We start from the raw sequence: 111,448 nt of genomic DNA on the forward strand, positions 1-111,448 counted from the left end.
CTAATTATTATTCTTTTACAGGTGGAATCTACCCGAATACTAGGGCATAGCGGGCAGGAAAAGCAAGCACATTTCATCAAGGCAAGAACATAATGGGGGCCGGCGAGCAGGCGGCACACGGCCGTTGCTCCCGCCCTCATACTTGTTCGTTACCGAGCCGCGCCATGTCCGATTCTACCTTCCTGATGTACTTGCTGGCACTGGCTGGCGCCTTTTTATTGCCGGGCCCCGACATGGCGCTGGTGCTGGCCACGGGCGCGGCGCGCGGCGTGGCCACGGCGCTGGTGACGGCGCTGGGCATCGCCGGCGCGCGCGCCGTGCATGTGGCGCTGTCGGGCGCGGGCCTGGCGGCGCTGATGGTGACGCATCCGCAAGCCTTGCAGTGGGTCAAATGGGCGGGCGCCGCCTACCTGCTGTACCTGGCGGCGCGCCTGCTGCAGTCGGCCCTGTCGACCGGCACCACGCCCGATGCCGAGGCGCCGGCCACGGCGCACAGCGCCGGCGCCAGCCTCGTGCGCGGCTTCCTGACGAATCTGCTCAATCCGAAGGCACTGCTGTTTTGCAGCATGTTCCTGCCGCAATTCGTCACCGGCGCGGCAAGCGTCGGCATGCAATACCTGCGCCTGGGCGCCGTCCTGGTGCTCGTCGGCCTGCTGTTCGACGCCCTGTATGCCGTGCTGGCCGCGCGCCTGGCGCGCCGCCTGCGCGGCAAGCCTTCGCCTTACGGCAAGTTCGTGCTGCCCACCGTCTTCGTCCTGCTGGCGGGACGGCTCGTGCTGGGCTGATCTTTCAGCGGGGCCGGCGCGCCGTCCGTAAAGAAGGCGGGGTAAGCCTCGAGCAAGCTGCGCTCGAGGCCATTGACCTTGTGAAATTGCCGCAAGCCCGGCGCCAGCGCCCGGCCCGCATCCCAGCTGCGCCACGCATTCGGCGCGTCGAACTGCGCCAGCAAGGCGTCGCCCAGGTCCTGGTACACGGCCGCCATCCGCGGCTTCGCCTGCAGCACCTGCAGATACAGCGCCGTCGCCTCGGGCCACTGCCCCAGCTTGGCACGCAGATTTCCCTCGAACAAGGCCAATACCGGCTGTTCCATCCCCGTTTGCGCGCGCAAGTCCTGCACGGTGGCCAGCGCGGCCGCGATGCCCTCCTTGTCCTTGGCCAGCAGCGCGCGCGTCAGGACGTGGATGGGCTCGCACGCCTGCATCGCCTGCTGCTGTTCGCGCGACAGCTTTTCGACCAGCGCACCCGTGGAAAAATGGTCGTCCAGCATGGTCAGAAAAGCCTCGAACGGTTTGTCCGCCGCAAACAGCCGCTCGGCCTCGGCCCGCAGCGCGGGATGCGCCTGGGCATCGAGCGGCGGCAGCCGCGCCGCCTGGTCCAGCAGGCGCTCGAGCGGCGGCGCGCCGGCGGCAGCCTGGCGCGGCCGGTACGCGGCCAGCGCGTAATTGGCAGGCGCGTCCGCGCTGACCCGGCTGATGCGGAAACGCCGCGTGACGCTGCCGCCCACTTCCTGGTAATGCAAGGTGAAGTCGGCGGGAATGCGCTTGCCGCCGGCCAGCATGTCCAGCACCAGCGGATGGCCGCCCCACGTGTAGCGCAGGAACTGGGCGAACGCGCGCGCGTCGTCATCGCCGACGGGACTGCCGCCGATGGCGAGGTTCAGCAGCGGCTGCTGGTCCAGCGACCACAGCACGGCGCCATCGAGCACATGCGGCAGCAGCGGGCCGCGCCGCTTGTCGGCCAGCACCGACAACGCCTGCTCTTCATATACGCGCGGCGTCGCATGCTGTTCCACGCCGCCGGCCTGCAAGACCCCGGCGATCCCCTGCCGGTGACGCAGCTCGATGCTGCGATAGCCGACGGCGTCGAACAGCGAATAACTGTCGTAGGTGGCGGCCGCCAGATCGATCTCGTGGCGCCGGCGTGCTGAAAAATCGAGCACCGTCATGTGCTTGCCGGTGCTGACGCTCAGGTAATGCCTGCCCAGCACGATGTCGCTGTCCTGCGTTACCCGCGCGGGCAGGCTGGTTTTCACATCAGGATGGTTTTGCCGCTCGGTGGTGACGGCAAGGTGAAAGGCGACGCCGGCCTGCGCCGCGACGCTCGCCAGGAGAAGGACGGCGGCCAGACTGGCGCGGCGCAAGGTAAACAGAGCGATCATGAAAGGAGGCGCAAAGGGAAACACCGATTCTAAGGCAAAGCGCGCGCCTGCCCTGTTTTGCTTGCCAGCATAAAAAAAGACAGCCGCAGCTGTCTTTTTGTTTTACCTCAACAACGCTTACGACATGTGCTGGCCGCCGTTGATCGAGATGTTGGCGCCCGTGACGAACGCCGCCTCATCGGATGCCAGGTAAGCCACCAGGCCAGCCACTTCTTCCGGCTTGCCCAGGCGCGCCATCGGAATTTGCGGGATGATTTTGCTGTCGAGCACTTCCTGCGGAATCGCCATCACCATCTTGGTGCCGATGTAGCCTGGCGAAATGGTATTGACGGTGACGTTCTTGCGCGCCACTTCCAGCGCCAGCGACTTGGTGAAACCATGCATGCCGGCTTTCGCTGCCGAATAATTGGTCTGGCCGAAGGCGCCCTTCTGGCCATTCACGGACGAGATATTGATGATGCGGCCCCAGCCGCGCTCCACCATGCCGTCGCAGACGGGCTTGGTCATGTTGAAGACGGAGTCGAGGTTGGTGCCCATCACGGCGTCCCAGTTCGGCTTGTCCATCTTCTTGAAGGTCATGTCGCGCGTGATGCCGGCGTTATTGACCAGCACGTCAACGGGACCGATGTCCTTTTCCACGGCCGCCACGCAAGCGGCAGCCGAATCGTAGTCGGCCACATCGCATGGATAGGCCTTGAAGTCGTACCCCATGTCCTTCGTCGTCGCCAGCCATTCCGCGACCTTCGGATTGCCAGGGGAATATGTGGTGACCACACGATAGCCGAGCGCCGCCAGTTTGAAACAGACCGCTTCGCCAAGACCACCCATGCCACCAGTTACCAATGCAACTCTTGCCATTTTCATCCCCTCAGTGTCGTTCTATTGCTAAAAAGTTAATAATCTAATGAAAGCAATCCAAAACCGCCGCGTGACGGCGGCATACCGCATCGCACTCAAGCGTAGCGAGCGGCAGCGAGTTGTGGCCAAGAAGCGCAACCGTGCTGGAGCACGGTGAGCATCGCAGGCCGCAAAGCGCGCCGCGCAGTAGCTTGGGTGCGGTGCCAGCTACTTAGTCGCGTTCGATGGCCAGGGCCACGCCCATGCCGCCGCCGATGCACAGCGCTGCCAGGCCTTTCTTGGCGTCGCGGCGTATCATTTCGTGGATCAGGGTGACCAGGATGCGCGCGCCGGACGCGCCGATCGGGTGACCGATGGCGATGGCGCCGCCGTTCACGTTGATCTTGCTGGTATCCCAGCCCATTTCCTTGTTGACGGCAATCGCCTGCGCGGCAAACGCTTCGTTAATTTCCATCAAGTCCAGCTCTTCATGCGTCCAGCCGGCCTTTTTCAGGCACAGGCGCGACGCCGAGACGGGGCCCATGCCCATGACGGCCGGATCCAGGCCCGACGAGGCGTAGGCCTTGATGCGCGCCAGCGGCTTCAAGCCCAGTTCCTTCGCTTGCGAGGCGGACATCATGATGACGGCGGCGGCGCCGTCGTTCAGTCCCGAGGCGTTGCCGGCCGTGACCGTGCCGTCCTTGGCGAACGCGGGACGCAGGCCGGCCAGCGAGTCCAGGGTCGAACCGGGCTTGATGTATTCGTCGCTGTCGAAGACCACGGTGCCTTTTTTGTTCGCGATTTCCAGCGGCAGGATTTCATCCTTGAACTTGCCCGCTTTTTGCGCCGCTTCCGCCTTCAGTTGCGACTGCAGCGCGAATTCGTCCTGCTCGGCGCGCGTCACTTCGTATTTCTTGGCGACGTTTTCCGCCGTGATGCCCATGTGGTACTGGTTGTACACGTCCCACAGGCCGTCGACGATCATGGTGTCGATCATCTTGAAGTCGCCCATGCGGAAGCCATCGCGCGAGCCGTTCATCGCATGCGGCGACGCGCTCATGTTTTCCTGGCCGCCGGCGATGATGATGTTGGCGTCGCCGCACTTGATCGCTTGCGCCGCCAGGTGCGTGGCCTTCAGGCCGCTGCCGCACACTTTATTGATGGTAAAGGCCGGGATGGAGCTTGGCAGGCCAGCCTTGATGACGGCCTGGCGCGCGGCGTTCTGGCCGACGGCGGCCGTCAGCACCTGGCCGAGGATGGCTTCGCCGATCAGGTTCGGGTCGATGCCGGTTTGTGCCAGCAAGCCCTTGATTACGTGCGCGCCCAGTTCGGACGCAGGAATCTTGGCCAGACTGCCACCGAATTTGCCGACTGCGGTACGGCCGGCGGCCACGATTACGACATCATCCATTTATTTCTCCGATATGCAGGCCATGAAGGCCAAGGTCAAGGTGTTAATAGAATCCAATGAATCCGAATTCGGGAAGACACAGCAAGCTGTGTTTCATTCTAGCGTGGCATGCGCCACAGTTCCAGCGCCGCACCGCTGGCGGCAGCGATGGCAGCCGGCCCTGCGGTGGCGGCGGGCGGCCTGGCGCGGCGGATAGCCGCTGCCGGGCCGCAACGCGCTTACGCCCGGCGTGCCGGACGCGTGTTTTTATTTTTATCATACCCTTCATCGGCGCCACCGAAAGTGGTTTTTAGAAAATTATTGAAGGGAATAATCAGGGGCACCGGCGTTTGCTTTACCACCTGCAACAGCTCGTCAAATTTTTGACGCGATGCAGCAAACTCACCCTTTGTCACGGTGGCGAATTTGTCCTGGGTTTCCTGAGCAACATCCTTTGCCTGGCGGCCATACGAACCGATGCGCTCGATGGCCAGTTGCGACTGCGCGCGCGACAACTGCAGCAGTTCTTGCGGGTCTTTCGCCGACAGCAGCTGATTGCCCGCCACCGTAGCGGCCGCCAACGCCGTGCGCGCCGCGTCCAGCTGCAACTCGACCACGCTGGCGCCGCTGTCGTAGGCGGCCTTCGCATACGCTTGCGCACTGATCAGCTGTGCTTCCACGACGGCCTTGCCGGCCAGTGTCCATTGCTCGGAAAATGAAAACATTTCGTTCCTCCCCAATTTGAAGGCGGTGCCATGTTGCGCCGCACAGTGCTCCACTGTAAGCGGCGGTTCCCTGCTAAACCTTGATATATCTCAAGCTTTTCTGTTGGTTTGTGCCCACCAACGTCGATCAGGACAACAACTTGATACCATCGAGCGTCGCCGCGCACTGTTCGCGTATCACGCTGACGAAGTCGCGCACATACGCCTTGTCCTGCAAATGCTCGGGCACGGAGACATACAGGTCGCTCCATAGGCCGTGCTCGCCCACCGGGCGCGCCACCACATAATCGTAATCGACGTAATTCTTGATGGCCCAGTTGGGCAAGGCGGCGATGCCGCGCCGGCTCGCCACCAATTGCAGCACGGCCACGGTCAGCTCGGCCGTGCGACGCTCGAAGGCGATGCCGGCCGGCCGCAGCACTTCGCGGATCAGGTCGATGCGCTCTTCCGGCACCGGATAGGTAATCAGTGTCTCGCCCGTAAAATCCTGCGCCATGAGCCGGCGCTGCGCCTGCAGCCGGTGCTTCTGCGCCATCACCACCAGCATCTCGAAGCGGAACAGGGGAAACACGGTGAAGTCGGGGCCGTAGGGCGAACCGATCACCAGGTCCGCCTCGCCCGAGCGCAGCAGCTCGGCCGGCTCGCTGTGAAAGCCCGACACCAGGTCGATCTCCACGTCCGGCCAGCGCTGGCGGAACGCATCCATCACCGGCATCAGCCAGTCGAAGCACGTGTGGCATTCGAGCGCCACGCGCAACTGCCCCTGGTCGCCCTGCGACAGGCGCGCCACGTCGCGCTCGGCCAGTTCGATCTCGGGCAACAGCTTGTCGGCCAGCTCCAGCAGCCGGCTGCCCGTGGCCGTGAATGCGATCGGCATCGACTTGCGCTCGAACAAGGGCGCCTTGTAGCGCTCTTCCAGCAAGCGGATCTGGTGCGACAGCGCCGACTGCGTCAAATTGAGCAGTTGCGCGGCGCGCACCAGGCTGCCGGAGGAACGCAGGGCACTCAGGGTGCGCAGGTGGCGGATTTCTAGCATCGGGAAAAGGGATTCTGTGCGTGAATGATTTTCATGTTATTCGGCAAAATGTTTCGTTTTGATTATAGACCAGATTGCCGCACACTCTAGCGCATCCACATTAAATCTCGATGACATCATGACCGTGCACACCCACATTCTTGGCTTTCCCCGCATCGGCGCCGCGCGCGAACTGAAACGGGCGCTGGAAAGCCACTGGCGTGGCGACGTGTCCGAGGCGGCGCTGGAAGCGACGGGCAAGGCATTGCGCGCGCGCCACTGGGCCCTGCAACGGGACGCCGGCCTCGCGTATGTGACGGTGGGCGACTTCGCCTTCTACGACCAGGTGGCCAGCCAGATCCAGCTGCTGGGCTGCGAACCGGCCCGTTTCCATTGCACGCCAGGGCAATCGCCGCTGTCGCGCTACTTCACCATGGCGCGCGGCGCCGAGCAGCATGCCGGACACGCCGCTTGCAGCCACGGCCATGCGCACCACGCGCACGCCGCCGGCACGCCCGCGCTGGAAATGACCAAGTGGTTTGACACCAACTACCATTACCTGGTGCCCGAATTTTCGCCGCTGACGCGCTTTTCGCTGGCCTGCGAGCGCCTGTTCGACGAAGTGGCCGAGGCGCAGGCGCTGGGCCACCCGGTCAAGGCGACCCTGATCGGCCCCCTCACCTTCCTCTGGCTGGGCAAGGAAAAGACGCCCGGCTTCGACCGCCTGACCCTGCTGGAACAGTTGCTGCCCGTGTATGGCGCCCTGCTCGACCGCCTGAAACGGCAAGGCGTGGCGTGGGTGCAGCTCGATGAACCGATCCTGGGCCTGGACTTGCCCAACGCGTGGCGCAGCGCCTTCGAGAGCAGCTACTGGCAGCTGAACCAGGTGGGCGTGAATATCCTGCTGGCCACGTATTTCTCGCCGCTGGAAGAAAACCTCAGCCTGACCTGCCGCCTGCCCGTGGCCGGCCTGCACGTGGACGGCATCCGCGCGCCGCATGAACTGGTCAGCGTCACGGACTGGCTGCCCGCGCATAAGGTCTTGTCGATCGGCATCGTCGATGGCCGCAATATCTGGCGCACCGACCTCGACGCCGCCCTGGCCGTGCTGCAGCCGCTGGCGGCCAGGCGCAACGGCCACCTGTGGCTGGCGCCGTCATGCTCGCTGCTGCACGCGCCGTTCAGCCTGGCGGCCGAAACGGACCTCGATGGCGACATCAAGTCCTGGCTGGCGTTTGCCACGGAAAAGCTCGAGGAGCTTGCCCTGCTGAAGGGCGCGCTCGAAGGCGAGCCGGACACCACCGCGCTGGCCGTCTCGCGCCTGGCGCTGGCCAGCCGGCGCGCCAGCGGCCGCGTGCACCGCGCGAGCGTGGCCCAGCGCCTGCAGCGCTTGGCGCCCGGCGTGGACCGCCGCGCGTCAAGTTTTGCGCAGCGCCAGGCCGTGCAGCGCGCGCGCTTGCAGCTGCCCGATTTCCCGACGACGACGATCGGCTCCTTCCCGCAAACGACGGCCATCCGCGCCGCCCGCGCCAGTTTCAAGCGGGGCGAGCTGGCGGCGGCCGAGTATGAACGGCAGATGCGCGCCGAGATCGCCCACGCCGTGGAGCGCCAGGAAGCGCTGGGCCTCGACGTGCTCGTGCATGGCGAAGCGGAACGCAACGACATGGTCGAATACTTCGGCGAGCAGCTCGACGGCTTCCTCTTCACGCGCCTGGGCTGGGTGCAGTCGTATGGCTCGCGCTGCGTGAAGCCGCCCATCATCTACGGCGACGTGCAGCGGCCGGCCGCCATGACGGTGGCCTGGACCGTCCACGCGCAAAGCCTGACGCAAAAACCGATGAAGGGCATGCTGACGGGGCCCGTCACGATATTGCAATGGTCGTTCGTGCGCGACGACCAGCCGCGCGCCGCCACGGCGCTGCAGCTCGCCCTGGCCATCCGCGACGAGGTGGCCGACCTGGAAGCGGCCGGCATCGGCATCATCCAGATCGACGAGCCGGCCATCCGCGAAGGCTTGCCGCTGCGCCGCGGCCAGTGGGACGCCTACCTGGACTGGGCCACGCGCGCCTTCCGCATCGCCGCCGCGGTGGCCGGCGACGCGACGCAGATCCACACGCATATGTGCTACGCGGCGTTCAACGACATCCTGCCGCAGATCGCCGCCATGGATGCCGACGTCATCACGATCGAGACGAGCCGCTCCGACATGGAACTGCTGACGGGCTTTGGCCAGTTCGCCTACCCGAACGAAATCGGCCCCGGCGTGTATGACATCCACTCGCCGCGCATCCCCTCCACGCCCGACATGGTGAGACTGCTGCAAAAGGCCAGCGCCGTGATTCCGCCCGCCAATTTATGGGTGAACCCCGACTGCGGCCTGAAGACGCGGGGCTGGATGGAAACGGAAACAGCGTTGCAGAATATGGTCGAGGCGGCCAAACAGATGCGCGCGGCGTAATCGAGGTCAGCGTACTCAGGCCGCATTCCCGGCTGCTTCCAGGGCGGCGCACCGGTTTTCCGGGGCGCCGCCCGTTTTTTTTGACATGAAGTAGGTATTGCCCTGCGGAATAGCACACGCCAGGCCCCTGACGGTGATTTTTTTGCAGTAGAATGCAAGAAATTTACTGCTCCCTATTGTTGCCGTACGGAACATTCGGCCTGCCGCAGTTTCACTTTGATAAATGTTTATGTCCAAAAGCCCGTCGCAGAAGCCTATCGAAATCAAGATTTCCACCGTCGTCGCCGTTTCCGCCATTGTGCATAGCGCCGATACGCAGGCACTCGATGCCGCCTTGCACGACATGACGGGAGGCGTGGCCGACTTTTTCGAGGACGACCTGGCCGTGCTGGACGTGGCCGACTTGCCGCCGGGCAGCGTACCCGTCGACTGGGCCGCCCTCGTGGCCCTGCTGAAAAAATACCGTTTGAATGCCGTGGCCGTGCGCAATGCGCCGGCCGAGATGCATGACGCCATCCTGGCGCAGGGCTTGAGCCTCGATAGCGGCAAGACGCGCGACGACGCGCCGCCCAAGGATGGCCCCAAGGATACCCCCACGGCGGCGGCGCAGGCCGGCGCCGAAGCGCAGGTGATGGTGGTCGACACGCCCGTGCGGGCCGGCCAGCGCATCTATGCGCGCGGCTGCGACCTGATCATCACCGCCGTCGTCAACAATGGCGCCGAAATCATCGCCGATGGCAGCATCCACGTGTATTCCTCGCTGTATGGCCGCGCGCTGGCGGGCGCTTCGGGCAATGCCCAGGCGCGCATCTTCGCGCTGGCCATGGAACCGGAACTGGTGTCGATCGCCGGTGTCTACCGCACGTTCGAGGATGGTTTCCCCGCAGAAATGGCGCGCGGACCCGCGCAAATTCGTTTGGCTGGAGACAGAATCGATATACACTCTGTCAATCCGGTCACTCCCGTGAACCGCTCTTAAGCTGCACAATTCAAGAGATATCTGAAAAGGATTATTTGTGGCAAGAATTATTGTTGTGACGTCCGGCAAGGGCGGTGTCGGCAAGACGACCTCTAGCGCCAGTTTTTCCACTGGTCTGGCCATGCGCGGCCACAAGACAGCCGTGCTCGACTTTGACGTGGGCTTGCGCAACCTCGACCTGATCATGGGTTGCGAGCGCCGCGTCGTCTACGACCTGATCAATGTGATCAATAAAGAGGCCACGCTGAACCAGGCCTTGATCAAGGACAAGCACTGCGACAACCTGTTCATCCTGCCCGCATCGCAAACGCGCGACAAGGATGCCTTGTCGGAAGAAGGCGTGGAACGCGTGTTGAACGACTTGATCAACATGGGCTTCGAATTCATCATCTGCGATTCGCCGGCCGGCATCGAGCATGGCGCGCTGATGGCGCTGACCTTCGCCGACGAAGCCATCATCGTCACCAACCCGGAAGTGTCGTCGGTGCGCGATTCGGACCGCATCCTCGGCATCCTGCAAGCCAAGTCGCGCCGCGCGCAGACGGGCGGCGAGCCGGTCAAGGAACATTTGCTGATCACCCGCTACTCGCCGAAACGCGTGGAATCGGATGAAATGCTGTCCTACCAGGACGTGCAGGAAATCCTGCGCATCCCGCTGGTGGGCATCATTCCGGAATCGGAACAGGTGCTGGCCGCCTCGAACCAGGGCAATCCCGCCATCCATTTCAAGGGGACGGACGTGGCGCAAGCCTATGAAGACGTGGTCTCGCGTTTCCTCGGCGAAGATGTCGAGTTGCGCTTTACCAACTATGAAAAGCCTGGATTACTCCAGCGCATTTTTGGGGCGAAGTGATATGGCCTTGCTTTCTTTCCTGTTCCCCCCCAAGCCGAAGACGGCAACCGCGGCCAAGGAACGCCTGCAGATCATCATCGCCCGCGAACGCAGCGGACGCGATGGTCCGGACTTCCTGCCCGCCCTGCACAAGGAATTGATTGCCGTCATTTCCAAGTACACCAAGGTCAATGCCGACGACATCAAGATTTCGCTGGACCGCCAGGGCAACCTGGAAGTACTCGACGTCAACGTCGTCCTGCCGGACGCATGAGATGGCGGCGCCGCAACCGCGGCGCCTGCCATGCCCTCCTTCGGCCCTAATCCGGCCTGACCGTGAGCAACTCCTGCGCCACCGCGGCGCAGGCATTCACGTGCTGGTTGCCGATCTGGCGGAACACGGCATAGCCGATCGCCGCCGCCACCGCCTGGCCGGCAAACGGCACGAAGCGCGCCACCTGCTTGGTGGCAATCTTGACGCCACTGCGCTTGAGCAGCTGGAGTATCAGCTCGCGCGACACCAGTTTGCCTACCAGCATGCCGCCCATGCCCACCGCCGCGCGGTAGGCCATCAGCTTGAACTGCGGGTTGAGACGCTCGATCTGCTCGGGCGTGAGGCCGAATTCGTGGTTGATATCGTTGATCAGCATGGAAAACAGGCCCACGTCGGACATCAGGTCGATGCCGGGGATGGGGATGGCCGAGGCGCCGGCCGACATCATGGCGCGCCGCTGCACCAGGCGCCGGCAACGCTCGCGCACCTGCTCGATTTCGGCGCTACTGGCCGGTATCAGGGTCCAATCGGTGGTGCTCTTGTCTGCCATGCCCGTTTCTCCGCAGTAAGGGTAGATGAACAAGTGTAACGTAAAGAGCCTGGCCTCCGATTTCACTGGACACAGTTGCAATCTCTGTTATATTTCACTTGAGCATACCTTAACATTACGATAAGCAGAGCGGGCCGTCTGTTTGTTGCAACACATTCCAGCCAATCATGCGAATTGCCGTACTCGATAGCGACCATAGTCAGGCAGAACTGATCTGCCAGGTGCTCACCGCCGCCGGCCACGCTTGCCACGAGTTTCAAAGTGGCAAGGAAATGCTGGGGCAGCTGCGCAAGGACAGTTGCGACATGCTGATCCTCGACTGGCATGTAAGCGACCTGGACGGTGCCGAAGTGCTGCGCCGCGCGCGCGAAAAACTGGCGCCCAAGGCGCCGGTGTTGTTTATGACCAACAGCTCGGGCGAGGACGACGTGGTGGCGGGCATGACGGCCGGCGCCGACGACTACATGATCAAGCCCCTGCGGCGCAGCGAACTGACCTTGCGCACCCAGGCGCTGCTGCGCGTCGCGTATCCGGCGCAAAATGGCGCCGAGCAGCTGCACTTCGGTATCTACACGTTTGAAACCCGTCCCGGCCGCCTGCTGATGCATGGCGAGGTGCTCGACGTGACGCACAAGGAATTCGCCCTGGCGCTGCTGTTCTTCCGCAACCTGGGCCGCCCCCTGTCGCGCGCCTACATCCACGAAGCCGTCTGGCAGCGCGACACGGCCCTGCCGTCGCGCACCATGGATACCCACGTCTCGCGCGTGCGCAACAAGCTGCAGCTGAAGCCGGAACACGGCTACCGCCTGGTGCCCGTCTACAGTTATGGCTATCGCCTGGAAAAACTGGGGGGCTGACGCCGCCGCGCCGGGGCGCAAACTGCCGTGCTGCTCAAAGATCGGGCACAAGGCGCTATAATGTCGGCATAAGAATTCCCAACAGCCCTGAAATGCAACTGCTAGCCGTCGGCCTCAATCACACCACCGCCCCAGTGTCGCTACGCGAACAGCTGGCGTTTGCGCCTGAGCATCTGGGCCAGGCGGTGATGGCGGCGCGCACCTGGTTCCAGCGCATCGACCTGCGCGACAACGACGAAGCGGCCATCCTCTCGACCTGCAACCGCACGGAACTGTATGCGGCCAGCCACGTGCCGAACCCGCTCGATGCGGGCGCGCATTTCCTGGCCGACTACCATAAGCTCAACTACAGCGAGCTGCGTCCCCACCTGTATATGCTGCCGCAGCACGATGCCGTGCGCCACACCTTCCGCGTCGCCTCCGGGCTCGATTCGATGGTGCTGGGCGAAACGCAGATCCTGGGACAGATCAAGGACGCCATCCGCACGGCCGACGAGGCGGGCGGCCTGGGCACGTATCTGCACCAATTGTTCCAGCGCAGCTTTTCCGTCGCCAAGGAAGTGCGCAGCAGCACGGAAATCGGCGCCCACAGCGTCTCCATGGCGGCCGCCGCCGTGCGCCTGTCGCAACGCATCTTCGACAAGATCGCCGAACAGAATGTGCTGTTCATCGGTGCCGGCGAAATGATCGAACTGTGCGCCACCCATTTTGCCGCACAAAATCCGAAAAGCATCACGATCGCCAACCGTACCATGGAGCGCGGCGAGGAACTCGCGCACCGCTTCAACGGCACGGCCATCCGCCTGGCCGATTTGCCGGAACAATTGCACCGCTTCGACATCGTCATCTCGTGCACGGCGTCGTCGCTGCCGCTGCTGGGCCTGGGCCTGGTCGAGCGCGCCATCAAGGCGCGCCGCCACAAGCCCATGTTCATGGTCGACCTGGCCGTGCCGCGCGATATCGAAGCGGAAGTGGGCCGCCTGAACGACGTCTTCCTGTACACGGTCGACGACCTGGGCAAGGTCGTGCAGACGGGCCTGGAAAGCCGGCAAGCGGCCGTGGCGCAAGCCGAAGCCATCATCGAGACGCGCGTGCAGTCCTTCATGAGCTGGGTCGACGACCGCGCCATGGTGCCCGTCATCCAGAATTTGCATGAAAGCAGCGAAGCGCTGCGCCTGATGGAAGTCGAACGGGCGCGCAAGATGCTGGCCAAGGGCGCCGACATCGACGCCGTGCTCGAAGCGCTGTCGAAAGGCTTGACGGCCAAGTTCCTGCACGGTCCGCAGCAGGCGCTGCACCACGCGCAGGGCGACGAGCGCAAGCAACTGGCCACCCTGCTGCCGAAACTGTTCCGCCCCCGCCGTTAGCGCAGCCCCGCTGGCCGCCCGCGCGGCCGCTTCCTGCCCGCCTGCCGGGCCTGCCGAACCTGCCCCACCCTCACACTCTTTTTACCGCGAATCGCTATGAAACCATCCATGCTGGCCAAACTCGATCAACTGGCGAACCGCCTGGTCGAACTCGACGAACTGCTGATGCACCCCGACGCCACGTCGAACATGGACAGCTACCGCAAGATGACGCGCGAGCATGCCGAACTGGGCCCGCTGGTGGCCCTGTACCGTTCCTACCAGGAGGCGGGCAACGACATTGCGACAGCGCAAGAGATGCTGGCCGACCCGGACATGAAGGAATTCGCCCAGGAAGAGATCGAGGCGGCGAAAGCCACCATGGCGCAGCTCGAGCGCGAATTGCAGACCATGCTGCTGCCGAAGGACGTCAATGACGAGCGCAATATCTTCCTGGAAATCCGCGCCGGCACGGGCGGCGACGAGTCGGCCCTGTTCGCCGGCGACTTGCTGCGCATGTACACGCGCTTTGCCGAGCGCAACCGCTGGCAGGTGGAACTGGTGTCGGCGTCCGACTCCGACCTGGGCGGCTACCGCGAAGTGATCGTGCGCGTGGTGGGCAATGGCGCGTATTCGAAGCTGAAGTTCGAATCGGGCGGCCACCGCGTGCAGCGCGTGCCGGCCACGGAAACCCAGGGCCGCATCCACACGTCGGCCTGCACGGTGGCCGTGATGCCGGAGGCGGACGAAGTCGAGGACGTCAACATCAACCCGGCCGACCTGCGCATCGACACCTACCGCGCCTCGGGCGCCGGCGGCCAGCACATCAACAAGACGGATTCCGCCGTGCGCATCACTCACTTGCCGACCGGCATCGTGGTCGAATGCCAGGATGACCGCAGCCAGCACAAGAACAAGGCGCAGGCCATGAAAGTGCTGGCCGCGCGCATCAAGGACGTGCAATTGCGCGAACAGCAGTCGAAGGAAGCGGCCACGCGCAAGAGCCTGATCGGCTCGGGCGACCGCAGCGAGCGCATCCGCACCTACAACTTCCCGCAGGGCCGGCTGACGGACCACCGCATCAACCTGACCCTGTATAAACTGGACTTCATCATGGATGGCGACCTGACGGAGCTGACGAATGCGCTGGCGGCAGAGCACCAGGCGGAACTGCTTGCTGCCTTGGGCGACTAAACGCTGGCGCCGTTGCGTCGGCTTACGCTGCGCTAAGCCGACCTACGCAGCTGTTTGTGGGGCGGCCTGGCGCAAGGCGCGTAAGCCGACAGCTTTAAGTAGCGGCTAAGCAATAAAAATCTGCCCTTGTGCGAAAATGGCCAGCTAATTCCCATCCACCTCACCGTGTCGCCCATGAAAAATTCACGCACCGTCCTCCTGTTGATCGCCGCCCTGTGTTTCCTGATGCTGGGCGTGGCCATGTATTTGCAGCACGCCATGAACATGGCGCCGTGCCCGCTGTGCGTGATCCAGCGCTACCTGTTCCTCGCCATCGGCATCGCCTGCCTGGCCGGCGCGGCCGCGAACCGGCCGAAAATCGGCGCGGCAATCGGCTTGGCTGCGGCCCTGGGCGGCCTGGGCGTGGGCGCCAAGCATCTGTACGTGCTGGCCAACCCCGGCTTTTCGTGCGGCATCGACCCGGTGGAAACGGCGCTGAACAAGATTTTCACGGCGCAAGTCATGCCGTTCATGTTCGAATCGTACGGCGCCTGCGAAAACGCCGGCGAGCCCTTCCTCGGCCTGTCCATCCCGCAATGGGCGTTCGCCTGGTTCGCCCTCTTCGCCATCGCCATGCTGTGGACCTTGCTGCGCCGTCAGAAATAACTGAAAGAACCATGCCAGAAACCTTGATTCCCGCCGGCAGCACTGTCGGCGCCCTGCAAATCCGTCCGCTGCTCGACCCGCTCGATAACCGCATCCTGCTCGGCCACGCGCTGGGCCTGTCGCGCGTGAGCCTGATCACGCAATCGGAGCGAGTACTCACCAGCGACGAAGCCGAACGTTTATCGGCCCTGCTGGCACGCCGCCTGCGCGGCGAACCGATCGCCTACATCGTCGGACAACGCGAATTCTTCGGCCTGCCCTTCGAGGTGAGCGATGCCGTGCTGATCCCCCGTCCCGATACGGAAGTGCTGGTGGAACTGGCGCTCGAGCGCCTGCCGCCGGGCGGACGGGTGCTCGACATGGGCACCGGCAGCGGCGCCATCGCCGTCGCCCTGGCGTACACGCGGCCCGACGCCGTCGTCACGGCCCTGGACGTCAGCAGCGCGGCGCTGGCCGTGGCGCGCCGCAACGCCAGCGCCAACGGCGTCAACATCACCTTCATGGCCAGCGACTGGTTCGAGGCGCTGGGCACGGAAAAGTTCGACCTCATCGTCTCCAACCCGCCCTACATCGCCAGCGGCGACCGCCACCTGGCCGAAGGCGATCTGCGCTTCGAGCCGGCCGGCGCCCTGACCGACCATGCCGATGGCCTGTCGGCCCTGCGCACCATCGTGTCCGGCGCCGCGCGCCACCTGGCGTCGGGCGCCTGGCTGCTGATGGAACACGGCTATGATCAGGCGCAAGCCGTGCGCGGCCTGCTGGCCGACGCCAACTACAGCAAAGTGCAAAGCTGGCGCGACCTGGCCGGCATCGAACGAGTCAGCGGCGCCCGCCTCGGCTGACCGCAGCCACCTGCGCGGAGCTTGATCCAGCGACGCGCCAGATGCTCCGCAGTTTGTTAAAATATCAAGCGAATTCCTGACCGAAGCGCCGTCCCCGTTGCCCGGGGCGGACGCTGGCGATGCGGCGTTTTTTGGGCCGGCGCCGACGCATTTGCCAATTTTCGGTTAATCTCAGCACAAATTATTTATCTGCTGCACAAGAAAGGAAGCTCAAATTGCCCAACCTGTTGACTCGCCGCCTGGCATTGCTGACCGAAGATGCCAACCGCGCGCTGCTGGGCGGCTTGCGCGGCATCGAGCGTGAAACCCTGCGCGTCGACCACGCCGGCCATCTGGCTTCCACGCCCCACCCCGCCGCCCTGGGCTCGGCGCTGACGCACCCTGAAATCACCACCGACTACGCCGAAGCGCTGCTTGAATTCATCACGCCGGCCGAGTCCGACATCGCCACCACGCTGGACAAGCTCGATACCGTGCACCGCCATGCCTACAGCCGCCTCGGCAACGAATTGCTGTGGAGCCAGTCGATGCCCTGCCAGCTGCCGCCCGAAGCGGACATCGAGATCGCCAACTACGGCACCTCGAACATGGGCATGCTCAAGCACGTGTACCGGCGCGGCCTGGCCTTGCGCTACGGCAAAGCCATGCAATGCATCGCCGGCATCCATTACAACTACTCGCTCGACGAGCAGCTGTGGCAAGTCCTGGCCGGCAATCCGGACACCAGCGCCAGCCCGGCGCACGCGGCGGCCACGCCGAAAGACGTGCAATCGGAAAGCTACCTGGCGACGATCCGCAATTTCCGCCGCTACAGCTGGCTGCTGATGTATCTGTTCGGCACGTCGCCGGCGCTGTCCGCCGGTTTCCTGCGCGGCCGCGCGCACAAGCTCGACACCCTGTCCGACGACACCCTGTTCCTGCCGTACGCCACCAGCCTGCGCATGAGCGACCTCGGTTACCAGAACGATGCCCAGTCCGGCCTGCGTCCGCATGAAAACAGCCTGGACGACTACGTCAACGCACTGACGCACGCCGTCAACGACCCGTATCCGCCGTACGAGGCGCTGGGCACGAAACAGGATGGCGAGTGGATCCAGCTCTCCACCAACGTGCTGCAGATCGAAAATGAATACTATTCGACCATCCGCCCGAAGCGCGTGATCCGCACGGGCGAGCGGCCGATCCAGGCCCTGTGCCTGCGCGGCGTGCAATACATCGAAGTGCGCTGCATGGATGTCGACCCGTTCGAACCGGTGGGCATCAGCCTGGAAACGGGCCGCTTCCTCGACGCCTTCCTGCTGTTCTGCGCGCTCGACGACAGCGCCCCCATCTCGGCCGAGCAGAGCGCCTGCTACACGAACAATTTCGCCCGCACCGTGAAGGAAGGCCGCACGCCGGGCCTGACCCTGCGCCGCGACGGCGAAGAGATCACCCTGCAGGCGTGGGGCGAGGAATTACTGGCGCGCATCGCGCCCGTGGCGGCCCTGCTCGATGCGCGCCATGGCGGCACGCAGCATGCGGACAGCCTGGCGGCGCAGGCGGCCAAGCTGGCCGACCCCGATGCGACGCCATCGGCCAGGGTGCTGGCCGAGCTGCGCGCCAACGGCGGCTCGTTTGCCGCCTTCGGCCTGCAGCAAAGCGAGCGCCATGCCGCCCATTTCCGCGCGCAGCCGCCGACGGCCGCGGAAAGCGCGTATTTCGACCAGCTTGCCGCCAGCTCGCTGGCCGAGCAGCGCGCCATGGAAGCGGCGCCAAGCGGCAGCTTCGACGACTTCGTCGCCGCCTACCGCGCCAGCACCCTGTGTTCGCACACCTGACGCCGACCTTGCGCAACGCGCCCCCATGCTGACCTTCTACAATGAGTTGCACAGCCAGCACCGGGGCCGCGTCGAATGGTTTCGCGGCGCCATGGTGCCGTGCTTCGAGACGCCGGAACGGGCCGACATGGTGGTGGCCGAGCTGGGACGGCGCAACCTGGGCCGCATCGTCACGCCGCACGGCGTGCCGCTGACGTCGCTCGAGCGCATCCATACGCCGCGCTACCTGCATTTCCTGCGCCACGCCTGGCACGACTGGCTGGCGCTCGATCCCGACAACGCGGGCAAGGATGCGCTGCCATCCGTGTGGCCCGTGCGCACCTTGCGCCACGACATCGAACCGGAGAATTTCACGGCCAGGCTGGGCCTGTACTCGATGGACAACGGCACGCCGCTGACGGCCGGCACGTGGACGGCGGCCAAGACGGGCGCCGACTGCGCCGTCAACGCGGCACACGCGCTGCGCCTGGGCGAGCGGGCCACGTTCGCCCTGACGCGTCCGCCGGGCCACCACGCGGGCAGCGATTTCTTCGGCGGCTACTGCTACCTGAACAACGCGGCCCTGGCCGCGCAGCACTTGCTCGACGACGGCGCGCGCAAGGTGGCCATCCTCGATATCGACTACCACCACGGCAACGGCACCCAGAGCATTTTCTATGCGCGCGACGACGTGCTGTTCGCCTCGATCCACGCCGACCCGCGCAACGAATACCCGTTTTATCTTGGCCATGCCGACGAGACGGGCAGCGGCGCCGGTGTCGGCTACAACGTCAACCTGCCGCTGCCGGCAGGCAGCTCCACGGCCAGCTGGTTCGCCGCGCTGGAAACGGCCTGCCTGCGCATCAATATGTATGCGCCCGACGCGCTGGTGGTCTCGCTCGGCGTCGACACCTTCGCCGGCGACCCGCTGTCGCACTTCGCCCTGCAAAGCGGCGACTACCTGCGCGTGGGCGAACGCCTGGCGCATTTGAACCTGCCCACCGCCTTCATCCTCGAAGGCGGTTATGCGGTGAAGGAAATCGGCATCAACGTCGTCAATGTGCTCGAAGGTTTTGAAACCGCGGAGTAACTGCCGGCGGGCCGACCCCGGCCTTACATATTCCGGAACAGCGCCATGAACGGCTGGCTCACGGCCAGGGTTTCCGGCCGCGTCTTCAGGCGCAGGGCGCCGCGCCCCACCTCGTCGCGCGTGACGGAGGCCACCATCTTCATGTTGACGATGGTGGAGCGGTGGATCTGTTTGAAAATGGCCGGGTCGAGCACGTCGAGCAGTTCGCGGATCGGCTTGCGCAGCAGCGCCTCGCCATCGGCCGTCATGACGGCCGTGTACTTGGTGTCGGATTGAAAATAGGCGATGTCGTCCACCATGATCAATCGCGTATCCTTGCCGCAGCTGGCCGTCAGCCACACCAGCGGCGGCGACTTGGCCACCGCCGGCAGGGCGCCGCTCAATTGCTGCAGCAGGCCGGCCAGCACGCTGTCGCCGGGCGCGCCCTTGCCGGCGCGCGCCCGCACGCGTTGCAGGGTCGCCTGCAGGCGCTCGCGTCCGATCGGCTTGAGCAGGTAATCGACGGCCCCCTTGTCGAACGCGTCGATCGCGTACTGGTCGTAGGCCGTGACGAACACCACCTGGGTGGCGGGACTCGCTTCCAGCGCGCCGGCCGCCACTTCCAGCCCCGTCAGGCCCGGCATGCGGATATCGAGAAACGCCACGTCGGGACGCAGGGTGGCGATGGCCTCGAGCGCCGTGCCGCCGTCATCGCAGGCGGCGACGATGCGCAGGCCGGGCCATTCCTCGGCCAGCAGGGCCACCAGCGCGTCGCGCAGCAGGGTCTCGTCTTCGGCGATCACGCACGTCATGCCATCCAGAGTCCTATCCATATGACGCTCCTTGCGCCGTGCTGTCGGGCACCGTGATGGTGGCCGTCACGCCATCGGGGAAATTGGCGACGATGGCAAACGCCGCGGCATTGCCGTAGGTCAGGCGCAGGCGTTCGCGCACATTGCGTAAACCAATGCCCGTGCCGGCGCCGTCGTCGCTGAAGCCCTTGCCATCGTCGGCCACCGTGACGATCACCGTGCCATTGCCGCTGCGCGCCATGATCCAGACGGTGCCGCCGCCGCTTTTCGGCTCCAGTCCGTGCTTGATGGCGTTCTCCACCAGGGTTTGCAGCATCATCGGCGGCAATTCCACCTGGCGCAGGTATTGCGGCACCTCGATCTGCAGGTTCAGGCGGGTGCCCATGCGGATTTTCAGGATATCGAGGTAGGCGCGCGCCCGCTCGAGTTCCGTGCCCAGGGTCGACATGGCTTGCTCCGTGCGCGGCAGCGAGTGGCGCAGGTACAGGATCAGGTTGCCCAGCATCTCGTCGGCGCGGGCCGGATCGCTGCGCGTGAGCAGCTGGGCGCTGGCCAGGGTGTTGTACAGGAAGTGCGGCTCCACCTGCGCATGCAGCAGGCTCAGTTTGGCCACCGTGAGTTCCTTTTCCGTCACCGTCTGGCGCGCCTCGGCCTGCTCGCCGCGCCGGCGCTGCGCCACCCGCCGCGTGAGCGCCCGCGTCACCGCTTCCGCATTTTCCAGGTTGCTGCCATGGTCGACGAGGAACCAGTCGGTCCAGGCATTGCGCGCCGGCTCGCAGATCAGGGTCACGCTGCCCGCTTCGCCATTCGGCGTGACGGTGGCGAGAATCTGGTTCGGCCGCGGTTCGAGGAATCCCAGCACGCGCATGCGCGGCAGGCCCGTATGCGTGTAGGGCGCCGCGCGGCGCACGCGGGCTTGCACCTGCAGGCTGTCGCGCGCGCTTTCGACCACTTCGCTGCCCGGCAGTTCGCGGATGGCCGCGTCGATCATGTCGAACGCTTCGCCCGCCTCGAACGGGATCTCGATCTGGCGCCGCTGGCGGCTCGACAGCGTGCTGGCGTTGACCTCGCCGGCGATCAGGCGCACGCGGCGCACGTGCGAAAACGCGTTCGTGATGACGGCGCAGGCCAGCAGTGCGCCGGCGATGACAAAGAAGCCTTCGGTGTGCCCGAAGACATAGCGCAGGAAATTCTCGACCAGGATGGCGGTGGCGACGATATACGTGATCATCGTGGCCAAGGCGAGGCGGAGAATAAAGAAGAGGCTGGTCATGATTTTTCCCTGGTAGTGAAGTGGGGCCAAGCATAACAATCGGCTCCAGCGGCGGTGGCCATTATGCGACGGAAGCCCCGTAGTGGCGACAAAGGCAAGAAAATAAAGCACAAACAGCTGCTGCCCCAAAAATAAAATCGCTTGCAATTAAATAGTGCGCGATATATATTGCATGCATGGACACCGCAGTGAACAGTTTTTGCAGACGTGCAGGCCCATGAAACAAGTAGCACACTATTTAGTCGTTAACTATTTAAATCATACGAGGAAAACCATCATGTCGATCAAACAAGTCCTGTACCGCGCTGTCGCCACCGCCACCGGAGGCCGCGAAGGCCGCGCCATCTCGTCCGACAATGTGCTGGACGTGAAACTGACCACGCCGAAGGAATTGGGTGGCAATGGCGCCGTCGGCACCAATCCGGAACAACTGTTCGCCGCCGGCTACTCGGCCTGCTTCATCGGCGCCATGAAATTCGTCGCCGGCCGCGACAAGATCGCCCTGCCGGCGGACCTGGCCATCGAAGGCCACGTCGGCATCGGCGCCATCGAGACGGGCTTCGGCATCGAAGTGGAACTGAAGATCGCGCTGCCGGGCATGGAGCGCGCCGCCGCCGAAGCGCTGGTCGCCGCCGCCCACATCGTCTGCCCTTATTCGAACGCCACGCGCGGCAACATCGACGTCACCCTGACGCTCGTGTAATCCCCGCCGCCTTGGGACACATCCCCGGCCGCGCCCCCAGGCGCCGCCGGGGATTTTTGTCAGCGCAGCGCCTGCAGCAGCCGCTCCGCCAGGGCTGGCGCGGAGGCGGGATTCTGCCCCGTGATCAGCTCGCGGTCGACCACCACGTGGCTGGCCCACGGCGCCTGGTTCGACACATACTGCGCGCCGGCCGCCTGCAAGCCCGACTGCGGATAAAACTTCATCGTCCCGCCTTGCAACGCGCCCTGCGCCGCCGCCTCTTCCTGATTGCTGATCACCGTCATGCGGTAGCCACTGTAGATCCAGCCGGCGGGCCTGGCGGGTGTCTGGCCCGCTTCCAGCGCCGCCGTGAACGCCGCCGCCTGCGGCAGGGCCGACAGCAGGGCGATGGGGCCATGGCACAGCAGGGCCGTCGGCTTGCCATCCGCGTGGAACTGGCGCAGCAGGGCGCCCAGGCTGGCATCCTTCAATAAATCCTGCATCGGTGCGTGGCCGCCCGGCACCAGCACGGCCGCGTAGTGGCCATAGCCGATCTGCGCCACCCTTTTCAGGCTGATGACGGGCGAGCGGCCAGGCACGGTCAGCGCCAGCTGCTCCAGCAAGGCCTTGTGCGCCGCGTGCGCGGCCCCGTCGCCGCCAAAATAGTCGGCCGTATCGGAGCTGGCGTCGAGCGTGGGCGCCTTGCCCTGCGGCGTGGCGAACGTCACCGTATGGCCCGCGTCGAGCAGCTTTTTCACGGGCTGCATCAATTCATTCAGATAAAAGCCCGTCTGGAACACCTTGCCGTCGCGCAAGTCGAGGTGGTTCGCATCGGACAGCACGACGAGGACCTCGGCCGCCTGGACGGTGGAAAAGGCGGCGAGCAGCAGGCTGCCGAGCAGTAGTTTTTTCATGGTGTGGCCTTTCTGTCGAGAGGTCACCAGCATATTGCCAATCAAAATATAAAAAAATGATCAATAATGCAGCGCACTGATGCGCAATACGACTGAATGGACGAAGGGGAGCGAGATGGATAAATTGCAGGCGATGCAACTGTTTCGCCGCGTGGCCGAGCTGGGCAGCTTTCGCCGCGCGGCCGACGAGCTGGACCTGTCGGCCTCGTATGTGAGCCGGCGCATCGGCCAGCTGGAGCAGGAGCTGGGCGGGCGCCTGATGACGCGCACCACGCGCCAGCTGGCCCTGACGGAAACGGGCGCCGCCTACCTCGAGCACTGCCGCAAGCTGCTCGACGAGCTGGCGCAGGCCGAGGACATGGTGGCCCATTCGACGGCGCACGTGACGGGCCGATTGCGCATCAATGCCCCGCTGTCGCTGGGCGTGGGCGAACTGGCCGAGGGCCTGGCCGATTTCATGGCCGACTGGCCCGCGCTGCGCCTCGACGTCGACCTGAAGGATGAATACGTGGACCTGGCGGCCGCCAACTACGACCTGGGGTTTCGCGTCACCACGGCGCTCACCGATTCGAGCTATGTGGCGCGCCACATCCACGACTACCGCCTGCATATCTGTTGCGCGCCGGCCTACCTGGAACGCCATGGCCCCCTGCTGGCGCCGACGGAACTGACGCGCCAGCGCTGCTTCATCTACAGCCACGCCCTGTTCGGCAACCGCTGGCCGCTGCGCCATGCGGGACCGCACAGCGACATCGAAGTGCCGAACTGGGTGCGCACGAATAACACGCTGTTCATGCGCAGCCTGATCCTGCGCGGCCTGGGCATCGGCATCCTGCCCACCTTTGTCTGCCGCGAAGCGCTGGCCAGCGGCGCCCTGGTCGAACTGTTCCCCGAAGTGGAACGCCCCAGCCTGGCGCTGTTCGCCATCTATCCGTCGCGCCAGCTCGTGGCGCCGCGCGTGACGCGCTGCATCGAGCACCTGAAGCAATGGTATGCGCAGCGCTATCCCACGCCGGAGGCGGGAAGCCGGTAAAATCACGGCCACGATAATTGAAGGATGACCCATGATCAGCTGGCAATGGACGACGTTCGACGCACTCGGCCCCCACGACTTGTACCAGGTGCTGGCCTTGCGCCAGCGCGTGTTCGTCATCGAGCAGCAGTGCATCTACCCGGACCTCGACGGGCATGACCAGCGGGCCATGCATCTGCTGGGCTGGCACGACGTCGATGGCCAGCCGGTGCTGGCCGCCTACCTACGCGTGCTGGCGCCGGGCGCCAAATACGTGGAAATGTCGCTGGGCCGCGTGCTGACGGCGCCCGAGGCGCGCAGCACGGGCGCCGGCAGGCAGCTGCTGGTCGAAGGCATCGCGCGCGCGGAACGCCAGCATCCCGGCCACGCCATCCGCATCGGCGCCCAGCACTACCTGGAGCGCTTCTACCAGTCGTTCGGCTTTGTCACCGTCAGCGCGCCATACGATGAAGACGGCATACAGCACGTCGACATGCTGCGCCCCGTGGCGCAGGACACGACGGCATGACGACGGCCCTCATCTCCTGGAGCGGCGGCAAGGATTCCTGCCTGGCCCTGTGGCGCGCGCGCAACAGCGGCATGGCCGTGCCGCTGTTCATCACGGCCATGGATGAAGATGGACGCAAGTCGCGCTCGCACGGCGTGCCGCCGGCGCTGCTCGAGGCGCAGGCGGCCAGCCTGGGCGCGCGCCTGCAGCGCTATCACGCCAGCTGGGCCAGTTATGAAGAAAAATTCATCGCCATGCTGCGCGCGGCAAAGGACGATGGCATCGCCCACGCCCTGTTTGGCGACATCGACCTGCAGCCGCACCGCGACTGGGAAGAAAAAGTCTGCGCCGCGGCCGGCTTGACGGCGCACCTGCCGCTATGGGGCGAAGAGCGGCGCGCGCTGGTCGACGAATTTCTCGCCGCCGGCTTCAAGGCCATCGTCGTCTGCATCAATGGCCAGCACCTGCCGCGCGAGTTTTGCGGGCGCGAGTTCGACGCCGCCTTCCTGGCCGACCTGCCGCCCGGCGTCGACGCCTGCGGCGAAAACGGCGAATTCCACACCTTCGTCTACGATGGCCCCGCCTTCAGCGCACCCGTGGCCCTGCGCCGCGCGCAGGTACTGCAGTATGACGCGCCGGCCAATCTGGGCGGCGCCACGTATTACTTCCAGGAACTGGCGCCGGCCTGAAGCGGGTCCCCAACGCAAAAGGGCGATTCCGTGGAATCGCCCTTCTCTGTCATGGCCCTGCGCGTGGCTTACTTGGCCTTCACCAAGTCCGTCAGCGTGACCTCGAACACCATGCCGGCGTAAGGCGGCACCACCAGCTCGCCCGCCTTGTTGCGGCTGCCGATGGCGCCATAGCCGAGGTCAGATGGAATCACCAGGCGGCGCGTGCCGCCCACCTGCATGCCGACGATGCCGCGCTCCCAGCCCTGGATCACCTTGCCCAGGCCGAGAACAAACGGGAAAGCGGCGCTACCTACGTTGGTATCGAACTGGGTCCCTTTGCTGTCCGGCTTGCTCGCGTCATACAGCCAGCCCGTATAAATCACCTGCAAGGTATCGCCCGCTGCCGCTGCCGCGCCGCTGCCTTTCACCAGATCGGGAAAGAGAAACTCTTTGACTTGCGTGTTCGGGTCAAGCACGACCGGCTTCTCGGTGTTGGCAGCGGCGCCACAGGCGGTCAGTGCCACGGCGCAAGCGAGGGTGGCGATCATTTGAAATACCGATTTCATGGTTTCCCTTTAAATATTGGAGTGTGACTGGCGCCCGTACGGTGCGGAGCGGTACGGGCTGGAGTTTAACAGGACTGGTGGGGCCCATTTGTAAGCAGACGTAAGCACGGCGGTTGATAGTGCGTCAATACAACATTGACGCACTAACCACATTCTCTAGATTTCCACCTGCGTACCGAGTTCGATCACGCGGTTGCTCGGGATCTGGTAGTAGTCGGCCGCCGTGCGCGCATTGCGCGACATGGTGACGAACAGATGCTCGCGCCACGGCATCATGCCGGCGCCCGGCGTGGAAATGATGGTCTGGCGGGCGATGAAGAACGACGTTTCCATCATTTCGAAGTCCAGCCCCTGCTCCGCGCACTGCGCCAGCGCGCCAGGAATGTCAGGCTCATCCTTGAAGCCGTAATGCACGTTGACCTGGTAGCACTGGTGTCCCAGGTCCACCACGCGCACGCGCTCGGACGGCGCCACCCACGGCTCCTCGTGCATGAAGACGGTGAGGAAGATGACGCGTTCATGCAAGACCTTGTTGTGCAGCAAGTTGTGCAACAGCGCATGCGGCACGCCATCCGTTTCGCCGCGCAGGAAGATGGCCGTGCCGGGCACGCGCAGCGGCGGCGCGATGAACAGCGACGAAAGGAAATCGTCGAGCGGAATCGCGTGCTTTTCCAGGTTCTGGAACACCAGCTGGCGGCCCCGCTTCCAGGTCAGCATGACGATGAAGAGGATCGAGCCCAGCAGCAGCGGGAACCAGCCGCCGTGGAACAGCTTCAGCGCCGTCGCCGCCACCAGGTTGACGTCGATGATGAGGAAAAAGCCCGTGGCGGCCCAGCACAGCGCCAGATTCATCTTCCAGCGGTAGCGGATGACGAAGAAGGTCAGGATGGTGGTCGACAGCATGGTGGCCGTGACGGCGATGCCGTAGGCGGCGGCCAGGTTTTCCGACGAGCCGAAGCCGACCACGGCCAGCAGCACGACGAACAGCTGCAGCCAGTTCACGGCGGGAATGTAGATCTGGCCAATTTCGCTTTCCGACGTGTGGCGCACGCGCATGCGCGGCAGGAAGCCCAGCGCGATGGCTTGCTTGGTCATCGAGAAGGTGCCGGAAATGGTCGCCTGCGACGCGATCACGGTGGCCATGGTCGACAGAATCACCAGCGGATACACGCTCCAGGCGCCCAGCTGCTGGTAAAACGGATTCGTCACGGCTTCCGGGTGCGCCAGCAGCAGGCCGCCCTGGCCCAGGTAATTCAGGCTCAGGGCCGGGAAGGCGATCAGGAACCAGGCCATGCGGATCGGCTTCTTGCCGAAGTGGCCCATGTCCGCATACAGCGCCTCGGCGCCCGTCAGCGCCAGCACCACGGCGCCCAGCGCGACAAACGCGACGAAACCGTTATCGAGCAGGAAGCTGGCCGCGTACATGGGGTTGAGGGCGGCCAGGATGGCCGGCGACTTGATGATGTTGACCACGCCCATGCCGGCCAGCGCGGCAAACCACAGCACCATGATGGGCGCGAAATAGCGGCCGATGCCGGCCGTGCCGTGCGACTGCACCGAATACAGGGCCACCAGCACCACGATTGTCAGCGGCACGACATAGGAACTCAGGGCCGGCGTGGCCACTTCCAGGCCCTCGATCGCCGACAGCACGGAAATGGCGGGCGTGATCACGCTGTCGCCATAGAACAGGGTGGCGCCGAAGACGCCGATCACCATCAACGGAAAGTGCCAGCGCGACACCTTGCTGACGGACGACAGCACCAGCGCCATCAGCGCCATGATGCCGCCCTCGCCGCGGTTGTCGGCGCGCAGCACCAGGGTCACGTACTTGAGCGAGACGATCAGGGTCAGGCCCCAGAAGATCAGCGAGATGATGCCCAGCAGGTTGTTGTGCGTCAATGCCAGGCCGTGCGCCGGATCAAACACGGTTTTCAGGGTGTACAGCGGACTGGTGCCGATATCGCCGTAGACAATGCCGACGGCGGCCAAGGTCAAGCCGGCCAGGCCGCTTTTTTTATGTTGCGACGTCAAGATTGCACCCGTTTTTGTTTTGTTGCATCGCACAATATGATAGGTATTAGCAAATAGCAAGAGTATTTTTGCATGGTTCCGGGCTGCCCCAAGGTCGTTGTTTTATACCGCTGCGCCTGGTCGGGCGGGCTGGCGGCCGTTGATTTGTTGCCATTCTACGCCTCGCCAGCGGCGCCGGGCAGCCCCAGGTAATTTCAGCGATAATGACAGACTGTCTACTCTGAAGCGAACGCCATCATGAATCCTGGCATGCTGTACGCCTCCCTCGCCTTCCTGTGCTGGGGCCTGTTCCCCCTGTATTTCCATGCCATCGACGACATCGCGCCGCAGGAAATCCTCGCCAACCGCATGGTCTGGTCGCTGCTGTTCCTCGGCGTGGTGCTGACCGTGCGCCGCCAGTGGAGCTGGCTGGGCAGCCTGCGCGGCCAGCCGAAGGTGGTGGCCGGCTTCGTCGCCAGCGCCTTCCTGTTGTCGGCCAACTGGTTCATCTATATCTGGGCCGTCAACAATGGCCATGTGGTCGATGCCAGTCTCGGCTACTTCATCACGCCGCTGATCAATGTCATGCTGGGTTTCCTGCTGCTGCACGAGCGCCTGCGCCGCCTGCAGTGGCTGGCCATCGCCCTGGCCGCCTGCGGCGTGGCCTGGCTCACCTGGCAGGCGGGCCAGGTGCCGTGGATCGCCCTGCTGCTGGCCGCCACCTTTGGCGGCTATGGCTTGCTGCGCAAGACGGCGTCGCTGGGCGCGCTGGAAGGCTTGTCGTTCGAAACCCTGATTTTGTTCCCGCTGGCGCTGGCCTACATGCTGTGGCTGGCGTGGCATGGCCAGAGCGGCTTCGTCAATACGGATTCGTCCGCCACGCGCGCCCTGCTGCTGGCGTCCGGCCCCATCACGGCCATTCCCCTGCTGCTGTTCGCCGCCGGCGCGCGGCGCCTGCCGCTGGCCGTGCTGGGCTTGCTGCAATACATCGCCCCCACGGGCCAGCTGCTGATCGGCGTGTGGGTCTTCCACGAAGCGTTCACCCCGGAGCGCATGCTGGGCTTCCTCGTCATCTGGACGGCGCTGGCCCTGTATGCGGCCGAGGGCCTGTGGACGGCCCGCCGCGCGCGCAGCGCCGCCTAGTCTTGCCCCGGCGCCCGTTTCCGCAGCGCGCAGCGCTGGCCGGAAGCGGGCGTTTACCGTATCCTGTCCGTCTTTGTATATCACCCGAGATTTCTAATGGCAAATTACGTCTACACCATGAATCGCGTGGGCAAAATCGTCCCGCCCAAGCGCCAGATTCTGAAAGATATTTCCCTCTCCTTCTTCCCAGGCGCGAAGATCGGCGTGCTGGGCCTGAACGGCTCCGGTAAATCGACGCTGCTGAAGATCATGGCAGGCATCGACACCGACATCCAGGGCGAAGCCGTGCCCATGCCGGGCCTGAACATCGGCTACCTGCCGCAGGAACCGCAGCTGGACCCGGAAAAGACCGTGCGCCAGGAAGTCGAATCGGGCCTGGGCGAAGTATTTGAAGCGCAAGCCAAGCTGGAAGCCGTGTACGCCGCGTACGCCGAGGAAGACGCCGATTTCGACGCCCTGGCCACGGAACAGGCGCGCCTGGAAGCGATCATTTCGACGTCCGACGGCGGCAATCTGAACCTGCAGCTGGAAATGGCCGCCGACGCGCTGCGCCTGCCGCCATGGGATGCCAAGGTCGGCGTGCTGTCCGGCGGTGAAAAACGCCGCGTGGCGCTGTGCAAGCTGCTGCTGTCGAAACCGGACATGCTGCTGCTCGACGAACCGACCAACCATCTGGATGCGGAATCGGTCGACTGGCTGGAACAATTCCTGCTGCGCTTCCCGGGTACCGTCGTGGCCATCACCCATGACCGCTACTTCCTCGACAACGCGGCAGAGTGGATCCTGGAGCTGGACCGTGGCAGCGGCATTCCATGGAAGGGCAATTACTCGACCTGGCTGGAGCAGAAGCAGGCCCGCCTGAAGCAGGAAGAGTCGACGGAATCGGCGCGCCAGAAGGCGCTGCAGAAGGAATTGGAATGGTCGCGCCAGAACCCGAAAGCGCGCCAGGCCAAGTCGAAGGCCCGCCTGGCCCGCTTCAACGAGCTGTCCGAGCACGAATACCAGAAACGCAACGAAACGCAGGAAATCTTTATTCCCGTGGCCGAACGCCTGGGCAATGACGTCATCGAGTTCAAGAACGTGTCTAAAGCGTTTGGCGACCGCCTGCTGATCGATAACCTGAGCTTTACCGTGCCGCCAGGCGCCATCGTCGGCATCATCGGCCCCAACGGCGCCGGTAAATCGACCCTGTTCAAGATGATCACCGGCAAGGAAACACCGGACAGCGGCGAAGTGGCCATCGGCCAGACGGCGCGCGTTTCCATCGTCGACCAGAACCGCGATTCGCTGGCCGACAACAAGTCCGTATTCGAGGACGTCTCCGGCGGCGCCGACATGCTGACCGTGGGCCGCTTCGAAATGCCGTCGCGCGCCTACCTGGGCCGCTTCAACTTCAAGGGCTCGGACCAGCAGAAACTCGTGGGCAACCTGTCCGGCGGCGAACGCGGCCGTCTGCACCTGGCCAAGACGTTGTTGATGGGCGGCAACGTCCTGCTGCTCGATGAACCGTCGAACGATCTGGACGTGGAAACCTTGCGCGCGCTGGAAGATGCTCTGCTGGAATTTGCCGGCAGCGTGATGGTCATCTCGCATGATCGCTGGTTCCTCGACCGTATCGCCACGCACATCCTGGCCTTCGAAGGCAACTCGCAGGTCACCTTCTTTGACGGTAACTATCAAGAGTACGAAGCCGACAAGAAGAAACGCCTGGGCGAAGAAGGCGCGAAACCAAAACGCATCCGCTACAAGCCTTTGACGACCTAAGTTTTACGTCTGGCCATGCAAAAAGGCAGTCACCTCGCGGTAACTGCCTTTTTTTTCAGCACAGTTCTTAAAACCGTAGCCAGCGACAACGAGTTCTAGCCGAGAAACGCAACTGTGCCGAGGCACAGTGCGCATCGCAGACCAAATCGCGCGGCGCAGCCGGTTTTTAGAAATTGTAGCGGGCGCCCAGTGCCAGGCCCGTAGCCTTGCGGCCCTGGTCGGCGCTCTTGCCGAAGTGTTCCACTTCCGCCGTCAGCGAGACTTTCTCGTTGATCGCGTACTGCGCACCGACGGAAGCGTACACGCCCGTCTTGTCATTGCCGCTGATGCCGGTCGACAGGCCGGTGCCGCTCAGGCTATTCTTGACCTTGGCCACGCCCAGCTTGCCGAACACGCCAACCTTGTCCGTCACGGGCATGGTGGCCTTGCCGGCCAGGTAGTAGCCGTGCGAATCGCTCTTCACCTTGCCATTGCCGGCGCTGGTGACATAGCTGTAATCCTTGCTGCCGAAATCGGCGTAGCCGCCCTCGATCGCCCAGGTTTTATCGAAATCGTAACCGGCGAAGACCTTGGCACCGGCCTTGTAGCCGCTGTGATTATCGGCGCTGGTGGCGCCAGGAATATCGAAGTTATAACGGTTGCCCGTGATGCCGGCACCCACATAGGCGCCTTCGGCGTGCGCGGCGCTCATGCCGGTCAGTGCGGTAACGGAAGCGATCATTGCAAACAGGATTTTCTTTTTCATCATGTTCTCTCTTTCAATTAGTGAATGGTGCCTGAATTCGCAGTTCAGCGAAGTGCGATGCATACACAATAACAGCCGAAAAAAGCTACGTCTTTCTCCATTCCGTAAGAACTGTGACAAGATGTAAGCCGACATTCCAAACTGACAATAACGACAAAATGCGCCCCGTTGAGCGAACTTAAGCTAGACTTAAGAGAACAATTGAATTCCAACGAAGAGGAGAGGTGCATGCACAAACGCCAGTTTCTCGCCGCCGCCCTGGCTGCCACCGCCCTGCCCGCCATTGGCTGGGCGGCCCCCGCCGGCCCGCGTGGTCCGGCCCTGCTGACCGTGACGGGCAGCATCGACAAGCCGAACCGGGGTCCGTTCGACGCCGTGCGCGACCAGATGATGCACAAGCAAAAAATCAGCTTTGAGCGGGCGCGGGCGTTCGACTTCGCGGCGCTGGCGAACTTGCCGGCACGCACCATCCATCCCACGCTGGAATATGACGGCAAGGGACACGCCCTGCGCGGACCGCTACTGGTCGAGGTATTGAAGGCGGCCGGTGCGCCCGAGGAAGAGTCCGTGCGCCTGCTGCTGCGCGGCGTCGATGGCTATGCGGCGGCGCTGACCATGGCACAGGCGCGCGCGCAGCGTTTTATTGTCGCCACCCACCTCGACGGGCAGCCGATGGCGCTCGGCGGCCTGGGGCCGCTGTGGGCCATCCACGATGCGGACCGCATCGCGGCCGTGGCGGCCCTGCCCCTGGCCGAACGTTTCGCCAGTTGCCCGTGGGCCCTGTATCACATCGGTGTGGAAACGGCTTGATCTATCTACAACGCCAGGCAAGGCCGTCGCGAGCGGCAGTGAGGCCCGGCGCCCCCGCCGGCCCGAGAAGCGGCGCCGTGCGAATGCGCGCGGCCGCCGAAGCAGCGCATCGGCGGCCACAAATCACGACGCGCGGCCGGTGTTGACAGGCGTTTAGGCGTAGGCTTCGGCCATCGACATGACGCGCGGCGCGATGGCGATGCCATGCTCCTCGAACAGGGCCGTGATGGCCGCCAGGTTGTGCGTGCACTCGTCCGTCTTCCAGCCCTTGAAGATGTCCGTGCCATCCTTCTGGAAATGCAGATCGAGCACCTTGCCCTGGTCCTTGTGCAGGTAAGGCGAACTATAGGTGTTTTCGTAGCCGAGCGCCTTCAGTTGTCCCAGCAAGGCATGCGGTGGATTGTCGGGGTCGGTGGCGAGGAACACGCCGAAGGTCTTGCCTGGCGGCTTGGCGGCGATATCGACTTCATAAATGCCGGGGGCCTTGCTGACGGACGTACTCTTTAAAAATAACATGCAACACTCCCTGCGCGTGGTGCCCTGCGCCGGAAACGGGCGGCAGGACAGGGGCGGTGCGCGATGATTCCCCTCATCAAATCTTATTGCCAATTTGCATCTTTGTCGACAAATCGGCACTTTTATTTGGTAAATCGTGGTTATCTTGTCGCGCCACCCGCTGTAAATTGCCAATAAATCTAGTTATCATTGCGCCAATACTCGGCCTGCTGCATACTTTTGGCTTGCGTCAAGATTGCCCCCCGGCCCTATCGTCTGGGCCAAGATCCGCGCGCCCCTGGCCTGCCCCATACCCGTCTCCATGCGCCTTCTGTCGATCAAGTACCGCCTGCTGCTGCTCCTGACCCTGATTCTGGGGGCGGGCTTCCTGGCCACCAGCCTGGCCAGCTACCTGGCGTCGCGCGAGGCCATCGAACACGGCATCGCCGACCAGACCCTGCCCTTGACGGGCGACAATATCTATTCCGAAATCCAGAAAGACATGCTGCGCCCCGTCTTCATCTCCTCGCTGATGGCGCACGACACCTTCGTGCGCGACTGGATACTTGCCGGCGAACGCGATCCGGCGCAGATCGTGCGCTACCTGGCCGAAGTCAAGAGGAAGTACGGCGCCATCACCAGCTTTCTCGTCTCCGACAAGAGCAGCAAATACTATTACGCCGAAGGCACCCTGAAATCCGTCAGCCCGCAGGCGACGCGCGACATCTGGTACTACCGCGTGCGCGCCATGGACAAGAGCGACTATGAAACGAATGTCGACGTCGACATGGCCAACCGCGACAGCATGACCATCTTCATCAACCACCGCGTGTATGACTACCATGGCCAGTTCATCGGCGCCACCGGCATCGGCCTGACCCTGGCCACCATGAGCCACATCATCGACCGCTACCAGGCGCGCTTCCACCGCAATATCTATTTTGTCGATGGCAGCGGCAACCTGGTCCTGGCGGGCAAGAGCATGCGCGACGGCCACGGCAATATCCGCAACCTGCCCGGCATCAGCGCCATCGCCGGCCAGATCATCAACCACCAGAGCGCGCCGACACACCTGTCCTACCAGCTGGGGCGCGCGGAAATCCTCGTCAACTCGCGCTTCATCCCCGAACTGGGCTGGTACCTGGTGGTCGAGCAGAATGTCAGCGACGAGGTCAGGTCGCTGCAGCGCGTGTTCATCCTGAACCTGGCCATCAGCTTTGGCGTCACCCTGCTGGTACTGGTCCTGACCTTGCTGACGGTGAACCGCTACCAGCGCCGCATCGAGCGCATCGCTTCCACCGACGCGCTGACCGGCTTGCTGAACCGCCAGTCGCTGGAATTGCTGTTCCAGCGCGCCATGCTCCTGTCCAGGCGCCAGGCGCAGCCGATGTCGGCCATCCTCTTCGACATCGATTTCTTCAAGCGCGTCAACGATACCCACGGCCACCTGTGGGGCGACAAGGTCATTCGCGGCGTGGCCGACGTAGCGCGCGCCACCGTGCGCGAAAGCGACGTCATCACGCGCTGGGGCGGCGAAGAATACCTGGTACTGCTGAACAATTGCAGCCTGGCGCAGGCGCTGGAAGTGGCGGAAAACCTGCGTACCGCCGTCGAACGCCACGATTTCGGCATGCCGGCGCCGCACGTGCCCGTGACGATCAGCCTGGGCGTGGCCGAATACCGGCTGGACGAAAGCGAATCGGCCTTCTTTTCACGCGCCGACAGCGCCCTGTACCAGGCAAAACAGCATGGACGCAATGGCGTCCATGCGAGTTGAGTCAGTCGCCGATTGACTGCGCGCGCTTGCGCCGGGCCAGCGCCTGCGTGGGCGCCACCAGAGACCGGTACAACTCGCCCGTGGCGGCATCCCATTGCTGCACCGCCTGCTGCTGGCGCGCCACGGTCGCCAGGTCGCCGCGCGCGATGGGGCCGCTGAGCGCGGGGGCCGCGCCCAGGCGGAACACATTCGCCACCGCTTCCGTCACCAGGGGCTGCGCCAGTTCGCGCGCCACGGCTTCGGGGATGCCGGCCGCCTGGTAGGCGCGCAGGGCGGCATCGAGCACCGTCACCAGGTAATTGCTGGCAAACACGGCGGCGGCGTGGTACAGGGTCTTGGCGGCCGGATCGATGGGCACGGGACGCGCGCCGATGGCGATCAGGGCCGGCGTCAGGAAGGCCAGCGCCAGCGCATCGCCCTCCACGCCACAGAATGTGCCGTCAAACGTGGCGGCCACCTGTTGCGGGTCGGCAAAGCTGCGGATCGGGTGGGCGCTGGCCACCGATGCACCGGCCTGCGTGGCCGCCAGCAGCACGTTCGAGGCCAGCGCGCCGCTGCAGTGAAACACGATGGCGCCCGCCTGGCGTCCCTCGGCCACCAGCGCCGCGCAGGCCGCGCCGATCTGGTCGTCGGAGACAGCCAGCAGCGTGACATCGGCATGCCGCAAGGCCGCATAGCGGTCGACGGGCGTGCCGGCGCCGATGAAATCGACGGCCGATTGCGCCGACGCCATCGAGCGCGTCAGCACGTCCTGCACCAGGATGTTTCCGCCATGCGTGCCGTCCACGCCGGCGAACAGGCGGCCCAGCACGCGGCCCACGTGGCCGGCGCCGATGATATTGAGGGTCACATTCATGGCTGCCTAGAAGCTGGAACCGGGCTGGCGCAGGAATGCCACCTCCGGCGGCGTGGACGCGCGCCCGAGGATGGCGTTACGGTGCGGGAAGCGGCCAAAGCGGGCGATCACCTCCTGGTGGCGCGCGGCATAATCGAGCATGCCGTCAAAACCCGGCTGCGCCTGCGACAGCAGCTGGAACAGTTCGACGGCGCGCGCCTGCATGGCCAGGTCTTCCGCATGCTCGAACGGCAGATACACAAAGGCGCGCAGCATCGGCGCCAGTTGCCGGTCAAGCCCCTGCTCCGTCATCGACACGGCCAGCGCCAGCGCCTGGGGGTCGCCGGCAAACGCGCGCGGCGTGCCGCGGTAGACATTGCGCGTCAACTGGTCGAGCACGATGAGGCGCGCCAGCGCGCCGTGCGGCGTCGCTTCCCAGTCGCGCAGGCCGCCATCGATGGCGGCATCGATCAGCGCGCCGAAGCGGTCGCGTATCTGCGCATCGAAGCCGTCATCCTTGCGGAACCATGCCGCGCGCGCCTGGCCGTAGCCGGGCTCGTCCGGTGGCAAAAACCAGAAATCGAGTACTGCCTGCGCCTGCGTATCCATGCTCATCCTTGTCAACGTGCAACCTAGTTGCGGGCATGCGACAGCTGGAAGCCGGCGATGCCCTCGAAAGCGGCCAGTTCGGCCGACATGGCGGACAGGCTGGCGCCCGTGTTCTTGCCATGCGCGATGGCGACGAAGCGCCACTCCTGCATGCCGTCGGTGCTGCCGATGGTCAGCGAGCCGCCGGCGATATCGTAACCGCGCTTGGCGGCCATGCGCCGCAGCGCATCCTCGCGCGGAATGAAGTCGCGCTTGAAGCGCATGGTGATGGCCACGGCGTGGCGCGACGGCAGCCAGTTTTCCAGTTTCGACAGGAAAATCATCGCCATCGCGCACAGGAAGGCCAGCCCCATGGCCGACAGATAAAAGCCGATGCCGACCATGATGCCGATCACGGACGAGGCCCAGATCGAGGCGGCCGTCGTCAGGCCGCTGATGTTGAAGCCCTCGCGCATGATGACGCCGGCGCCGAGGAAACCCACGCCCGTGACGATGCCCTGGATGACGCGCGTCGGATCGCTGCCGACGATGGCGCCATGGCCGCCGTACCAGAACTCGGGGTAGCCGCCCAGCACCGTCAGCGCTGCCGAGGCCATGCAGACGAGGCTGTAAGTGCGCATGCCGGCCGCGCGGCCGTGATACGAGCGCTCGTAGCCCACCAGCAAACCCAGCAGCAGCGCGCCCAGCATGTTCAGCAGGATCACGCCATTCGTCGCCAGCTCGGCCGGCGACCAGTAGGCGCGCAGGAAGTCGATGGTTGGCATGCTAAGGTTTTTTTGTCAGCTGCTTTTCAAACGCCACATCGAGCTTGCTGACGCGGCGCGCCTTTTGCGGCCCCAGGCCATTGACGAAGGCGACAAAGGCGTCGAGTTCCAGCGGCGGGCACAGAGGCGGCAAGCCGGGGCCCTCCGTGAGGAAGAACAGTTCGTCACCGGTGCGCGCCATCGTGTACAGGCGGTTGCCGCTGCGTTCCTTGAGCCGCTCGATGGCGGAGGTGGCACGGGTCGAGCGCATCAGATGGCTCCCGTGCGCTGTTCCAGCCACGCCAGCGCGTCACCGGACAACAGCGGCGACAGACGCGCGCGCACGGTGGCGTGGTAGTCGTTCAGCCAGGCCGCCTCGTCGTCGCGCAGCAGCGCACGTTCCACGCAGCGCGTGTCGATCGGGCACAGGGTCAATGTTTCGAAGCACAGGAATTCGCCGAACGGCGTCGTCCCCGCGGCTACGTTGAGCACCAGGTTCTCGATGCGGATGCCCCACTGGCCGGGGCGGTAGATGCCCGGCTCGACGGAGGTGATCATGCCCGGCTCCATGGCCGTCTGCGGCTCCGGCATGGCGGACTGGGAAATCGATTGCGGCCCCTCGTGCACGTTGAGGAAGAAGCCCACGCCATGGCCCGTGCCGTGGCCGAAGTCGATGCCCTCGGCCCACAGCGGCGCGCGGGCAATGGCGTCGAGCATCGGCGACTTCACGCCGCGCGGGAACTGCGCGCGCGACAGGGCGATCATGCTGCGCAAGACCAGCGTGAAATCGCGCTTGTGCTCTGCCGTGATGCTGCCGACAGGGACCACGCGCGTGATGTCCGTGGTACCGCCCAGGTACTGACCGCCCGAGTCGATCAGCAGCAAGCCGTCGCCCTCGATGGTGGCGGCCGAATCCGCATGGGCGTGGTAATGCATGATGGCGCCATGCGCATTGAAGCCGGCGATGGTGCCGAAACTGGGGCTGACGAAATGCGCGCGGCGCGCGCGGGCGGCCGTCAGGTGCTCGTCGACGCCGATTTCCGTCAATGGCGCGCGCTGCGGGTCTGCCAGGGTGGCATCGAGCCAGCTGAAAAACTCGCACAGGGCGGCGCCATCGTGCTCCATGGCGGCGCGCACGTGGGCTGCCTCGGCGTCCGTCTTGCGCGACTTGGCGAACGTGGTGGGATTGATGGCTTCCACCACGCGCACCGATCCGGGCACGGCCTGGCGCGTGCCGAACGTGATGCGGCGCGGGTCGAGCAACAGGGTGGCGCTGGCGGGCAAGGCGGCCAGCGCGGCTCCCGCGCGGTCATACGCGGCCACGTCCACGCCCTGTGCTTCCAGGCTGGCGCGCAGGGCCGCCGGCAGCTTGCCGTCGGCGACGAACAGGGTGGCGCGTTCCGGCCCCACCAGCGCGTGGGCGAGGAAGACGGGGTTGTAGTTCACGTCGGCGCCGCGCAGGTTGAACAGGTAGGCGATATCGTCCAGCGTGGAAATCACGTGATGGCTGGCGCCGTGCGCGGCCATGCTGGCGCGCAGGGCCGCCAGTTTTTCCGTGCGCGACAGCGATGGATAGGCCGCCGCATGTTCATACACGGGCGCGGTGGGCATGGCCGGACGCTCCGGCCACACGGCTTGCAGCAGGTCGGTATCGGTGCGCAGGGTCACGCGCGCGCCCAGCGCCTGTTGCAGCAGGCGCGCATTGGCCAGGCCCAGCACGGCGCCATCGACGGCCACCGTCTGCCCCGGCAGCATGGTCTCGCCCAGCCAGTCGATATACAGCACGCTGGCGCCGGACGGGATTTTCTTCAGGACGATGCCGCTGCCGGCCAGTTCCGTCTCCGCCTGCTCCCAATAGCGGCCATCGGTCCACACGCCGGCAAACTCCTGCGTGACGACCAGGGTGCCGACGGACCCCGTAAAGCCCGACAGCCACTCGCGGCCCTGCCAGCGGGCCGGCAGGTACTCGGACAAATGCGGGTCGGCCGACGGCACGATGCAGGCGTCGATGTTCTGCGCGCGCATGGCGCCGCGCAGTTGCGACAAACGGGAGGCGGGAGTGGCTTGGTCAGGTGTCTGCATGGGGACGAAAAGAGCGGTGCTGGGAAGCGCCTATGATACCCCGATTAGCCCGGGCAAGGCACTGCGCATGGCGAGCGCCTTCCCGGCCCTGGCTATGCGCGTCTGGCCAGGGCTTTTTCCGCCGGCTTCAGATTGCGCTCAAGTTTTTTGCGTATGCCCGCGTGACGCACCTGCGCCAGCGCCGTGCGCAGGGCTTCCACGCTTGCCGGCGTGGGGATGGTTTCCACGCCATGGCCCAGGGCCATGGCCAGCGACTGCGATGGCGCGCTCCTGGCCGTGCCGGGCGCCACGCACGCCTGCGGCAGCAAGGTGGCGATGACGGGCGCAAACCAGCCCTCATCGCGGTAGGACGCCACACGCGCGGCGCGCGCCAGCACGCCGGAATCGGCCGTGGCAAAGGCCGCGTCGGCGACATATGGCAGCTGGCCGGCATGGATGGCGTCGAGGTGCCGCGCCGCTCCCTCCAGGATGGCGCGCGAAAACTCCGCATACGCGACGTCTTCGGCCAGCACTTGCGCGGGATCCGTGTCGCCGATGTCGTCGCGGCTCCAGTGTCCGCTGTGCGGCGAGCGGGCCAGCGCCAGCAGCGAGGCATCGCACAGCTGCGGCAGCAAGGCCAGTTCGCGCAGGGTCAGCGGCATCGGCAGCAGGGCATGGCGCGCCCGCATGGCCGCGTCCAGCCGCGCCAGCGCCTTGGCGCCGGCCAGGCGCGCCTGCAGGAACGACTGGTAGTGCTGCTCGGTCAGGCGCTTCATTTCGTCCATCGACACATCACTCTCCATCATCGGCCTCGTAGCGGCGCAAGCCTTCCAGGTCCAGCACGCGGATGCCGCCGTAATCGAGGCGCAACAAGCCTTTCTTTTCCAGCACCTGCAAGGCCTGGTTGGCGCGCTGGCGCGAGGAGCCGGACAACAGGCCGATCTCTTCCTGCGACAGCTGCACCAGCGTTTCCACGCCCGGGTACAGGTGCGAATTGAACATCGACGCCAGGCAGCGCGCCACGCGCGTGTTCAGGTCGAGCAGGCGCTCGTTTTCCACCATGCCGATGAACTGTCCCAGGCGCTCGTTCAGCTGCATCAGCAGGAAGCGCGTAAATGGCAGGCTTGTTTCCAGCAGCCAGTGGAAGGTGGCGCCGGGCAGGCGCGCCACGCGCGTGTCGCGCAGGGCCATGGTGTCGTATTTGCGGATCTCGTTTTTCAGCAGCGAACCTTCGCCGAACCAGCTGCCGGGCGGCACGCCGATGAAGGTCATGGCCTTGCCGGAAGCGGAAAAATTATTCATCTTGACCATGCCGCTGATGACGCCGATCCAGTTGTCCACCGGTTCGCCCTTGCGGCACACAAAGCCGCCTTTCGGCACGAAGGTTTCAAACACATCCGCCTCGACCCGGGCCATTTGCACGGGATCGAGCAGCTGCGCCCAGTTGGCCGCGCGCACGGCATCCTTGAGGCTGATATCAGGATTGGTCATTGTGCGATGCACCATCGAAAAGTGGGTAAATGTCCCCGAAAAGACAACTTGGCAAACTAACGCAAGCTACTATCATTGCACAAACGCCTTACACATAAAAAACACAGAGCGCCATCCAACGAGGTGGGGCCTGAGACAAGCAACAGGGAGACACTGGTGCAAACGCATACCACAGCAACAATGCCGACTTTTCCGCGGCGCTTATTGCAACACGGGACGGTACGATCCGACAAGCCCGCATTTCGCGAAAAACACCTGGGCATCTGGCAAACCTGGACCTGGCTGGAAGTCAACGACGAGGTGCGCGCACTGGCCTGCGGCCTGGCCGCCATCGGCTTCCAGCGCGGCATGAACCTGGCCATCATCGGCGACAACCGTCCCCGCCTCTACTGGGCCATGCTGGCCGCGCAGAGCCTGGGCGGCGTACCGGTGCCACTGTATCAGGACGCGCCGGCCGCCGACATGGCCTACGTGCTGCAGGATGCGGAAATCCGCTACGCCATCGTCGAAGACCAGGAGCAGGTCGACAAGCTGCTCGAACTCCAGGCACTGTATCCGCACGTCGCCCACATCGCCTACGACGATGAACGGGGCATGCGCCACTACCGCCAGCCCGAACTCATTTCCTTTGCCGGCCTGCAGGCGCTGGGCCGGGTCTACGACCGCGAACATCCGGGCTTTTACGAGGCATCCGTGGAGGCAGGCCGTGGCAGCGACTCGGCCGTCATCCTGTACACCTCGGGCACCACCGGCAAGCCCAAGGGCGTATGCCAGAGCCACACGGCGCTGCTGGCCGCCGGCGAAGGCGGCGTGGCCTTCGACCAGCTTACCGACAACGAAGACATCCTGTCCTACCTGCCCATGGCCTGGGTCGGCGACTGCCTGTTCTCGCTGGCGCAGGCCATGGTGGCCGGCTTCACCGTCAACTGCCCCGAATCGGGCGACACGGTGATGATCGACATGCGCGAAATCGGCCCCACCTGCTATTTCGCGCCGCCGCGCGTGTTCGAGAACATGCTCACCAGCGTGATGATACGCATGGAGGATGCGAGCGCCATCAAGCGCCGCATGTTCAGCCATTTCATGGACGTGGCCAAGCGCTGCGGCGCGCAGATTTTGGATGGCAAGCCAGTCTCGCTGGCCGACCGCCTCAGCTATCAACTGGGCGACATCCTCGTCTACGGCCCCCTGAAAAACGTGCTGGGACTGACGCGCGTGCGCGTCGCCTACACGGCCGGCGCCGCCATCGGCCCCGACCTGTTCCGCTTCTACCGCTCGATCGGCGTCAACCTCAAGCAATTGTACGGTTCCACCGAAACCTGCGCCTATGTATGCTTGCAACCGGACGGCAATATCAAGTTCGACAGCGTCGGCCTGCCGGCGCCGGGCGTGGAAGTGAAACTGGCGCACAACGGCGAAGTGCTGGTCAAGTCGCAGGCGACCATGAGCGGCTACTTCAAGCGCCCCGACGCGACGAGCGAAGTGATTGACGCGGACGGCTATTTCCACACGGGCGACGCGGGCGTCTTCGACAGCGAAGGCCACCTGAAAATCATCGACCGCGCGGCCGACGTGGGCAAGATGAACTGCGGCGCCATCTTCGCGCCGAACTACATCGAAAACAAGCTCAAGTTCTTCCCCTTCATCAAGGAAGTGGTGGCCTTCGGCCATGCGCGCGACCAGGTCTGCGCCTTCATCAACATCGACATCGAAGCTGTCGGCAACTGGTCCGAGCGGCGCGGCATCGCCTATTCCGGCTACACCGACCTGGCGGCCCGCGCCGAGACGTATGGCCTGATCCGCGACTGCATCGAGCAAGTCAACGCCGAACTGGCGGCCGACCCGCTGATGGACCGCACCCAGGTGCACCGCTTCCTGGTGCTGCACAAGGAACTCGATCCGGACGACGACGAGCTGACCCGCACGCGCAAGGTGCGCCGCAAATTCATCGCCGAAAAGTACGCGGTGCTGATCTCTGCCCTGTATGAGGGCAAGGCGACGCAATACATCGAGACCCAGGTGAAATTCGAGGATGGCCGCACCGGTTCGACCAGCGCCGACCTGCAGATCTGGGACAGCAAAACGTATCCGGCCCTGGGCGCGGCCGCATGATGGAGCACAGCACGATGCAAATGAACGAACCCGATGTCCATTTCGGCACGGCCCGCAAGACCGGCCCCGTGATCCTGGACCTGAAGAATATCTCGCTGTCGTTCGGCGGCGTGAAGGCGCTGACCGATATTTCCTTCGATGTCAGGCAGCATGAAATCCGCGCCATCATCGGCCCGAACGGCGCCGGCAAAAGCTCGATGCTCAACGTGATCAACGGCGTGTACCGCCCGCAGCAGGGCGAGATCATCTACCGCGGCGAACACCGGCGCGGCATGGATTGCTACCAGGCCGCCAAGTCCGGCATCGCGCGCACCTTCCAGAACATCGCCCTGTTCAAGGGCATGACGGTGCTCGACAACATCATGACGGGACGTAACCTGAAGATGAAGTCGAACTTCCTGCTGCAGGCCCTGTACTGGGGACCGGCGCGGCGCGAGGAAATCGAGCACCGCAAGAAGGCCGAGGAAATCATCGACTTCCTGGAAATCCAGGCGATCCGCAAGACGCCCGTGGGACGATTGCCGTACGGCCTGCAAAAGCGCGTGGAACTGGGCCGCGCGCTGGTGGCCGAGCCGGAAATCCTGCTGCTCGATGAACCGATGGCCGGCATGAACGTGGAAGAAAAACAGGACATGTGCCGCTTCATCCTCGACGTCAACGACCAGCTGGGCACGACCATCGTGCTGATCGAGCACGACATGGGCGTGGTGATGGATATCTCCGACCGCGTGGTGGTGCTCGACTACGGCAAGAAGATCGGCGACGGCACGCCCGACGAGGTGCGCAGCAACCAGGATGTCATCAACGCCTATCTCGGCGTGGCGCACTAGACGAGGAATAGCCATGAATATCAATTTTTTCTTTGAAGTGCTGATCGGCGGCCTGCTGTCGGGCGTCATGTACGCACTGGTGGCGATCGGCTTCGTCCTGATCTACAAGGCCTCGGGAGTGTTCAACTTCGCGCAGGGCGCGATGGTGTTCTTTGCCGCCCTCACCTGCGTCGGCATCATGGACAAGTTCGGCCTGTCGCTGTGGCTGGCCATCCCGCTGACGATGGTGACCATGATAGCGCTGGGCATGGCGATCGAACGGGTGGTCCTGCGCCCGCTCGTCAACCAGCCCGAAATCACGCTGTTCATGGCCACCATCGGCCTGACCTTCTTCATCGAAGGCCTGGCGCAGCTGATGTGGGGCTCGCAGGTGCACAAGCTGGACCTGCCGATCGAGGACGTGCCGATGCAGTTCCTGATGGACCACTTCGACATCAACATCTCGCAGTTCGACATGGTGGCGGCCGCCGTCTGCGCGCTGCTGGTCATTTGCCTGGCCCTGCTGTTTTCGAAGACCAAGGTGGGCCGCGCCCTGCGCGCCGTCGCCGACGACCACCAGGCGGCGCTGGCCGTGGGCATCCCGCTGCAGCGCATCTGGGCCGTCGTGTGGGGCGTGGCGGGCCTGGTGGCCCTGGTGGCAGGCTTGCTGTGGGGCGCCCGCAACGGCGTGCAGTTCGCCCTCACCTTCGTCGCCCTGAAGGCGCTGCCGGTGCTGATCCTCGGCGGCTTTACCTCGGTGCCGGGCGCCATCGTCGGCGGCCTGATCATCGGCGCCTCGGAAAAGCTGGCCGAAGTCTACATCGGCCCCATGGTCGGCGGCGGCATCGAAGGCTGGTTCCCGTATGTGCTGGCCCTGCTGTTCCTGCTGGTGCGTCCGGAAGGCCTGTTCGGCGAGAAGATCATCCGGCGAATATAACGCCACCGTAACAGCATCGTAGGTCGGGTTAGCGCATGGCGCGTAACCCGACAACAGCCAAAACAGCCAGCAAAGGACACGCCATGATTTACCGTGAAGCAGGACAATTCAAGACCAGCTACCAGGCCGACAACCAGATCTTCCCGATCCGGCAAGACCGCCTGGCACTGACGGCCACGCTGCTCGCCGCCGTCTTCCTCCTGCCGTATTTCGCCACGCCCTACATCCTGTCGGCGATCATGATCCCCTTCCTGATCTTCGCCCTGGCCGCGCTGGGCCTGAACATCCTGACCGGCTACGCGGGCCAGCTGTCGCTGGGCACGGCCGCCTTCATGGCCGTCGGCGCCTTCGCCTCGTACAACTTCATGGCGCGCCTGCCGGGACTGCCGCTGCTGGTGTCGTTCATCCTGGGCGGCCTGTGCGCGGCCATGGTCGGCATCGCCTTCGGCCTGCCTTCGCTGCGCATCCGCGGCTTTTACCTGGCCGCTTCGACGCTGGCGACGCAGTTCTTCGTCGTCTGGTGCCTGACCAAGATCCCCTACCTGACGAACTACAGCTCGTCGGGCGTGATCACGGTGCAGAAAATGACCATCCTCGGCTACCAGTTCGACACGCCGCAGAGCAAATACATCCTGGTGCTGGCCATCGTCGCCGTCATGGCCCTGCTGGCCAAGAACATGATCCGCTCGAACGTGGGACGCTCGTGGATGGCCGTGCGCGACATGGACATGGCGGCCGAGGTGATCGGTTTCCGCCTGATGCGCACCAAGCTGCTGGCGTTTGCCGTCAGCTCCTTCTATTGCGGCGTGGCCGGCGCCCTGTATGCGTATGCCTACCTGGGCACGGTGGAGCCGGAAGCGTACAACCTGGACCTGTCCTTCCGCATCCTGTTCATGATCATCATCGGCGGCGTCGGTTCCATCCTCGGCTCCTTCCTCGGCGCGGCCTTCATCGTGCTGCTGCCCGTGTTCCTGAACATCGTCGCCCACGGCCTGTCGCTGCCCACCAGCGTGGCCTCGAACCTGGAACTGATGGTGTTCGGCGCGCTGATCATCTTCTTCCTGATCGTCGAGCCGCACGGCCTGGCCAGGCTGTGGCAGATCGCGAAAGAGAAACTGCGCCTTTGGCCCTTCCCGCATTAAAAATTTGTACCTTGCAGTCCGATGTCGGTTCACTTGAATACCAAATAAAACAAGAGGAGACACAATGAAACACATCAAATCGCTCATGCTGGCCACCGCCATCGCCAGTGCCGCACTCACCATCGCCGGCAGCGCCCAAGCACAGGCGAAGGAACAGTACATCGCCCTGCCGTCCTATCGCGTGGGTCCGTACGCGGCCGGCGGTTCGGGCTTCTACGGCGGCATCATCGACTACTTCAACCTGGTCAACCAGGCCGGTGGCGTGAATGGCGTCAAGATCAGCTGGGAAGAATGCGAGACCGAATACAACCCTTCGCGCGGCGTCGAGTGCTATGAGCGCCTGAAAACCAAGCAGGGCGGCGCGACCCTGGTGGAAACCCTGTCCACCGGCGTCGCCTACGGCATCCTCGACCGCGTGGCGCAGGACAAGATCCCCATGACCATGATCGGCTACGGCCGCTCGGACGCCGCCAACGGCAAGGTCTTCCCCTACGTGTATCCGCTGATCTCGAGCTACTGGAGCCAGGCGGCCGCCATGATCAAGTATCTGGGCGACAAGGATGGCGGCATGGACAAGCTGAAAGGCAAGAAGATCGTCCACCTGTACCACGATTCGGCCTTCGGCAAGGAACCGCTGCCCGTGCTGGAAGCGCTGTCCAAGCAGTACGGCTTCGAGCTGATCAAGATTCCCGTCGCGCCGCCGGGCAGCGAACAGCAATCGCAATGGCTGCAGATCCGCCAGGCCAAGCCTGACCACGTGATCCTGTGGGGCTGGGGCGTGATGAATTCCGTCGCCATCAAGACGGCGCAGCGCAACGGCTTCCCGCGCGACAAGATGCTGGGCGTGTGGTGGGCCGGTTCCGAGGAAGACACGATTCCATCAGGCGACGCGGCCAAGGGCTACACGGCGATGAGCTTCAATACGCCGGGCAACTATCCCGTGCTCGACGATATCCGCAAGAAGCTGTACGCCAGCGGCAAGGGCAACCTGGCCGACCAGGCGCGCATCGGCTCCGTCTACCACATGCGCGGCGTGACGGCCGGCATCCTGTGGGTGGAAGCGATCCGCGTGGCGCAGGAAAAATTCGGCAAGGGCAAGCCCATCACGGGCGAACAGATGCGCTGGGGCCTGGAAAACCTGAACGTCGACGATGCGCGCCAGAAGGCCGTCGGCGCGCTGGGCATGTTCCCCACCGTGAAAACCAGCTGCGACGACCATGAAGGCTCGGGCGCCGTGAAGGTGCAGCAGTGGGATGGCAAGAAGTGGACCGCCATCACGCCGAAATGGATCGTCGGCGACAAGGCCCTGGTGCGCAAGCTGGTCGAGGAATCGTCGGCCAAGTATGCGGAAGAGAAGAAGATCACGCCCGCTTGCATGAAGTAAGCGGCTTTCGGGGTGGTGTCGGATTGCGCGCAGGGCGCTCATCCGACCTACCGAGATACATCGTAGGTCGGATCAGGCCGCAGGCCGTAATCCGACAAGCCAACACCCTATGAAAACGAAGCAGCCATGATACCCACTGCCACGCAAGCCCCGGTCAAGGCGGACGCGCCGCCGCCCTACCTGTCGGTCAACAATATCGAAGTCATCTACGACCACGTGATCCTCGTCTTGAAGGGCGTGTCGTTGCAAGTGCCGCAAGGCAAGATCGTCGCGCTCCTGGGCGCGAACGGCGCCGGCAAGTCGACCACCCTGAAAACCATCTCGACCCTGCTGCGCGGCGAGCGCGGCGACGTCACCAAGGGCGAAGTCCAGTTCAAGGGCGAGCGCGTGGACCAGTTGACGCCGAACGAACTGGTCAAGCGCGGCCTGTCGCAGGTGATGGAAGGGCGCCACTGTTTCGGCCACCTGACGATCGAGGAAAACCTGCTGACGGGCGCCTACACGCGCAGCCTGTCGCGCGGCGAGCTGAAGGACGCGCTGGAAAAGGTCTACCACTACTTCCCGCGCCTGAAAACCCGCCGCAGCAGCCAGGCCGGCTATACCTCGGGCGGCGAACAGCAGATGTGCGCCATCGGCCGCGCGCTGATGGCCAAGCCGTCGATGATTTTGCTCGACGAGCCATCGATGGGCATCGCGCCGCAGATCGTCGAAGAGATCTTCGGCATCGTCAAGGACCTGAACCACAAGGAAAACGTCTCCTTCCTGCTGGCCGAGCAAAACACCAACGTGGCCCTGCGCTACGCCGACTTCGGCTACATCCTGGAAAACGGCCGCGTCGTGATGGAGGGCCAGGCGCAGGAACTGGCCAGCAACGAGGACGTCAAGGAGTTTTACCTGGGCGTGTCCAGCGCCGGGCGCAAGAGCTTCCGCGACATGAAGTTCTACCGCCGCCGCAAGCGCTGGCTGGCCTGACGCAGGAGGGACGGCATGGACCTGGAACGGGCGAAGCGGGTCTGCCGCGGCTTTCCCGGCGCGACAGAAGACATCAAATGGAGCAACGTGCTGGCGTTTTCCGTCGGTGGCAGGCTGTTCGCGCTGTGCGGCGCGGAAGCGCACAGCACGCGCGGCATGAGCTTCAAGGTCGATGCCGAACGCTTCCTGGAATTGACGGACCGCCCCGGCATTCGCCCGGCGCCGTACCTGGCGCGGGCCAAATGGGTGCATATCGCCAGCCCCGATGCGCTCGACGACGCCGAAATGGCCGCCCTGCTGCATCGCTCTTACAGCCTGATTTTTGCCAGGCTGACGAAAAAACTGCAACGTGACATTGGAGAATCCGCAACATGACCGATACGCTCGACAGTCTGGAGGCACGCGCCCCCGAAGCACGCGAACGCGAATTGATGGCCGGCCTGCCGCAGCTGATCGCGCGCGCGCAAAAGGCGCCGGGCTGGGCCCGCATTCTCGACGGCGTCAATGCAGCCGACATCACCAGCCGCGCCGCGCTGGCGCAGCTGCCCGTGACGCGCAAATCCGACCTCAAGCAGCTGCAGCACGGCGCGCTGCCCTTCGGCGGCCTGAACACGACGCCCAAGAACGCCCTGTCGCGCGTGTTCGTCTCGCCCGGCCCCATCTTCGATCCGGAAGGCCGGGGGCCCGACTGGTGGCGCTTCGCGCGGCCCATGTACGCGGCCGGCGTGCGCGCCGGCGGCTTGCTGCAGAATTGTTTTTCCTACCATTTCACGCCGGCCGCCTTCATGGTCGAAGGGGGCGCCGCGCGCATCGGCTGCACCGTCATCCCGGCCGGCATCGGCCAGACGGAAATGCAGGTGCAGGCGATGGCTGACCTCAAGCCCGACACGTATATCGGCACGCCGTCGTTTTTAAAACTGATCATCGAGAAGGCGCGCGAGATGGGCGCCGACATCAGCAGCGTCAGGAATGCCGTGATGGGCGCCGAAGCGCTGCCCGAATCCTTGCGCAGCTGGTTCGCCGCCAACGGCGTGCCGCACGTGTTCCAGACCTACGCCTCGGCCGATATCGGCAGCATCGCCTATGAAACGGCCAGCAACGGCAAGCTCAATCCGGGCATGGTCATCGACGAGAACGTACTGCTGGAAATCGTCCATCCGGGCAGCGGCATCCCCGTCGCCCCCGGCGAAGTGGGCGAAGTGGTGGTCACCGTCTTCAACGCCGACTACCCGCTGATCCGCTTCGCCACGGGCGACCTGTCGGCCGTGCTGACGGACGCCCCCGCTTCGCCGTGCGGCCGCACGAATACGCGCATCAAGGGCTGGATGGGGCGCGCCGACCAGACCACCAAGGTGCGCGCCATGTTCGTGCACCCATCGCAGGTGCACGAAATCGCGCGCCGCCACCCGCAGATCAGGAAGGCGCGGCTGGTGGTGTCGGGGCGCATGGCCAACGACGAGATGACTTTGCATTGCGAAGTCGCCGATCCGCTTGACGCCAGCGGCGTGGAAGCCATCATCGGCTCGATCCGCGAACTGACCAAGCTGCGCGGCGACGTCGTGCTGGTGGCGCTGGGCAGCCTGGCGCAAGATGGCAAGGTCATCGACGATATCCGCGATTACAGTTAGTTCGCTGGCACGCTGATGGCGTTTGCGGGATAATACCGGCATTCATCATCAGCCCCATTCATCGCCATGCAAGAGTCCATGCAAGAATTTCATCACAACCGTGCCCGCGACCTGATCAAGAACGCGGAACTGCTGTTCGACCAAGATACCGTGCAGGCGTCGATCACGCGCATGGCCGAGGTACTCAACACGCGCTTCAACGCCGACGATTCCAAGGAATTCCCGCTGGTGCTGGGCGTGATGGGTGGTGCCGTCGTGTTTACGGGCAACCTGCTGCCGCAGCTGAGCTTTCCGCTCGAGTTCGACTACATCCATGTGAGCCGCTATGGCGACGACGACAAGGGTGGCGAAGTGGTGTGGAAAGTCATCCCCCGCTCGAACGTGGCGGGCCGCACGGTGATCGTGCTCGACGATATCCTCGATGAAGGCGAAACCCTGGCGCACGTCAAGCAGCGCCTGCTGGACATGGGCGCCTCGGAAGTGATCCTGGCCGTGTTTGCCGACAAGGCCATCGGCAAGAAAAAGCCCGTGCAGGCGGACATCGTCGGCCTGGTGATCCCGAACCGCTTCGTCGTCGGCTTCGGCATGGATGCGTACGGCTACTGGCGCAACCTGCCGGGCCTGTGGGCCATCAAGCCCGAGGATTTGAAGCAGGAGTGATTCATGATGGTAGTCGGATTACGCTGCGCTAATCCGACCTACGCCACCAGGTTCGAGTAGGTCGGATTGGCGCGCAGCGCGTCATCCGACATCCTCACCAACGTTACAGCTTCAGGCGCGCGCGCGCCGCAGCGTATTCCGCCTTCAGGCGCTCCACCATCTCGGCCACCGTCGGCACATCGTCCATCAAGCCCACGCCCTGGCCGGCGCCCCAGATATCGCGCCAGGCCTTGGCGCTGCCCGAACCGAAATTCATCGCGCTCTTGTCCGCTTCAGGCAAGGCTTCCGGATCGAGTCCGGCAGCTTCTATCGATTTCTTCAGGTAATTGCCGTGCACGCCCGTAAACAGGTTCGTGTAGACGATGTCGGCTGCGGCGGAATCGACGATGGCATCGCGGTAGCTGTCGCTGACGTTCGATTCCTTGGTCGCCAGCCAGCGCGAACCGATGTAGGCGAAATCGGCGCCCATCGCCTGCGCGGCCAGCACGGCGTCGCCCGTGGCGATGGAGCCGGACAGCGCCAGCGGACCGTCGAAGAATTTGCGCACTTCGCCCACCAGCGCGAATGGCGACAGGGTGCCAGCATGGCCGCCGGCGCCGCTGGCCACCAGGATCAGGCCATCGACACCCGCTTCCAGCGCCTTCTTCGCGTGGCGGATCGAAATCACGTCATGCAGCACGATGCCGCCATAGCTGTGGATGGCGTCGAGCATTTCCTTGGGCGGCGCGCGCAGCGAGGAAATGATGATGGGGACCTGGTGCTTGACGCAGACTTCCACGTCATGCGCGAGGCGGTCGTTCGACTGGTGCACGATCTGGTTGACGGCGATCGGTCCCACCTTTTTATCCGGATTGGCGGCCTGGAAGGCGGCCAGTTCGGCCTGCAGCTCCGTGAGCCAGGTGTCGAGCAGTTCGGCGGGACGCGCGTTCAGGGCCGGGAAGGAACCGACGATGCCGGCCTTGCACTGCGCCGCGACGAGGGCCGGGCCGCTGGCGATGAACATCGGCGACGCGATAACGGGTAAGGAGAGGTTTTGCAACGCTGCAGGCAGTGCCATGGCGGACTCGCTGGAAAGTTGATCGGACGTGAGAGACACACTGAACGTTGATTATAGTGCAGAAAAAGTACGATCGTGCTGAATTTAATCGAGTACCGCGCTAACCGTCGTTAAGCAGGTACTCACCCTCGACGCGTGCCGCTGCAGCCCTGAGCAACTGCGATACGGCCCATTCGGCCAGCGCGGCCGCTTCCTGGCGCAGGAAGCGCCGGTTGGCCTCTTCGAAGACGGGCATGCCGCGCAACAGGGCTGGTATCTCGGCCAGGGCGATGCGCTGGCGTTCCAGCAGCAGGAATTTCAGCAGGACCTTGACGGCATTCTGCGCATTGCGCACGGGGTCGGACGCCAGGTAGTCAAGGCGCGAATAGGCGCGCTGCAGGGCGCCGGCGGCGTCCTGGAATGGCCGTCCGTGGCCGGGGATGACGACGCGCACGTCCAGGCCGGCGATCAGGTCCAGGGTGGCGCGCGCTTCAGGAAAGCCGGAGCCGCCGTCGAGCTCCGGGAAGATCACGCCGAAACCGTTTTCCCACAGCGCGTCGGCGGAAATCAGGATGCCTTCCTGGGCGCAGTAAAAGATCAATGAGTGCGGGTCATGGCCGGGCGCGCCCAGCGCCTGCCAGCGCATGTCGGCCAGGGTGAATATGTCGCCCGGCGAGACGGTGGCGTCAAAGCCGAAGCGCGGGCATTGCTGGCCCGTGGCCTGGAAGCTCAGGGCATCGACATCCCACGCGCGCACCTTGTCCGCTTCCGACGCGGGAATGGCCGTATGGCAGCCATACTCGGCTTGCAGCAGCGCGTTGCCGCCGCAATGGTCGGAGTGCAGATGGGTGTTGAACAGGCGCTCCAGCGGGCGGCCGGCCAGGCTGTGGCGCAGCAGGGCCAGGGTTTGCGGCGCATGCGTGACATAGCCGCTGTCGATCAGGGCCGTGTCGTGCGTCCCCTGCAGCAGGATGTTATTCGACGACAGCCAGCCGCGTTCGAACACCTGAATGGAATCGGGGAACAGCGCTGGCGATCGCGACATGGGCGTCCTCAGTAGTCGGGCTCGAAATCGAGCAGGGATACACGGCCCGGCAGCTGGGCCCACACGGCGCGCTTGAAGTCGTCGTCGGCCTTGCTCCAGGCGATGATCTCGTCGAGCGTGCGCAGGCAGCCCTCGCACAGGCCGCTGTTGCGGTTCATCTTGCACAGGCTGACGCAGGGCGACGGCACCGGCGACGGCAAGGGGAGCGGAACGGCTGGCGGGGTATCGACCATCATGGAGCGGCATCGGTAAACGTGTAGGCGTTCATTATGCCGCGAAAGCGGCGCGGCGAGGCGGCCAAGCAACACGACAATGTTTCTGTCGCTACATTTTTAAGCGTAAAATATTAACAAAAAATAACTGTCCGCACATTTATTTTGCACCGCGTTTTCACTCTGCCGGCGGCTATCCTGCCTCCGGATCAGGCAAATCCTGCTTGACTTGAGATGTTACAGAACTATACTACCATCCATGTAGATGGCAATTGGATGCCACATGGAGTACACGGAGACTTATGGCCAAGCAAGACAGCAAGCCCAAAATTGGGGAATCAGAAAAAATCACGATCAACCTGGGCTTGATCGACCTGGGGCAGATCGATCTGCTGGTGCAGGAAGGATTTTATTCCAACCGTACAGACCTGATCCGTACGGCCATACGCAATCAGCTGGGCACACACGCCGACGTGGTCAGGCAAACCGTCGCCCGTAAAAGCCTGGTATTGGGCATGCAGCATTATTCGCGCGCCGACCTGGAAGCGATCCAGGCAGCCGGCCAGCGCCTGCAAATCCAGGTGCTGGGACTGGCCAGCATCGCCAGCGACGTCTCCGTGGAATTGGCACTGGCCACCATCGAGTCGATCTTCGTATTAGGTGCCCTGCACGCCAGCACCGTCGTCAAGACGGCGCTTGCAGGGCGAATTCACTAGCGTATTGGTTCGCGGCGATGGCCCGGCCGATGCGCGGCACCGTTAAGGATGGTCATGAAACTAGCTCAAGACATGTTCGCGCACATGCGCGCCGCAACCCGCAATTTGATGGGCAATAACCTCGCCAAGGGTCCTGCCGCCGCCACCGAAGCCATCCAGCAGGCGCTGGCCGCGGCCGGTCTGGCGCCGCAGGCTGCGGCCACGCAAGCGCCGCCGCCCATGCGCGATATCAATCCACCGCCATCGGCTGCGCAGCCGCAGCCTGGCGCCACGCCGGAGACGCCTCCCGCACCACCCACGCCGGCACAGGCGGCGCAGGAATTCGCGCAAGACTTCATGGCGCGCCTGGGCGTGCCGGCCGGCCTGGGGCAGCACAGCTTCGACATGCCCACGTTTCAAGCGCCCGGTTTCAATACGCCGGGCACGGCGCCGGCGCATCTGCCGGCCGGCGCGCAATTCATCGATGGCGTGTACCGCAACCATGCGGGCACGCGCGCCTATAAACTGTATATTCCCAGCAGCTACCATGGCCAGGCCATGCCGCTGGTCGTCATGCTGCACGGCTGCACGCAAAATCCCGACGATTTCGCGGCCGGCACGCAGATGAACGCACTGGCCGAGGAAAAACAATGCTTTGTCGTCTACCCGGCACAGACGCAGGGCGCCAACAGTTCGCGTTGCTGGAACTGGTTCAATGCACTCGACCAGCAGCGCGACCAGGGCGAACCATCGCTGATCGCCGGCATCGCGCAGCAGGTCATCGACGAGTATCCCGTCAACGAGCGCGAAGTGTTCATCGCGGGACTCTCGGCGGGCGGCGCCATGGCCGTCATCGTCGGCACCCTGTATCCGGAAATCTTTGCCGCCGTCGGCGTGCATTCGGGCCTGCCCTTCGCCTCGGCGCAGGACTTGCCGTCGGCGCTGGCGGCCATGAAGGGCGGCGCCATGCCCAATCCCAAGCGCCAGGCACCGGCCGGCGGCGTGCCCATCATCGTCTTCCACGGCGACCGCGACACCACCGTCAACCTGCGCAATGGCGATGAACTGATCGCCCAGGGCGTGCGCAGCCAGGCCGGCGGCAAGGCGGCCAGGGCCGCGTCCACCGATGGCAGCGTACCGAACGGCCACCGCTACACGCGCACCACGCACAGCCAGGCCGATGGCTCGCCCCTGGGAGAATACTGGGTCATCCACGGCGCCGGCCATGCCTGGTCCGGCGGCAGCGACAGCGGCAGCTATACCGATGGCAAGGGGCCGGACGCCAGCCGCGAGATGCTGCGCTTCTTCAAGACCGTCAGCTGATCACTGATCTGGAGATGACATGCAAGGCGCCGGCCACGCCAGGTCGGGCGGCAGCGATACCGACGGCAAGGGCCGGACGCCAGCCGCCGGATGCAAAACAGCTGCGCTTCTTCAAGACCGTCAGCTGATTTTTTCGGCAAACGGCGCCACCTGCCGCTGCTTGTCGGCGATCTCGCACACGCCGTCGGCATAGCGGTTGGAGATGGCGATGAACTGGTCCTGGATCTCCAGGAAGGCGTCGACGATCTCGGCGTCGAAGTGCGAACCGCGCCCCTCGACGATGATCTGCACGGCCTGCGCATGGCCCATGCCCTGCTTGTAAATGCGCCGGCTGATCAGGGCGTCGTACACGTCGGCCAGCGCCATCAGGCGCGCCGAAATCGGGATGGCCTCGCCGGCCAGCCCCTGCGGATAGCCGCTGCCATCCCATTTTTCATGGTGGCTGTAGGCGATTTCCTTCGCATACTTGAGGAAATCGACCTCGATGCCCAGTTCGTGCTCGGCCGCCAGGATGGCGTCGCGCCCCAGCGTGGTGTGCGTCTTCATGATGGCCATTTCATGCGGCTCGAAACGGCCAGGCTTGAGCAGGATATGGTCGGGAATGCCCACCTTGCCGATGTCGTGCAGCGGCGCCGTCTTGAACAGCAATTCGATATTCTTGTCCGTCAAAAAATCCCGGAAGCGCGGCAGGTCGCGCACTTTTTCCGCCAGCGCCTTCAGGTAATGCGAGGTGCGGCGGATATGGTTGCCCGTCTCGCTGTCGCGCGTTTCGGCCAGCGAGGCCATGGCGTGGATGGTGACGTCCTGCAGCGCCTTGACCTCCTGCACGCGGCGTTCCACCTCGGTCTCCAGGTACTGGTTCTGGTCGCGCAAAAAATCCTGCATCTGCTTCATCGCCAGCTGCGTCTTGATGCGCGCCAGCACGATGGGCGCCGAAATCGGCTTGGTGATGTAGTCGACGGCGCCCAGGGCCAGGCCCAGCTGCTCGTCGGCCACTTCGCTCATGGCCGTCACAAAGATCACAGGAATGCCGGCTGTGGCAGGATTGCCCTTCAGCGCGCGGCACACGTCGTAGCCGCTCATGCCCGGCATCATGATGTCGAGCAGGATCAGGTCGGGCTGGTCGCTGCCGGCGGCGATCTTCAGCGCGCGCTCGCCATTGACGGCGATCTTGGTGCGGTACTCGTCTTCCAGCACGGCGCGCAGCAGGTCGATATTGTCTGGCGTGTCGTCGACCACCAGGATGGTTGGCTTGCTTGCCGGCGCTCTCATGCCCGTCCTTCGCTCTGCATAGTTGTCCTTGTCACAGTGTCAGCTCCAGCGCTTCGGCCACCTCGCCCAGCTGCGCCAGCGCACCTTCGAAATCGTATTGTCCCAGCATGCGCTTGAGTTGCCGCGCGTGTTCCGCCTGCCCTGCCGCGACCAGCACGGGGCCGATGCCATCGAGATGCTTGACCGCCTGCGCGTCATCCTGCTGCAGCAGCTGCGACAGCTCGCGCAAGCCGGCCTCCAGGCGCGCCCGGTCCACCTGCGTCACCGCGACGCCGGCCGCTTCCGCGACGGCGCCACGCGCTTGCATGGCCAGCACGATCTTCGGCACCAGCTCGTCGAGCGCCAGGGTGCAGGCGGCCAGCGCCTGCGGCAAGCCGTCATGCGAACCGAGGCTGAGCAGATGCTCGACCCGCGCCGCGCTGTCGGCCAGGCCGCTGGCGCCGATATTGCCCGCCAGGCCTTTCAGGGTGTGCGCTTCGCGGATGGCCGTCTCGAGCTGGTTGTTTTCGATGGCGGCGACGATGCGCAGCATGGCGTCGAACTGGGTTTCCACGAAGCGGTCCAGCAATTTTCGCATCAAAGCGGCATTGCCGCCCACGCGGCGCATGGCCTCCGCCATTTTCAGGCCGGCGACCACGGGCAATTCCGCGTCCGCCTGCGCCACCGCCACATTGACTTCCTGCGGCATGGCCGGCGCGATCCAGCGCGCCAGGGTACCGAACAGCTGGGCCACGTCGATCGGCTTGGCGATGAAGTCGTTCATGCCGGCGTCCAGGCATTTTTCCTTGTCGCCCACCATGGCATTGGCCGTCATGGCGATCACGGGCAAGTTCGAATAGCGCGGGTCCTGGCGCAGCTTGCGCGTGGCCTGGTAGCCGTCCATCACCGGCATCTGGCAGTCCATCAGCACGCCGTCATAGGGATTTTCCGCGATTTTCGCCAGCGCGATGGCGCCATTGCCGGCGATGTCGACGCGGATGCCGGCGTCGCTGAGGATTTGCTGCGCCACTTCCTGGTTCACCTCATTGTCTTCCACCAGCAGCAGCCAGGCGCCGCGCAGGGCGCGCTCGTCGTCGCGGTAGCTGCTCTGGCGCTGCGTCTTGCGGCTCTGTCCCGTCACGCCGCCAAACACGAACGAGATCTGGTCGAGCAGGGTCGAAGCGCTGACCGGCTTGTTCAAGACGCCGTCGAGCGGCAGCTCGCGCTGCTGCGCCGCCTCCAGCAGCGCCTCGCGGTGAAATGCCGTGACCATGATGCAAGCCGGCGTCGCATCGATGCCGGCGGCGTCGGCACGGATGCCGGCCAGAGTATCGAGGCCGTTCATGCCCGGCATCTTCCAGTCCATCAGCAACAAGCCATACGGCCGCCCTTCGGCGCGCGCCTGCGCCACGGCGCCGATGGCCAGCGTGCCGCTGTACACGGCGCGCGCCTCGAAGCCCAAGGCCGTCAGCATGCCGACGAAGATCTCGCGCGCGCTGGGGTTGTCGTCGACCACCAGCACGCGCAGGCCCTCGAAGCGCTGCTGATGCTGCAGTTGCGGCAGGCTGTCGCGCGGCACGGCGGCCAGGCCGAAGCGCGCCGTGAAGAAGAAGGTGCTGCCCACGCCCGCTTCGCTTTCCAGGTCGATCTCGCCTTCCATCATTTCCACCAGGCGCTTGCTGATGGTCAGTCCCAGGCCCGTGCCGCCATGGTGGCGCGTGGTGGAAGTGTCGGCCTGGGTAAATGCCTGGAACAACTTGCTGCGCTGCGGCGGCGTCAGGCCGATGCCCGTGTCGCGCACGTCGACGCGCAACACGGCCGCGTGCTCTTCGAGCTGCCGCAGGCGGATGCTGACGACGATCTCGCCCTTGTCCGTGAATTTGATGGCGTTGTTGGTCAGATTGATCAGCACCTGGCCCAGGCGCAGGGGATCGCCCTGCAGCGCATTGGGCACGTCGGGGGCGACGTCGAACAGCAGTTCGAGACCCTTGTCCTGGGCCCGCATCACGGACAGGTCGGCGATCTGCGCCAGCACGTCCTCGAGGAAGAAATCGACCTTTTCAAAGGCCATCTTGCCCGCCTCGATCTTCGAGAAATCGAGGATGTCGTCGATGATGGCCAGCAGGTTTTTCGACGCCGACTCCACCTTCTCCAGGTAGTTGCGCTGGGTTGGCGTGAGCTCGGTCTGCAGCGCCAGGTGGGTCATGCCGATGATGCCGTTCATCGGCGTGCGGATCTCGTGCGACATATTGGCCAGGAAGTCCGATTTCATCTTGGTCGCATCCTCGGCCACCTCCACGGCATGGCGCAGGTCCTGCTCGACGGCCAGGCTGGTGCTCATGTTCTTCAGCGCCTGCATCAATTCGCCCGTCTCGTCGCGCGACGTCACTTCGATGACGGAACTGTAGTCGCCATTGGCCACGCGGGTGGCGATCGCCACCGCCTCGCCCAGCGGACGCGTGATCGAGCGCGCCGACCAGGCAAAGGCCAGGCCGATCAGCAAGGCGGCAAGGCCGATACCGCCCATCAGCATCAGCGAGGTATCGATGTCGCTGCGTATCCTGGCCGCGCTGTCGCGAATCTGCTGCTGCTGCAAGTCATCGAGCTGGCCCACGTACAGCAGCACCTTTTCCAGCACGGGCAGGGTCTGCGTCTGCATGGCCTGCTCCGCGGCCGCATCGTCGCCGCGCTCGACCAGCGCGAACATCGTTTGCAGCGACGCGTAATAGTCGGTGCGCGCATGGTGCATCTGCGCGAGCAGGCGCCGCTCGTCGGAGCGCGCATCGAGGCTGTCGAGGATGCGCACCTGCTCGTCGATGCCCTGCCGGATCGCCTCCAGGCGCGCCTGGTTCGCCTGGCGCAGCGCCAGCTGGTGCTGGATCGGCAGGCTGGCGATGCGCGTGGCCGCCTCGCGCGCCAGGCCATGGATCTTGCTGGTGGCCTTGGCGGCAACCCAGTCACGCTGCAGGATATCGTCGGTCTCGGCGCGGATCGCATAGATGCGGCTACCCGCGAGGACGATGACGACCAGCATCAGCCCGATCAGGATGGCATAGCCCGCATTGATGCGCACGCCGATCCGGATATCCCTGAAACGCATGACAGTTTCCTATCAGAAATTCTTAAAAAGCGAAGTCTGACCGTATTCCCCTACAAAATGCAAGGTCTTTCGCAAAGCAATTGCACGCCAAAGCGCTTATTTGGCCGATGCGGCCGCTTTTACAGGAGGCGCCAGCGCCGTAATGTGGGCTTGCAGGCAGGACGGGCACCAGCACCCCGCGGCGGCGCTGCCCGGCACGGGCACGGCCGCTGGCAGGGCCGTGCACCAGCACGGGGTGTTGGCGTTCGGATCGCGCTGGCCACACTGGAAAGTGGCGCCGCAGAGGGTACACTGACTCATGGCTATGTTTGAATTGGCAAGTGTGTGGCACGCTGTCATGCTGGGCGACGCAGATGTAACTGGCCGTAAAAGGGCTGGCTGGAGGACATATCGGGCCAGACTATAGGATGATCAGGGAAAATACAACAAGATCGCCCTATAATGCCTCCAAGATTTTCTTCTTCCCTGTAAAATCTCACAAATCTATTTTCCGGACTCGCCATGAATCAACTAGCTAACTTGAACCTGGACATGAATGACGACTTGACGGCGGTGTCGCCGCAAATCAAGGCGCAGATTCTGGCCGAGGCCCTGCCATACATCCGTAATTTCCATGGCAAAACCATCGTCATCAAGTACGGTGGCAATGCCATGACGGACGAGCGCCTGAAGCACGGCTTCGCGCGCGACGTCATCCTGCTCAAGCTGGTCGGCATGAATCCCGTCGTAGTCCACGGCGGCGGCCCGCAAATCGACAATGCGCTGAAAAAAATCGGCAAGCAAGGCACCTTCGTGCAGGGCATGCGCATCACCGATGAAGAAACCATGGAAGTGGTGGAGTGGGTGCTGGGCGGCGAAGTCCAGCAGGATATCGTCATGCTGATCAACCATTACGGTGGCCAGGCCGTGGGACTGACAGGCAAGGACGGCGGCTTGATCCGCGCGCGCAAGATGCAGATGCCTGACCGTGAACATCCGGGCGAATTCCTCGACATCGGTTTCGTCGGCGAGATCGACGCCATCAACCCGGCCGTCGTCAAGGCACTGCAGGACGATGCCTTCATTCCCATCATCTCGCCGATCGGCTTCGGCCAGGATGGCCAGGCCTACAACATCAACGCCGATGTCGTGGCGGGCAAGATCGCGGAAATCCTGAAAGCGGAAAAGCTGATCATGATGACCAATATCGCCGGCGTCCAGGACAAGCAGGGCAACCTGGTGACCGACCTGTCGGCGCGCGAAATCGACGAGATGTTCGCCGACGGCACGATCTCGGGCGGCATGCTGCCGAAAATCTCGTCGGCGCTCGACGCCGCCAAGTCCGGCGTGAACACGGTGCACATCATCGATGGCCGCATCGAGCACTCATTATTGCTGGAAGTGTTGACCGAGCAGGCTTTTGGTACTATGATCCGTTCGCACTAAAAAAATCGCAACGCATCGCAGCGAGTAGTTTGGCGGCGCAGATCACCTGGCGCCGCTTTTAATTTGCCCTTGTAGCTCAGTGGTAGAGCACTCCCTTGGTAAGGGAGAGGCCACGTGTTCGATCCACGTCAAGGGCACCAACTATATCTCCCCGCAGCTGAAAAAATGTCCATGGCGGCGTTGTCTCGCCTCGCCGTACATGCGTACTGTCTTCGGCTCGACGCCTTGCCCTGAACACTTTTCCATCTGCTCTGCCGTCATCTCCCCATCGTTAAAAATGCCCATGGCGACGTTGTACTTCCCCGCCGTACATGCGTACTGTCCTCGTCAGTACGCCTTGCCCTGAACACTTTTCCATCTGCTCTGCCATCATCTCCCCCAGCGTTAAAAATGCCCATGGCGGCGTTGTACTTGCTCGCCGTACTAGCGTAGTGTCCTCGTCAGTACGCCTTGCCCTGAACACTTTTCCATCAGCTCTGCCGCCGTTTGTTGCGCGACCGAGCTAGTACTATCTCTTCTTTGGTTTAATACACCCGTTCCACCTTCAGGCCCCGCTGGCGCAGCAGGTCCGGCACGCTTTTCGTCCCGACCAGATGCAGCACGCCGATCGCGGCCAGGCTGTGCTTTTCGCGCGCCAGCAGCTTGGCGATGCCGTCGGCCAGGGCCGGATTACGGCCGTCGAGCAGCACCTTTTGCACGAACTGCGCGGCGAACGACGGATCTTGCGCGGCCTTGGCCGCCAGCTTGTCGAACGCGGCCGCATCGGCCGTGCGCCAGGCATTGGCGATCTCGCGCGCTTCCTGGCTTTGCTCCTGCTCCTCGATCGAGGTCACGCCGTCTTCCAGGAAGCGGCACTGGTCGGCTGGCGTCATCGCGCCGAACAGCGCCATCTGGCCTTCCATCGATTCGAGTTCCAGCACAGGGATCTTGCGCGCCTTGGCCTGCTGCGACAGATAATTGTCGACGGCCAGGTCGGAGCGGTAGCCGAGCGTGGAAAATTCACCGATGGCCAGCATGCTGGCCAGCATCCACGGCTTCATCGGCGCCACCGACTCTGGCGCGATGCCGTATTTTTGCAACAACGGCGCCAGACGCGGCGCCAGGGTCTGGCGGCAGTCGGCGGGCACCTTGCTGCCCGGCGTATCCATGCCGTACTTCAGCACGGCGCCGAGGGCGGCGCGCGGGTCGGCGCCCGGATCGATCTCCAGCGCCAGCGCGCCGGCGCCCTCCAATGCCTGCGTCACCGTCGGTTCGAGCGGGTAAAAATCGGGGGCGCCGACGTGGATGGTGCCGAACAAATACAGGGTATGTCCGGCGTCCTGCACCTTGAACAGGGCGCCCCGGTTTTGCACCACCGGCGTCGCGTCGGCAAGGGCCGCCTGCAACGGCAGCAAGAATAATCCGCAAAACATCACTATAATCTGGCGTCGCATGGTTTTCCTGATTGTTGAATTTTTCATCTTTGCTTAAAGACTCCTGTGCCTGTGTCCCATCTTAACCGCTCGTCGCCGGTCTGGCTGTTTGACCTCGACAACACGCTGCACAATGCCTCGCACGCCATCTTCCCCACCATCACGGCCAATATGAACACGTATATTGCGCGGGTGCTGGGCGATGGCGTGACGCCGGCGGACGACGCCGTCGTCAATGCGGCGCGCGCGGCCTACTGGCGCCGCTATGGCGCCACTTTGCTGGGCATGGTCAAGCACCATCAGGTGCAGGCCGCGCATTTTCTGCACGAGACGCATACCTTCGGCGACTTGCGGGCCATGATACACGCCGAACGGGGACTGGGGGCTTTACTCAAACGCCTGCCTGGCCGTAAAATTTTACTCACCAACGCGCCGCTGCGCTATTCGAGCGACGTGATGCGCCACCTGGGCCTGCGTCAGCATTTTTCACAGCATATCGCCATCGAGGCGATGCATGTGCACCGCCAGCTGCGGCCCAAGCCATCGACCCTGATGCTGCGCAAACTGATGCGCAAGCATCAAATCCGGCCCGGCCGCTGCATCCTGGTGGAAGATACGCTGGCCAACCTGAAGGGCGCAAAAAGACTGGGCCTGCGCACGGCATGGGTCACGCAATACCTGAAAATGGCCGATCCGATCGGGGTGGCGACGTTGCCAAAAGCGTTAAATCGCCCCGCTTACGTCGATGTCAAAGTAAAATCTGTCCGGCATTTGGCACGCCGCCTTCATCGCCTGCGTTGAAGGGGAAGGCCTCGGCCTCCGGTTGACGCCGGAGGCCAGACCGCTAGCGGCGGTTTCGGTACTCCCCATCAAGGCAGCATTTTTTTTAACTACAAGAGAAAACATGGCAAGCACACCGCCGGGCCAACGCAGGCTACAAATTCTTCAGGCCCTCGCCGCAATGCTGGAGCAGCCGAAAGGCGAAAAAATCACCACTGCCGCACTGGCCGCCAGACTGGCCGTGTCGGAAGCGGCCCTGTACCGCCATTTCGCCAGCAAGGCGCAAATGTTCGAAGGGCTGATCGAATTCATCGAGTCGAGCGTCTTCGGCCTGATCAACCAGATCGCGGAAAAGCACAGCGACGGCATGACACAAACGCGCGACATCATCGGCATGCTGCTCAATTTCGCCATCAGCAACCCGGGCATGACGCGCGTGCTGATCGGCGACGCCCTGGTCAATGAGGACGAGCGCCTGCAAGTGCGCATGAACCAGTTCTACGACCGCGTGGAACTGGCGCTCAAGCAGGCCCTGCGCGTGGCCGCGTCCGAAGGCCATGGCAAGGAAAGCGAAGTGGCGGCGCGCGCCACCCTGATCGTCAGCTTCGTCATCGGACGCTGGCACCGCTATGCGAAAAGCGGCTTCAAGATCAATCCATCCCAGGAAGCGGCGCTGCAAATCGCCATGCTGCTGGGATAAATCACCGCTGTCGCTGTCCCCATGTCCACCGACTGTTTCGCCCTGCTCGACGACGCCAGCACCCCTGGCGCCGGTTCGCGCCTGTACACGGGCCTGGCGGCGGTCTTGCAATGCAGCGAGGGGGAACAGTGGCCGGCCCTGCTCGAAGGGCTGCAAGCGGCCCTGGATCGCGGCCAATACGCCGTCAGCGTGTGCAGCTACGAACTGGGCGCGCACTTGCTGGCCATGCCGCCGCGCGCGGCCAGCCTTGACGCGCCGCCGCTGGCGCAGGTGCTCGTCTTCGAGCACTGCCGGCAGCTGTCGCAGGACGCCGTGGCGCAGTGGCTGGCGGATCACGCGCCGGCCTCCGACACGCCGGCTGGCGTAGCCGGCATCAGCGCGAATATCGACCAGGCCGAATTCACGCGCGCGCTGGATCGCATCCACGACTACATCGTGGCCGGCGACACCTACCAGGTCAACTACACCTACCGCCTGCGCTTCGACGCCTTCGGCTCGCCGCTGGCCCTGTATGCGCGGCTGCGCGCGCGCCAGCCGGTGCCGTATGGCGCGCTGGTGATGCTGCCCGATGGCTGCGCCCTGCTGTCGCTGTCGCCCGAACTGTTCGTGCGCCATGCGCAGGGCGAGCTGATGGCGCGCCCCATGAAAGGCACGGCGCCGGCCGCCCCTGCAGAACAGGGGGAAGAAAATGCGCGCCGCGCCGCCGCCCTGGCACGGGACCCGAAAAACCGCGCGGAAAACCTGATGATCGTCGACCTGCTGCGCAACGACATCGGCCGCATCGCCGCCACCGGCTCCGTCAAGGTGCCCGCCCTGTTCGAGGTGACGCGCTACAGCAGCGTGCTGCAGATGACCTCCACCGTGCAGGCGCGCCTGCGCGACGACGCCACCCTCAGCGACATCTTCCAGGCCCTGTACCCGTGCGGCTCGATCACGGGCGCCCCCAAGCGGCGCACCATGGAAATCATCGCCGAACTGGAACCGGCAGCGCGCGGCGTCTACACGGGCGCCATCGGCTGGTTCGATCCCCCGCTCGCCGGCACCAGCCACGCCGTGGGCGACTTCTGCATGTCCGTGCCGATCCGCACGCTGGCCCTGCAGGCGCCCGGTGCCGGCGGCATGCGGCGCGGCGAGATGGGCGTCGGCGCCGGCATCGTGCTCGACAGCGATGCCGCGGACGAATACGCGGAATGCCAGCTCAAGGCGCGCTTCCTGACGGGGCTGGCGAACGACTTCGAGCTGTTTGAAACCCTGTACGCCAGCCGCGACCATGGCTGCCGCCAGCCCGAGCGCCACCTGGCGCGCCTGGCCGTCTCCGCCGCCTACTTCGGTTTTATCTGGGATGACGGCGCCGCCCGCGCCGCGCTGCAGGCCGCCTGCGCCGAACGCAGCGACGACGCGCCGTTCCGCCTGCGCCTGGCGCTGCGCCCGGATGGCCAGTTCACGGTGCAAAGCGGTGCCCTCACCGCCTTGCCGGACACGGTAAAGATCATGCTGGCGCCGGACGCCACCGTGGCAGACGACCTGTTCCTGCGCCACAAGAGCAGCGTACGCACGCGCTACGACGCCGCCTGGCACGCGGCCGAGGCACAAGGCGGCTTCGACATGCTGTTCTTTAACGAGCGCGGCGAGCTGACCGAGGGCGGGCGCAGCAATGTCTTCGTCCGGCTGGACGGCCGCTGGCACACGCCGCCGCTAGCCTGTGGCCTGTTGCCCGGCGTGCAGCGCGCCGCCATGCTGGCCGATCCGGCCTGGGATGCGCAGGAAACCATCATCACGCGCGCCATGCTGGCAAAGGCCGAGGCCATCGTCGTCTGCAATGCACTGCGCGGCGCGCTGCCGGCGCAACTTACAGCCTCCTCCTGAAACCTGAAACAGTTCAGGACAAGGCGCAGCGCCGAAGGCCCTGCAACCGCACGGCGAGGCCTGGCAACACCGCCATGAACTCCTGCAACCTGAAACAGTTCAAGGCAAGGCGCAGCGCCGAAGGCAGTGCAACTGCACGACAAGGCATGGCAACGCGGCCATGGACTGTTTCAGCCGCTAGGCGTCGATGCGCATTTCATAACCGCCGTAGATCATGCGCTTGCCATCGAAAGGCAGCTTGGCCGGATCCATCATCTCGGCCAGGCGCGGGTCTTTCATGACCTTGTCGTTGATTTCATCGCGCTTGGCGCGCGACTCGTAAACGATCCAGGAAAACACCACCACTTCGCCATCCTGCAAATCCACCGCCTGTGGAAACGAAGTCCACTTACCCGGCTTGACATCGTCGCCCACGCATTCGCGAAATTCCAGCGCGCCATATTCGCGCCAGACGGCGCCACAGGCGCGCGACATGGCCAGGTAAGCATCGAGCTTGGCTTGCGGTACGGGAACGACAAATCCATCGACATACGCCATGATGATCTCCTTGATGGTTGTTTTGACAAACGCGAACAACCAGCTTAGGACAATGATAGCAAGACGACAAGCGCAACATTAAAAAAAAGCAGGCGCCTGGCCTGCTTTTGTATCGGCGGCTTACAGCGCCAGCGCCTTTTCGACGGCGCCCACGAGCTTTTTATCGTCCGGCGTCACCTTGCTGGGGAAGCTTTCCACCACTTTGCCATGGCGGTCGATCAGGTACTTATGGAAATTCCAGGCCGGCGTCTTGCCCGTCTGCTTGATCAGGTCCACGTACAGCGGGTTCGGCGTCGGGCCGGACACCACCGATTTGGCGAACATGGGGAACTTCACGCCATAGGTGTTGTAGCAAAAATCGGCGATTTCCTTACTGTTGCCCGGTTCCTGCTTGCCGAAATCGTTCGACGGGAAACCCAGCACGACCAGGCCCTTGCTGCCGTACTTCGCATACAGCGCCTCGAGTCCTTCGTATTGATTGGTAAAACCACAATAACTTGCCGTATTTACCACCAACACGACCTTGCCCGCATACTGGCACAGGTTTTGCGGCGCTTCATCCTGCAGGCGGTTGAACGTCTGCTTGAGGATGGCAGGGCAGGCCGCTGGCGCAGCGGCGCTCGCAGCGGTAGCCGCATCGGCAGCATGGGCCGGCATGGCCAGACTGGCACTGGCAGCGAGGGTGGTCAGCGCGAACAGCTGGGCAAGGGTCTTGGACATGAAGGGCACCATGGTGGTAAGAAAAAAAACCATTCTATGCCAAACGCCGCGCGCACGTATGAGACGAACAACAACAGCGATTCCTTGAGCGACATCAAGGCCAGCGCAGTACTTGCCCACGGCACAGCATTTTTACCTATGCTCGGCCTTTCCCATCCCTGTTTCATTGTCCTGTGGAGTAGCCATGCCCTTCCCGCAACTAGCGACACCAACCGGCGCCCTGCTGGCCGCCTGCCTGTTCACCTTCGCACCCGGCATCGCGCATGCCGTCACCGCCACCACGGCCAAGGCGCAGGCCGCCGCGACGGGCGACGCGCCCGCCCTGCCCGCCTACCAGGCCGACCTGAGCCAGACGACCGTTTCCGGCCTGTCCTCGGGCGCCTTCATGGCGGCGCAATTTGCCGTCGCCTATTCATCCACCGTGACCGGCGCCGGCATCATCGCGGGCGGCCCGTATTTCTGCTCGGGCCAGCCGGGCAGCTTCCCCTACATCCCCTACCTGACGAACGCCCTGGGCACCTGCATGAATCCGGATTCCGCGCACGTCGCGCCGCCCGTGGCCAGCGAATTGCTGCGCGCGGCGAACGATTTCGCGCGCGCCCGCCTGATCGACGATACGGCCAACCTGAAACGCCAGCGCGTGTATCTGTTCAGCGGAACGAAAGACCAGACCGTGACGCGGCCGGTGGTGGAGCAGGTGGGGAAATTCTATGAACTGGCGGGCACGCCGACGGCGCAAATCCGCTTCGTCGACACGGTCAATGCGGGCCATGCCATCATCACCGACAACAACCAGGACAAGGCCTGCGATGTGACGGCGTCGCCGTTCATCAACGACTGCGACTTCGTGCAGGCGCGCGACATCCTGCAGCACCTGTACCCGGACCTGCTGCCCTCGTCGACCACCCTGACGGGCAAGCTGATTTCCTTCAACCAGCGCAGCTTCATCCGGAACTCGTACTCGAGCATGAACAACACGGCCTACGCCTACATTCCGAAAGCGTGCGACAGCGAAAGCTGCCGCGTGCACGTGGTCTTCCACGGCTGCCTGCAAACGACGCAGGCGATCGGCAACCGGTTCTACACCAGCACCGGCTACAACCAGGTGGCCGACGCCAACAAGATCATCGTGCTGTATCCGCAGGCCGAACCGAGCCCCGTCTTCCCCTACAACCCGAAAGGCTGCTGGGATTTCTGGGGCTATACCAGCCTCAACCCCCTCGATCCGAATTTCTACACCCGCAGCGGCACGCAGATGGATGCGGTCAAGCGCATGCTGGACCGTCTGGGAGCGGCGCGCAACAGCCGTCAATAACGACCGTCGCGGATGCTGGCGCAAAGCGTGGCGCGCGGTGCCGGGGCTGTATCGCCATCCGGAAAGCGCGCCGCGCAGCAGCGTCAATCAAGCATCGATACCGCCCATGCAGATGTACTTGATGACCAGGTAGTCTTCGATACCGTAGGTCGACCCTTCGCGGCCCAGGCCCGATTGCTTGACGCCGCCGAAGGGCGCGATCTCGTTCGAGATCAGGCCCGTGTTGACGCCGACCATGCCCGTTTCCAGGCCTTCGGCCACGCGCCAGATGCGGCCGATGTCGCGCGAATAGAAGTAGGCGGCCAGGCCAAATTCCGTGTTGTTGGCCAGGGCCACGACTTCATCGTCCGTCTTGAAGCGGAACAGCGGCGCCAGCGGGCCGAAGGTTTCCTCGGTGGCCACGCGCATGTCGTTCGTCACGTCGGCGATGATGGTCGGCTCGAAGAAGCCATTGCCCAGCGCGTGACGCTTGCCGCCGGCCAGCAGGCGACCGCCCTTGGCCAGCGCGTCGGCCACGTGCTCTTCCACCTTGGCGACGGCCTTGCCATCGATCAGCGGACCTTGCGTGACGCCCGCCTCGATGCCGTTGCCGACCTTCAGCTTGGCCACGGCCGCCACCAGTTTTTCGGCGAACGCTTCATACACGCCGTCCTGCACGTACAGGCGGTTGGCGCAGACGCAGGTCTGGCCCGCATTGCGGTATTTCGAGGCGATGGCGCCTTCCACGGCCGCATCGAGGTCGGCGTCGTCGAAGACGATGAACGGCGCATTGCCGCCCAGTTCCAGCGACAGTTTCTTGATCGTCGGCGCGCATTGCTCGGCCAGCAGGCGGCCCACCTGGGTCGACCCCGTAAACGTCAGCTTGCGCACGATCGGATTCGACGTCATTTCGCCGCCGATGTCTTTCGGCGCGCCGGTGACGATGCTGAACACGCCCGCAGGCACGCCCGCGCGCTCGGCCAGCACGGCCAGCGCCAGCGCGGAAAACGGCGTCGCTTCGGCAGGTTTCAAGACCATCGGGCAGCCGGCGGCCAGGGCCGGGCCGACTTTGCGCGTGATCATGGCGGCGGGGAAATTCCACGGCGTGATGGCGGCGCACACGCCGATCGGCTCCTTGGTCACCACCAGGCGGCGGTCCGGCCATGGCGACTGCAGGGTATCACCGGAGACGCGCTTGCCCTCTTCGGCAAACCATTCGATGAACGAGGCGCCGAACTGCACCTCGCCCTTCGCCTCGGGCAGCGGCTTGCCCTGCTCGGTGGTCATGATGAGGGCCAGGTCGTCGGCGTTTTCCAGGATCAGGTCATGCCAGCGGCGCAGCACGGCCGCGCGCTCCTTGGCCGTCTTCTTGCGCCAGGCTGGCCAGGCGGCGTTGGCCGCTTCGATGGCGCGGCGCGTCTCGGCTGCGCCCATCAGGGGCACCGTGCCGATATGCTCGCCGGTGGCGGGATTGCTCACATTAATCGTCTGGCCAGCGTCGGCGTCAACCCAGGCTCCGTTCAAGTAAGCCTGGTGACGCAACAAGGTTGGATCTTTCAACTGCAGCATATGGATCTCCGGTCTGGTTTGAATTATCGACGGGGGATACTATGCCACAGCGCGGCCGATTTCGCAGGCGCGGCGCGGATTTACTCGACCTTGAAAGACGACAGCTTCGGGTCGGGCGGCGGATAGGCCAGCTTCATGCCCTGCAGGGTTTCCAGCAGCAACGAGGCCACCACCAGGTTGCGCTGGGTCTTGGAATTCGACGGCACCACATACCAGGGCGCATGGTCGGCATCGGTTTCGCGGATCGCCGTTTCATAGGCGCGCTGGTACGCATCCCACTTCTTGCGCTGGGCGATATCGTTGGGATCGAACTTCCACTGGCGGTCCGGATCGTCGAGCCTTTCCTGCAGCCGCCCGCGCTGCTCGTCCTTCGAGATATGCAGGAAGATCTTCAGGATGACGGTGCCCGTTTCGCTCAGCATGCGCTCGAAATCGCGGATCTGCGCATAGCGGCGCTGGCATTCGGCCTTGTCGATCATGTCCTGCACGCGCGTGATCAGCACATCCTCGTAGTGGCTGCGGTTGAAGATGGCAATCTCACCCTTCACCGGCACGTGCTGGTGCACGCGCCACAGGTAATCGTGCGCCAGTTCGATATCGGTCGGCCCCTTGAACGCCACGGCGCGGATGCCCATCGGGTTGATATTGCTGAAGATGGCCTTCACCGTGCCATCCTTGCCCGAGGTATCCATGCCCTGCAGGACCAGCAGCACTTTTTTCTTGTGCTGCGCGTACAGCATGCTCTGGCACTCGGCGATCTGCGCCGTCAGCGCCACGGTTTCCTCGCGATCGATGGCCTTGCACTGGGCTGGCGTCAGTTTTTTATTCGCCGCCTTGGTAGCGGCGCCCAGCAAGCGCTTGCCCGCAACATCCTCGTGCAGATCGAAGTCCTTGCCGGCACGGAACTGCGTGCGCGCCTTCATGCCGCCACCGCCAGCTTGCGGTGCTCAATTTTTGTGCAGCGGTCCATCACCACGTCCAGCCCCGCCGCGCCCGCCAGTTGGGCCGCCTGTTCGTTGACCACCTCCAGCTGCAGCCACAAACAGCCGGCCTTGACGGCAATGGCTTCCTCGGCGATGGGCAGAATATCTGCCGACTTGCGGAAGCAGTCGACGATATCGATGCGCGCCGGCGCCACGGCCGCTGCGGCCTCGGTCAGGGTAGCGTAGGCACGCTGGCCCAGCACCTGCTGGCCGGCGAGGGCCGGATTGACGGGCAGTACGCGGTAGCCGTGCCGCAGCAGATAATCGGCCACCTCGTGGCTGGCGCGTTCCGGCTTGTCGGACATGCCGACGATGGCGATGATGCGGCTGTCTTGCAGGATGCGGGCGATGTTGGACATATTTTTCTATGGTCAGGCGTGCGACATTGCCCGCCTAGCGTAGCAGATTCCCGGTCCGGCGGGAGCTAGCCTGAAGACCTAGGCGTACGCACGGCCGCCATCTTCGCCACGAAGGCTTGCGCGCGCGCCGTCACGGCCGCATAGTCGCCCGTGGCGCCCGGGCCACTCAGGCTGCTGCCGATGCCCACCGCCACGGCGCCGCTGGCAAACCAGTCGCCCAGGTTCTCCACGGTGATGCCGCCCGTCGGCATCAACGGCGCTTGCGGCAGCGGTGCGCGCAGGGCCCTGATGTAGGCGGGGCCGAACATCTCGGCGGGGAAGACCTTGACGATGTCGGCGCCCGCCTGCAGGGCCGTGACGATTTCCGTCGGCGTCATCGCGCCCGGCATGGCCAGCACCTGGTAGCGCTGGCACAGGCGTATGGTGTCCACGTTCACGCCGGGCGAGATGATGAACTGGGCGCCGGCCAGGATGGCCGCGCGCGCCGTCTCGGCGTCGAGCACGGTGCCCGCGCCCAGCAGCACCTTGTCTCCATGGCGTTCGCGCAGGGTGCGCAGCACGCCCAGGGTATCGGGCGTGGTAAACGCCACCTCCAATGCCGTGATGCCGCCGGCGATGCATGCCTCGGCAATCTGCAGCGCCGCATCGGGTGAACCGGCGCGCACGATGCCCACCATGCCCCGCTCGATGATGGCCTGGAAAACCGTATGCTTGTCCATGTCTCTCTCCTGTCAGGCCGGCAGCGCTGCAAAGCGCACTTCCGGCAGGCCGCGCACGCCAGGCTGGCGCGCATGGAACAAGCCGCCGGCCAGCGGTTCGCGCTGCAGCTGCTCCGGTGTCAGCGTTTCCTGCGCCGTCGTCACAAACAGCTCGTCATAGTCGGGACCGCCCAGGCTCACGCAACTGGGTTGCGATACGGGCAGGCTGACCTTGCGCTCGACGCTGCCGTCCGGCGCGAAGCGCAAGACCCGGCCCGCGCCCCACTGCGCGCTCCACAGGTGGTCGTGGGCATCGATGGTGGCGCCATCGGCCGCGCCGGGCCCCGGATCGAGCACGGCAAACACGCGCACCTGGCTGGCGTCGCCACCGAGGTAGTCATCCCAGCGATAGATCGCCTTCTTCATCGAATCGCAAAAATACATGGCCGTGCCATCGACGCTGAAGCAGATGCTGTTCGAAATGGCGATGCGCGGCAGCGGCAGCCGTTCCAGGGTCAGGTCCAGGTTGAGGCGGTAGAAGCTGGCGATGGCGTCGCGGCACGGGCGTTCATCGAGCGTGCCGAAGACAAAGCGTCCCTGGCGGTCGCAGCGGCCATCGTTCAGGCGCGTCATGGGCAAGTCCCCCTCCACCGTGTGCAAGGGCGTGACGGCCCCGCTACGCGCGTCAAACCACGCCAGACGCGAAGCCAGTCCCAGCAGCAGCACGTCGGCGCTGTCCGTCAGGGCGAAGCAGGCCAGGCGCTCGGGCATGTCCCAGCTCTGGCGCTCGCCCGTCGCCAGGTGCAGCGCATGCAGCCGGCAGCCTTCGATATTCGTCCAGAAAACGCGGCCGCTGCGCTCGCACCAGCGCACGCCCTCGCCGAGATAATCCTGTGCATCGACCAGCAATTGAGCCTGTGTCCCCATCATTTTTCCTTTAACTATGTGTAACGCATGATGAAACCGTCGCGGGCGGAAGTCCGTTGTGGCCGAGACGCGCAACGGTGCTTAGCACGGGACCGCCGAGGCAGCGAGCATCGAGGCCGCAAATGACGACGCGCAGCAGGTCTGATCGTGCGCTATCAATGCGATTCGCGTGGAACGGCAGAACCGCGGCAGCCGACGAGGAAATCAAGGTCTGCGCCTTCGTCGGCCTGCGTCACGTGCTTGATGTACATCGACTGGTAGCCGCCCTTCATGGCCGGCGCCGGCGCCCGCCATTGCGCGCGGCGGCGCGCCAGTTCGGCCTCGTCGACGTCCAGGTGCAGGCGCCGGCCTTCCACATCGAGTTCGATCATGTCGCCATCGCGCACCAGCGCCAGCGTGCCGCCCACGGCCGCTTCCGGCGCCACGTGCAGCACCACCGTGCCATACGCCGTGCCGCTCATGCGCGCATCCGAGATGCGCACCATGTCGCGCACGCCCTGCTCCAGCAGTTTTTTCGGCAATCCCATGTTGCCCACTTCCGCCATGCCCGGATAACCCTGCGGGCCGCAATTTTGCAGCACCATCACGCAATCCGCGTCGATGTCGAGGGCCGGATCGTCGATGCGCTGTTTATAGTGTTCGATGCTGTTGAAGACGACGGCGCGGCCACGGTGCTGCATCAGCGCGGGCGAGGCGGCCGACGGCTTGATGACGGCGCCGCGCGGCGCCAAATTGCCATGCAGGATGGCGATGCCGCCCTCTTCCTTGAACGGCTGCGCCAGCGGCGTGATCACGTGCGGATTGAAGTTTTCCGCCTCGGCCACGTTGACGGCAATGGTAGCGCCCGTCACCGTCAGCGCCTCGCCATGCAGCTTGCCCAGCAAGTCGCGCATGATCACGGGCAGGCCGCCCGCATAGTAAAAATCCTCCATCAGGTACTGGCCCGACGGCATCAGGTTCAGCAGGCACGGGATGTCGCGTCCCAGGCGGTCCCAGTCGCCCAGCTGCATGTCCACGCCGATGCGTCCCGCGATGGCCAGCAGGTGGATCACTGCATTCGTCGAGCCGCCGATGGCGCCATTGACCATGATGGCATTTTCAAACGCGGCGCGCGTGAGGATCTGCGACAGCTTCAGGTCTTCCGCGACCATGCCGACGATGCGCCGGCCCGTCAATTGGGCCTGCAGCCTGCGGCGCGCATCGACGGCGGGAATGGCCGCGTTGCCGGGCAGGGTCACGCCCAGCGCTTCGACCATGCTGGCCATGGTGGAAGCCGTGCCCATCGTCATGCAGTGGCCGGAAGAGCGCGACATGCACGACTCGGCCTCACGGAACTGCGCCTGCGTCATGCGCCCGGCGCGCACGTCCTCGGAAAACTTCCACACGTCCGTGCCCGAGCCGATAGGCTGGCCACGGTAATTGCCGTTGAGCATGGGGCCGCCCGACAGCACGATGGTGGGCAAGTCGACGCTGGCCGCGCCCATCAGCAGCGCCGGCGTCGTCTTGTCGCAGCCCGTCAGCAGCACCACGCCGTCGATCGGGTTGGCGCGGATCGATTCTTCCACGTCCATGCTGGCCAGGTTACGGAACAGCATGGCCGTGGGACGCAGGTTCGATTCGCCCAGCGACATGACGGGAAACTCGACGGGAAAACCGCCCGCTTCCAGCACGCCTTTCTTGACCGCTTCGGCCAGGTCGCGGAAATGGCCATTGCAGGGCGTCAGCTCGGACCAGGTATTGCAGATGCCGATCACGGGCCGGCCATCGAAGGCGTCGCTCGGGTAGCCCTGGTTCTTCATCCAGCTGCGGTGAATGAAACTGTCCTTGTCGTCGCCGCCAAACCACGCGTGCGAACGCAGCGGGCGCTTCGTTTTCAGCTCGCTCATGCGGCCTCCCGCAGTGGAATCAAGCCGCGCGCGGCGGCGATCAGCAGAGCGCCATGGCCCGCCATATTCGCTTGCTGCGCGTCGTCGACGACGATGCGCTTGCCATAAAAGAAGCCGTGCTCCTCGATCAGCAGGGTCAGCGCCTGGCGCAGCATCGGCTTGCCCGTGATGACGAGCGTGGTGTCCGGCCGCATCTGGATGGCCGTGCTGTTGCGCAGTGCCAGCAGGTCGCCGCTGAGCACGGCGCCCATCAGGAAATTGGCCCGTTCATTGCGTTCGACGGCGCTGAACTGGCCCAGGGTGCGCACGCTGAAACAGGCGCGCGCCAATCCCGTCTTCTGCGCGGCGACGGCGCCGGCCAGCAGCATCTTCGGCACCAGCACGTCGGCAAATTCGCCGTCGAGCGACTGGCGGATCAGGGTGTGCTGCGAAATGGCTTGCAGCAGCTCGCCGGCAATCGTGGTGGCGCAGCCGAGGATGCGGCCCTGCTCGTCCACACTGACCAGTTTGGTATGCGAGCCGGGCATGATCAAGGTGGCGGCGCCGCGCAACTGCAACCGCTGCAGCAGGCCGACGACTTCCGTTTCCTCGCCGCGCATCATGTCCATCGCTTCGACGTTATGCAGGCCGATGGCGCCATGCTGGTTGCGCACGCCGGGGATCAGCCACAGGGGCTGCGCCAGCACGTCGGGCAAATCCACCGCCTGCATGGCTTGCGCCAGCTGCGCCAGGCCGGCCGGCGCCGGCACATGCGGCACTTCCTGCACGCCCATCGGGGAACTGATCATGCCTGACGCCAGCACCAGCTCCACGGCAGACGGCGCGATGCCGGCGCTGGCCAGCACGCTGGCCATGGTCTCGCGCAGCGCCTGTTTCAGCGCGCCGTTATGGCCGTCGATGGCCGTATTGCGCACGCCCGTTTCCTGCTGCGCCTGGGCGACGACAAGGCCGTCGCGCCATAGCAGGGTACGCGTATTGGTGGTGCCGGCATCGATGGTGACTATATTCATGGGCAGGTTCGCAGCGTCGGTAAAGGAAGAAAAAAGGGGGAAAAACTACCTCATGGTAGAACTGCCCCGCATATCTGACCAATCACTTATTTAACGCCATTGATATCGGTTCCGATATGTCAAAGGCGTCGATATCCTGTACCCCCAAACGGTAGAGCAAAGTGGCCCGCGCCGCCTGGCCCGGCTGCAGTTCCAGGTCTTGCGCGGCCAGGCAGATGCCGCCCGCGTCCGAGCGCAGCTGCAGGCCCGCTTGCGCGCTGGAATAACGCAGGACCCGGCCCGAGGCGGGGTCGGCGACGCGGGCGGCCTCCTGCAGCCGGCCGCCGCCCGCCAGGAAAAAATCATGCCGGAAGCCCTCTTGCCCCGCCAGTGCCGGCCAGGCGAGGCGCGCGCCGAGCGGTGCGGGCTGGCGAAAGTCAAAGGCGCTGCCGGCCACGTCGTACGGTCCGCCCTGCGCCGCGCCGCCTGGCCGGTAGCGGTCGGCGGCCAGGCGCAGCACATGGTCGCCCACGCCCGCGCCGCGCCCCTGCAGGTTGAACGACGGCGCCGGCAGGCCGATGCAAAAAACGCTGTCGGCCACGGCCTCGCATTCGATGCGCAGGCTGCCGTCGTCACTCAATTGATAGTGCAGCCGGACGTACAGCCCTTCGCGCGACAGGCGCAAGCGCAGGCTGGCGTCGGCAGCGTCCTCGCACTGCCAGCCCGTCTGCCGGTGCGCGGCGTGGGGCGAGACAGCCAGCACATCGGCCATGCGTCCATAGCGGTCCGGCGCCCACCAGGACTGCAGTCCGGCATCATGGCCGCTGACCGCCACGCGCATGCCGCGCCCATTGCGCAGGACGTGCGGCGCCGTCACGCCGCGGACTCGCAGGCAGGCGGGGGCCGGCTGCGCTGCTGGAATTCGCGCGGCGTGCAGCCGAGTTCGCGCTTGAAGACGGCATGCATGTACTGCACCGTCGTAAAGCCACAGCGCACGGCCACCTCGGCCACCTGTCCCGGCTCGCGCGCCAGCAGGGTCTTGGCCGCATCGAGCTTGAAATGCAGGATTTCGTCATGCACGCTGCGTCCCAGCTCCTGCCGGAAGTGTGCTTCCAGCGACGAGCGCGATACGCCAACGTAATCGGCTACCTGCTCCGTCTTGATGCCCTGGCAGGCGTACTGGCGGATGAAATGGCGCGCCTGCATCACCTGCGGGTGCTGGAAAGGCTGGTGGCGCGTCGACGCCAGCACGTTCAGGCCGGCCGGCGGCACGAGGATGCGCGTGCCGGACAGGCGCATGCCATTGAGCATCTGGTGCAGCAGGTGCGCCGCCGTGCGGCCCATTTCCTCCGTGCCCTGGATCACGGAACTGAGGGGGATGCGCGTGAGCATGCGCGCCAGCGGATCGTTGTCGATGCCGATCAGCGCCACCTGCTCGGGCACGGCGATCCCCGCATGCATGCAGGCCTGCAGCAGCTGGCGCGCACGCGCATCGCTGACGGCGATGATGCCAACGGGCTTTTCCAGGCTGTTCAACCAGGCGATCAGCTGCTCCACCGCCTCGTTCCACGAGGGCGCGCTGGTGGCCAGGCCACGGTACACGTCGGCGCGCATGTGGTCGCGCTGCATCAGCGCGCAAAACGCCGTTTCGCGCTCTTGCGCCCAGCGGTTGACGTCCGCCTCGGGCAGGCTGAAACAGGCGAAGCGCGTCAGTCCCGCTTCGACCAGGTGGTCGTAGGCCAGCTTGACGATTTTCAGGTTGTCGGTCGCCACGTACGGGATGCCGACCGGGTAGTCTTTCTCGCGCGCATACGAGCTGCCGACGGCCACCACGGGCACATTGCTGTGCGCCAGCGCCGCGCAGACGGCGGGATCGTCGAAGTCGGCGATGATGCCGTCGCCCTGCCAGTGCTCGATGCCGGGCAGGCGGCAGCGGAAATCCTCTTCCAGGAACAGGTCCCAGGACACGCGCGTGGTGTTCAGGTAGGCGGCGATGCCCGCGATGATGTCGCGGTCATAGATTTTATTACCGTTAAACAGCAGCGCGATCCGGTGCGCGGTCGGCATCTTCATGTTGATGTCTCCTCCATGTGGCAGCCGGAACGTATCTTCGTCCCTGGCCGCGCGGCGTAGTCTGGCCTTTCGGGGTTTCCCCTTAGCGGCGTCCGGCACGCGTGCTGACGTCGACCCACACGGCCAGGGTGAGGATACTGCCTTTCACGATCATCTGCCAGTAGGTGTCCACGTCCAGCATGGACATGCCGTTATCGAGGCTGGCCATCACCAGGGCGCCGATCAGGGCGCCGTACACCGTGCCCGAGCCGCCGCGCATCGAAGTGCCGCCGATGAAGCAGGCGGCGATGGCATCGAGTTCGCTGAAGGTGCCGGCCGAGGGCGAGCCGGCCGCCAGGCGGCCCGTGTTGATCAGGCCCGCCAGTGCGCACATCAGCCCCATGATGCCGAAGATCCACAGCTTGACGGCCTTCACATTGATGCCGGACAGGCGCGTCGCCTCCATATTGCTGCCCACGGCGTAGATGCGGCGGCCGAACACGGTCTGGCTGGTGATGTAGCTGAACAGGCCCAGCAGCGCCAGCAACAGCAGCACCGGCAGCGGGATGCCCTCGTAGCCATTCAGGGTCTGCACGAAGGCGTACAGCACGGCGCCGATGACGGCCAGGCGCAGGCCGTCCATCCACGCCGCCGTCTGCGGCAAGCCATGCCGCGCGCGGCCGGCGCGCGCGCGCCACGTCAGGAAGGCGGCCAGCAGGAACAGGCCGATGCCGAGCGCGATGCCGGGCACCGCGGGCAGGTAGCCCTGTCCCAGGTACACCAATGGTTCGGAGACGGGCGCGATCGTGATGCCGCCCGTGATGCCGAGCAGGATGCCGCGATACGCGAGCATGCCGCCCAGGCCGACGATGAAGGACGGAATGCCGCGGTACGCCGTCAGATAGCCGTTGAGCAGGCCGATCACCAGGCCGCAGCCGAGAACCGCCGCCAGGTTCAGCGCCAGCGGCCAGTGCTGCGTCACGTCCAGCACGGCGGCGATGCCGCCCAACAGCCCCAGCAGGGAACCGATCGACAGGTCGATCTCGCCGGCGATAATCACCAGCACCATGCCGCAGGCGAGGATGCCGGTGACGGACATCTGGCGCAGCAGGTTCGACAGGTTGCGCGGCGTGAGGAAGCTGCCCTCCGTCTTCCACGAAAAGAAGGCCCAGATCAGGGCGACCGCGATCAGCAGGGCCAGCATCTTGTATTGGGTGAACAGCTGTTTGATACTGTGCGGTTTCATGCGGCAGATTCCTTGTGGTCGGTATTGGCGCCTGGCGCCGGACGCTGGTCCAGCGCCGCTGCCAGCACGGTTTCCTGGCTCAGGCCCTCGTTGATAAAGTCGCCGCGCAACCGGCCTTCGCCCATCACCAGCACGCGGTCGGACACGCCCAGCACTTCGGCCAGCTCCGACGAGACCATGATGATGGCCACGCCCTGGTCGGCCAGCGCCAGCATCAATTTGTAGATTTCATATTTGGCGCCCACGTCGACGCCGCGCGTGGGCTCGTCGAGGATCAGCACGCGCGGACGCGTCAGCAGCATCTTCGCCAGCACGGCCTTTTGCTGGTTGCCGCCCGACAGGCTCGTAATGGGCAGCGACGGGCTGGCCGCCTTCAGTTCCAGCTGCGCGATCTCGCCGCGCACGGCCGCCAGTTCCGCCTCGCCGTCGATGCGCGTGGCGCGCGCGAATTCCTCCAGCACGGCCAGGGTGATGTTCTGCCCCACGTCGAGGTCGGGCACGATGCCGTGGTGCTTGCGGTCTTCCGGCACCATGGCCAGTCCCATGGCGATGGCCTTTTGCGGCGAGCTGGTGTCGATACGACGCCCGTCCAGCCACACTTCGGCCTGGCAAGGCCCCTGGTAGGCGCCGAACAGGGCCGACACGAGTTCCGTGCGCCCCGCCCCCACCAGCCCGGCGATGCCGAGGATTTCGCCGCGGCGCAGGCTGAACGAGACATCGTCGACGCGCTTGCGCTGCGGGTTGTCGGCGTCGATGCAGCTCACGTGGCGCGCCTCGAACAGCACCTCGCCGATCGCCGCCTTTTTCTCCGCCGAGCGCTGCGGATACAGCTGGCTCATTTCGCGGCCCACCATCTGCGCGATGATGCGCTCCACATTCATCTGTGCCATGGGCGTGGTGGCGATATGCTTGCCGTCGCGGATGACGACGATGGTGTCGCAGATGGCCGCCACTTCATCGAGCTTGTGCGAAATGTAGATGCAGGTGACGCCCTTGGCTTTCAGGGCGCGCAGGATATCGAGCAGCACGGCGATTTCCGAGGCCGTCAGCGACGACGAAGGCTCGTCGAGGATCAGCAGTCGTGCATTCTTGTTGAGCGCCTTGGCGATCTCCACCAGCTGCTGGTGGCCGCCGCCGTAATTCATCACGGGCAGCGCCACGTTCAGTTCGGGAATCTTCAGTTCGCGCAGCAGTTCGTCGGCGCGCTGGTACATGGCCGCATAGTGCATGCGCCCGCCGGGCAGGGTGATCTCGCGGCCCATGAAGATATTCTCGGCTACCGACAGCTGCGGCACCAGCATCAATTCCTGGTGGATGATGATGATGCCGGCGCTTTCCGTGTCGCGGATCGATCCGGCGCGCAGCGGCTGGCCATCCCACAGGATCTCGCCATCCCAGCTGCCATGCGGATAGACGCCGGACAGCACCTTCATCAGGGTCGACTTGCCGGCGCCATTCTCGCCGCACAGGCCGATGCATTCGCCGGCCCGCACCTGCAGGTCGATGCCGTCGAGCGCGCGGACACCGCCAAACTGTTTGACGATGCCTTTCATTTCAAGCAGATAGTCGGACATGCTCACTCTCGTTGCGGATACGGGGGGAAATGCCGGATTACGCTACGCCAATCCGACCTACGGCCGATATACGGGCTGACGTAGGTCGGGTTAGCGCGCAGCGCGTAACCGGACATTGCGCGGCAAATCAGTTACCCAGCTGCGCCTTGGTATAGAAGCCGTCATCGACGAGAATGTTTACGTTCGCCTTGGTCAGCGGCGTCGGTTTCAGCAGCACGGTGCTGACTTTTTTCAGGCCGTTGTCATAGCTCGAGTTGTAGGCTGGCTTTTCATTGCGCGCCAGTTGCACGGCCAGCCTGGCCGCTTCGGCGGCGATGGTTTTCAGCGGCTTGTAGACGGTCATCGCCTGCGTGCCGGCGATGACGCGTTTCACCGCCGCCAGGTCGGCATCCTGGCCCGAAACCGGTACCTTGCCGGCCAGTTTTTGCGCGGCCAGCGCCTGGATGGCGCCGCCGGCCGTGCCGTCGTTCGAGGCGACGATGGCGTCGATCTTGTTGTTATTGGCCGTCAGCGCGTTTTCCACGATGGACAGCGCTTCCGACGCGCTCCAGTCCTTCACCCACTGCTGGCCGACGACCTTGATGTCGCCCTTGTCGATATACGGCTTCAAGACCTTCAGCTGGCCTTCGCGCAGCATCTTGGCATTGTTGTCCGTCGGCGCGCCGCCCAGCAGGTAGTAATTGCCCTTCGGCTGCAGCTTGACGACGCCCTCGGCCTGCATTTCGCCCACTTTCTCGTTATCGAACGAGATGTACGCGTCGATATCGGCGTTCAGGATCAGGCGGTCATACGACAGCACCTTGATGCCGGCCTTCTTTGCTTCCTTGACGGTGTTGTTGAGGACCGTGGCGTTGAACGGCACGATCACCAGCACGTCCACGCCGCGCGAAATCAGGTTTTCGATCTGCGAAATCTGGCGCTGCTCGCTGGCGTCGGCCGACTGCACGAAGACCTTGGCGCCCTGCTTTTCGGCGGCGGCGATGAAGAAATCGCGGTCGCGCGTCCAGCGCTCAACGCGCAAATCGTCGATGGAAAAGCCGATCTTCGGGTTTTTCGCATCGGCCAGGGCGGCGCTGCTGCTCAACGCCAGCATGGCGGTCATGATGGCTGCACTGATGATCTTGTTCATTACGTGTCTCCTTGTTGGATTTTTTAACTACGTTTTTTTAACTGCGGGGTACAACGAACAACAAATAAACTAGTGATTGTGGCGTGGCAGCGTCTGCCCCACGGCGCGGTATTTCAGCGCCAGCTCCATGCAGGCCCCCGTTTCCAGCTGGCCCACGCTGGCGCGGTAGAGCTCCTGCCACGGCGTGGCGCTGTCGTTGATCGGCGGCGGCAGCTCCTGGGCGCGGCGCGCCAGCTCAACGCTGTCGACCAGCATGTCGCAGCGGCCCGCAGTCAAATCGACGCGGATGATGTCGCCCGTGCGCAGCAGCGCCAGGCCACCGCCCACCGCGCTTTCCGGCGAGGCGTTCAGGATCGAGGGGCTGTCCGAAGTACCCGACTGGCGCCCGTCGCCGAGGGTCGGCAAATTCAGGATGCCCGCCTTGAGCAGCGCGTCTGGCGGCTGCATGTTGACCACTTCGGCCGAGCCGGGCCAACCGACAGGACCGGCACCGCGCATGACCAGCATGCAGCCGTCGTCGATGGCGAGAGCCGGATCGTTGATGCGCGCGTGATAGTCGGCCGAACCGTCGAAGACGATGGCGCGCGCCTCGAACACGCCTTCGCTGCCGGCACGCGACAGGTAACGCTCGCGGAACTGCGGCGAGATCACGCTGGTCTTCATGATGGCGAAATCGAACAGGTTGCCCCGCAGCGCCATGAAACCGGCCTTGTCCTTCAGCGGGGCGGCAAACGGGCGGATCATCTCGCGGTCCGCGCTTTCGCGCCCGGCCAGGTTGGCCGCCATGCTCTGCCCCGTGACAGTGGGACGCTCGGCGTGCAGCAAACCCGCCTGGAGCAGCTCCCACATCACGGCAGGCACGCCGCCGGCGCGGTGGAAGCGTTCGCCCAGGTATTTCCCCGCAGGCTGCATGTTCAGCAGCAGCGGCACGTCGTAGCCATGTTCCATCCAGTCGCTCGAATGCAGTTCCACGCCGGCGTGGCGGGCCATGGCCATCAGGTGCGGCTGGGCGTTGGTGGAGCCGCCAATGGCGGCGTTGACGATGATCGCGTCCAAAAACGCTGCACGCGTGAGGATGCTCGACGGGCGCACGTCGTCATGCGCCATGCCGACGATGCGGCGCCCCGTTTCATAGGCGATCTGGCCCCGTTCGCGGTACGGCGCGGGGATGGCCGAACAACCTGTCAGCGACATGCCCAGGGCCTCGGCCAGCGCATTCATGGTCGATGCCGTGCCCATGGTGTTGCAGTGACCGGCCGATGGCGCCGAGGCCGCGGCGATCTGCAGGAATTTGTCATTGTCGATCAAGCCCGCAGAGAGCTGGCGGCGGCCCTTCCAGATGGCGGCGCCCGATCCCACCAGTTCGCCGTCCATCCAGCCATCGAGCATGGGACCGCCCGACAGCACGATGGCGGGGATGTCCACCGTGGCGGCGGCCATCAGCTGGGCCGGCGTCGTCTTGTCGCAGCCCGTCGTCAGCACCACGGCGTCGATCGGATAGCCGTGCAGGATTTCCACCAGGCCCAGGTACGCCAGGTTGCGGTCCAGCGCGGCCGTGGGACGGCGGCAGTTTTCGAAGATCGGGTGCAGCGGGAATTCCATCGGGATGCCGCCCGCGTCGCGGATGCCGTCGCGCACGCGCTGCGCCAGCTCCAGGTGTATGCGGTTGCAGGGGCTGATATCGCTGCCGCTTTGCGCGATGCCGATGATGGGCCGGCCCGAACGCAGCTCCTCGGCCGTGATGCCGTAGTTCATGAAGCGCTCGAGGTACAGCGCCGTCATGTCGATGTGGTCGGGATTGTCGAACCAGTCCTGCGAACGGAAGCGCCGCGCCTGGCGATGGCTGGGGGTACTCATGCGCCGTACCAGCCCGCGTCGACATAGTATTCGCGCCCCGCGCACTTGGCGGCGTTATCCGACGCCAGGAACAGCGCCAGCGCCGCCACGTCGTGCGGCTCGACGCGCGCCTGCAGGCATTGCCCCTGCAGGATCACGGCTTCCGCTTCCGGCGTGTGCCAGAGCTTTTCCTGGCGCGGCGTGCGCACGGCGCCGGGAATGATGCAGTTGACGCGGATGCCGTGCACGCCCAGGTCGCGTGCCAGGCCGCGCGTCAAGCCTTCGATGCCGGCTTTCGCCGTCATGTAGATCGACAGGTTCGCCTGCGCCAGGTGCCAGGAAATCGAGCCCAGGTTCAGGATCACGCCGCCGCCCTTGGCGCGCATGGCAGGCGCCACCGCCTGCGCGCAGAAGTACTGGTGGCGCAGGTTGACGGCGATGCGCTCGTCCCAGTAGGCGGGCGTGACGTCCTGCAGTTGGTGGCGGTCGTCATTGGCCGCGTTGTTGATAAGGATATCGGTGGCGCCGCTGGCGTGTTCGATCTCGGCGAAGGTGGCGGCCAGCGCTCCCAGGTCCGTCAGGTCGCAGTAGCGGAAGCGCGGCGGATGCGGCAGGTGCGCCAGTTTTTCTTCCAGCGCGCGCGAAGGTTCGCTGGCGATGTCGAGAAAGGTGACATGGGCGCCCTGGCGCGCGAACGCTTCGACGATGGCCACGCCGATGCCGGTGCCGCCGCCCGTGATGACGACGCGCTGCCTGGCCAGGCTGGGATAGGTTGCATGCTGCATGGTGTCTCTCGTTATAAGAAATGGGAAATCAGGCAAGGCCGCGTTGGGCCAGGCTCTGGCACAGCGCGCGCACGCCAAACGTCCAGGGGGGAATGGCGTCGCAGCGCTGCACTTCGTTGACCAGCGCGCCGAGCGAGGCGCTGGCGATGGTGACCCTGTCGCCCAGGTGGTGCGTGAAGCCGCCGCCCTGCACGTCGCGGTCCTGCACGGGCGAGAACATGGTGCCCAAAAACAGCATGAAGCCGTCCGGATACTGGTGATACTGGCCCGCCGTCTGGCGTACCAGGTCCAGCGGGTCGCGGCTGATCTCGCGCATGAAGCTGGCGCCTTCGAGTACAAAGCCGTCGTCCGCGCCCTCGATCAGCAACGACACTTCCGCCTGGCGCACGGTATCGAGCGTGAAGCCTTCGTCGAACAGGCGAATGAAGGGGCCGATGGCGCAGGAACCGTTGTTATCCTTGGCCTTGCCCAGCAGGAGCGCGCTGCGCCCTTCGATATCGCGCAGGTTGACGTCGTTGCCCAAGGTCGCTCCCAGCACCTGGCCGCGGCTGTTGACGGCCAGGACGATCTCCGGCTCCGGATTGTTCCAGGCGGACGACGGCAGCAAGCCCACCTGCGCGCCGCAGCCGACGGACGACATGGCTTGCGCCTTGGTGAATACCTCCGCATCGGGGCCGATGCCCACTTCCATGTATTGCGACCACGCGCCGCGCTGCTGCAATTGCTGCTTCAATCGCTGCGCCGCCTGCGAACCGGGACGCAGCGCGGACAGGTCGCTGCCCAGGGTGGCTTGCAGCGCCGTGCGCAGGCTGGCGGCACGCGCCGCATCGCCGCCTGCCTGTTCTTCGATCACGCGCTCGAGCAGGCTGACGGCGAACGTCACGCCGCAGGCCTTGACGGCTTGCAGGTCGCATGGCGCCAGCAGCAGCGGCGGCGCACCAGGGGCCACCCGCAGCGCCTGTTCCAGCAAATCCTGCACGGGGCCGAGCGCGATACCGGGTGCATGGCGGGCGATGTCGAGCGCATCGTCGCGCTCGAACAGCCCGGCCACCGTTGCCGCCGTTGGCGTGATGTCGACCACCTCGCCGCCGCGCAAGGCAACGACGCAAGGACCATCGCGCCAGATGCGGCCGATCAGGGTGGCTTGCGCAAGGTCGGCAGGCAGCAGGGAGGCGGGGGAAATCGGCAGCATGGCAGCTTTCAAAAATTCGTCATCGGAGGGCTGGGCATCAAGTCCGGACCGATTCTGCGCGCCGGCATGGGCCACCGCAATTACGAAAATCACCAAATTGCATGATGATTATTGGTATTGCGACGCAGCAAAAATAGCCCCGGCAGGCGCGCATTTGCCTGCTGTTTTTCGCCGCCGGGGCGGGAGGAATGGCGCAGCGCATCAATCGTCGCCGCGATATCGTTTTGGATATCGGCAACACGAAAAAAGTGATTGGTGGGGCAGGTATGGACAAACTAGTATCAGCCGTGGCCTGCTTTCGGCCATCCGCACGGAGCCGGCCCACACAGACCGCGACCCTGGCACCTTCAACTATCAAAGACGGTGGAGACCTGAAAATGAAAACAACAATGAAAATGCTGGCTGCGAGCCTGGTGCTGGCCATGTCCGGCATGGCAATCGTGCCGACGGCAAGTGCCGCCGACAAGGGCGCCATCGGCATTTCGATGCCGACCAAATCCTCGATGCGCTGGATCGCCGACGGCGACAACATGGTCAAGGTATTCAAGGAGCGCGGCTACAAGACCGACCTGCAGTTTGCCGACGACGATATCCCGAACCAGCTGGCGCAAGTGGAAAACATGATCACCAAGGGCGCCAAGGTGCTGGTGATCGCCGCCATCGACGGCACCACCCTGTCGAACGTGCTGCAAAAGGCGGCCGACAAGGGTATCAAGGTGATCTCGTATGACCGCCTGATCCGCGGCACGAAGAACATCGATTACTACGCCACCTTCGACAACTTCCAGGTCGGCGTGCTGCAGGCGGCCTACATCGAGAATGCGCTGGGCCTGAAACAGGGCAAGGGCCCGTTCAACATCGAACTGTTCGGCGGCTCGGCCGACGACAATAACGCGCATTTCTTCTACAACGGCGCGCTGTCGGTGCTCAAGCCGTATATCGACAGCGGCAAGCTGGTGGTGCGCTCGAAGCAGATGGGCATGGACAAGGTGGCGACCCTGCGCTGGGATGGCGCCGTGGCGCAGGCGCGCATGGATAACCTGCTCAGCGCCTATTACGGCAATGCGCGCGTCGATGCCGTGCTGTCGCCATATGACGGCTTGAGCATCGGCATCCTGTCGTCGCTGAAGGGCGTCGGCTACGGCACGCCGAAGCAGCCCTTCCCCGTCGTGACCGGCCAGGATGCCGAAATCCCGTCCGTCAAATCGATCATCCGCGGCGAACAATCCTCGACCGTGTTCAAGGATACGCGCGAGCTGGCCAAGGTGACGGCCAACATGGTCGACGCGATGATGAGCGGCAAGACGCCCACCGTCAACGATACCAAGACCTATAACAATGGCATCAAGGTGGTGCCATCGTTCCTGTTGAAACCGGTCACCGTCGACAAGGCGAACTGGAAGCAGGTACTGGTCACGGGCAGCGGCTACTACACCGAAGCGCAGGTGAAATAAGCGGTACCGCAGGCCTGGCGACGCCCGGCCTGTCGCTTCACGCACGATCCAGAACAAGACTGCCGCACCGCCGGCGCGCCAAGCAGTGCGCGGCCGTGCCAGAGAGGTAATATGACCAACACTATCCTGGAAATGCGCGGGATACGCAAAACGTTCCCGGGCGTCGTGGCACTCGACAATGTCAACCTGCGGGTGCGCAGCGGCGAGATCCATGCCATCGTGGGCGAAAACGGCGCCGGCAAATCCACCTTGATGAAGGTGCTGAGCGGAGTCTACGGCCATGGCAGCTACACGGGCGACATCGACTACCAGGGCCAGACCCGGCACTTTCGCGGCATCAAGGACAGCGAGGAAATCGGCATCATCATCATCCACCAGGAACTGGCGCTGGTGCCGCTGCTGTCGATCGCCGAGAATATCTTCCTCGGCAACGAGCCGGCAAAAATGGGCGTCATCGACTGGGAACATGCGCAAAGCCGCACGCGCGAACTGCTGCAGAAAGTCGGCCTGAAGGAGTCGCCCGACACCCTGATCACCAACCTGGGCGTGGGCAAGCAGCAGCTGATCGAAATCGCCAAGGCGCTGTGCAAGGACGTCAAGCTGCTGATCCTCGACGAGCCGACGGCCAGCCTGAACGAAAGCGACAGCGCGGCCCTGCTCGACCTGCTGCTGGACCTGAAAGCGCAGGGCATCGCGTCGATCCTGATCTCGCACAAGCTCAACGAGATTTCGCGCGTCGCCGACGCCATCACGGTGCTGCGCGACGGCAACACCGTCGACAGCTTCGACTGCCGCCTGGAACCCGTCAGCGAAGACCGCATCATCGAGAAAATGGTCGGGCGCGAGATGGCCGACCGCTACCCACCACGCACGCCCAGCATCGGCGACACCATTTTCGAAGTGCGCGACTGGCGCGTGTTCCATCCCGAGCACGCGGACCGCGCCGTCATCAAGGGCATCAACCTGCACGCCAAAAAGGGCGAGATCATCGGCATCGCCGGCTTGATGGGATCCGGGCGCACGGAGCTGGCGATGAGCATTTTCGGGCGCGCCTACGGCCAGCGCATCAGCGGCACGGTGCTCAAGAATGGCCAGGAAATCGACGTCAGCACCATCGGCAAGGCCATCGCGCACGGCCTCGCGTATGTCACGGAAGACCGCAAGGGCCTGGGCCTGATCCTCGAGGAAGACATCAAGAAAAACACCAGCCTGGCCAACCTGGACGCGGTGTCGACCCGCACGGTCATCGACGAGGCGCGCGAATTCGGCGTGGCCGACGATTTCCGCCGCAAGCTGAAGATCCGCTGTTCGAGCATCCTGCAAAAAGTGGTCAATCTGTCCGGCGGCAACCAGCAGAAAGTGGTGCTGGCGAAGTGGCTGTTTTCACGCCCCGACATCCTGATCCTCGATGAACCGAGCCGCGGCATCGACGTCGGCGCCAAATACGAGATCTACAGCATCATCAGCGAGCTGGCCGCCGAAGGCAAATGCATCATCATGATTTCCTCGGAAATGCCGGAATTGCTGGGCATGTGCGACCGGATATACGTCATGAACGAAGGCCGTTTCGCGGCCGAACTCAGCGCAGCAGAAGCGTCGCAGGAACGCATCATGCGCGCCATCGTCACACACGGAGAACACCATGGACAATAAACTGACAGCGGGACAGGCGGCGCCTGCCGCCGCTCCCGCAGCCGAGCAGCAGGCGAAAAGCTACGCCGGCTTTTTGAAGAACAACATGCGCGACTACGGCATGCTGCTCTCCCTGATCGCCATCATGGGCTTTTTCCAGTACATGACCGACGGCACCCTGATGCAGCCGCTGAACCTGACGAACCTGGTGCTGCAAAACAGCTATATCGTCATCATGGCGCTGGGCATGCTGATGGTCATCGTGGCCGGCCATATCGATTTGTCGGTCGGCTCCGTGGTCGGCTTCGTCGGCGCGCTGGCGGCCGTGCTGATCGTCAATTACCACATGAACTTTGTCGCCGCCAGCATCCTCTGCCTGCTGGCCGGCGCCGTCATCGGCGGCGCGCAAGGCTATTTTGTCGCCTTCTTCAAGATCCCTTCCTTCATCGTCACGCTGGCCGGCATGCTGGTGTTCAAGGGCCTGACCCTGGCACTGCTGGCGGGCCAGTCGGTCGGCCCCTTCCCGGAAGGCTTCCAGATGCTCAGCTCGGGCTTCCTGCCCGACCCGTTCGGCGGAGAAAACCTGCGTGGCTTTTCGCTGCTGCTGGGCGTGATCGCCGCCGCGGCGCTGATTGCCACCTCGCTGCGCAGCCGCGCCAAGCAGCTCCGGCACGGCATGGAAAACGAGCCGCGCGCCTTCTTCCTGCTGAAAAACGGTATCTTCGCCGCCGTGATGGTGTATTTCAGCTACCTGCTGGCGTCGTACCGCGGTTTCCCCAACGTGCTGGCCGTGATGTCGGTGCTCATCGTCGCCTACACTTTCATCACCAACCGCACGGTGCTGGGCCGCCGCGTCTACGCCGTCGGCGGCAACGAGAAGGCGGCGCGCCTGTCGGGCATCAAGACGGAACGCGTGAGCTTCTACACCTTCGTCAACATGGGCATGCTGGCCGCGCTGGCCGGCCTGATCTTCGCCGCGCGCCTGAATACGGCCACGCCGAAAGCGGGCACCGGTTTCGAGCTGGACGTCATCGCCGCCTGCTTCATCGGCGGCGCCTCCGCCTCGGGCGGCGTGGGCAAGGTGATGGGGGCCGTGATCGGCGCCTTCATCATGGGCGTGATGAACAATGGCATGTCCATCATGGGCATCGGCATCGACTACCAGCAGGTGATCAAGGGCCTGGTGCTGCTGGCGGCCGTCTTCATCGACGTCATCAACAAGAACAAGTAGACCGGTTCGAGCCTTAGGGGGCTCCGGCCGGCGCTTGCGCCGGCCTTTTTATATATAACGTCGGACAAAAGCGTAGCGAGCAGCGGCAAGTTGTGGCCTAGACGCGCAGCGGTGCTTTAGCATGGGGCCGCCGAAGCAGTGAGCATCGCAGGCCGCAAATTGCGATGCGCAGCAGCTTATGTCAGACGTTGGCGGCCAGGCGGGCCGCGCGGTCGCCCCACCATGCCGCTTCCTCGAACACGGAAAAGCCCGATAAATCGGCATGCGCGAACAGGATGGCACCCTCGTGCTCGCGCAGCGCCTTCAGGCCCGCATTGCTGCGAAAGCCGGGCAGCGGCGCCGCCATGGCGTGGCCGCGCACGGTGATGTCGACCCGTTCGACGCAGCTGGCAAAGTCGCGTCCATACGCCGTTTTCAGGTCGACGCTGGCCAGCGCCAGCAGTTCTTCGGGGCTGGCAGTGTCAAGCCACTTGCGGGCCGCCTGCGGCGTGCGGTCGGACAGGGCCACATAGGCGCTGAAGACGGTTTTCTCGGGCGGGCGCACGCGGATATCCTGGTGCGTGGAGACGACATAGCCAAGGCCCGGCTCCTGGTACACCACATTGTCCCAGCACAGGGGCGCGTGCGGCAGTTCGTCGGGAAAACGCTTGAGCAGGAAGTTCGCCACCAGCCACGGCGCATACGCGGGCGTATCGCGTTGCGCGTCAAAGCCATACTCGGCGATGTTGTTGACCACGCGGGCCGCCACATACAGTGGCATGGCACAGATGGCCTTGCGCGCCTTGACCAGGTAGGTGCGCGGCTGGCCGTCGACCAGTTCCAGGCACAGCGCTTCGACGCCCTGGTCCGTCGTCTGCACGGAGACCACCGTGCCGCTCTTGCGCCGCACGCCAGAGGCCTGCTCCATGGCCGTGGCCACGGGCTGCATGCCGCCCGGCCAGGTCAGCCAGGCGCCATTGCCGGCATTCGCCGCCTGGCCCCAGCGGCTGCAATAGTAATGCAGGCCGGCCCAGGCCGAGACCTGGTCGTAGCGCGTGCCGTAATCGTCGCGGCAGCAGTAATTCAGGTACCAGTGCAGGGTGGGCGAGGTATAGCCTTCGCGCTCCATCCACTGTTTCAAGGTGATGGTGTCGAGCGCCTGCCAGGCCGGATCCTGCGACGATTCCACGGTGGGAAAGACGAACACGCGCTTGCCGTCATTGCCGCGCACCTGGCGCAGGCGCCGCACCTCGGCAAAGAAGCGCTCGTGCTGCGCCAGTTCCTCGGCCGGCACGCCTTCGGTGGGAATGAAGCCGTCCTGCCAGTGGCCATTGAACAGCAGGCGCTCTTCCGGCGCATGCAGGATGTAGCGTTCGTCGTAGTACGGCTTTTCCGCCTGCGCATCGCGCTGGATAATCCCCAGGTCGTACAGGATTTCGCGCACATGCGTCGATTCGGGCGACGGCAACGGCAAATAGTGGCCGCCCGTGGGGTAGGCCAGGTCGCCGAAATGACCGCCGGCCGCGTTGCCATACGGCTGCGGCCCGTCGATCATGAGGAAATCCTGGTGCCCCAGCTTGTTCAGGCGCCACGCCGCCGTCAGGCCCGCGATGCCGGAGCCGAGGATGGCCACGTCGGTAGTGACGGTCTCGGTGGGCACCGGCAGCGCGCTGCGCTCGCGCAGCAGCTTGCGCAGATAGTGGCCCTCCTCGCGGCCCGGATACAGCACCCTGGGCGTGACTTCCTGCCAGCGCAGCCAGGCGCCAATGCTGCCGACGCCAGCGGCCGACGCCGTGGCGCCGGCGGCGGCCCACAGCAGGAAGGAGCGGCGCCGCATCAGCGGATCACCCGGTTCCAGTCCTGCTCGAATTCATGCACGAGCGACTGGGTGTTGAGGCGATTCGGCGCCATCGGCAGCGGCTGCATGTCGGGCGGGAAGATGAACATCTCGCGCGTGGTGTCCGCATTCAGGTAGCGCATCGGCAGGCGGTAGCTGGTCGGCAGCACGTAATCGAGCTGCGGCGAGGCGAGAATAAAGCCCCATTCGCCGAACGAGGGCACGTAGGCGTGGTAGGGCCAGGTGCGCATGCCTACTTCGCGCAGGGTGGAATTGATGGTCCAGTAGGCATGCGGAGCAAAGAACGGCGACGTCGATTGCACCACCATCAAGCCCTTGGCCGCCAGGTGCTTCTTCACCAGGTCGTAGAACGGCACGGAATACAGTTTACCGAGCGCGAAGCTGGACGGATCGGGGAAATCGACGATGGCCGCGTCGAACATATCCTGGTTGTTGCGCAGCCAGACGGCGGCATCCGCATTGACGACGGTGACGCGCTTGTCGGAGAACGAGCGATTATTCAGCTTGGCCAGTTCCGGGCGCGTGGTAAACGCGGCCGTCATGGCAGGATCGAGGTCCACCACGGTGACGTGTTCGATCTGTGGATAACGGAGGATTTCGCGCAGCGCCAGGCCGTCGCCGCCGCCCAGCACCAGCACGCGGCGCGCCCACGGCAACGCTTCCATCACCGGATGCACGAGCGCCTCATGGTAGCGGTATTCGTCGCGCGAGGAAAACTGCAGGTTGCCGTTGATGTACAGGCGCGTATCGTCCTTCCAGCGCGTGATCACCAGGCGCTGGTAGGGCGTGGTGGTGGAATACACGATCTGGTCGCCGAACAGCCCGTGTTCGCCCCAGGCCACCATGCGGTCCGACATGGCGAATCCGGCGACCAGCAGCAGCATCACGGCGCAGGCGCGCAGGAAGCGGCCCGTCAGGTTCTTCAGCTCCGCGCGGAACACGTAAATCGTCCACAAGCCCACGCCCACGTTGAGCATGCCGAACAAAAATCCCGTGCGCACCAGGCCCAGATAGGGCGACAGCACCAGCGGAAACAGCAAGGAGACGGCCAGCGCGCCCAGGTAATCGAAGGTCAGCACGCGGCTGACCAGTTCAGAAAACTCCGTCTGGCGCGAATTCAAGGCGCGCATCACCAGCGGCACTTCCATGCCAACCAGTGCGCCGATCAGGAACACCATCACATACAATAAGGTACGAAACGGCGCCGCCATCCATGAGAAGGTCATGAACAGGATTGCGGCCGACAGGCCGCCGATCAGCCCCACGGCCATCTCGATGTCGACGAAGCGCGAGAGCACGTCCTCGTCCTTCACATACTTGGAAAAGTGAGCACCCACACCCATGGCAAACAAGTAACAGCCGATGATGGTGGAAAACTGCAGAATGGAGTCGCCGAGCAGGTAGCTGGACATGGCGCCGGCGATCAGCTCATAGGCGAGGCCGCAGGAGGCGACCACGAAGACGGACAAAATCAGAATCTTTTTGTTCATGGGGCTTTTTTTGTTCTAATATGCTTTGACGTTATTAACTTGCTCATGCGTTGCTCGCCTCGGCCTTGATCTGCCGTGGCCGCAACGCGCGGCCACCACGAGGAATGCCGTGCCCGACATCCTAAACTATCTGATCCATCTTTTACTGGCCGCCGCGCTGCTGATTGTATTTTTTGTCATCTACACGCGCGTCACGCCGTATAACGAAGTGCTGCTGATCCGCCAGGGCAACCAGGCGGCGGCCCTGTCGCTGGGCGGCGCCATGCTGGGCTTTTCCGCCACCATCGCCTCGTCGCTGATGCACACGGCCGACTACCAGCAGTTCTTCGCCTGGGCTTTCGGCGCCATGGTGGTGCAATTGCTGGCCTATGTGGTCACCACGCGGCTGCTGCGCATGTCGAAGGATCAGATCGAATCGAACAACAGCGCCTTTGGCGGCCTGCTGGCGGCCATTTCCCTGTCGATCGGCGCCATCAACGCCGCCTGTATTTCCTGACACCGGCTTCAACTTATTCAAGGACATCCATCATGAGCCTCGGCAGCTTTATCAAGAAGCAGTTTATCGACGTACTGCAGTGGAACGAAGAAACGGAGGGCGTGCTGGCCTGGCGCTTCCCGATGCAGGATTTCGAGATCCAGAACGGCGCCATCCTGAATGTGCGCGAATCGCAGGTAGCCGTCTTCGTCAATGAAGGCAAGATCGCCGACGTCTTCGGCCCCGGCACGCACAAGCTGACGACGCAGACCTTGCCGCTGCTGACCAACCTGAAAAACTGGGACAAGCTGTTCGATTCGCCGTTCAAGTCGGACGTGTATTACTTCAGCACCCGCGTGCAGACGGGCCGCAAGTGGGGCACGCCGCAGCCGATCACCATCCGCGACAAGGATTTCGACATGATCCGCGTGCGCGCCTTCGGCATGTACTCGTACCGCATCGCCGACGCGCGCACCTTCTTCACGGAAATCAGCGGCACGCGCGAGGTCTACACGCGCGACGAAGTGGAAGACCAATTGCGCGGCATCCTGATGTCGAGCATGGCCAGTTCGCTGGGCGGCGCCAATGTGCCCTTCCTCGACATGGCGGCCAACCAGGCGCTGATGGCGCAGGAAGTCAAGGATGGCCTGGCGCAGGCGTTTTCCCGCTATGGCGTGGGCCTCGACGAATTCAACGTGGCCAGCATCAGCCTGCCCGAGGAATTGCAGGCGGCGCTCGACGAGCGCATCTCGGCCGGCATGAAGGGCGGCCTGGGCGCCGACAAGATGAGCGGCTATACCAAGTTCCAGGTGGCGAACGCAATCCCGCTGGCGGCGCAGAACGAAGGCGGCATGGCCGGCATCGGCGCCGGTCTCGGCGCCGGGCTGTCGATCGGCCAGGTGATGGCGCAAAGCATGGGCGGCGCGCTGCAGCAGCCGGCCCCTACACCGGCTCCGGCGGCGCCACCCGCGCCCGCGGAAGAACCGATCGAGGCGCGCCTGGAAAAACTCAAGGGCCTGCTCGACAAGGGACTGATTTCGCCGGCCGACTACGACGGCGCCAAGGCTGAACTGCTGAAAAAACTGATCGGCTAAGCGCGACTGCATGCAAACTGTTTCCTGTCCCAGCTGCGGCGCGGAAGTCCATTTCCGCTCGCACGCTTCCGTGCTCGCCGTGTGCGAGTACTGCCACAGCACCATCCTGAAGGACGCCGACGCGGTCAAGGACCTGGGCAAGATGTCGGCCGTCCTCGAAGACTACTCGCCGATCCAGATCGGCACGGCCGGCGTGCACGATGGCCTGCATTTCACCATCGTCGGGCGCATCCAGCAGCGCTACAGCGCCGGCACGTGGAATGAATGGTATGTGCTGTTCGACGACGCCAGCACGGCCTGGCTGGGCGACTCGTCCGGCCTGTACACCTTGACGCGCGAACGCCGCACGCAGGAAGCCCTGCCTGCCTTTGCCGAGCTGGCGCCAGGCAGGCGCTACACGATCTGCGGCGAGCCCTATACGGCGGCCGAGATGCGCAACGCCGAGTGCATCGCCGGCCAGGGCGAGCTGCCGTTCAAGGTGGGCGCCGGCTGGCGCATCCAGGTGGCCGATTTCCGCAACTATGGCAGCTTCGTCACCCTCGACTACACGGATGGCCCGCAGCCGGTGGTCTACATGGGCGTCGCCGTCACCCTGGAAGGCTTGCAGTGCCAGCTGCTGCGCGATGACGACGCCATCGCCAAAAGCGCCGGCAAATACCGCGGCAAGCTCGATGCGCTCGATTGCCCGTCCTGCGGCAGCGGCATCCGCTACGTCCCTGGCGCGGCGGCGCAGCTGGTGTGCCCCGCCTGCCACGCACGGCTCGACGCCAGCGGTCCGGAAGCGCAGGTGCTGGCCATCGGCAGGCAGGTGCACGACAACGTCGACATCACGCTGGAGCTGGGCGCCAGCGCGAAGATCAACAATATCGACTTCACGGTCATCGGCATGATGCGCCGCGCCGACGACGAAGGCAGCGAGTGGAATGAGTACCTGCTGTACGGCGCACGCGCCGGCTTCTTCTGGCTGGTGGAGACCGATGACGGCTGGTCGCGTTCGCACGTGCTGCCGAACTGGCCCACCTGGGCCTCCCTGGATGCGGAACAATGCACGCTCGATGGCGCCACGTATGCGAAACTGTACGACTATGGCTCGCAAGTGGTGTATGCGGCCGGCGCCTTCAACTGGAGGGTGGCCGTCGGCGACAGCACGCATGTGTTTGAATTCGAACAGGGGCAGACAAAGCTGGCGGCGGAAGTCACCGGCGAGGAAATGACCTGGTCGCGCTCCGCGCCCGTCGCCTATGACCAGATGGCAGCCTGGTTCGGCGCCGCCTTCCATGGCGGCAGCAAGGTGCAAAATACCAAGCTCAGCCACCGCGGCATCGCCAAGATCTTCATCATCATCATCCTGGTCCTGAATGCGATTCCCCTGTTCGTCTCGTTTTCCAGCACCTTGATGTGGAGCTTGCTGGCTTGCCTGGCGCTGTTCCTGCCAGCCGCTTTCCTCGACAAGAATACAAAGAATCCCCCATGAGCAAATACGTGATTTATGCCTTGATGGTGACGTTTTCCGTCACGGCCACCAACTGGGTGCGCATGTTCACGCTGGCCGGCAGCGGCATGCGCAGCACCGGCACACACAGCGGCAGCAGCTGGAGCTCGCGCACGGGCAGCGGCGGCGGCAGCTATGGCGGCGGCTCGAGCGGCGGCAGCCACAAATAAGCATGGCAGAGACACCGCATCTGCCCCTGGGCACCCATCTGCTGGCCGACCTGGCAGGCATTTCCGCTGACCGCCTGCGCGACTGCGACGCGCTCGAACGCCTGCTGCGGCAAGCGGCCGTCACGGCCGGCGCGCAGGTGCTGCACAGCCATTTCCACAGCTTTGGCGCGGGCCAGGGCGTCACGGGCGTGGTGCTGCTGGCCGAATCGCACATTTCGCTGCATACCTGGCCCGAAGTCGGCTTTGCCGCCGTGGACATCTTCATGTGCGGCGCGGCCCGGCCGCAACTGGCGCTCGACGTCGTCAAGGAGGCGCTGCAAGCGGCGCAGTGCCAGCTGCAGTCCGTGCGCCGCGCGCCACCGGGCCAGGCCTAGGCTCGCTGGTGCATCGCGTGGGGATCGCTTACACTGTCGGCTGATCCTCCAACCGTGACTCCCATGCGCCGTTCCGCCTTCCTTGCCCTGCCACTGCTGCTGCTGGTCTCCGCCTGCAACGATTACACGGCGCCCAGCCTGTACCAGGCCACCACGCCCGAATGCAAGACGTGGACGGAAGGTTCGCGCTTCGAACTGCCACGCGGTATCAGCGTGTATGCCACGCCCCCCGTCACGCTGAAGGAAGGCGGCACGGAACTGGCGCTGATCTTCACCTTGCCCGTCGGCACCCAGGCCAGCTTCACGCGCCTGTCCTTCCTGCTGGAAGAGCCGCACCAGCCGCCGTTCGCCGAGGCGAAGGTGCTGACCATCTACCAGCGCGGCATGAACCAGAAGGCAGAAATCGTCGACGTCATCGAAAAACTGCCCATCATGTTTTCCGCCGTCGGCAACAGCAAGGAAACCCAGTGGCGGCTGCGCTTGCAGCTGCCGCGCCAGCTGCCGCAGCGCTTTGATTTATCGATGCCCGACATGCTCGTCGGCGGCAAGCGCTACCCGGTGCGCACGTTTACCTACCGCTATTTCCCCGAACGCCAGGCCTACGGCATGTGCAGCTGATGTTGACGCCGGCGCGCGCCGCTGGCACACTGGCGTTTTCCATCACACAACAGGAGTAGACACCATGCGCCATTCGGATACTGCCGTGCTGTCGGCTGCCTGATCACGATCGTTCCAGTCTGCAGTCATACTGCACTGACGCCGTTTTACCCCTGCGCGTGATCGCGTAGCCGACTTCCCTCTTCTTTCGTGCCAGTCACTGACTGGCGGTGCCTGCACGCGCAGGCGATACGTCCGCACGCGGACGACAGAATACGGAATCACGCTACCATGATCGCACTCGATTTTGCGCAACTACGCCCCATCGGACTGCAGCAGGCCATCGCCAGCGCAGCCGCCCAACTCGACACCCTCCCTCCCAGCACGCAGCTGATGCGCGTGAGCGCCGTGCACCGCGACAGCCTCCTCGTGCACGATGGCTTGCAGGAAAACCCGGCGCAGATCCTGCCGCGCCTGCTACATGATCTGCAGGCACAAGACACCATCGTCGCCGTCGGCGACTGGGTCGCCGCCGAACACGATGCGCACGGCATGCTGTGGATAACTGCGCGCTTATCCCCGCTCACGCAGATCGCCCGGCGCGGCAATGACGGCCGGCGCCAGCTATTGGCCTGCAATGTCGATACGGCCCTGCTGGTGATGGGACTGGACGCGGACTTCAACCCGCGCCGCCTGGAGCGCTATCTGGCCATCGTGCTGGCGGCCCAGGTCACGCCCGTGGTGGTGCTGAGCAAGGCCGACGTGGCCGACGACGTGGCGGGCAAGCTGGCCCTGCTCAAGCAGCGCCTGCCATCCCACGTGCCCCTGTTTGCCGTCGACACGCGCCATGCGTACGACGTGGCCATCCTGGAACCCTGGCTGGACCCGGGCCAGACCCTGGTGCTGCTCGGTTCATCGGGCGCCGGCAAGTCCAGCCTGACCAATACCCTGTGCATGGCGGAACAGGCAACCAGCGGCGTGCGCCATGGCGATGGCCGCGGCCGCCATACGACGACGGTCCGTTCCCTGCACCTGTGCGCCGGCGGCGCCTGCATCATCGATACGCCGGGCCTGCGCAGCTGGCAGGCCGACGCCGATGCGCAGACCCTGGCCGCCACCTTCGACGACATCGCGGCGCTGGCGGCAACATGCCAGTTCCGCGACTGCCGTCACGACCGCGAACCCGGTTGCGCCGTGCGCGGCGCCGTCGACGCGGACCGCCTGCGCAATTATCACAAGCTGCTGCGCGACGCGCACCGTAGCGAAGAGACACCGCTCGAGCGCATCGCCGCGCGCGCCAAGTGGAAGACGATATTGAAGGCGGGACAGGAAAGGAGCAGACAAAAGCGCCAGGAATGATCGTCAAGAAAAGGGCATAAAAAAAGGCAGCCCGGAGGCTGCCTTTCTTGCGCGGCGCAGATCGATTAAATCTTGCGCAGCTTCTGGATCGCTGCCAGCTGCGCAATCGCGCTGGCCAGCTCGGCTTGCGCTTGCGCGTAGTCGATGCCCGAATCCTTGTTGTGGATATTTTCTTCCGCCAACTTCTTCGCTTCCAGCGCTTTCGCTTCGTCGAGGTCGTGACCGCGGATCGCGGTATCGGCCAGGACGGTCACGGTATCCGGTTGCACTTCCAGCAGGCCGCCGGCAACGAAGACGAACTCTTCTTCAGCCTGGCCGACTACCTTGATGCGGACCGCGCCCGGACGGATGCGGGTAATCAAAGGCGTGTGGCGTGGGTAGATACCCAGCTCGCCCTGTTCACCCGGCAACGCGACGAATTCTGCTTCGCCTGAAAAAATCAGTTCTTCAGCGGAAACCACGTCAACGTGAATTGTGTGTGCCATGTGTGTCCTATCGGGTTGAAGAACCCCGCCGTGTAACGGGCGGGGTTAGGCCCAGACTTAACTTAGTTAAGTTTCTTGGCTTTTTCGATTGCTTCTTCGATCGTGCCGACCATGTAGAACGCTTGTTCCGGCAGGTGATCGAGTTCGCCCGAAGCGATCATTTTGAAGCCCTTGATCGTGTCTTTGAGCGAAACGTATTTACCAGGCGCGCCGGTAAAGACTTCAGCGACGTGGAAAGGCTGCGACAGGAAACGCTGCATCTTACGTGCGCGGGCTACCAGCAGTTTGTCTTCCGGTGCCAGCTCGTCCATGCCCAGAATCGCGATAATGTCGCGCAATTCCTTGTAGCGTTGCAGGGTCGTTTGCACGGCACGCGCGGTGTCATAGTGCTCTTGACCGACGATCAACGGATCGAGCTGACGCGAGGTCGAATCCAGTGGGTCCACGGCTGGGTAGATACCCAGGGAAGCGATGTCACGCGACAGCGCAACGGTCGAATCCAAGTGAGCAAACGTGGTAGCAGGCGATGGATCGGTGTAATCATCGGCTGGAACGTAGACGGCCTGGATCGAGGTGATCGAACCGGTCTTGGTCGACGTGATACGCTCTTGCAGACGGCCCATTTCTTCCGCCAGGGTCGGTTGGTAACCCACAGCCGACGGCATACGGCCCAGCAGTGCCGAAACTTCGGTACCGGCCAGGGTGAAGCGGTAGATGTTGTCGACGAAGAACAACACGTCCTTGCCTTCATCACGGAACGATTCAGCGATCGTCAGGCCGGTCAGCGCAACGCGCAGACGGTTACCTGGCGGTTCATTCATCTGACCGTAGACCATCGCGACTTTGGAGTTCTCTGGATTTTCCAGATCGACCACTTTCGCGTCAGCCATCTCGTGGTAGAAGTCATTACCTTCACGGGTACGCTCACCGACGCCGGCAAACACGGACACGCCGCTGTGCGCCTTGGCGATGTTGTTAATCAGTTCCATCATGTTCACGGTCTTGCCTACGCCAGCGCCGCCGAACAGACCAACTTTACCGCCTTTTGCAAACGGGCAAACCAGGTCGATCACCTTGATGCCGGTTTCCAGCAGTTCTTGCGATGGCGACAGTTCGTCGTATGCAGGAGCGGTGCGGTGGATCGACGCGATCTGCTCGTGCGACACGGGGCCGCATTCGTCGATCGGGTTGCCCAGCACGTCCATGATGCGACCCAGGGTTGCTTTACCGACTGGCACCATGATAGGTTTGCCGGTATTTTGAATCATCATGCCGCGACGCAGGCCATCGGACGAGCCGAGTGCAATGGTACGGACAATGCCGTCGCCCAACTGCTGTTGTACTTCCAGGGTCAGTTCCGAGCCTGCCATCTTCAAGGCATCAAATACCTTAGGCATCGCGTTGCGGGGAAACTCAACGTCCACCACAGCGCCGATACACTGAACGATTTTGCCATCAGCCATGTTCGTTCCTTCAATATAGTTAAATTCGTTTAAACCGCAGCCGCACCGGCGACGATTTCGGAGAGTTCTTTGGTAATCGCAGCTTGGCGGGTCTTGTTGTAGATCAGCTTCAATTCGCCGATCACACTACCCGCGTTGTCGCTTGCAGCTTTCATCGCGACCATCCGTGCCGATTGCTCGGACGCCAGATTCTCCGCGACTGCCTGGTACACCAGCGCTTCTACATAGCGCTCCAGCAATTCGTCGATGATGCTTTGCGCATCCGGCTCGTAGATGTAATCCCACGAGTGTGCGCTCTTGTCGGCGACCATCTTGTCGGCCGTCAATGGCAGCAACTGTTCGACCACTGGCTCCTGCTTCATCGTGTTGATGAATTTGGTATAGCACAGGTACACTGCGTCGAGCTTGCCTGCCTGGAACTCTTCGAGCATGACCTTGACAGGTCCGATCAGTTTGTCCAGGTGGGGCGTATCACCGGTCTGAATGGCAGAGGCGACGATCTTGACGCCGATGCGATTCAAAAAACCCAAACCCTTGTTACCGATGGCAACTGCTTCAACCCGATTGCCAGCTGCTTCCAGCTCGCGCGACTTCGACGTCACCTGGCGCAGGATGTTGGTGTTCATGCCGCCGCACAGACCCTTGTCGGTCGTGACAACGATGAAACCTACTGCCTTCGCTTGCGTGCCCTGGGCAGCTGCCAGGAACGGGTGCGTGTATTCCGGATTGGCGGTCGCCAGATTGGCGGCGATATTCCGAATCTTGTCACTGTAGGGACGAGCGGCCCGCATCCGGTCTTGCGCCTTGCGCATTTTGGACGCGGCGACCATTTCCATCGCCTTGGTGATCTTCTTCGTATTCTCTACGCTCTTGATCTTGCCTCGTATCTCTTTGCTTGATGCCATGAGTCCTTACTCCTTCTGCGCGTAGGGCGGCGCCTCACTCGAGGTGGGCGCCGCCTGGCCGCTTAATATGCGCCGGATTTCTTGAAATCAGCAATGGCCGCCGACAGAGTTGCTTCGCTGTCTTTGTCGAGTTGCTTGGTTTCTTCGATCTTGGCCAGCAGAGCAGCTTGCTTGGTCTTCATGTAAGCGTGGACACCAGCTTCGAACGACAGCACTTGCTTGACTGGCACGTCGTCCATGAAGCCCTTGTTCACCGAGAACAGCGATACGGCCATCAGCGAGATCGACAGTGGCGAGTATTGGGCTTGCTTGAGCAATTCCGTTACGCGCGCGCCGCGGTCCAGCTGCTTGCGGGTCGATTCATCCAGGTCCGAAGCGAACTGCGCAAACGCGGCCAGTTCACGGTACTGCGCCAAGTCGGTACGGATACCGCCGGACAGGTTTTTGATGACCTTGGTCTGGGCGGCGCCACCGACGCGCGATACGGAAATACCGGCGTTAATTGCAGGACGGATACCGGCGTTGAACAGCGAGGTTTCCAGGAAGATCTGACCGTCGGTAATCGAAATCACGTTGGTTGGAACGAATGCGGACACGTCGCCAGCTTGCGTTTCAATGATCGGCAGTGCCGTCAGGGAACCGGTCTTGCCTTTGACGGCGCCGTCGGTGAACTTCTCGACGTAGTCGGCGTTCACGCGTGCTGCGCGTTCCAGCAGGCGGCTGTGCAGGTAGAACACGTCGCCTGGGTACGCTTCGCGACCTGGTGGACGGCGCAGCAGCAGCGAGATTTGACGGTATGCAACAGCTTGTTTCGACAGATCATCGTAGACGATCAGTGCATCTTCACCGCGGTCACGGAAGTATTCGCCCATGGCGCAACCGGAGTACGGCGAGATGTATTGCATGGCGGCCGATTCCGAAGCGGAAGCGGCGACAACGATGGTGTATTCCATCGCGCCGTGCTGTTCCAGCGAGCGCACGATGTTCTTGATCGACGAGGCTTTTTGGCCAATCGCGACGTAGATACATTTCATGCCCTGGCCTTTTTGATTGATGATCGCATCAATCGCCACGGCCGACTTGCCGGTTTGACGGTCGCCGATGATCAGTTCGCGCTGGCCGCGGCCAACTGGAACCATCGCATCGATCGACTTCAGGCCGGTTTGCATCGGTTGCGACACGGATTCACGGGCGATCACGCCCGGGGCGATTTTTTCAATCGCGGCCGTCAGTTTGGTTTCGATGGCGCCTTTGCCGTCGATCGGCTGACCCAGCGCGTTGACTACGCGGCCGAGCAGCTCAGGACCGACTGGCACTTCCAGAATGCGGCCGGTGCATTTCACCGTGTCGCCTTCGGAGATGTGCTCGTAGGCACCCAGAATCACGGAGCCGACGGAGTCGCGTTCCAGATTCATGGCCAGGCCAAACGTGTTGCCTGGGAATTCCAGCATCTCGCCTTGCATCACGTCCGACAAACCGTGGATGCGGCAGATACCGTCGGCGACGGAAATAACCGTGCCTTGATTACGCACTTCAGCGCCGCCGTCAAGACCTTGGATCCGGCTCTTGATCAACTCGCTGATTTCAGATGGGTTGAGTTGCATACTAACTCCTAAAAGTGTTTCTCTCAGCTTGCGCGAGGGGTAAGGGTCTGTCTTAGCTGGCCTGCCGAAGCGCGTGTCTTACGACACCAGTGCAGCGTGCAGTTGCTGCAGCTTGGCGCGCACCGAGGTGTCGAGCACTTGGTCGCCAACAACCACGCGCACGCCGCCGAGCAGCGATGGATCCACTGTGACGGCAGGGTTGAGCTTACGACTGAATTTCTTTTCCAGCGTTGCGACCAGCTCGGCCGTTTGGCCTTCGCTCAGATCGAAAGCGCTCGTGATCTCGGCGTCAGCCGCACCTTCCAGGCCATTTTTCAAGGCATGGAATTGCGCGCCGATTTCCGGCAGCAGGCTGATGCGGCCATTTTCGATCAACATGGTGACGAAGTTTTTCACTTCCTCATTGAGCGGCGATTTCAACAACGACAGGATGGTGGCGGCGACGTCGCTTTCCGAAACTTTCGGATTGCGCGCGTACGCCTGTACCTCGGGGTGGCTACCGATCTGTGCCAGTTCGGACACCAGTTCGGACCACGCCGCGAGGTTGCTTGACTCCTTACCAGCTTGGGCTACGCGGAACAAAGCTTCCGCGTAGGGACGGGCGACGGTTGCGAGTTCTGCCATGATTACAGCTCGACAGCAAGACGCTGCAACATTTCGGCGTGAGCCGTTGGGTTTACTTCACGCTTCAAGATCTGCTCGGCACCCTTGACAGCCAGGTCAGCCACCTGAGCGCGCAATTGTTCGCGTGCTTTCGACAGTTGCTGTTCGGCGTCCGACTGGGCTTGCGCAATGATACGCGCAGCTTCAGCTTGTGCATTTTGCTTGATCTCTTCAGCAACCAGCTGCGCGCGCTTTTCAGCGTCCGCAACGCGTTGCGAAGCTTCTTCACGTGCACTGTTCAATGCCTCTTGCGCACGCTTTTCAGCGACAGCCATCGAAGCTTGACCTTGATCGGCAGCAGCCAATCCATCCGCGATTCGTTTGGCACGCTCATCCAGCGCGTTGTTCAGCGCTGGAAATACGAACTTCATCGAGAACCAGACCAACACCGCGAAGGTGATCATCTGGCCGATGAGCGACATATTGATGTCCATACCTTTGCTCCTAACTAAAAGTTTCTCCTAGGGTTGGAGCGAATTACTGAGCAACAGCCGTCAGAGCGGACAGGAACGGGTTAGCGAACGTGTACAGCAGAGCAACACCAACGCCGATCATCGAGATAGCATCCAGCAGACCAGCGATAACGAACAGTTTGGTTTGCAGTTGTGGCATCAGTTCTGGTTGACGTGCCGAAGCTTCCAGGAATTTGCCACCCAAGATAGCGAAGCCCAGAGCGGTGCCGATTGCGGCCAGGCCGATGATGATTGCTGCTGCCAGAACGGTCATGCTTTGTACTTGTGCGATCAGAGCTTGCATAAAATTCTCCTAAATTTAAAAACGAAAGATACTAAAAAAACAAAATATAAAGTTAATGATTAATGTTTCTCAACCGCGAGGCTCAGATACACAACCGTCAACGCCATAAACACAAAAGCTTGCAAAGTTACAATCAAGATATGGAAAATTGCCCATGGACCACCCAACGCCCACTGTGCCCACCAAGGCAACAACGCGATCAAGATGAAAATCAGTTCGCCGGCATACATATTGCCGAACAGTCGCAGCGACAGGGAGATCAGTTTTGCAACCAACTCAACCATTTGCAGCAAGAAATTGACGGGTGCCAAGGCGATCGTGCCGATCAGGCCGCTCGCATGGAACGGCGCCGTGAACAGTTCCTTGATCCAGCCGCCCAGGCCCTTGGCCTTGATCGAGAAGGCGATCACGCACAGCACGACCGACAGCGACATGGCGAAGGTGTGGTTGACGTCGGCGGTCGGCACGGCGCGCAGCTTATGCACGCCAAACCAGCTGAGGATCTTCGGCAACAGGTCAACCGGCAGGAAGTCCATTGCATTCAACAACCAGACCCAGACAAAAATAGTGATGGCCAGCGGCGCGATGACCTTGCTTTTCGCGTGGAAGGCCCCATTAATAGTGTCATTGACGATTTCCATGACCATTTCGACGAAGTTTTGCAACTTGCCAGGCACGCCGGCAGTGGCACGACGCGAAGCCATGTAGAAGACACCGAGGAAGACAAAGCCCAGAATGGCCGAAATCCAGAACGTATCCAGATTGATCGTGCCTTCGGCATTGCGTAGGTGAGCCAGATGGTGGCTGATGTATTCTGTGGCGTTGGCCGGGGCAGCATGGCCCGCTTCAATAGCGTGTTCTGTGGTCATAATGAATTTAGATTTGTCGTTTCAGAGCACAACAGGCCCCAAAACCAATGATTAAACAGCGAGCAATGAAAACCAGTATGCTAAGGTTGCCACCGCGAAACCCAAGATCAGCCATAACCAGGCGGCCGACTGAAACAACACCAGTGCCAAGATAAAGAGCACCGCTGTGATAAATATTTTCACCACTTCTGCGCGCAAATGCGCCCGGAATGCCTTGTTGGCGTCGCTAGAACCGCGAACGACCAGCATGGCATACACCAGGCTACCGATGACTGCGATAGCGCCGCCGTATGCGGCGGACCAGCCTCTCACACTGCCACCGAAAAACAGGGTGACCGTGGCAAAACTGATAGCGATTGCGAGCTGCAAAGCAACTACTTTGTAGACAGGTTTGGCAATATTTTGTTGTGAATCACTCAATTGCCAGGTTCCCGGAAAAATCTACACACGCAAAGACACGGGATTATAGTTGGCTTTGATCTATAGAGTCAAACGTTGCTGCACCGCAGCAGGGCAATTGCTGCGCGAAACTGACGCTTTACCGACTATTCGCCGCCATTTGCACCACTATATGGCAAAGTCGCTTGCCGGGCCGCTTCCAGCCGTGTTATCAAGGAATTACGTGATGCGCCTGGAAAGCGTTAACGACTTGTCCAGGCCGCCATTTCCCCTATCTTTGCAACTTGCTATTTAACCACGCAAGCGGGCCAATACCCCATCAAGCACGTCCAGGTCCGCAAAATCGATCACCAATTGGCCGCGGCCCTTATTACCCATTTTAAAAATCACGGGCGTGGCCAGGACGTCGGACAATTCCTCTTCCAGGCGCGCGATATCGCCGGACTTCTCCTTCTGCCGCGGCTCGACCGGATTCGCCGCTTCCTCGAGCGTGCGCGTCACCAGCTTTTCCGTTTCGCGCACCGACAGGCGCTTGGCCACGACCTGGTTCGCCAGGGTGATCTGGCTGGCCGCGTCGACGGCCAGCAGCGCGCGCGCGTGGCCCATGTCGATGTCGCCGGCCATCAGCATGGTCTGCACGGGACTGGCCAGATTCATCAGGCGCAACAGGTTGGAGACAGCGCTGCGCGAGCGTCCCAGCGCAGTGGCCGCTTGCTCATGCGTAAAACTGAAGTCGGCGATCAGGCGGTGGATGCCCTGCGCCTCTTCCAGCGGGTTCAGGTCTTCGCGCTGGATATTCTCGATCAGCGCCATGGCAGCCGCGGCCAGGTCGTCCACATCGCGCACCAGCACCGGCACTTCCGTCAGGCCGGCCAGTTGCGAGGCGCGGAAACGGCGTTCACCGGCGATGATTTCATATCTAATCGCGCCGCTGAGGGTGTCCTGCCCGATCGGGCGCACCAGGATGGGCTGCATCAGCCCCTGCGCCTTGATCGAGGCGGCCAGTTCATTCAAGGCCCCTTCATCCATGCGCGTGCGCGGCTGGTACTTGCCGGCTTGCATTTGTGACACGGGCAAGTTCGACGGTTGATGCGTGTCCGGACTGGCGAAGTCGCCGCCGCCGCCCAACAGGGCGTCGAGTCCGCGACCCAGTCCTTTTAATTTTTTCGTAGCCATGCTGTCCTAATCGTGTTTTCAGAGTAAGCGCTCACATCATTTTGTGTATGGCGCCATCTCCTCGTTTACATATGTTTGATGCGTTCGACCATCTCGGCGCCGAAGGCGATATACGCCTGGGCGCCCTTCGAGCTCGGATCGAAGGTCACGCCGGGCAAGCCGTACGATGGCGCTTCGGCCAGGCGCACATTGCGCGGGATGATGGTATTGAAGACCTTGTCGCCGAAGTGCTGTTCCAGCTGCGCCGACACTTGTTGCGATAATGTCATGCGTGGATCGAACATCACGCGCAACAGGCCGATGATCTTCAAGTCCGGGTTCAGGTTCGCATGCACCTTCTTGATGGTGTTGACCAGATCGGACAGGCCTTCGAGCGCGTAGTACTCGCACTGCATCGGGATGATCACGCCATGCGCGGCGCACAGGCCGTTCAGGGTCAGCATCGATAATGCCGGTGGGCAATCGACGAGGATGAAGTCGTATTCGTCGTCCACTTCGGCCAGCGCCTCCTTCAGGCGGCGTTCGCGGTTGTCCAGTTCGACCATCTCCACTTCGGCGCCGGCCAGCTCGCGGTTCGACGGCAAGACATCGAAGCGCCCCGCTTCCGAACGCTGGCGTGCCGTTTTGACATCGGACTCGCCCAGCATCACTTCATAGGTGGACGCCTTCAGGCCGGCCTTGTTGATGCCGGCGCCCATGGTCGCATTGCCCTGCGGGTCGAGGTCGACCAGCAGCACGCGCTGGTTCAACTTGGCCAGACCGGCGGAGAGGTTGACACTTGTTGTGGTTTTACCAACACCACCCTTTTGATTTGCTACACAAAAAATTTTGGCCATGTATCTTCTAGTTGTAAAGAGATGCAAACTTCATCGTGCGCCCCGGCATTTTTACCGAAACGATTTATACTGTTTATTTCATTTATACGATATAAATCGTTTATACGGTTTATATGATTTATATGATTTATACCGTATAAACCATTTATATGATTTATATCGTTTAATTTTCCGGCGCTTAAACTCTTGCCATAAAGACCAGATGACGCTCTGCATTTAGCCCTGGCACCGCGATTGCGCGTAGCTCCGTAACTCGCCATTCCGCTGGCAGTCGCTCGCGCTCGTCTGGCGGCGCCACGCCCTTCAAGGCGATGAATTGACCGCCCTCCTCCAGCACGTGGCCCGACCAGTTGACGAAGTCCGACAGGTCGGCGAAGGCGCGCGAGGTGATCACGTCGAATTTCCGCTTCACTTCCAGCTGTTCCACCCGCTTCGTGTACACGGTGACGTTGGCCAGGCCCAGTTCCGCCTTCACTTGCGTCAAGAATGCCGTCTTCTTGTGCACGGTGTCGATCATCGACACCTTCACATCGGGCCGCGCGATGGCCAATACCATGCCCGGCAAGCCGCCACCGGCACCCACGTCGAGCACGTTTTTCGCCTCCGCGAACGCCGGTACGGCGGCCAGCGAATCGAGCACGTGCAGGGTCAGCATCTGCATGGGATCGCGCACCGACGTCAGGTTGTACACGCTATTCCATTTGGCCAGCAAGGCCAGGTAATCGAGCAGTTTTTCCGTCTGATCCGCGCTCAGCTCCAGCCCCAGCGCGGCGATGCCTTCATTCAAAATCTGGGCCAGTGCGGCCCGGTCAAACTGCTTCATTCAACAACCTCGTCCTTTAAAGTGGTGGTCTGCGCGGCACCGAAACCGCGCTTTTTCAAGTGCACCAGCAGCAGCGAAATCGCCGCCGGCGTCACGCCGGAAATACGCGATGCCTGGCCCAGGGTTTCCGGGCGCTGCTTGTCGAGTTTTTGCCGCACTTCGACCGACAGCGCACCGATATCGAGGTAATTGAAACCCTCGGGCAAGGCCAGGTTTTCATAGTGTTCATGGCGCTCGATTTCCTTGCTCTGGCGCTCGATGTAGCCCGCATATTTGAGCTGGATTTCCACCTGTTCGCGCACGGCGGGATCCGCCACGCCGGGGCCGGCCAGGGCCTGGCCTTCGACGCCCGTCATGCTCATCAGGGTGTCGTAGGCCACGTTCGGCCGGCGCAACAAGTCCGCCAGCGAATATTCGCGCTCGATGGCCTGGCCAACGATGCGCTCCGACTCGGCAGCTGCCAGGATGCGTGGATTGACCCATGTGGAACGCAGGCGCTCGAGTTCCAGCGCCACCGCTTCGCGCTTGGTCTCGAAGGCCTGCCACTGGGCGTCGCCGACGCAGCCCAGGGCGCGGCCGATTTCCGTCAGGCGCATGTCGGCATTGTCTTCGCGCAGGCTCAGACGGTACTCGGCGCGGCTGGTGAACATGCGGTACGGTTCCTGCACGCCCTGCGTGATCAGATCGTCGACCAGCACGCCCAGATAGGCCTCGGAGCGGCCCGGTACCCAGGCGTCCTTGTCCTGCGTCAGCAAGGCCGCATTCAGGCCCGCCAGCATGCCTTGCGCGGCTGCTTCCTCGTAACCCGTGGTGCCATTGATCTGGCCGGCGAAGAACAGGCCGGCGACGGCCTTCGTTTCCAGCGAGGCTTTCAGGCCCCGCGGGTCGAAATAATCGTATTCGATGGCATAGCCGGGACGCAGGATGTGCGCGTTTTCCATGCCCTTCATCGATTGCACGAGGGCGATCTGCACGTCGAACGGCAGGCTCGTCGAGATGCCGTTCGGATAGAACTCGTGCGTCGTCAAGCCTTCCGGCTCGAGGAAGATCTGGTGCGATTCCTTGCCCGAGAAACGGTGGATCTTGTCTTCGATCGACGGGCAATAGCGGGGACCGACGCCTTCGATGACGCCCGTGTACATGGGGCTGCGGTCGAGGCCGGCGCGGATGATGTCGTGCGTCTGCGCATTCGTGTGCGTGACCCAGCACGGCACCTGGCGCGGGTGCATGGCCGTGTTGCCCATCACCGAGAAGACGGGCACGGGATCGAGGTCGCCCGGCTGTTCCTGCATCACGGAAAAGTCGATCGTGCGACCGTCGATGCGCGGCGGCGTGCCCGTTTTCAGGCGGCCCTGCGGCAGTTTCAATTCCTTCAGACGGGCCGACAGCGAGATGGCGGGCGGGTCGCCGGCGCGGCCAGCCGAGTAGTTGTTCAGGCCCACGTGGATCTTGCCATCGAGGAAGGTGCCGGCCGTCAGCACGACGGCGCGCGCGAGGAACTTCAGGCCGATCTGCGTCACGGCGCCAACGACCCGGTCGCCTTCGACGATCAAGTCATCGACGGCTTGCTGGAACAGCCACAGATTCGGCTGGTTTTCCAGGCGCGAGCGGATGGCGGCCTTGTAGAGAATGCGGTCGGCCTGGGCGCGCGTGGCGCGTACTGCCGGGCCTTTCGAGGAATTCAGGATGCGGAACTGGATGCCGGACTCGTCGGTGGCGATGGCCATCGCGCCGCCCATGGCATCGACCTCCTTGACCAGGTGGCCCTTGCCGATGCCACCGATGGAGGGATTGCACGACATCTGGCCCAGTGTCTCAATATTATGCGTGAGCAATAGCGTCTTCTGCCCCATGCGGGCGGAAGCGAGGGCCGCCTCGGTACCGGCGTGACCACCACCGACAACGATGACGTCGAATTCTGTAGGAAATAACATGATAAATAGGTAACAGTGCAAGTAAAATGCGAGAAGAGAGCTCCGATTATAGAGTCTTTTTGCAAGCGCAACCTTCGACAGGCCAATTTTTGCTTAATTTTTACTCAGCAAGCCCTGTGCAACAGGCATTTTTGTTCCACGTGAAACACACATGCTGGCCACGGCTGCCGTGTACCAGGCACGACAGGGATGGCGGCCGCGCCCGTTTTTCGCTACAATCGCACCATCGTTCGCCAACGTGGTCACGCCCGTGACCGCCAGAACGATGCTCTGGAGGACGGCCTCCCCCATCATGGGAACACACCGGGACGGCCCGCTCTGCACAAGGAGCCACCGTGGTCTGGATACTCTTATTCATCGCCGGTATTTTTGAAGTCGTCTGGGCATATTCGATGAAGCTCTCCGACGGCTTCAGCAAACCCATCCCCTCCCTGATCACCCTCGTCATGATGATCGCCAGCTTCGGCTTGCTGTCGTTCGCCATGCGCAGCATTCCGCTGGGCACGGCGTACACGATCTGGACCGGCATAGGCGCCATCGGCGCCTTCATCGTCGGCATCGTGGCGCTCGGTGAACAGCTGAGCTTTATGCGCGTCTGCGCCGCCATCCTCATCGTCTGCGGCATCGTGCTGATGAAGATGTCTTCGGCACATTAAGTCACCTGACCGGCGTGCCGCCAGGCGCAAGCGCGTCTGCGCGGCACCGCCACGCCCACCGTTTCATTCTCGTCATAGGAAATCTCATGCTGCTCGAAAACTACTTTCCCGTCCTGCTGTTCATCCTCGTCGGCATCCTGGTCGGCATCGTGCCCATGCTGCTGGGGCGCGTGCTGGGACCGCACAAGCCCGACGCGCAGAAGCTGTCGCAATATGAATGCGGCTTCGAAGCGTTCGGCGATGCACGCATGAAGTTCGACATCCGTTTCTACCTGGTCGCCATCCTGTTCATCCTGTTCGATATCGAAGTGATCTTCCTCATGCCGTGGGCGGCGAACGTGAAGGAACTGGGGCTGCTCGGCTTCTGGGCCATCATGGCCTTCCTCACCGTGCTGACCATCGGCCTCGCGTATGAGTGGAAAAAAGGAGCGCTCGAATGGGAATGAGCAATCTGCTGTTCCTGAATATGTTGATGGGGATCGGCCTGGCCTATGCCGCCATGCGCGAGTACCGCAAGAATGCCCGCACCTTCCGCGTGCTGGCCGCGGTATCCGGCCTGTCACTCCTCGTCTGCCTGGGACAGGCCGGCCTGCTGCCAGGTATAAACGGTTCCACGTGAAACAGACATGGCGCTGGAAAGCGGAGTAAGCTGACGACTGTCCTTACTGCCAGGAGCAGGCATGTCCGCCTTCCAGTTCCGCACCGTGCCCCATCTGATCATCGAGGCGGGTGCCGCCGCCCAGTTGGGCGCGCATGTCGCCCGCCACTTCCCCCTCGTTCGCCGCGCCCTGCTCGTCACCGATGCGGGATTCTTGCGCACGGGCCAGGCCGCCCTTCCCCTGCACAGCTTGCAGGCGGCCGGCATCGAGACGCATGTGTTTTCCGAGGTGCAAGCCGATCCGCCCGAAGCCGTCGTATTGGCCGGCGTGGCGATGGCGCAGATGTTTCACGTGGAACTGATTATCGGCCTCGGCGGCGGCAGCTCGCTCGACGTGGCCAAGCTGGTGGCCGTGCTGGCGCCTGGCCACCAGGACCTGGCGCAGCTGTATGGCATCGGCAATGTACAGGGCCAGCGCCTGCCCCTCGTGCAGTTGCCGACCACGGCAGGCACCGGCTCCGAAGTCACCAACATCGCCATCGTCACCACGGGCGCCACCACCAAGATGGGCGTCGTCGCGCCGCAACTGTATGCGGACCTGGCCATCCTCGACGCCAGCCTGACCCTGGGCTTGCCTGCGCCCGTGACGGCCGCCACGGGCATCGATGCCATGGTGCATGCGATCGAAGCCTATACCAGCCGCCTGCTCAAGAACCCGCTGTCCGACATGCTCGCCACGCAGGCGTTGTCGCTGCTGTCGGCCAACCTCGTCGCCGCCTGCCAGGACGGGGCCAGCTTGCCGGCGCGGCAAGCCATGCTGCTGGGCGCCATGCTGGCCGGCCAGGCGTTTTCCAACGCACCCGTCGCGGCCGTGCACGCCCTCGCCTATCCGATCGGCGGCCTGTTCCACGTGCCACATG

Annotated in this window: 109 protein-coding genes and 1 tRNA gene (1 of these 110 running past the window's edge); 51 read left to right on the plus strand and 59 right to left on the minus strand. The window is 63.7% G+C overall.

Annotated features, from left to right (window positions below):
• The first annotated feature begins 164 nt into the window (after positions 1-164).
• On the plus strand, positions 165-785 hold the full coding sequence (locus AC1RDJ_RS09540) for a LysE family translocator (RefSeq protein ID WP_232250999.1): 621 nt from the start codon (positions 165-167) through the stop codon (positions 783-785).
• On the opposite strand, the gene AC1RDJ_RS09545 is transcribed toward AC1RDJ_RS09540, so the two are convergent.
• The 5 genes from AC1RDJ_RS09545 to AC1RDJ_RS09565 all read right to left on the minus strand — a co-directional run bounded on the left by AC1RDJ_RS09545 (position 722) and on the right by AC1RDJ_RS09565 (position 6,146).
• Positions 722-2,158 (minus strand): hypothetical protein, encoded by a 1,437-nt coding sequence (locus AC1RDJ_RS09545; RefSeq protein WP_493027300.1) that lies wholly within the window; start codon positions 2,156-2,158, stop codon positions 722-724. The genes AC1RDJ_RS09540 and AC1RDJ_RS09545 overlap by 64 nt on opposite strands.
• Before the next feature lie 117 nt (positions 2,159-2,275).
• Positions 2,276-3,016 carry an acetoacetyl-CoA reductase gene (phbB, locus tag AC1RDJ_RS09550; RefSeq protein WP_071325827.1) on the minus strand — a complete coding sequence of 247 codons (741 nt, stop codon included), beginning with the start codon at positions 3,014-3,016 and terminating at the stop codon, positions 2,276-2,278.
• A 211-nt stretch (positions 3,017-3,227) separates the two neighbouring features.
• A complete protein-coding gene (locus tag AC1RDJ_RS09555) occupies positions 3,228-4,406 on the minus strand; it encodes an acetyl-CoA C-acetyltransferase (RefSeq protein WP_071325828.1) in 1,179 nt (392 codons plus the stop codon).
• Positions 4,407-4,624: 218 nt separating this feature from the next.
• Positions 4,625-5,110: a phasin family protein gene (locus AC1RDJ_RS09560; protein WP_071325829.1), complete on the minus strand. Its 486-nt coding sequence runs from the start codon at positions 5,108-5,110 to the stop codon at positions 4,625-4,627.
• Positions 5,111-5,237: 127 nt separating this feature from the next.
• Positions 5,238-6,146 carry a LysR family transcriptional regulator gene (locus tag AC1RDJ_RS09565; RefSeq protein ID WP_071325830.1) on the minus strand — a complete coding sequence of 303 codons (909 nt, stop codon included), beginning with the start codon at positions 6,144-6,146 and terminating at the stop codon, positions 5,238-5,240.
• Between the two features lie 118 nt (positions 6,147-6,264).
• On the opposite strand from AC1RDJ_RS09565, the gene metE reads away from it, so the two are divergent.
• The 4 genes from metE (at position 6,265) to minE (ending at position 10,668) form a co-directional block, all read left to right on the plus strand.
• Positions 6,265-8,583 (plus strand): 5-methyltetrahydropteroyltriglutamate--homocysteine S-methyltransferase, encoded by a 2,319-nt coding sequence (gene metE, locus AC1RDJ_RS09570; protein WP_493027301.1) that lies wholly within the window; start codon positions 6,265-6,267, stop codon positions 8,581-8,583.
• A gap of 229 nt (positions 8,584-8,812) precedes the next feature.
• Positions 8,813-9,562: a septum site-determining protein MinC gene (minC, locus tag AC1RDJ_RS09575; RefSeq protein WP_493027302.1), complete on the plus strand. Its 750-nt coding sequence runs from the start codon at positions 8,813-8,815 to the stop codon at positions 9,560-9,562.
• A 37-nt stretch (positions 9,563-9,599) separates the two neighbouring features.
• A complete protein-coding gene (gene minD / locus AC1RDJ_RS09580) occupies positions 9,600-10,415 on the plus strand; it encodes a septum site-determining protein MinD (RefSeq protein WP_071325832.1) in 816 nt (271 codons plus the stop codon).
• 1 nt (position 10,416) lies between these two features.
• Positions 10,417-10,668, plus strand: a complete 252-nt coding sequence (minE, locus tag AC1RDJ_RS09585) for a cell division topological specificity factor MinE (RefSeq protein WP_034752886.1) — start codon at positions 10,417-10,419, stop codon at positions 10,666-10,668.
• A 46-nt stretch (positions 10,669-10,714) separates the two neighbouring features.
• Here the strand turns inward: minE and AC1RDJ_RS09590 are convergent, their stop codons facing one another.
• Complete coding sequence (locus tag AC1RDJ_RS09590) at positions 10,715-11,218, minus strand: hypothetical protein (protein WP_071325833.1); 504 nt, start codon at positions 11,216-11,218, stop codon at positions 10,715-10,717.
• A 167-nt stretch (positions 11,219-11,385) separates the two neighbouring features.
• On the opposite strand from AC1RDJ_RS09590, the gene AC1RDJ_RS09595 reads away from it, so the two are divergent.
• From AC1RDJ_RS09595 to AC1RDJ_RS09625, 7 genes are all read left to right on the plus strand, one after another.
• Positions 11,386-12,075, plus strand: coding sequence for a response regulator transcription factor (locus tag AC1RDJ_RS09595; protein ID WP_071325834.1), 690 nt, complete (start codon positions 11,386-11,388; stop codon positions 12,073-12,075).
• Between the two features lie 92 nt (positions 12,076-12,167).
• A complete protein-coding gene (gene hemA / locus AC1RDJ_RS09600; protein ID WP_071325835.1) occupies positions 12,168-13,442 on the plus strand; it encodes a glutamyl-tRNA reductase in 1,275 nt (424 codons plus the stop codon).
• Positions 13,443-13,538: 96 nt separating this feature from the next.
• Positions 13,539-14,615: a peptide chain release factor 1 gene (prfA, locus tag AC1RDJ_RS09605; RefSeq protein WP_071325836.1), complete on the plus strand. Its 1,077-nt coding sequence runs from the start codon at positions 13,539-13,541 to the stop codon at positions 14,613-14,615.
• Between the two features lie 174 nt (positions 14,616-14,789).
• On the plus strand, positions 14,790-15,260 hold the full coding sequence (locus AC1RDJ_RS09610; RefSeq protein ID WP_071326765.1) for a disulfide bond formation protein B: 471 nt from the start codon (positions 14,790-14,792) through the stop codon (positions 15,258-15,260).
• A gap of 11 nt (positions 15,261-15,271) precedes the next feature.
• Positions 15,272-16,102 carry a peptide chain release factor N(5)-glutamine methyltransferase gene (prmC, locus tag AC1RDJ_RS09615; RefSeq protein WP_071325837.1) on the plus strand — a complete coding sequence of 277 codons (831 nt, stop codon included), beginning with the start codon at positions 15,272-15,274 and terminating at the stop codon, positions 16,100-16,102.
• Between the two features lie 215 nt (positions 16,103-16,317).
• Positions 16,318-17,919: a glutamate--cysteine ligase gene (gene gshA, locus AC1RDJ_RS09620; RefSeq protein ID WP_493027303.1), complete on the plus strand. Its 1,602-nt coding sequence runs from the start codon at positions 16,318-16,320 to the stop codon at positions 17,917-17,919.
• A 25-nt stretch (positions 17,920-17,944) separates the two neighbouring features.
• Positions 17,945-18,988, plus strand: coding sequence for a histone deacetylase family protein (locus tag AC1RDJ_RS09625; RefSeq protein ID WP_493027304.1), 1,044 nt, complete (start codon positions 17,945-17,947; stop codon positions 18,986-18,988).
• A 23-nt stretch (positions 18,989-19,011) separates the two neighbouring features.
• Here the strand turns inward: AC1RDJ_RS09625 and AC1RDJ_RS09630 are convergent, their stop codons facing one another.
• On the minus strand, positions 19,012-19,800 hold the full coding sequence (locus AC1RDJ_RS09630; protein WP_198043838.1) for a LytR/AlgR family response regulator transcription factor: 789 nt from the start codon (positions 19,798-19,800) through the stop codon (positions 19,012-19,014).
• Complete coding sequence (locus AC1RDJ_RS09635; protein ID WP_071325841.1) at positions 19,793-21,052, minus strand: histidine kinase; 1,260 nt, start codon at positions 21,050-21,052, stop codon at positions 19,793-19,795. Before AC1RDJ_RS09635 ends, AC1RDJ_RS09630 begins: the two co-directional genes overlap by 8 nt.
• Before the next feature lie 277 nt (positions 21,053-21,329).
• Between AC1RDJ_RS09635 and AC1RDJ_RS09640 the strand changes: the two genes are divergently transcribed.
• Positions 21,330-21,755 carry an organic hydroperoxide resistance protein gene (locus tag AC1RDJ_RS09640; protein WP_071325842.1) on the plus strand — a complete coding sequence of 142 codons (426 nt, stop codon included), beginning with the start codon at positions 21,330-21,332 and terminating at the stop codon, positions 21,753-21,755.
• Between the two features lie 59 nt (positions 21,756-21,814).
• Here AC1RDJ_RS09640 and AC1RDJ_RS09645 read toward each other — a convergent pair whose 3' ends face one another.
• Positions 21,815-22,648, minus strand: coding sequence for a type 1 glutamine amidotransferase domain-containing protein (locus AC1RDJ_RS09645; protein ID WP_493027305.1), 834 nt, complete (start codon positions 22,646-22,648; stop codon positions 21,815-21,817).
• Positions 22,649-22,727: 79 nt separating this feature from the next.
• On the opposite strand from AC1RDJ_RS09645, the gene AC1RDJ_RS09650 reads away from it, so the two are divergent.
• Genes AC1RDJ_RS09650 through AC1RDJ_RS09660 form a run of 3 tightly spaced genes read left to right on the plus strand, consistent with a single transcriptional unit; the run spans position 22,728 to position 24,857 of the window.
• The gene (locus AC1RDJ_RS09650) at positions 22,728-23,681 is read left to right on the plus strand and encodes a LysR family transcriptional regulator (RefSeq protein WP_289887902.1); all 954 of its coding nucleotides are present in this window, start codon (positions 22,728-22,730) and stop codon (positions 23,679-23,681) included.
• 31 nt (positions 23,682-23,712) lie between these two features.
• A complete protein-coding gene (locus AC1RDJ_RS09655) occupies positions 23,713-24,189 on the plus strand; it encodes a GNAT family N-acetyltransferase (RefSeq protein ID WP_071325845.1) in 477 nt (158 codons plus the stop codon).
• Positions 24,186-24,857 carry a Dph6-related ATP pyrophosphatase gene (locus tag AC1RDJ_RS09660; protein WP_071325846.1) on the plus strand — a complete coding sequence of 224 codons (672 nt, stop codon included), beginning with the start codon at positions 24,186-24,188 and terminating at the stop codon, positions 24,855-24,857. Before AC1RDJ_RS09655 ends, AC1RDJ_RS09660 begins: the two co-directional genes overlap by 4 nt.
• A gap of 68 nt (positions 24,858-24,925) precedes the next feature.
• Here the strand turns inward: AC1RDJ_RS09660 and AC1RDJ_RS09665 are convergent, their stop codons facing one another.
• Positions 24,926-25,405 carry an FKBP-type peptidyl-prolyl cis-trans isomerase gene (locus tag AC1RDJ_RS09665; protein WP_071325847.1) on the minus strand — a complete coding sequence of 160 codons (480 nt, stop codon included), beginning with the start codon at positions 25,403-25,405 and terminating at the stop codon, positions 24,926-24,928.
• A gap of 156 nt (positions 25,406-25,561) precedes the next feature.
• Positions 25,562-27,439 carry a potassium transporter Kup gene (locus AC1RDJ_RS09670; RefSeq protein ID WP_071325848.1) on the minus strand — a complete coding sequence of 626 codons (1,878 nt, stop codon included), beginning with the start codon at positions 27,437-27,439 and terminating at the stop codon, positions 25,562-25,564.
• A gap of 237 nt (positions 27,440-27,676) precedes the next feature.
• Here AC1RDJ_RS09670 and rarD point away from each other — a divergent pair, with 237 nt between their 5' ends.
• Together rarD and ettA are read left to right on the plus strand one after the other, a co-directional pair.
• On the plus strand, positions 27,677-28,561 hold the full coding sequence (rarD, locus tag AC1RDJ_RS09675; protein ID WP_071325849.1) for an EamA family transporter RarD: 885 nt from the start codon (positions 27,677-27,679) through the stop codon (positions 28,559-28,561).
• Between the two features lie 96 nt (positions 28,562-28,657).
• Positions 28,658-30,325, plus strand: coding sequence for an energy-dependent translational throttle protein EttA (gene ettA, locus AC1RDJ_RS09680; protein WP_071325850.1), 1,668 nt, complete (start codon positions 28,658-28,660; stop codon positions 30,323-30,325).
• 166 nt (positions 30,326-30,491) lie between these two features.
• Here ettA and AC1RDJ_RS09685 read toward each other — a convergent pair whose 3' ends face one another.
• Positions 30,492-31,073, minus strand: coding sequence for a porin family protein (locus AC1RDJ_RS09685; protein WP_071325851.1), 582 nt, complete (start codon positions 31,071-31,073; stop codon positions 30,492-30,494).
• 225 nt (positions 31,074-31,298) lie between these two features.
• Between AC1RDJ_RS09685 and AC1RDJ_RS09690 the strand changes: the two genes are divergently transcribed.
• Positions 31,299-31,880, plus strand: coding sequence for a putative pterin-binding protein (locus AC1RDJ_RS09690; RefSeq protein ID WP_493027306.1), 582 nt, complete (start codon positions 31,299-31,301; stop codon positions 31,878-31,880).
• 153 nt (positions 31,881-32,033) lie between these two features.
• On the opposite strand, the gene AC1RDJ_RS09695 is transcribed toward AC1RDJ_RS09690, so the two are convergent.
• Positions 32,034-32,396, minus strand: coding sequence for a hypothetical protein (locus AC1RDJ_RS09695; RefSeq protein WP_071325853.1), 363 nt, complete (start codon positions 32,394-32,396; stop codon positions 32,034-32,036).
• 235 nt (positions 32,397-32,631) lie between these two features.
• Here AC1RDJ_RS09695 and AC1RDJ_RS09700 point away from each other — a divergent pair, with 235 nt between their 5' ends.
• Positions 32,632-34,152, plus strand: coding sequence for a sensor domain-containing diguanylate cyclase (locus tag AC1RDJ_RS09700; protein WP_232251000.1), 1,521 nt, complete (start codon positions 32,632-32,634; stop codon positions 34,150-34,152).
• A gap of 1 nt (position 34,153) precedes the next feature.
• On the opposite strand, the gene AC1RDJ_RS09705 is transcribed toward AC1RDJ_RS09700, so the two are convergent.
• The 7 genes from AC1RDJ_RS09705 to AC1RDJ_RS09735 all read right to left on the minus strand — a co-directional run bounded on the left by AC1RDJ_RS09705 (position 34,154) and on the right by AC1RDJ_RS09735 (position 39,891).
• The gene (locus tag AC1RDJ_RS09705) at positions 34,154-35,008 is read right to left on the minus strand and encodes a Rossmann-like and DUF2520 domain-containing protein (RefSeq protein ID WP_493027307.1); all 855 of its coding nucleotides are present in this window, start codon (positions 35,006-35,008) and stop codon (positions 34,154-34,156) included.
• 6 nt (positions 35,009-35,014) lie between these two features.
• Positions 35,015-35,602, minus strand: coding sequence for a DUF924 family protein (locus AC1RDJ_RS09710; protein ID WP_493027308.1), 588 nt, complete (start codon positions 35,600-35,602; stop codon positions 35,015-35,017).
• A gap of 17 nt (positions 35,603-35,619) precedes the next feature.
• A complete protein-coding gene (locus tag AC1RDJ_RS09715; RefSeq protein WP_071325857.1) occupies positions 35,620-36,360 on the minus strand; it encodes an MgtC/SapB family protein in 741 nt (246 codons plus the stop codon).
• Position 36,361: 1 nt separating this feature from the next.
• Positions 36,362-36,610 carry a hypothetical protein gene (locus AC1RDJ_RS09720; RefSeq protein WP_071325858.1) on the minus strand — a complete coding sequence of 83 codons (249 nt, stop codon included), beginning with the start codon at positions 36,608-36,610 and terminating at the stop codon, positions 36,362-36,364.
• On the minus strand, positions 36,610-38,421 hold the full coding sequence (locus tag AC1RDJ_RS09725; protein ID WP_493027309.1) for an aminopeptidase P family protein: 1,812 nt from the start codon (positions 38,419-38,421) through the stop codon (positions 36,610-36,612). Before AC1RDJ_RS09725 ends, AC1RDJ_RS09720 begins: the two co-directional genes overlap by 1 nt.
• A gap of 92 nt (positions 38,422-38,513) precedes the next feature.
• Positions 38,514-39,206: a hypothetical protein gene (locus AC1RDJ_RS09730; RefSeq protein ID WP_493027310.1), complete on the minus strand. Its 693-nt coding sequence runs from the start codon at positions 39,204-39,206 to the stop codon at positions 38,514-38,516.
• Complete coding sequence (locus AC1RDJ_RS09735) at positions 39,193-39,891, minus strand: Crp/Fnr family transcriptional regulator (RefSeq protein WP_070218973.1); 699 nt, start codon at positions 39,889-39,891, stop codon at positions 39,193-39,195. The genes AC1RDJ_RS09730 and AC1RDJ_RS09735 overlap by 14 nt, the downstream gene beginning before the upstream one ends.
• Positions 39,892-40,071: 180 nt before the next feature.
• Here AC1RDJ_RS09735 and AC1RDJ_RS09740 point away from each other — a divergent pair, with 180 nt between their 5' ends.
• From AC1RDJ_RS09740 to AC1RDJ_RS09780, 9 genes are all read left to right on the plus strand, one after another.
• Complete coding sequence (locus AC1RDJ_RS09740; protein ID WP_493027311.1) at positions 40,072-42,003, plus strand: AMP-binding protein; 1,932 nt, start codon at positions 40,072-40,074, stop codon at positions 42,001-42,003.
• A 14-nt stretch (positions 42,004-42,017) separates the two neighbouring features.
• The gene (locus AC1RDJ_RS09745; protein ID WP_071326766.1) at positions 42,018-42,833 is read left to right on the plus strand and encodes an ABC transporter ATP-binding protein; all 816 of its coding nucleotides are present in this window, start codon (positions 42,018-42,020) and stop codon (positions 42,831-42,833) included.
• Positions 42,834-42,852: 19 nt separating this feature from the next.
• Complete coding sequence (locus AC1RDJ_RS09750) at positions 42,853-43,749, plus strand: branched-chain amino acid ABC transporter permease (protein ID WP_198044010.1); 897 nt, start codon at positions 42,853-42,855, stop codon at positions 43,747-43,749.
• 83 nt (positions 43,750-43,832) lie between these two features.
• A complete protein-coding gene (locus tag AC1RDJ_RS09755; RefSeq protein ID WP_071325864.1) occupies positions 43,833-44,891 on the plus strand; it encodes a branched-chain amino acid ABC transporter permease in 1,059 nt (352 codons plus the stop codon).
• A 64-nt stretch (positions 44,892-44,955) separates the two neighbouring features.
• Positions 44,956-46,275, plus strand: coding sequence for an ABC transporter substrate-binding protein (locus AC1RDJ_RS09760; RefSeq protein ID WP_071325865.1), 1,320 nt, complete (start codon positions 44,956-44,958; stop codon positions 46,273-46,275).
• 126 nt (positions 46,276-46,401) lie between these two features.
• Complete coding sequence (locus tag AC1RDJ_RS09765) at positions 46,402-47,247, plus strand: ABC transporter ATP-binding protein (protein WP_071325866.1); 846 nt, start codon at positions 46,402-46,404, stop codon at positions 47,245-47,247.
• Positions 47,248-47,262: 15 nt separating this feature from the next.
• Complete coding sequence (locus AC1RDJ_RS09770; protein WP_071325867.1) at positions 47,263-47,622, plus strand: MmcQ/YjbR family DNA-binding protein; 360 nt, start codon at positions 47,263-47,265, stop codon at positions 47,620-47,622.
• Positions 47,619-48,875 (plus strand): phenylacetate--CoA ligase family protein, encoded by a 1,257-nt coding sequence (locus AC1RDJ_RS09775; RefSeq protein ID WP_071325868.1) that lies wholly within the window; start codon positions 47,619-47,621, stop codon positions 48,873-48,875. Before AC1RDJ_RS09770 ends, AC1RDJ_RS09775 begins: the two co-directional genes overlap by 4 nt.
• A 78-nt stretch (positions 48,876-48,953) precedes the next feature.
• Entirely contained in the window at positions 48,954-49,535 is a 582-nt protein-coding gene (locus tag AC1RDJ_RS09780) for a hypoxanthine-guanine phosphoribosyltransferase (protein ID WP_071325869.1), read from the plus strand.
• A gap of 103 nt (positions 49,536-49,638) precedes the next feature.
• Here the strand turns inward: AC1RDJ_RS09780 and AC1RDJ_RS09785 are convergent, their stop codons facing one another.
• The 3 genes from AC1RDJ_RS09785 to AC1RDJ_RS09795 form a co-directional block, all read right to left on the minus strand.
• On the minus strand, positions 49,639-50,592 hold the full coding sequence (locus AC1RDJ_RS09785) for an NAD(P)H-dependent flavin oxidoreductase (RefSeq protein WP_071325870.1): 954 nt from the start codon (positions 50,590-50,592) through the stop codon (positions 49,639-49,641).
• Positions 50,593-50,692: 100 nt separating this feature from the next.
• Complete coding sequence (locus tag AC1RDJ_RS09790; RefSeq protein ID WP_493027312.1) at positions 50,693-51,616, minus strand: MBL fold metallo-hydrolase; 924 nt, start codon at positions 51,614-51,616, stop codon at positions 50,693-50,695.
• A gap of 8 nt (positions 51,617-51,624) precedes the next feature.
• Positions 51,625-51,852 carry a DUF1289 domain-containing protein gene (locus AC1RDJ_RS09795; protein ID WP_442905872.1) on the minus strand — a complete coding sequence of 76 codons (228 nt, stop codon included), beginning with the start codon at positions 51,850-51,852 and terminating at the stop codon, positions 51,625-51,627.
• Between the two features lie 278 nt (positions 51,853-52,130).
• Between AC1RDJ_RS09795 and AC1RDJ_RS09800 the strand changes: the two genes are divergently transcribed.
• Together AC1RDJ_RS09800 and AC1RDJ_RS09805 are read left to right on the plus strand one after the other, a co-directional pair.
• Positions 52,131-52,544, plus strand: coding sequence for a CopG family transcriptional regulator (locus AC1RDJ_RS09800; protein WP_046681879.1), 414 nt, complete (start codon positions 52,131-52,133; stop codon positions 52,542-52,544).
• A 54-nt stretch (positions 52,545-52,598) separates the two neighbouring features.
• Positions 52,599-53,846 carry an extracellular catalytic domain type 1 short-chain-length polyhydroxyalkanoate depolymerase gene (locus AC1RDJ_RS09805; protein WP_493027313.1) on the plus strand — a complete coding sequence of 416 codons (1,248 nt, stop codon included), beginning with the start codon at positions 52,599-52,601 and terminating at the stop codon, positions 53,844-53,846.
• Positions 53,847-53,966: 120 nt separating this feature from the next.
• Here AC1RDJ_RS09805 and AC1RDJ_RS09810 read toward each other — a convergent pair whose 3' ends face one another.
• From AC1RDJ_RS09810 to AC1RDJ_RS09820, 3 genes are all read right to left on the minus strand, one after another.
• A complete protein-coding gene (locus AC1RDJ_RS09810; RefSeq protein ID WP_071325872.1) occupies positions 53,967-55,118 on the minus strand; it encodes a response regulator in 1,152 nt (383 codons plus the stop codon).
• A 31-nt stretch (positions 55,119-55,149) separates the two neighbouring features.
• Complete coding sequence (locus tag AC1RDJ_RS09815) at positions 55,150-58,197, minus strand: response regulator (RefSeq protein WP_493027314.1); 3,048 nt, start codon at positions 58,195-58,197, stop codon at positions 55,150-55,152.
• Between the two features lie 96 nt (positions 58,198-58,293).
• Positions 58,294-58,536, minus strand: a complete 243-nt coding sequence (locus tag AC1RDJ_RS09820) for a cysteine-rich CWC family protein (protein WP_493027315.1) — start codon at positions 58,534-58,536, stop codon at positions 58,294-58,296.
• 192 nt (positions 58,537-58,728) lie between these two features.
• Here AC1RDJ_RS09820 and argB point away from each other — a divergent pair, with 192 nt between their 5' ends.
• Both argB and AC1RDJ_RS09830 read left to right on the plus strand, forming a co-directional pair.
• Positions 58,729-59,622 (plus strand): acetylglutamate kinase, encoded by an 894-nt coding sequence (argB, locus tag AC1RDJ_RS09825; RefSeq protein ID WP_010393729.1) that lies wholly within the window; start codon positions 58,729-58,731, stop codon positions 59,620-59,622.
• 65 nt (positions 59,623-59,687) lie between these two features.
• Positions 59,688-59,762 (plus strand) — tRNA-Thr (locus tag AC1RDJ_RS09830).
• A gap of 384 nt (positions 59,763-60,146) precedes the next feature.
• Here the strand turns inward: AC1RDJ_RS09830 and AC1RDJ_RS09835 are convergent.
• Positions 60,147-61,016, minus strand: a complete 870-nt coding sequence (locus AC1RDJ_RS09835) for a TraB/GumN family protein (RefSeq protein ID WP_493027316.1) — start codon at positions 61,014-61,016, stop codon at positions 60,147-60,149.
• 84 nt (positions 61,017-61,100) lie between these two features.
• On the opposite strand from AC1RDJ_RS09835, the gene AC1RDJ_RS09840 reads away from it, so the two are divergent.
• The 3 genes from AC1RDJ_RS09840 to pabB all read left to right on the plus strand — a co-directional run bounded on the left by AC1RDJ_RS09840 (position 61,101) and on the right by pabB (position 64,380).
• The gene (locus AC1RDJ_RS09840; protein ID WP_493027317.1) at positions 61,101-61,835 is read left to right on the plus strand and encodes a pyrimidine 5'-nucleotidase; all 735 of its coding nucleotides are present in this window, start codon (positions 61,101-61,103) and stop codon (positions 61,833-61,835) included.
• A 103-nt stretch (positions 61,836-61,938) separates the two neighbouring features.
• The gene (gene slmA / locus AC1RDJ_RS09845) at positions 61,939-62,514 is read left to right on the plus strand and encodes a nucleoid occlusion factor SlmA (protein WP_071325876.1); all 576 of its coding nucleotides are present in this window, start codon (positions 61,939-61,941) and stop codon (positions 62,512-62,514) included.
• Between the two features lie 21 nt (positions 62,515-62,535).
• Positions 62,536-64,380, plus strand: coding sequence for an aminodeoxychorismate synthase component I (pabB, locus tag AC1RDJ_RS09850; protein WP_493027318.1), 1,845 nt, complete (start codon positions 62,536-62,538; stop codon positions 64,378-64,380).
• 177 nt (positions 64,381-64,557) lie between these two features.
• Here the strand turns inward: pabB and AC1RDJ_RS09855 are convergent, their stop codons facing one another.
• Together AC1RDJ_RS09855 and AC1RDJ_RS09860 are read right to left on the minus strand one after the other, a co-directional pair.
• The gene (locus tag AC1RDJ_RS09855) at positions 64,558-64,917 is read right to left on the minus strand and encodes a DUF1428 domain-containing protein (protein WP_071326769.1); all 360 of its coding nucleotides are present in this window, start codon (positions 64,915-64,917) and stop codon (positions 64,558-64,560) included.
• Positions 64,918-65,037: 120 nt separating this feature from the next.
• Positions 65,038-65,637 carry a glutathione peroxidase gene (locus AC1RDJ_RS09860; RefSeq protein ID WP_289887927.1) on the minus strand — a complete coding sequence of 200 codons (600 nt, stop codon included), beginning with the start codon at positions 65,635-65,637 and terminating at the stop codon, positions 65,038-65,040.
• A gap of 184 nt (positions 65,638-65,821) precedes the next feature.
• On the opposite strand from AC1RDJ_RS09860, the gene AC1RDJ_RS09865 reads away from it, so the two are divergent.
• Positions 65,822-66,952 carry an extracellular catalytic domain type 2 short-chain-length polyhydroxyalkanoate depolymerase gene (locus tag AC1RDJ_RS09865; protein ID WP_493027319.1) on the plus strand — a complete coding sequence of 377 codons (1,131 nt, stop codon included), beginning with the start codon at positions 65,822-65,824 and terminating at the stop codon, positions 66,950-66,952.
• An 87-nt stretch (positions 66,953-67,039) separates the two neighbouring features.
• Here AC1RDJ_RS09865 and gabD read toward each other — a convergent pair whose 3' ends face one another.
• From gabD to AC1RDJ_RS09940, 15 genes are all read right to left on the minus strand, one after another.
• Entirely contained in the window at positions 67,040-68,500 is a 1,461-nt protein-coding gene (gabD, locus tag AC1RDJ_RS09870; RefSeq protein WP_071325879.1) for an NADP-dependent succinate-semialdehyde dehydrogenase, read from the minus strand.
• Between the two features lie 80 nt (positions 68,501-68,580).
• Positions 68,581-69,423 (minus strand): PPK2 family polyphosphate kinase, encoded by an 843-nt coding sequence (locus AC1RDJ_RS09875; RefSeq protein WP_156894982.1) that lies wholly within the window; start codon positions 69,421-69,423, stop codon positions 68,581-68,583.
• Positions 69,420-69,842, minus strand: a complete 423-nt coding sequence (locus AC1RDJ_RS09880) for a CoA-binding protein (protein WP_493027320.1) — start codon at positions 69,840-69,842, stop codon at positions 69,420-69,422. The genes AC1RDJ_RS09875 and AC1RDJ_RS09880 overlap by 4 nt, the downstream gene beginning before the upstream one ends.
• A gap of 65 nt (positions 69,843-69,907) precedes the next feature.
• Positions 69,908-70,561: a bifunctional 2-keto-4-hydroxyglutarate aldolase/2-keto-3-deoxy-6-phosphogluconate aldolase gene (locus AC1RDJ_RS09885; RefSeq protein WP_493027321.1), complete on the minus strand. Its 654-nt coding sequence runs from the start codon at positions 70,559-70,561 to the stop codon at positions 69,908-69,910.
• Between the two features lie 12 nt (positions 70,562-70,573).
• Positions 70,574-71,467, minus strand: a complete 894-nt coding sequence (locus AC1RDJ_RS09890) for an SMP-30/gluconolactonase/LRE family protein (RefSeq protein ID WP_071325882.1) — start codon at positions 71,465-71,467, stop codon at positions 70,574-70,576.
• 155 nt (positions 71,468-71,622) lie between these two features.
• Complete coding sequence (araD, locus tag AC1RDJ_RS09895) at positions 71,623-73,353, minus strand: L-arabinonate dehydratase (protein ID WP_493027322.1); 1,731 nt, start codon at positions 73,351-73,353, stop codon at positions 71,623-71,625.
• Positions 73,350-74,363, minus strand: a complete 1,014-nt coding sequence (locus AC1RDJ_RS09900) for a 2-dehydro-3-deoxygalactonokinase (RefSeq protein WP_289887932.1) — start codon at positions 74,361-74,363, stop codon at positions 73,350-73,352. The genes araD and AC1RDJ_RS09900 overlap by 4 nt, the downstream gene beginning before the upstream one ends.
• An 82-nt stretch (positions 74,364-74,445) precedes the next feature.
• Positions 74,446-75,219 (minus strand): aldose epimerase family protein, encoded by a 774-nt coding sequence (locus AC1RDJ_RS09905; RefSeq protein WP_493027323.1) that lies wholly within the window; start codon positions 75,217-75,219, stop codon positions 74,446-74,448.
• Complete coding sequence (locus tag AC1RDJ_RS09910) at positions 75,216-76,415, minus strand: XylR family transcriptional regulator (RefSeq protein WP_493027324.1); 1,200 nt, start codon at positions 76,413-76,415, stop codon at positions 75,216-75,218. The genes AC1RDJ_RS09905 and AC1RDJ_RS09910 overlap by 4 nt, the downstream gene beginning before the upstream one ends.
• An 82-nt stretch (positions 76,416-76,497) precedes the next feature.
• Positions 76,498-77,640, minus strand: a complete 1,143-nt coding sequence (locus AC1RDJ_RS09915) for a sugar ABC transporter permease (RefSeq protein ID WP_493027325.1) — start codon at positions 77,638-77,640, stop codon at positions 76,498-76,500.
• The gene (xylG, locus tag AC1RDJ_RS09920) at positions 77,637-79,214 is read right to left on the minus strand and encodes a D-xylose ABC transporter ATP-binding protein (RefSeq protein WP_071325888.1); all 1,578 of its coding nucleotides are present in this window, start codon (positions 79,212-79,214) and stop codon (positions 77,637-77,639) included. Before xylG ends, AC1RDJ_RS09915 begins: the two co-directional genes overlap by 4 nt.
• Positions 79,215-79,341: 127 nt before the next feature.
• Complete coding sequence (xylF, locus tag AC1RDJ_RS09925; protein ID WP_156895075.1) at positions 79,342-80,316, minus strand: D-xylose ABC transporter substrate-binding protein; 975 nt, start codon at positions 80,314-80,316, stop codon at positions 79,342-79,344.
• 96 nt (positions 80,317-80,412) lie between these two features.
• Positions 80,413-82,200 (minus strand): IlvD/Edd family dehydratase, encoded by a 1,788-nt coding sequence (locus tag AC1RDJ_RS09930; RefSeq protein ID WP_493027326.1) that lies wholly within the window; start codon positions 82,198-82,200, stop codon positions 80,413-80,415.
• The gene (gene xylB / locus AC1RDJ_RS09935) at positions 82,197-82,964 is read right to left on the minus strand and encodes a D-xylose 1-dehydrogenase (RefSeq protein WP_289887939.1); all 768 of its coding nucleotides are present in this window, start codon (positions 82,962-82,964) and stop codon (positions 82,197-82,199) included. The genes AC1RDJ_RS09930 and xylB overlap by 4 nt, the downstream gene beginning before the upstream one ends.
• A gap of 28 nt (positions 82,965-82,992) precedes the next feature.
• Positions 82,993-84,156 carry a fumarylacetoacetate hydrolase family protein gene (locus AC1RDJ_RS09940; RefSeq protein WP_493027327.1) on the minus strand — a complete coding sequence of 388 codons (1,164 nt, stop codon included), beginning with the start codon at positions 84,154-84,156 and terminating at the stop codon, positions 82,993-82,995.
• Between the two features lie 422 nt (positions 84,157-84,578).
• Here AC1RDJ_RS09940 and chvE point away from each other — a divergent pair, with 422 nt between their 5' ends.
• The 3 genes from chvE (at position 84,579) to mmsB (ending at position 88,473) form a co-directional block, all read left to right on the plus strand.
• Complete coding sequence (gene chvE / locus AC1RDJ_RS09945; RefSeq protein WP_442905943.1) at positions 84,579-85,610, plus strand: multiple monosaccharide ABC transporter substrate-binding protein; 1,032 nt, start codon at positions 84,579-84,581, stop codon at positions 85,608-85,610.
• Between the two features lie 111 nt (positions 85,611-85,721).
• The gene (gene mmsA / locus AC1RDJ_RS09950; protein WP_071325894.1) at positions 85,722-87,263 is read left to right on the plus strand and encodes a multiple monosaccharide ABC transporter ATP-binding protein; all 1,542 of its coding nucleotides are present in this window, start codon (positions 85,722-85,724) and stop codon (positions 87,261-87,263) included.
• The gene (mmsB, locus tag AC1RDJ_RS09955; RefSeq protein WP_493027328.1) at positions 87,253-88,473 is read left to right on the plus strand and encodes a multiple monosaccharide ABC transporter permease; all 1,221 of its coding nucleotides are present in this window, start codon (positions 87,253-87,255) and stop codon (positions 88,471-88,473) included. Before mmsA ends, mmsB begins: the two co-directional genes overlap by 11 nt.
• Positions 88,474-88,654: 181 nt before the next feature.
• Here the strand turns inward: mmsB and AC1RDJ_RS09960 are convergent, their stop codons facing one another.
• Together AC1RDJ_RS09960 and AC1RDJ_RS09965 are read right to left on the minus strand one after the other, a co-directional pair.
• Positions 88,655-90,289 carry an NAD(P)-binding protein gene (locus AC1RDJ_RS09960; protein WP_493027329.1) on the minus strand — a complete coding sequence of 545 codons (1,635 nt, stop codon included), beginning with the start codon at positions 90,287-90,289 and terminating at the stop codon, positions 88,655-88,657.
• Positions 90,289-91,800, minus strand: a complete 1,512-nt coding sequence (locus AC1RDJ_RS09965) for a polyamine aminopropyltransferase (protein ID WP_493027330.1) — start codon at positions 91,798-91,800, stop codon at positions 90,289-90,291. The genes AC1RDJ_RS09960 and AC1RDJ_RS09965 overlap by 1 nt, the downstream gene beginning before the upstream one ends.
• Before the next feature lie 109 nt (positions 91,801-91,909).
• Here AC1RDJ_RS09965 and AC1RDJ_RS09970 point away from each other — a divergent pair, with 109 nt between their 5' ends.
• From AC1RDJ_RS09970 to rsgA, 7 genes are all read left to right on the plus strand, one after another.
• Positions 91,910-92,296 carry a DUF350 domain-containing protein gene (locus AC1RDJ_RS09970; RefSeq protein WP_071325898.1) on the plus strand — a complete coding sequence of 129 codons (387 nt, stop codon included), beginning with the start codon at positions 91,910-91,912 and terminating at the stop codon, positions 92,294-92,296.
• Positions 92,297-92,328: 32 nt separating this feature from the next.
• Entirely contained in the window at positions 92,329-93,369 is a 1,041-nt protein-coding gene (locus tag AC1RDJ_RS09975) for an SPFH domain-containing protein (RefSeq protein ID WP_493027331.1), read from the plus strand.
• Positions 93,370-93,379: 10 nt separating this feature from the next.
• On the plus strand, positions 93,380-94,843 hold the full coding sequence (locus AC1RDJ_RS09980) for a DUF4178 domain-containing protein (protein WP_493027332.1): 1,464 nt from the start codon (positions 93,380-93,382) through the stop codon (positions 94,841-94,843).
• Complete coding sequence (locus tag AC1RDJ_RS09985) at positions 94,840-95,031, plus strand: hypothetical protein (protein WP_071325901.1); 192 nt, start codon at positions 94,840-94,842, stop codon at positions 95,029-95,031. The genes AC1RDJ_RS09980 and AC1RDJ_RS09985 overlap by 4 nt, the downstream gene beginning before the upstream one ends.
• Positions 95,032-95,033: 2 nt before the next feature.
• Positions 95,034-95,405 (plus strand): adenosylmethionine decarboxylase, encoded by a 372-nt coding sequence (gene speD, locus AC1RDJ_RS09990; protein ID WP_493027333.1) that lies wholly within the window; start codon positions 95,034-95,036, stop codon positions 95,403-95,405.
• A gap of 63 nt (positions 95,406-95,468) precedes the next feature.
• The gene (locus AC1RDJ_RS09995; RefSeq protein ID WP_071325903.1) at positions 95,469-96,023 is read left to right on the plus strand and encodes a hypothetical protein; all 555 of its coding nucleotides are present in this window, start codon (positions 95,469-95,471) and stop codon (positions 96,021-96,023) included.
• A gap of 270 nt (positions 96,024-96,293) precedes the next feature.
• Complete coding sequence (rsgA, locus tag AC1RDJ_RS10000; RefSeq protein ID WP_493027334.1) at positions 96,294-97,361, plus strand: ribosome small subunit-dependent GTPase A; 1,068 nt, start codon at positions 96,294-96,296, stop codon at positions 97,359-97,361.
• 65 nt (positions 97,362-97,426) lie between these two features.
• Here the strand turns inward: rsgA and AC1RDJ_RS10005 are convergent, their stop codons facing one another.
• The 13 genes from AC1RDJ_RS10005 to mnmG form a co-directional block, all read right to left on the minus strand.
• Positions 97,427-97,846: a F0F1 ATP synthase subunit epsilon gene (locus AC1RDJ_RS10005; RefSeq protein WP_058050961.1), complete on the minus strand. Its 420-nt coding sequence runs from the start codon at positions 97,844-97,846 to the stop codon at positions 97,427-97,429.
• Between the two features lie 62 nt (positions 97,847-97,908).
• On the minus strand, positions 97,909-99,309 hold the full coding sequence (atpD, locus tag AC1RDJ_RS10010; protein ID WP_034752705.1) for a F0F1 ATP synthase subunit beta: 1,401 nt from the start codon (positions 99,307-99,309) through the stop codon (positions 97,909-97,911).
• Between the two features lie 29 nt (positions 99,310-99,338).
• Positions 99,339-100,214, minus strand: coding sequence for a F0F1 ATP synthase subunit gamma (atpG, locus tag AC1RDJ_RS10015; protein ID WP_071325905.1), 876 nt, complete (start codon positions 100,212-100,214; stop codon positions 99,339-99,341).
• A gap of 62 nt (positions 100,215-100,276) precedes the next feature.
• Positions 100,277-101,818, minus strand: a complete 1,542-nt coding sequence (atpA, locus tag AC1RDJ_RS10020) for a F0F1 ATP synthase subunit alpha (protein WP_034752701.1) — start codon at positions 101,816-101,818, stop codon at positions 100,277-100,279.
• A 78-nt stretch (positions 101,819-101,896) separates the two neighbouring features.
• Entirely contained in the window at positions 101,897-102,442 is a 546-nt protein-coding gene (locus AC1RDJ_RS10025) for a F0F1 ATP synthase subunit delta (protein WP_034752699.1), read from the minus strand.
• 2 nt (positions 102,443-102,444) lie between these two features.
• Positions 102,445-102,915 carry a F0F1 ATP synthase subunit B gene (locus tag AC1RDJ_RS10030; protein WP_071325906.1) on the minus strand — a complete coding sequence of 157 codons (471 nt, stop codon included), beginning with the start codon at positions 102,913-102,915 and terminating at the stop codon, positions 102,445-102,447.
• 43 nt (positions 102,916-102,958) lie between these two features.
• The gene (gene atpE, locus AC1RDJ_RS10035; protein ID WP_034752695.1) at positions 102,959-103,237 is read right to left on the minus strand and encodes a F0F1 ATP synthase subunit C; all 279 of its coding nucleotides are present in this window, start codon (positions 103,235-103,237) and stop codon (positions 102,959-102,961) included.
• A 59-nt stretch (positions 103,238-103,296) separates the two neighbouring features.
• The gene (gene atpB / locus AC1RDJ_RS10040; protein WP_071325907.1) at positions 103,297-104,106 is read right to left on the minus strand and encodes a F0F1 ATP synthase subunit A; all 810 of its coding nucleotides are present in this window, start codon (positions 104,104-104,106) and stop codon (positions 103,297-103,299) included.
• 51 nt (positions 104,107-104,157) lie between these two features.
• Complete coding sequence (locus tag AC1RDJ_RS10045) at positions 104,158-104,526, minus strand: ATP synthase subunit I (RefSeq protein ID WP_289887969.1); 369 nt, start codon at positions 104,524-104,526, stop codon at positions 104,158-104,160.
• 270 nt (positions 104,527-104,796) lie between these two features.
• A complete protein-coding gene (locus AC1RDJ_RS10050; protein WP_493027335.1) occupies positions 104,797-105,681 on the minus strand; it encodes a ParB/RepB/Spo0J family partition protein in 885 nt (294 codons plus the stop codon).
• Positions 105,682-105,746: 65 nt separating this feature from the next.
• The gene (locus AC1RDJ_RS10055; protein WP_071325910.1) at positions 105,747-106,517 is read right to left on the minus strand and encodes a ParA family protein; all 771 of its coding nucleotides are present in this window, start codon (positions 106,515-106,517) and stop codon (positions 105,747-105,749) included.
• Positions 106,518-106,695: 178 nt separating this feature from the next.
• The gene (gene rsmG, locus AC1RDJ_RS10060; protein WP_493027336.1) at positions 106,696-107,340 is read right to left on the minus strand and encodes a 16S rRNA (guanine(527)-N(7))-methyltransferase RsmG; all 645 of its coding nucleotides are present in this window, start codon (positions 107,338-107,340) and stop codon (positions 106,696-106,698) included.
• A complete protein-coding gene (gene mnmG / locus AC1RDJ_RS10065) occupies positions 107,337-109,274 on the minus strand; it encodes a tRNA uridine-5-carboxymethylaminomethyl(34) synthesis enzyme MnmG (protein WP_071325912.1) in 1,938 nt (645 codons plus the stop codon). The genes rsmG and mnmG overlap by 4 nt, the downstream gene beginning before the upstream one ends.
• 335 nt (positions 109,275-109,609) lie before the next feature.
• Between mnmG and AC1RDJ_RS10070 the strand changes: the two genes are divergently transcribed.
• The 4 genes from AC1RDJ_RS10070 to AC1RDJ_RS10085 all read left to right on the plus strand — a co-directional run.
• On the plus strand, positions 109,610-109,930 hold the full coding sequence (locus AC1RDJ_RS10070; protein ID WP_071325913.1) for a DMT family transporter: 321 nt from the start codon (positions 109,610-109,612) through the stop codon (positions 109,928-109,930).
• 86 nt (positions 109,931-110,016) lie between these two features.
• Positions 110,017-110,376, plus strand: a complete 360-nt coding sequence (locus AC1RDJ_RS10075; protein WP_289887974.1) for an NADH-quinone oxidoreductase subunit A — start codon at positions 110,017-110,019, stop codon at positions 110,374-110,376.
• Positions 110,367-110,549 (plus strand): hypothetical protein, encoded by a 183-nt coding sequence (locus AC1RDJ_RS10080; RefSeq protein WP_156894983.1) that lies wholly within the window; start codon positions 110,367-110,369, stop codon positions 110,547-110,549. The genes AC1RDJ_RS10075 and AC1RDJ_RS10080 overlap by 10 nt, the downstream gene beginning before the upstream one ends.
• Before the next feature lie 61 nt (positions 110,550-110,610).
• Positions 110,611-111,448, plus strand: the 5' portion of a protein-coding gene (locus AC1RDJ_RS10085; RefSeq protein ID WP_493027337.1) for an iron-containing alcohol dehydrogenase. It continues 320 nt past the right edge of the window; only the first 838 of its 1,158 coding nucleotides appear in the window; it begins with the start codon at positions 110,611-110,613; its stop codon lies beyond the right edge, outside the window.

The sequence above is a fragment of the Janthinobacterium sp. GW822-FHT07H10 genome, assembly GCF_058798675.1.

What these genes read in the sequence shown, in the direction of transcription:
- AC1RDJ_RS09540 (WP_232250999.1), top strand. Translation starts at nt 165, where the DNA reads ATGTCCGATTCTACCTTCCTGATGTACTTGCTGGCACTGGCTGGCGCC.
- AC1RDJ_RS09545 (WP_493027300.1), bottom strand. Translation starts at nt 2,158, where the DNA reads ATGATCGCTCTGTTTACCTTGCGCCGCGCCAGTCTGGCCGCCGTCCTT.
- phbB (WP_071325827.1), bottom strand. Translation starts at nt 3,016, where the DNA reads ATGGCAAGAGTTGCATTGGTAACTGGTGGCATGGGTGGTCTTGGCGAA.
- AC1RDJ_RS09555 (WP_071325828.1), bottom strand. Translation starts at nt 4,406, where the DNA reads ATGGATGATGTCGTAATCGTGGCCGCCGGCCGTACCGCAGTCGGCAAA.
- AC1RDJ_RS09560 (WP_071325829.1), bottom strand. Translation starts at nt 5,110, where the DNA reads ATGTTTTCATTTTCCGAGCAATGGACACTGGCCGGCAAGGCCGTCGTG.
- AC1RDJ_RS09565 (WP_071325830.1), bottom strand. Translation starts at nt 6,146, where the DNA reads ATGCTAGAAATCCGCCACCTGCGCACCCTGAGTGCCCTGCGTTCCTCC.
- metE (WP_493027301.1), top strand. Translation starts at nt 6,265, where the DNA reads ATGACCGTGCACACCCACATTCTTGGCTTTCCCCGCATCGGCGCCGCG.
- minC (WP_493027302.1), top strand. Translation starts at nt 8,813, where the DNA reads ATGTCCAAAAGCCCGTCGCAGAAGCCTATCGAAATCAAGATTTCCACC.
- minE (WP_034752886.1), top strand. Translation starts at nt 10,417, where the DNA reads ATGGCCTTGCTTTCTTTCCTGTTCCCCCCCAAGCCGAAGACGGCAACC.
- AC1RDJ_RS09590 (WP_071325833.1), bottom strand. Translation starts at nt 11,218, where the DNA reads ATGGCAGACAAGAGCACCACCGATTGGACCCTGATACCGGCCAGTAGC.
- AC1RDJ_RS09595 (WP_071325834.1), top strand. Translation starts at nt 11,386, where the DNA reads ATGCGAATTGCCGTACTCGATAGCGACCATAGTCAGGCAGAACTGATC.
- hemA (WP_071325835.1), top strand. Translation starts at nt 12,168, where the DNA reads ATGCAACTGCTAGCCGTCGGCCTCAATCACACCACCGCCCCAGTGTCG.
- prfA (WP_071325836.1), top strand. Translation starts at nt 13,539, where the DNA reads ATGAAACCATCCATGCTGGCCAAACTCGATCAACTGGCGAACCGCCTG.
- AC1RDJ_RS09610 (WP_071326765.1), top strand. Translation starts at nt 14,790, where the DNA reads ATGAAAAATTCACGCACCGTCCTCCTGTTGATCGCCGCCCTGTGTTTC.
- prmC (WP_071325837.1), top strand. Translation starts at nt 15,272, where the DNA reads ATGCCAGAAACCTTGATTCCCGCCGGCAGCACTGTCGGCGCCCTGCAA.
- AC1RDJ_RS09625 (WP_493027304.1), top strand. Translation starts at nt 17,945, where the DNA reads ATGCTGACCTTCTACAATGAGTTGCACAGCCAGCACCGGGGCCGCGTC.
- AC1RDJ_RS09630 (WP_198043838.1), bottom strand. Translation starts at nt 19,800, where the DNA reads ATGGATAGGACTCTGGATGGCATGACGTGCGTGATCGCCGAAGACGAG.
- AC1RDJ_RS09635 (WP_071325841.1), bottom strand. Translation starts at nt 21,052, where the DNA reads ATGACCAGCCTCTTCTTTATTCTCCGCCTCGCCTTGGCCACGATGATC.
- AC1RDJ_RS09640 (WP_071325842.1), top strand. Translation starts at nt 21,330, where the DNA reads ATGTCGATCAAACAAGTCCTGTACCGCGCTGTCGCCACCGCCACCGGA.
- AC1RDJ_RS09645 (WP_493027305.1), bottom strand. Translation starts at nt 22,648, where the DNA reads ATGAAAAAACTACTGCTCGGCAGCCTGCTGCTCGCCGCCTTTTCCACC.
- AC1RDJ_RS09650 (WP_289887902.1), top strand. Translation starts at nt 22,728, where the DNA reads ATGCGCAATACGACTGAATGGACGAAGGGGAGCGAGATGGATAAATTG.
- AC1RDJ_RS09655 (WP_071325845.1), top strand. Translation starts at nt 23,713, where the DNA reads ATGATCAGCTGGCAATGGACGACGTTCGACGCACTCGGCCCCCACGAC.
- AC1RDJ_RS09660 (WP_071325846.1), top strand. Translation starts at nt 24,186, where the DNA reads ATGACGACGGCCCTCATCTCCTGGAGCGGCGGCAAGGATTCCTGCCTG.
- AC1RDJ_RS09665 (WP_071325847.1), bottom strand. Translation starts at nt 25,405, where the DNA reads ATGAAATCGGTATTTCAAATGATCGCCACCCTCGCTTGCGCCGTGGCA.
- rarD (WP_071325849.1), top strand. Translation starts at nt 27,677, where the DNA reads ATGAATCCTGGCATGCTGTACGCCTCCCTCGCCTTCCTGTGCTGGGGC.
- ettA (WP_071325850.1), top strand. Translation starts at nt 28,658, where the DNA reads ATGGCAAATTACGTCTACACCATGAATCGCGTGGGCAAAATCGTCCCG.
- AC1RDJ_RS09685 (WP_071325851.1), bottom strand. Translation starts at nt 31,073, where the DNA reads ATGATGAAAAAGAAAATCCTGTTTGCAATGATCGCTTCCGTTACCGCA.
- AC1RDJ_RS09690 (WP_493027306.1), top strand. Translation starts at nt 31,299, where the DNA reads ATGCACAAACGCCAGTTTCTCGCCGCCGCCCTGGCTGCCACCGCCCTG.
- AC1RDJ_RS09695 (WP_071325853.1), bottom strand. Translation starts at nt 32,396, where the DNA reads ATGTTATTTTTAAAGAGTACGTCCGTCAGCAAGGCCCCCGGCATTTAT.
- AC1RDJ_RS09705 (WP_493027307.1), bottom strand. Translation starts at nt 35,008, where the DNA reads ATGAATGTGACCCTCAATATCATCGGCGCCGGCCACGTGGGCCGCGTG.
- AC1RDJ_RS09710 (WP_493027308.1), bottom strand. Translation starts at nt 35,602, where the DNA reads ATGAGCATGGATACGCAGGCGCAGGCAGTACTCGATTTCTGGTTTTTG.
- AC1RDJ_RS09715 (WP_071325857.1), bottom strand. Translation starts at nt 36,360, where the DNA reads ATGCCAACCATCGACTTCCTGCGCGCCTACTGGTCGCCGGCCGAGCTG.
- AC1RDJ_RS09720 (WP_071325858.1), bottom strand. Translation starts at nt 36,610, where the DNA reads ATGCGCTCGACCCGTGCCACCTCCGCCATCGAGCGGCTCAAGGAACGC.
- AC1RDJ_RS09725 (WP_493027309.1), bottom strand. Translation starts at nt 38,421, where the DNA reads ATGCAGACACCTGACCAAGCCACTCCCGCCTCCCGTTTGTCGCAACTG.
- AC1RDJ_RS09730 (WP_493027310.1), bottom strand. Translation starts at nt 39,206, where the DNA reads ATGATGGAGAGTGATGTGTCGATGGACGAAATGAAGCGCCTGACCGAG.
- AC1RDJ_RS09735 (WP_070218973.1), bottom strand. Translation starts at nt 39,891, where the DNA reads ATGACCAATCCTGATATCAGCCTCAAGGATGCCGTGCGCGCGGCCAAC.
- AC1RDJ_RS09740 (WP_493027311.1), top strand. Translation starts at nt 40,072, where the DNA reads ATGCCGACTTTTCCGCGGCGCTTATTGCAACACGGGACGGTACGATCC.
- AC1RDJ_RS09745 (WP_071326766.1), top strand. Translation starts at nt 42,018, where the DNA reads ATGCAAATGAACGAACCCGATGTCCATTTCGGCACGGCCCGCAAGACC.
- AC1RDJ_RS09755 (WP_071325864.1), top strand. Translation starts at nt 43,833, where the DNA reads ATGATTTACCGTGAAGCAGGACAATTCAAGACCAGCTACCAGGCCGAC.
- AC1RDJ_RS09760 (WP_071325865.1), top strand. Translation starts at nt 44,956, where the DNA reads ATGAAACACATCAAATCGCTCATGCTGGCCACCGCCATCGCCAGTGCC.
- AC1RDJ_RS09765 (WP_071325866.1), top strand. Translation starts at nt 46,402, where the DNA reads ATGATACCCACTGCCACGCAAGCCCCGGTCAAGGCGGACGCGCCGCCG.
- AC1RDJ_RS09770 (WP_071325867.1), top strand. Translation starts at nt 47,263, where the DNA reads ATGGACCTGGAACGGGCGAAGCGGGTCTGCCGCGGCTTTCCCGGCGCG.
- AC1RDJ_RS09775 (WP_071325868.1), top strand. Translation starts at nt 47,619, where the DNA reads ATGACCGATACGCTCGACAGTCTGGAGGCACGCGCCCCCGAAGCACGC.
- AC1RDJ_RS09780 (WP_071325869.1), top strand. Translation starts at nt 48,954, where the DNA reads ATGCAAGAATTTCATCACAACCGTGCCCGCGACCTGATCAAGAACGCG.
- AC1RDJ_RS09785 (WP_071325870.1), bottom strand. Translation starts at nt 50,592, where the DNA reads ATGGCACTGCCTGCAGCGTTGCAAAACCTCTCCTTACCCGTTATCGCG.
- AC1RDJ_RS09790 (WP_493027312.1), bottom strand. Translation starts at nt 51,616, where the DNA reads ATGTCGCGATCGCCAGCGCTGTTCCCCGATTCCATTCAGGTGTTCGAA.
- AC1RDJ_RS09795 (WP_442905872.1), bottom strand. Translation starts at nt 51,852, where the DNA reads ATGATGGTCGATACCCCGCCAGCCGTTCCGCTCCCCTTGCCGTCGCCG.
- AC1RDJ_RS09800 (WP_046681879.1), top strand. Translation starts at nt 52,131, where the DNA reads ATGGCCAAGCAAGACAGCAAGCCCAAAATTGGGGAATCAGAAAAAATC.
- AC1RDJ_RS09805 (WP_493027313.1), top strand. Translation starts at nt 52,599, where the DNA reads ATGAAACTAGCTCAAGACATGTTCGCGCACATGCGCGCCGCAACCCGC.
- AC1RDJ_RS09810 (WP_071325872.1), bottom strand. Translation starts at nt 55,118, where the DNA reads ATGAGAGCGCCGGCAAGCAAGCCAACCATCCTGGTGGTCGACGACACG.
- AC1RDJ_RS09815 (WP_493027314.1), bottom strand. Translation starts at nt 58,197, where the DNA reads ATGCGTTTCAGGGATATCCGGATCGGCGTGCGCATCAATGCGGGCTAT.
- AC1RDJ_RS09820 (WP_493027315.1), bottom strand. Translation starts at nt 58,536, where the DNA reads ATGACAGCGTGCCACACACTTGCCAATTCAAACATAGCCATGAGTCAG.
- argB (WP_010393729.1), top strand. Translation starts at nt 58,729, where the DNA reads ATGAATGACGACTTGACGGCGGTGTCGCCGCAAATCAAGGCGCAGATT.
- slmA (WP_071325876.1), top strand. Translation starts at nt 61,939, where the DNA reads ATGGCAAGCACACCGCCGGGCCAACGCAGGCTACAAATTCTTCAGGCC.
- pabB (WP_493027318.1), top strand. Translation starts at nt 62,536, where the DNA reads ATGTCCACCGACTGTTTCGCCCTGCTCGACGACGCCAGCACCCCTGGC.
- AC1RDJ_RS09855 (WP_071326769.1), bottom strand. Translation starts at nt 64,917, where the DNA reads ATGGCGTATGTCGATGGATTTGTCGTTCCCGTACCGCAAGCCAAGCTC.
- AC1RDJ_RS09860 (WP_289887927.1), bottom strand. Translation starts at nt 65,637, where the DNA reads ATGTCCAAGACCCTTGCCCAGCTGTTCGCGCTGACCACCCTCGCTGCC.
- AC1RDJ_RS09865 (WP_493027319.1), top strand. Translation starts at nt 65,822, where the DNA reads ATGCCCTTCCCGCAACTAGCGACACCAACCGGCGCCCTGCTGGCCGCC.
- gabD (WP_071325879.1), bottom strand. Translation starts at nt 68,500, where the DNA reads ATGCTGCAGTTGAAAGATCCAACCTTGTTGCGTCACCAGGCTTACTTG.
- AC1RDJ_RS09875 (WP_156894982.1), bottom strand. Translation starts at nt 69,423, where the DNA reads ATGAAGGCGCGCACGCAGTTCCGTGCCGGCAAGGACTTCGATCTGCAC.
- AC1RDJ_RS09880 (WP_493027320.1), bottom strand. Translation starts at nt 69,842, where the DNA reads ATGTCCAACATCGCCCGCATCCTGCAAGACAGCCGCATCATCGCCATC.
- AC1RDJ_RS09885 (WP_493027321.1), bottom strand. Translation starts at nt 70,561, where the DNA reads ATGGACAAGCATACGGTTTTCCAGGCCATCATCGAGCGGGGCATGGTG.
- AC1RDJ_RS09890 (WP_071325882.1), bottom strand. Translation starts at nt 71,467, where the DNA reads ATGGGGACACAGGCTCAATTGCTGGTCGATGCACAGGATTATCTCGGC.
- araD (WP_493027322.1), bottom strand. Translation starts at nt 73,353, where the DNA reads ATGAGCGAGCTGAAAACGAAGCGCCCGCTGCGTTCGCACGCGTGGTTT.
- AC1RDJ_RS09900 (WP_289887932.1), bottom strand. Translation starts at nt 74,363, where the DNA reads ATGAATATAGTCACCATCGATGCCGGCACCACCAATACGCGTACCCTG.
- AC1RDJ_RS09910 (WP_493027324.1), bottom strand. Translation starts at nt 76,415, where the DNA reads ATGAAGATGCCGACCGCGCACCGGATCGCGCTGCTGTTTAACGGTAAT.
- AC1RDJ_RS09915 (WP_493027325.1), bottom strand. Translation starts at nt 77,640, where the DNA reads ATGAAACCGCACAGTATCAAACAGCTGTTCACCCAATACAAGATGCTG.
- xylG (WP_071325888.1), bottom strand. Translation starts at nt 79,214, where the DNA reads ATGTCCGACTATCTGCTTGAAATGAAAGGCATCGTCAAACAGTTTGGC.
- xylF (WP_156895075.1), bottom strand. Translation starts at nt 80,316, where the DNA reads ATGACCGCCATGCTGGCGTTGAGCAGCAGCGCCGCCCTGGCCGATGCG.
- AC1RDJ_RS09930 (WP_493027326.1), bottom strand. Translation starts at nt 82,200, where the DNA reads ATGAGTACCCCCAGCCATCGCCAGGCGCGGCGCTTCCGTTCGCAGGAC.
- xylB (WP_289887939.1), bottom strand. Translation starts at nt 82,964, where the DNA reads ATGCAGCATGCAACCTATCCCAGCCTGGCCAGGCAGCGCGTCGTCATC.
- AC1RDJ_RS09940 (WP_493027327.1), bottom strand. Translation starts at nt 84,156, where the DNA reads ATGCTGCCGATTTCCCCCGCCTCCCTGCTGCCTGCCGACCTTGCGCAA.
- chvE (WP_442905943.1), top strand. Translation starts at nt 84,579, where the DNA reads ATGTCCGGCATGGCAATCGTGCCGACGGCAAGTGCCGCCGACAAGGGC.
- mmsA (WP_071325894.1), top strand. Translation starts at nt 85,722, where the DNA reads ATGACCAACACTATCCTGGAAATGCGCGGGATACGCAAAACGTTCCCG.
- mmsB (WP_493027328.1), top strand. Translation starts at nt 87,253, where the DNA reads ATGGACAATAAACTGACAGCGGGACAGGCGGCGCCTGCCGCCGCTCCC.
- AC1RDJ_RS09960 (WP_493027329.1), bottom strand. Translation starts at nt 90,289, where the DNA reads ATGCGGCGCCGCTCCTTCCTGCTGTGGGCCGCCGCCGGCGCCACGGCG.
- AC1RDJ_RS09965 (WP_493027330.1), bottom strand. Translation starts at nt 91,800, where the DNA reads ATGAACAAAAAGATTCTGATTTTGTCCGTCTTCGTGGTCGCCTCCTGC.
- AC1RDJ_RS09975 (WP_493027331.1), top strand. Translation starts at nt 92,329, where the DNA reads ATGAGCCTCGGCAGCTTTATCAAGAAGCAGTTTATCGACGTACTGCAG.
- AC1RDJ_RS09980 (WP_493027332.1), top strand. Translation starts at nt 93,380, where the DNA reads ATGCAAACTGTTTCCTGTCCCAGCTGCGGCGCGGAAGTCCATTTCCGC.
- AC1RDJ_RS09985 (WP_071325901.1), top strand. Translation starts at nt 94,840, where the DNA reads ATGAGCAAATACGTGATTTATGCCTTGATGGTGACGTTTTCCGTCACG.
- speD (WP_493027333.1), top strand. Translation starts at nt 95,034, where the DNA reads ATGGCAGAGACACCGCATCTGCCCCTGGGCACCCATCTGCTGGCCGAC.
- AC1RDJ_RS09995 (WP_071325903.1), top strand. Translation starts at nt 95,469, where the DNA reads ATGCGCCGTTCCGCCTTCCTTGCCCTGCCACTGCTGCTGCTGGTCTCC.
- rsgA (WP_493027334.1), top strand. Translation starts at nt 96,294, where the DNA reads ATGATCGCACTCGATTTTGCGCAACTACGCCCCATCGGACTGCAGCAG.
- AC1RDJ_RS10005 (WP_058050961.1), bottom strand. Translation starts at nt 97,846, where the DNA reads ATGGCACACACAATTCACGTTGACGTGGTTTCCGCTGAAGAACTGATT.
- atpD (WP_034752705.1), bottom strand. Translation starts at nt 99,309, where the DNA reads ATGGCTGATGGCAAAATCGTTCAGTGTATCGGCGCTGTGGTGGACGTT.
- atpG (WP_071325905.1), bottom strand. Translation starts at nt 100,214, where the DNA reads ATGGCATCAAGCAAAGAGATACGAGGCAAGATCAAGAGCGTAGAGAAT.
- atpA (WP_034752701.1), bottom strand. Translation starts at nt 101,818, where the DNA reads ATGCAACTCAACCCATCTGAAATCAGCGAGTTGATCAAGAGCCGGATC.
- AC1RDJ_RS10025 (WP_034752699.1), bottom strand. Translation starts at nt 102,442, where the DNA reads ATGGCAGAACTCGCAACCGTCGCCCGTCCCTACGCGGAAGCTTTGTTC.
- AC1RDJ_RS10030 (WP_071325906.1), bottom strand. Translation starts at nt 102,915, where the DNA reads ATGGACATCAATATGTCGCTCATCGGCCAGATGATCACCTTCGCGGTG.
- atpE (WP_034752695.1), bottom strand. Translation starts at nt 103,237, where the DNA reads ATGCAAGCTCTGATCGCACAAGTACAAAGCATGACCGTTCTGGCAGCA.
- atpB (WP_071325907.1), bottom strand. Translation starts at nt 104,106, where the DNA reads ATGACCACAGAACACGCTATTGAAGCGGGCCATGCTGCCCCGGCCAAC.
- AC1RDJ_RS10050 (WP_493027335.1), bottom strand. Translation starts at nt 105,681, where the DNA reads ATGGCTACGAAAAAATTAAAAGGACTGGGTCGCGGACTCGACGCCCTG.
- AC1RDJ_RS10055 (WP_071325910.1), bottom strand. Translation starts at nt 106,517, where the DNA reads ATGGCCAAAATTTTTTGTGTAGCAAATCAAAAGGGTGGTGTTGGTAAA.
- rsmG (WP_493027336.1), bottom strand. Translation starts at nt 107,340, where the DNA reads ATGAAGCAGTTTGACCGGGCCGCACTGGCCCAGATTTTGAATGAAGGC.
- mnmG (WP_071325912.1), bottom strand. Translation starts at nt 109,274, where the DNA reads ATGTTATTTCCTACAGAATTCGACGTCATCGTTGTCGGTGGTGGTCAC.
- AC1RDJ_RS10075 (WP_289887974.1), top strand. Translation starts at nt 110,017, where the DNA reads ATGCTGCTCGAAAACTACTTTCCCGTCCTGCTGTTCATCCTCGTCGGC.
- AC1RDJ_RS10080 (WP_156894983.1), top strand. Translation starts at nt 110,367, where the DNA reads ATGGGAATGAGCAATCTGCTGTTCCTGAATATGTTGATGGGGATCGGC.